General features: G+C 72.8%; 96 protein-coding genes, 7 tRNA genes and 4 pseudogenes (1 of these 107 cut by a window edge). 73 read left to right on the top strand and 34 right to left on the bottom strand.

Annotated elements, in window-relative coordinates:
• Positions 1–1,661, bottom strand: partial view of a transglycosylase domain-containing protein gene (locus tag ACIPAE_RS28990; protein WP_402449084.1) — the 5' portion only. Its footprint begins 718 nt before the window's first position; 1,661 of the gene's 2,379 nt are visible here — the first part of the coding sequence; it begins with the start codon at positions 1,659–1,661; its stop codon lies off the left edge, out of view.
• 611 nt (positions 1,662–2,272) lie between these two features.
• On the opposite strand from ACIPAE_RS28990, the gene ACIPAE_RS28985 reads away from it, so the two are divergent.
• Complete coding sequence (locus ACIPAE_RS28985) at positions 2,273–2,611, top strand: WhiB family transcriptional regulator (protein WP_329367654.1); 339 nt, start codon at positions 2,273–2,275, stop codon at positions 2,609–2,611.
• Positions 2,612–2,740: 129 nt separating this feature from the next.
• Here the strand turns inward: ACIPAE_RS28985 and ACIPAE_RS28980 are convergent, their stop codons facing one another.
• Positions 2,741–4,036: an ArsA family ATPase gene (locus ACIPAE_RS28980; protein WP_329367656.1), complete on the bottom strand. Its 1,296-nt coding sequence runs from the start codon at positions 4,034–4,036 to the stop codon at positions 2,741–2,743.
• A gap of 66 nt (positions 4,037–4,102) precedes the next feature.
• Positions 4,103–5,317, bottom strand: a complete 1,215-nt coding sequence (locus tag ACIPAE_RS28975) for an ArsA-related P-loop ATPase (RefSeq protein ID WP_402449080.1) — start codon at positions 5,315–5,317, stop codon at positions 4,103–4,105.
• Positions 5,318–5,404: 87 nt separating this feature from the next.
• Here ACIPAE_RS28975 and ACIPAE_RS28970 point away from each other — a divergent pair, with 87 nt between their 5' ends.
• The 7 genes and pseudogenes from ACIPAE_RS28970 to ACIPAE_RS28940 all read left to right on the top strand — a co-directional run.
• Complete coding sequence (locus tag ACIPAE_RS28970) at positions 5,405–5,563, top strand: DUF4177 domain-containing protein (protein WP_107503983.1); 159 nt, start codon at positions 5,405–5,407, stop codon at positions 5,561–5,563.
• Positions 5,560–6,027 carry a RidA family protein gene (locus ACIPAE_RS28965; protein ID WP_402449079.1) on the top strand — a complete coding sequence of 156 codons (468 nt, stop codon included), beginning with the start codon at positions 5,560–5,562 and terminating at the stop codon, positions 6,025–6,027. The genes ACIPAE_RS28970 and ACIPAE_RS28965 overlap by 4 nt, the downstream gene beginning before the upstream one ends.
• 107 nt (positions 6,028–6,134) lie before the next feature.
• The gene (locus tag ACIPAE_RS28960) at positions 6,135–6,554 is read left to right on the top strand and encodes a DUF952 domain-containing protein (RefSeq protein WP_402449077.1); all 420 of its coding nucleotides are present in this window, start codon (positions 6,135–6,137) and stop codon (positions 6,552–6,554) included.
• A gap of 103 nt (positions 6,555–6,657) precedes the next feature.
• Entirely contained in the window at positions 6,658–7,566 is a 909-nt protein-coding gene (locus tag ACIPAE_RS28955) for an NUDIX hydrolase (protein WP_402449075.1), read from the top strand.
• Positions 7,563–8,396, top strand: coding sequence for an MBL fold metallo-hydrolase (locus ACIPAE_RS28950; protein WP_402449072.1), 834 nt, complete (start codon positions 7,563–7,565; stop codon positions 8,394–8,396). Before ACIPAE_RS28955 ends, ACIPAE_RS28950 begins: the two co-directional genes overlap by 4 nt.
• Complete coding sequence (locus ACIPAE_RS28945; protein WP_402449070.1) at positions 8,393–9,751, top strand: cytochrome P450; 1,359 nt, start codon at positions 8,393–8,395, stop codon at positions 9,749–9,751. The genes ACIPAE_RS28950 and ACIPAE_RS28945 overlap by 4 nt, the downstream gene beginning before the upstream one ends.
• A 171-nt stretch (positions 9,752–9,922) precedes the next feature.
• Positions 9,923–10,156: pseudogene (locus ACIPAE_RS28940) on the top strand (GbsR/MarR family transcriptional regulator); the annotation flags it as partial.
• Between the two features lie 68 nt (positions 10,157–10,224).
• On the opposite strand, the gene ACIPAE_RS28935 reads toward ACIPAE_RS28940, so the two are convergent.
• Positions 10,225–11,052 (bottom strand): diacylglycerol kinase family protein, encoded by an 828-nt coding sequence (locus ACIPAE_RS28935; RefSeq protein WP_329367670.1) that lies wholly within the window; start codon positions 11,050–11,052, stop codon positions 10,225–10,227.
• A gap of 134 nt (positions 11,053–11,186) precedes the next feature.
• On the opposite strand from ACIPAE_RS28935, the gene ACIPAE_RS28930 reads away from it, so the two are divergent.
• Positions 11,187–12,470, top strand: a complete 1,284-nt coding sequence (locus tag ACIPAE_RS28930; RefSeq protein WP_328465788.1) for an adenylosuccinate synthase — start codon at positions 11,187–11,189, stop codon at positions 12,468–12,470.
• Positions 12,471–12,601: 131 nt separating this feature from the next.
• Here ACIPAE_RS28930 and ACIPAE_RS28925 read toward each other — a convergent pair whose 3' ends face one another.
• Positions 12,602–14,389, bottom strand: a complete 1,788-nt coding sequence (locus ACIPAE_RS28925; protein WP_402449068.1) for a protein kinase — start codon at positions 14,387–14,389, stop codon at positions 12,602–12,604.
• Positions 14,390–14,552: 163 nt separating this feature from the next.
• Between ACIPAE_RS28925 and ACIPAE_RS28920 the strand changes: the two genes are divergently transcribed.
• Entirely contained in the window at positions 14,553–15,236 is a 684-nt protein-coding gene (locus ACIPAE_RS28920; RefSeq protein ID WP_329367675.1) for a GntR family transcriptional regulator, read from the top strand.
• 55 nt (positions 15,237–15,291) lie between these two features.
• Positions 15,292–15,939: a hypothetical protein gene (locus ACIPAE_RS28915; protein ID WP_329367677.1), complete on the top strand. Its 648-nt coding sequence runs from the start codon at positions 15,292–15,294 to the stop codon at positions 15,937–15,939.
• Positions 15,940–15,987: 48 nt separating this feature from the next.
• On the opposite strand, the gene ACIPAE_RS28910 is transcribed toward ACIPAE_RS28915, so the two are convergent.
• Complete coding sequence (locus ACIPAE_RS28910; protein WP_402449064.1) at positions 15,988–16,737, bottom strand: SLATT domain-containing protein; 750 nt, start codon at positions 16,735–16,737, stop codon at positions 15,988–15,990.
• A gap of 217 nt (positions 16,738–16,954) precedes the next feature.
• On the opposite strand from ACIPAE_RS28910, the gene purD reads away from it, so the two are divergent.
• The 5 genes from purD (at position 16,955) to ACIPAE_RS28885 (ending at position 24,301) form a co-directional block, all read left to right on the top strand.
• Positions 16,955–18,214, top strand: coding sequence for a phosphoribosylamine--glycine ligase (gene purD, locus ACIPAE_RS28905; protein ID WP_329367681.1), 1,260 nt, complete (start codon positions 16,955–16,957; stop codon positions 18,212–18,214).
• 314 nt (positions 18,215–18,528) lie between these two features.
• Positions 18,529–20,166: a hypothetical protein gene (locus ACIPAE_RS28900; protein ID WP_402449062.1), complete on the top strand. Its 1,638-nt coding sequence runs from the start codon at positions 18,529–18,531 to the stop codon at positions 20,164–20,166.
• Positions 20,167–20,408: 242 nt separating this feature from the next.
• Entirely contained in the window at positions 20,409–21,908 is a 1,500-nt protein-coding gene (locus tag ACIPAE_RS28895) for a N,N-dimethylformamidase beta subunit family domain-containing protein (protein WP_402449060.1), read from the top strand.
• 153 nt (positions 21,909–22,061) lie between these two features.
• Positions 22,062–22,985, top strand: a complete 924-nt coding sequence (locus tag ACIPAE_RS28890) for a phosphoribosylaminoimidazolesuccinocarboxamide synthase (protein WP_402449058.1) — start codon at positions 22,062–22,064, stop codon at positions 22,983–22,985.
• 224 nt (positions 22,986–23,209) lie between these two features.
• Positions 23,210–24,301: an esterase-like activity of phytase family protein gene (locus tag ACIPAE_RS28885; RefSeq protein ID WP_329367685.1), complete on the top strand. Its 1,092-nt coding sequence runs from the start codon at positions 23,210–23,212 to the stop codon at positions 24,299–24,301.
• Between the two features lie 84 nt (positions 24,302–24,385).
• Here ACIPAE_RS28885 and ACIPAE_RS28880 read toward each other — a convergent pair.
• The 4 genes from ACIPAE_RS28880 to ACIPAE_RS28865 all read right to left on the bottom strand — a co-directional run bounded on the left by ACIPAE_RS28880 (position 24,386) and on the right by ACIPAE_RS28865 (position 25,318).
• Positions 24,386–24,461: transfer RNA gene (locus tag ACIPAE_RS28880), tRNA-Gly, on the bottom strand.
• A gap of 112 nt (positions 24,462–24,573) precedes the next feature.
• Positions 24,574–24,646 (bottom strand) — tRNA-Gly (locus ACIPAE_RS28875).
• 58 nt (positions 24,647–24,704) lie between these two features.
• A tRNA-Gly gene (locus ACIPAE_RS28870) sits at positions 24,705–24,776 on the bottom strand.
• Between the two features lie 224 nt (positions 24,777–25,000).
• Positions 25,001–25,318: an Lsr2 family protein gene (locus tag ACIPAE_RS28865; RefSeq protein WP_328465770.1), complete on the bottom strand. Its 318-nt coding sequence runs from the start codon at positions 25,316–25,318 to the stop codon at positions 25,001–25,003.
• 319 nt (positions 25,319–25,637) lie between these two features.
• Here ACIPAE_RS28865 and purS point away from each other — a divergent pair, with 319 nt between their 5' ends.
• The 16 genes and pseudogenes from purS (at position 25,638) to ACIPAE_RS28785 (ending at position 43,921) form a co-directional block, all read left to right on the top strand.
• Entirely contained in the window at positions 25,638–25,889 is a 252-nt protein-coding gene (gene purS, locus ACIPAE_RS28860) for a phosphoribosylformylglycinamidine synthase subunit PurS (protein ID WP_328465768.1), read from the top strand.
• On the top strand, positions 25,886–26,590 hold the full coding sequence (gene purQ, locus ACIPAE_RS28855; RefSeq protein WP_328465766.1) for a phosphoribosylformylglycinamidine synthase subunit PurQ: 705 nt from the start codon (positions 25,886–25,888) through the stop codon (positions 26,588–26,590). The genes purS and purQ overlap by 4 nt, the downstream gene beginning before the upstream one ends.
• A complete protein-coding gene (purL, locus tag ACIPAE_RS28850) occupies positions 26,587–28,836 on the top strand; it encodes a phosphoribosylformylglycinamidine synthase subunit PurL (RefSeq protein ID WP_329367689.1) in 2,250 nt (749 codons plus the stop codon). The genes purQ and purL overlap by 4 nt, the downstream gene beginning before the upstream one ends.
• 323 nt (positions 28,837–29,159) lie before the next feature.
• Entirely contained in the window at positions 29,160–29,492 is a 333-nt protein-coding gene (locus tag ACIPAE_RS28845; RefSeq protein WP_328465762.1) for a hypothetical protein, read from the top strand.
• A gap of 48 nt (positions 29,493–29,540) precedes the next feature.
• Entirely contained in the window at positions 29,541–29,852 is a 312-nt protein-coding gene (locus ACIPAE_RS28840; RefSeq protein WP_328465760.1) for a pore-forming ESAT-6 family protein, read from the top strand.
• 256 nt (positions 29,853–30,108) lie between these two features.
• Positions 30,109–30,543, top strand: a complete 435-nt coding sequence (locus ACIPAE_RS28835; RefSeq protein ID WP_329367692.1) for a DUF6507 family protein — start codon at positions 30,109–30,111, stop codon at positions 30,541–30,543.
• The gene (locus ACIPAE_RS28830) at positions 30,540–32,888 is read left to right on the top strand and encodes a DddA-like double-stranded DNA deaminase toxin (protein ID WP_402449051.1); all 2,349 of its coding nucleotides are present in this window, start codon (positions 30,540–30,542) and stop codon (positions 32,886–32,888) included. Before ACIPAE_RS28835 ends, ACIPAE_RS28830 begins: the two co-directional genes overlap by 4 nt.
• The gene (locus ACIPAE_RS28825) at positions 32,873–33,313 is read left to right on the top strand and encodes a hypothetical protein (RefSeq protein ID WP_402449049.1); all 441 of its coding nucleotides are present in this window, start codon (positions 32,873–32,875) and stop codon (positions 33,311–33,313) included. The genes ACIPAE_RS28830 and ACIPAE_RS28825 overlap by 16 nt, the downstream gene beginning before the upstream one ends.
• Before the next feature lie 178 nt (positions 33,314–33,491).
• Positions 33,492–34,292, top strand: coding sequence for an immunity 49 family protein (locus ACIPAE_RS28820; RefSeq protein WP_402449047.1), 801 nt, complete (start codon positions 33,492–33,494; stop codon positions 34,290–34,292).
• Positions 34,293–34,401: 109 nt separating this feature from the next.
• Positions 34,402–34,713, top strand: a complete 312-nt coding sequence (locus ACIPAE_RS28815; protein WP_402449045.1) for a hypothetical protein — start codon at positions 34,402–34,404, stop codon at positions 34,711–34,713.
• A 75-nt stretch (positions 34,714–34,788) separates the two neighbouring features.
• Positions 34,789–36,195, top strand: a complete 1,407-nt coding sequence (gene eccD / locus ACIPAE_RS28810; RefSeq protein WP_402449043.1) for a type VII secretion integral membrane protein EccD — start codon at positions 34,789–34,791, stop codon at positions 36,193–36,195.
• Positions 36,196–36,244: 49 nt separating this feature from the next.
• A pseudogene (locus tag ACIPAE_RS28805) lies at positions 36,245–36,358 on the top strand (hypothetical protein); the annotation flags it as partial.
• 343 nt (positions 36,359–36,701) lie between these two features.
• Entirely contained in the window at positions 36,702–37,592 is an 891-nt protein-coding gene (locus tag ACIPAE_RS28800) for a type VII secretion protein (protein ID WP_402449041.1), read from the top strand.
• Positions 37,589–41,728, top strand: coding sequence for a type VII secretion protein EccCb (gene eccCb, locus ACIPAE_RS28795; protein WP_402449039.1), 4,140 nt, complete (start codon positions 37,589–37,591; stop codon positions 41,726–41,728). The genes ACIPAE_RS28800 and eccCb overlap by 4 nt, the downstream gene beginning before the upstream one ends.
• A 29-nt stretch (positions 41,729–41,757) precedes the next feature.
• The gene (locus tag ACIPAE_RS28790) at positions 41,758–43,296 is read left to right on the top strand and encodes a DUF6177 family protein (RefSeq protein WP_402449109.1); all 1,539 of its coding nucleotides are present in this window, start codon (positions 41,758–41,760) and stop codon (positions 43,294–43,296) included.
• Positions 43,297–43,408: 112 nt separating this feature from the next.
• Complete coding sequence (locus tag ACIPAE_RS28785) at positions 43,409–43,921, top strand: NUDIX domain-containing protein (RefSeq protein WP_402449037.1); 513 nt, start codon at positions 43,409–43,411, stop codon at positions 43,919–43,921.
• A 48-nt stretch (positions 43,922–43,969) separates the two neighbouring features.
• Here ACIPAE_RS28785 and ACIPAE_RS28780 read toward each other — a convergent pair whose 3' ends face one another.
• Complete coding sequence (locus ACIPAE_RS28780; RefSeq protein WP_366411509.1) at positions 43,970–44,188, bottom strand: DUF397 domain-containing protein; 219 nt, start codon at positions 44,186–44,188, stop codon at positions 43,970–43,972.
• A 167-nt stretch (positions 44,189–44,355) separates the two neighbouring features.
• Positions 44,356–44,469, bottom strand: a complete 114-nt coding sequence (locus ACIPAE_RS28775; protein WP_402449034.1) for a helix-turn-helix domain-containing protein — start codon at positions 44,467–44,469, stop codon at positions 44,356–44,358.
• 245 nt (positions 44,470–44,714) lie between these two features.
• Between ACIPAE_RS28775 and ACIPAE_RS28770 the strand changes: the two genes are divergently transcribed.
• From ACIPAE_RS28770 to purM, 5 genes are all read left to right on the top strand, one after another.
• Positions 44,715–45,401: an IMP cyclohydrolase gene (locus ACIPAE_RS28770; RefSeq protein ID WP_366411511.1), complete on the top strand. Its 687-nt coding sequence runs from the start codon at positions 44,715–44,717 to the stop codon at positions 45,399–45,401.
• Between the two features lie 87 nt (positions 45,402–45,488).
• The gene (locus tag ACIPAE_RS28765) at positions 45,489–45,692 is read left to right on the top strand and encodes a DUF4177 domain-containing protein (protein WP_329367717.1); all 204 of its coding nucleotides are present in this window, start codon (positions 45,489–45,491) and stop codon (positions 45,690–45,692) included.
• 429 nt (positions 45,693–46,121) lie between these two features.
• Positions 46,122–46,934, top strand: a complete 813-nt coding sequence (locus ACIPAE_RS28760; protein ID WP_402449030.1) for a sterol carrier family protein — start codon at positions 46,122–46,124, stop codon at positions 46,932–46,934.
• 322 nt (positions 46,935–47,256) lie between these two features.
• Positions 47,257–48,774 (top strand): amidophosphoribosyltransferase, encoded by a 1,518-nt coding sequence (gene purF, locus ACIPAE_RS28755; RefSeq protein ID WP_328465725.1) that lies wholly within the window; start codon positions 47,257–47,259, stop codon positions 48,772–48,774.
• Positions 48,775–48,909: 135 nt separating this feature from the next.
• Positions 48,910–49,983: a phosphoribosylformylglycinamidine cyclo-ligase gene (gene purM, locus ACIPAE_RS28750; RefSeq protein WP_329367721.1), complete on the top strand. Its 1,074-nt coding sequence runs from the start codon at positions 48,910–48,912 to the stop codon at positions 49,981–49,983.
• Between the two features lie 89 nt (positions 49,984–50,072).
• Here purM and ACIPAE_RS28745 read toward each other — a convergent pair whose 3' ends face one another.
• Positions 50,073–50,342, bottom strand: a complete 270-nt coding sequence (locus ACIPAE_RS28745) for a DUF3073 domain-containing protein (RefSeq protein WP_328465721.1) — start codon at positions 50,340–50,342, stop codon at positions 50,073–50,075.
• 324 nt (positions 50,343–50,666) lie between these two features.
• On the bottom strand, positions 50,667–51,809 hold the full coding sequence (locus ACIPAE_RS28740; RefSeq protein WP_402449027.1) for a Leu/Phe/Val dehydrogenase: 1,143 nt from the start codon (positions 51,807–51,809) through the stop codon (positions 50,667–50,669).
• A gap of 181 nt (positions 51,810–51,990) precedes the next feature.
• Between ACIPAE_RS28740 and ACIPAE_RS28735 the strand changes: the two genes are divergently transcribed.
• Together ACIPAE_RS28735 and bldC are read left to right on the top strand one after the other, a co-directional pair.
• The gene (locus ACIPAE_RS28735; RefSeq protein ID WP_328465717.1) at positions 51,991–52,848 is read left to right on the top strand and encodes a hypothetical protein; all 858 of its coding nucleotides are present in this window, start codon (positions 51,991–51,993) and stop codon (positions 52,846–52,848) included.
• 503 nt (positions 52,849–53,351) lie between these two features.
• On the top strand, positions 53,352–53,558 hold the full coding sequence (bldC, locus tag ACIPAE_RS28730; protein ID WP_003949541.1) for a developmental transcriptional regulator BldC: 207 nt from the start codon (positions 53,352–53,354) through the stop codon (positions 53,556–53,558).
• A gap of 800 nt (positions 53,559–54,358) precedes the next feature.
• On the opposite strand, the gene ACIPAE_RS28725 is transcribed toward bldC, so the two are convergent.
• From ACIPAE_RS28725 to ACIPAE_RS28710, 4 genes are all read right to left on the bottom strand, one after another.
• Positions 54,359–54,433: transfer RNA gene (locus tag ACIPAE_RS28725), tRNA-Asp, on the bottom strand.
• A 46-nt stretch (positions 54,434–54,479) separates the two neighbouring features.
• A complete protein-coding gene (gene hrpA / locus ACIPAE_RS28720) occupies positions 54,480–58,445 on the bottom strand; it encodes an ATP-dependent RNA helicase HrpA (RefSeq protein ID WP_402449024.1) in 3,966 nt (1,321 codons plus the stop codon).
• Positions 58,446–58,651: 206 nt separating this feature from the next.
• Positions 58,652–58,725 (bottom strand) — tRNA-Phe (locus tag ACIPAE_RS28715).
• Between the two features lie 4 nt (positions 58,726–58,729).
• Positions 58,730–58,804: transfer RNA gene (locus ACIPAE_RS28710), tRNA-Asp, on the bottom strand.
• Between the two features lie 261 nt (positions 58,805–59,065).
• On the opposite strand from ACIPAE_RS28710, the gene ACIPAE_RS28705 reads away from it, so the two are divergent.
• The gene (locus ACIPAE_RS28705) at positions 59,066–59,908 is read left to right on the top strand and encodes a PhzF family phenazine biosynthesis protein (RefSeq protein WP_402449021.1); all 843 of its coding nucleotides are present in this window, start codon (positions 59,066–59,068) and stop codon (positions 59,906–59,908) included.
• Between the two features lie 144 nt (positions 59,909–60,052).
• A complete protein-coding gene (locus ACIPAE_RS28700) occupies positions 60,053–60,577 on the top strand; it encodes a hypothetical protein (protein ID WP_402449019.1) in 525 nt (174 codons plus the stop codon).
• Positions 60,578–60,593: 16 nt separating this feature from the next.
• On the opposite strand, the gene ACIPAE_RS28695 is transcribed toward ACIPAE_RS28700, so the two are convergent.
• Both ACIPAE_RS28695 and ACIPAE_RS28690 read right to left on the bottom strand, forming a co-directional pair.
• A complete protein-coding gene (locus ACIPAE_RS28695) occupies positions 60,594–62,342 on the bottom strand; it encodes a TIGR03767 family metallophosphoesterase (protein WP_402449017.1) in 1,749 nt (582 codons plus the stop codon).
• A 332-nt stretch (positions 62,343–62,674) separates the two neighbouring features.
• Entirely contained in the window at positions 62,675–63,466 is a 792-nt protein-coding gene (locus ACIPAE_RS28690; RefSeq protein WP_366411517.1) for an SDR family oxidoreductase, read from the bottom strand.
• A 189-nt stretch (positions 63,467–63,655) separates the two neighbouring features.
• Here ACIPAE_RS28690 and ACIPAE_RS28685 point away from each other — a divergent pair, with 189 nt between their 5' ends.
• Complete coding sequence (locus ACIPAE_RS28685; protein WP_402449013.1) at positions 63,656–64,273, top strand: TetR/AcrR family transcriptional regulator; 618 nt, start codon at positions 63,656–63,658, stop codon at positions 64,271–64,273.
• Here the strand turns inward: ACIPAE_RS28685 and ACIPAE_RS28680 are convergent.
• Both ACIPAE_RS28680 and ACIPAE_RS28675 read right to left on the bottom strand, forming a co-directional pair.
• Positions 64,259–65,083, bottom strand: a complete 825-nt coding sequence (locus tag ACIPAE_RS28680; protein WP_402449011.1) for an FHA domain-containing protein — start codon at positions 65,081–65,083, stop codon at positions 64,259–64,261. The two genes, ACIPAE_RS28685 and ACIPAE_RS28680, sit on opposite strands and share 15 nt — an antisense overlap.
• Before the next feature lie 145 nt (positions 65,084–65,228).
• A complete protein-coding gene (locus ACIPAE_RS28675) occupies positions 65,229–67,304 on the bottom strand; it encodes a serine/threonine-protein kinase (protein WP_402449009.1) in 2,076 nt (691 codons plus the stop codon).
• Positions 67,305–67,577: 273 nt separating this feature from the next.
• Here ACIPAE_RS28675 and ACIPAE_RS28670 point away from each other — a divergent pair, with 273 nt between their 5' ends.
• From ACIPAE_RS28670 to ACIPAE_RS28640, 7 genes are all read left to right on the top strand, one after another.
• A complete protein-coding gene (locus ACIPAE_RS28670; RefSeq protein ID WP_329367740.1) occupies positions 67,578–67,949 on the top strand; it encodes a DUF2255 family protein in 372 nt (123 codons plus the stop codon).
• A gap of 136 nt (positions 67,950–68,085) precedes the next feature.
• Entirely contained in the window at positions 68,086–69,120 is a 1,035-nt protein-coding gene (locus tag ACIPAE_RS28665) for a zinc-binding dehydrogenase (RefSeq protein ID WP_366411521.1), read from the top strand.
• Between the two features lie 223 nt (positions 69,121–69,343).
• A complete protein-coding gene (locus ACIPAE_RS28660; RefSeq protein ID WP_402449007.1) occupies positions 69,344–70,522 on the top strand; it encodes a serine/threonine protein phosphatase in 1,179 nt (392 codons plus the stop codon).
• Positions 70,519–71,781 (top strand): lipopolysaccharide kinase InaA family protein, encoded by a 1,263-nt coding sequence (locus tag ACIPAE_RS28655; protein ID WP_402449005.1) that lies wholly within the window; start codon positions 70,519–70,521, stop codon positions 71,779–71,781. Before ACIPAE_RS28660 ends, ACIPAE_RS28655 begins: the two co-directional genes overlap by 4 nt.
• The gene (locus tag ACIPAE_RS28650) at positions 71,778–72,488 is read left to right on the top strand and encodes a vWA domain-containing protein (protein WP_366411524.1); all 711 of its coding nucleotides are present in this window, start codon (positions 71,778–71,780) and stop codon (positions 72,486–72,488) included. The genes ACIPAE_RS28655 and ACIPAE_RS28650 overlap by 4 nt, the downstream gene beginning before the upstream one ends.
• Entirely contained in the window at positions 72,485–72,916 is a 432-nt protein-coding gene (locus tag ACIPAE_RS28645) for a hypothetical protein (RefSeq protein WP_329367749.1), read from the top strand. The genes ACIPAE_RS28650 and ACIPAE_RS28645 overlap by 4 nt, the downstream gene beginning before the upstream one ends.
• A 228-nt stretch (positions 72,917–73,144) precedes the next feature.
• Positions 73,145–74,341, top strand: coding sequence for a hypothetical protein (locus ACIPAE_RS28640; RefSeq protein ID WP_402449003.1), 1,197 nt, complete (start codon positions 73,145–73,147; stop codon positions 74,339–74,341).
• A gap of 84 nt (positions 74,342–74,425) precedes the next feature.
• On the opposite strand, the gene ACIPAE_RS28635 is transcribed toward ACIPAE_RS28640, so the two are convergent.
• Complete coding sequence (locus ACIPAE_RS28635; protein WP_402449001.1) at positions 74,426–74,956, bottom strand: MarR family winged helix-turn-helix transcriptional regulator; 531 nt, start codon at positions 74,954–74,956, stop codon at positions 74,426–74,428.
• A 309-nt stretch (positions 74,957–75,265) separates the two neighbouring features.
• Here ACIPAE_RS28635 and ACIPAE_RS28630 point away from each other — a divergent pair, with 309 nt between their 5' ends.
• From ACIPAE_RS28630 to ACIPAE_RS28610, 5 genes are all read left to right on the top strand, one after another.
• The gene (locus tag ACIPAE_RS28630; protein ID WP_402448999.1) at positions 75,266–77,626 is read left to right on the top strand and encodes an FUSC family protein; all 2,361 of its coding nucleotides are present in this window, start codon (positions 75,266–75,268) and stop codon (positions 77,624–77,626) included.
• A 127-nt stretch (positions 77,627–77,753) separates the two neighbouring features.
• A complete protein-coding gene (locus tag ACIPAE_RS28625; protein ID WP_402448997.1) occupies positions 77,754–78,944 on the top strand; it encodes a sensor histidine kinase in 1,191 nt (396 codons plus the stop codon).
• Positions 78,945–78,949: 5 nt separating this feature from the next.
• The gene (locus tag ACIPAE_RS28620; protein WP_402449106.1) at positions 78,950–79,834 is read left to right on the top strand and encodes a response regulator; all 885 of its coding nucleotides are present in this window, start codon (positions 78,950–78,952) and stop codon (positions 79,832–79,834) included.
• Positions 79,798–80,487 carry a hypothetical protein gene (locus ACIPAE_RS28615; RefSeq protein ID WP_402448994.1) on the top strand — a complete coding sequence of 230 codons (690 nt, stop codon included), beginning with the start codon at positions 79,798–79,800 and terminating at the stop codon, positions 80,485–80,487. Before ACIPAE_RS28620 ends, ACIPAE_RS28615 begins: the two co-directional genes overlap by 37 nt.
• Positions 80,484–82,382: a cation acetate symporter gene (locus ACIPAE_RS28610; protein WP_402448992.1), complete on the top strand. Its 1,899-nt coding sequence runs from the start codon at positions 80,484–80,486 to the stop codon at positions 82,380–82,382. Before ACIPAE_RS28615 ends, ACIPAE_RS28610 begins: the two co-directional genes overlap by 4 nt.
• Positions 82,383–82,435: 53 nt before the next feature.
• Here the strand turns inward: ACIPAE_RS28610 and ACIPAE_RS28605 are convergent, their stop codons facing one another.
• The gene (locus ACIPAE_RS28605) at positions 82,436–82,768 is read right to left on the bottom strand and encodes a hypothetical protein (RefSeq protein WP_402448989.1); all 333 of its coding nucleotides are present in this window, start codon (positions 82,766–82,768) and stop codon (positions 82,436–82,438) included.
• Between the two features lie 246 nt (positions 82,769–83,014).
• Here ACIPAE_RS28605 and ACIPAE_RS28600 point away from each other — a divergent pair, with 246 nt between their 5' ends.
• On the top strand, positions 83,015–83,392 hold the full coding sequence (locus ACIPAE_RS28600) for a nuclear transport factor 2 family protein (protein ID WP_329367765.1): 378 nt from the start codon (positions 83,015–83,017) through the stop codon (positions 83,390–83,392).
• A gap of 94 nt (positions 83,393–83,486) precedes the next feature.
• On the opposite strand, the pseudogene ACIPAE_RS28595 reads toward ACIPAE_RS28600, so the two are convergent.
• The 3 genes and pseudogenes from ACIPAE_RS28595 to ACIPAE_RS28585 all read right to left on the bottom strand — a co-directional run.
• A pseudogene (locus ACIPAE_RS28595) lies at positions 83,487–83,681 on the bottom strand (IS630 family transposase); the annotation flags it as partial.
• Positions 83,682–83,811: 130 nt separating this feature from the next.
• On the bottom strand, positions 83,812–84,798 hold the full coding sequence (locus ACIPAE_RS28590; protein WP_402449104.1) for a transcriptional regulator: 987 nt from the start codon (positions 84,796–84,798) through the stop codon (positions 83,812–83,814).
• A gap of 165 nt (positions 84,799–84,963) precedes the next feature.
• Positions 84,964–85,179, bottom strand: a pseudogene (locus ACIPAE_RS28585) (helix-turn-helix domain-containing protein); the annotation flags it as partial.
• A 308-nt stretch (positions 85,180–85,487) separates the two neighbouring features.
• Between ACIPAE_RS28585 and ACIPAE_RS28580 the strand changes: the two are divergent.
• From ACIPAE_RS28580 to ACIPAE_RS28550, 7 genes are all read left to right on the top strand, one after another.
• Positions 85,488–85,736 (top strand): hypothetical protein, encoded by a 249-nt coding sequence (locus ACIPAE_RS28580; protein ID WP_329367767.1) that lies wholly within the window; start codon positions 85,488–85,490, stop codon positions 85,734–85,736.
• Between the two features lie 11 nt (positions 85,737–85,747).
• Positions 85,748–85,849 (top strand) — tRNA-OTHER (locus tag ACIPAE_RS28575).
• Positions 85,850–85,932: 83 nt separating this feature from the next.
• Positions 85,933–86,823, top strand: a complete 891-nt coding sequence (locus tag ACIPAE_RS28570) for a helix-turn-helix transcriptional regulator (protein WP_402448986.1) — start codon at positions 85,933–85,935, stop codon at positions 86,821–86,823.
• Positions 86,824–87,037: 214 nt separating this feature from the next.
• The gene (locus ACIPAE_RS28565; RefSeq protein WP_329367771.1) at positions 87,038–87,715 is read left to right on the top strand and encodes an acetate uptake transporter; all 678 of its coding nucleotides are present in this window, start codon (positions 87,038–87,040) and stop codon (positions 87,713–87,715) included.
• Positions 87,712–89,697 (top strand): acetate--CoA ligase, encoded by a 1,986-nt coding sequence (gene acs / locus ACIPAE_RS28560; RefSeq protein WP_402448983.1) that lies wholly within the window; start codon positions 87,712–87,714, stop codon positions 89,695–89,697. Before ACIPAE_RS28565 ends, acs begins: the two co-directional genes overlap by 4 nt.
• A gap of 89 nt (positions 89,698–89,786) precedes the next feature.
• Positions 89,787–90,548: an HAD family hydrolase gene (locus ACIPAE_RS28555; protein ID WP_402448981.1), complete on the top strand. Its 762-nt coding sequence runs from the start codon at positions 89,787–89,789 to the stop codon at positions 90,546–90,548.
• 148 nt (positions 90,549–90,696) lie between these two features.
• Entirely contained in the window at positions 90,697–91,713 is a 1,017-nt protein-coding gene (locus ACIPAE_RS28550; RefSeq protein WP_328465675.1) for a DUF5954 family protein, read from the top strand.
• Positions 91,714–91,811: 98 nt separating this feature from the next.
• Here the strand turns inward: ACIPAE_RS28550 and ACIPAE_RS28545 are convergent, their stop codons facing one another.
• Together ACIPAE_RS28545 and sigK are read right to left on the bottom strand one after the other, a co-directional pair.
• The gene (locus tag ACIPAE_RS28545) at positions 91,812–92,555 is read right to left on the bottom strand and encodes an anti-sigma factor domain-containing protein (RefSeq protein WP_329367778.1); all 744 of its coding nucleotides are present in this window, start codon (positions 92,553–92,555) and stop codon (positions 91,812–91,814) included.
• Positions 92,552–93,139: an ECF RNA polymerase sigma factor SigK gene (sigK, locus tag ACIPAE_RS28540; protein WP_328465671.1), complete on the bottom strand. Its 588-nt coding sequence runs from the start codon at positions 93,137–93,139 to the stop codon at positions 92,552–92,554. The genes ACIPAE_RS28545 and sigK overlap by 4 nt, the downstream gene beginning before the upstream one ends.
• 356 nt (positions 93,140–93,495) lie before the next feature.
• Between sigK and ACIPAE_RS28535 the strand changes: the two genes are divergently transcribed.
• The 10 genes from ACIPAE_RS28535 to ACIPAE_RS28490 all read left to right on the top strand — a co-directional run bounded on the left by ACIPAE_RS28535 (position 93,496) and on the right by ACIPAE_RS28490 (position 100,753).
• Positions 93,496–94,284, top strand: coding sequence for a ferritin-like domain-containing protein (locus ACIPAE_RS28535; RefSeq protein WP_366414246.1), 789 nt, complete (start codon positions 93,496–93,498; stop codon positions 94,282–94,284).
• Entirely contained in the window at positions 94,281–95,117 is an 837-nt protein-coding gene (locus ACIPAE_RS28530) for a ferritin-like domain-containing protein (protein ID WP_329367781.1), read from the top strand. Before ACIPAE_RS28535 ends, ACIPAE_RS28530 begins: the two co-directional genes overlap by 4 nt.
• Before the next feature lie 179 nt (positions 95,118–95,296).
• On the top strand, positions 95,297–95,686 hold the full coding sequence (locus ACIPAE_RS28525) for a cupredoxin domain-containing protein (RefSeq protein WP_366414238.1): 390 nt from the start codon (positions 95,297–95,299) through the stop codon (positions 95,684–95,686).
• 202 nt (positions 95,687–95,888) lie between these two features.
• A complete protein-coding gene (locus ACIPAE_RS28520; RefSeq protein ID WP_329367785.1) occupies positions 95,889–96,248 on the top strand; it encodes a peptidase inhibitor family I36 protein in 360 nt (119 codons plus the stop codon).
• A gap of 158 nt (positions 96,249–96,406) precedes the next feature.
• Positions 96,407–96,664 carry a DUF6191 domain-containing protein gene (locus ACIPAE_RS28515; RefSeq protein WP_402448977.1) on the top strand — a complete coding sequence of 86 codons (258 nt, stop codon included), beginning with the start codon at positions 96,407–96,409 and terminating at the stop codon, positions 96,662–96,664.
• A 109-nt stretch (positions 96,665–96,773) separates the two neighbouring features.
• Positions 96,774–98,075, top strand: a complete 1,302-nt coding sequence (locus tag ACIPAE_RS28510) for an MFS transporter (protein WP_402448974.1) — start codon at positions 96,774–96,776, stop codon at positions 98,073–98,075.
• Between the two features lie 193 nt (positions 98,076–98,268).
• Entirely contained in the window at positions 98,269–98,601 is a 333-nt protein-coding gene (locus ACIPAE_RS28505; RefSeq protein ID WP_402448971.1) for a hypothetical protein, read from the top strand.
• Positions 98,598–100,019 (top strand): C2 family cysteine protease, encoded by a 1,422-nt coding sequence (locus ACIPAE_RS28500; RefSeq protein ID WP_402448970.1) that lies wholly within the window; start codon positions 98,598–98,600, stop codon positions 100,017–100,019. The genes ACIPAE_RS28505 and ACIPAE_RS28500 overlap by 4 nt, the downstream gene beginning before the upstream one ends.
• Positions 100,020–100,023: 4 nt before the next feature.
• Positions 100,024–100,308 (top strand): hypothetical protein, encoded by a 285-nt coding sequence (locus ACIPAE_RS28495; RefSeq protein ID WP_329367794.1) that lies wholly within the window; start codon positions 100,024–100,026, stop codon positions 100,306–100,308.
• A gap of 10 nt (positions 100,309–100,318) precedes the next feature.
• On the top strand, positions 100,319–100,753 hold the full coding sequence (locus ACIPAE_RS28490) for a hypothetical protein (RefSeq protein WP_366414242.1): 435 nt from the start codon (positions 100,319–100,321) through the stop codon (positions 100,751–100,753).
• 25 nt (positions 100,754–100,778) lie between these two features.
• Here the strand turns inward: ACIPAE_RS28490 and ACIPAE_RS28485 are convergent, their stop codons facing one another.
• Positions 100,779–102,239, bottom strand: coding sequence for an MFS transporter (locus ACIPAE_RS28485; protein WP_402448968.1), 1,461 nt, complete (start codon positions 102,237–102,239; stop codon positions 100,779–100,781).
• A 54-nt stretch (positions 102,240–102,293) separates the two neighbouring features.
• On the opposite strand from ACIPAE_RS28485, the gene ACIPAE_RS28480 reads away from it, so the two are divergent.
• Positions 102,294–103,097 (top strand): AraC family transcriptional regulator, encoded by an 804-nt coding sequence (locus ACIPAE_RS28480; protein ID WP_402448965.1) that lies wholly within the window; start codon positions 102,294–102,296, stop codon positions 103,095–103,097.
• Here the strand turns inward: ACIPAE_RS28480 and ACIPAE_RS28475 are convergent.
• From ACIPAE_RS28475 to ACIPAE_RS28460, 4 genes are all read right to left on the bottom strand, one after another.
• Positions 103,072–106,800, bottom strand: a complete 3,729-nt coding sequence (locus ACIPAE_RS28475; protein ID WP_402448963.1) for a discoidin domain-containing protein — start codon at positions 106,798–106,800, stop codon at positions 103,072–103,074. The two genes, ACIPAE_RS28480 and ACIPAE_RS28475, sit on opposite strands and share 26 nt — an antisense overlap.
• Before the next feature lie 352 nt (positions 106,801–107,152).
• Entirely contained in the window at positions 107,153–111,085 is a 3,933-nt protein-coding gene (locus ACIPAE_RS28470) for a GH92 family glycosyl hydrolase (protein ID WP_402448960.1), read from the bottom strand.
• Positions 111,086–111,479: 394 nt separating this feature from the next.
• A complete protein-coding gene (locus ACIPAE_RS28465) occupies positions 111,480–114,425 on the bottom strand; it encodes an HAD-IC family P-type ATPase (protein ID WP_402448958.1) in 2,946 nt (981 codons plus the stop codon).
• On the bottom strand, positions 114,409–114,759 hold the full coding sequence (locus ACIPAE_RS28460) for a metalloregulator ArsR/SmtB family transcription factor (protein ID WP_329367802.1): 351 nt from the start codon (positions 114,757–114,759) through the stop codon (positions 114,409–114,411). Before ACIPAE_RS28460 ends, ACIPAE_RS28465 begins: the two co-directional genes overlap by 17 nt.
• Between the last annotated feature and the right edge of the window lie 27 nt (positions 114,760–114,786).

Here is a 114,786-nt window from a genome sequence, read left to right as displayed (position 1 = left end):
TTGCCCTGCGCGTTGGTCACCGAGTTGATCACGATCGGCGTGCAGTAGACGCCTCGGTTGGCGAACGCGGCGTACGCGGCGGCCACGGTCAGCGGGGACACCTCGTTGGTGCCCAGGGTGAGCGAGGCGCCCTGCACCAGCGGCTTGCCGTCGGCCCGGCCCACGCCGAGCTTGTCGGCCATCTTCACGATCGGGCAGAGGCCGACATCGGCTTCGAGCGCCACGAAGTAGGTGTTGATGGACTGCTTCAGCGCGTCCGGCATCGCGTACGGGCCGCGCTCCGACGGCATCTCGTTCTGCGTGGTCTTGTCGCTGTGCAGGACCGCGCCGCTGCAGTTGGTCACGTCCGGGTACTGCATCTTGTTCGGCGCCGGGTAGGTCTGCGAGGGCTTGTAGCCCGCCTCCAGGGCGGCCGCGGCGGTGATCGGCTTGAACGTCGAACCGTTCTGGAAGCCCAGCCCGCCGTCCATGTCCTGGTTCACCGAGTAGTTGATCTGCGTCTCGTTCTTGCCGAGGCCGTACGGCTTGCTCTGGCCCATCGCGACGACCTTGCCGGTGCCGGGCTGCACCATGGTCATCGCCGCGGCGATCGTGTCGCTCTTGTAGACGTGGTTGCTGATCCCGTCGAGCAGCGACTTCTGCGCCTTCGGGTCGAGTGTGGTGTGGATGGTCAGGCCGCCGGTGTTCCAGACCTTGGCGCGGTCCTCCTTCGTCTTGCCGAAGGCGGCGTTCTGCAGGAAGGTCTCGCGGACGTAGTCGCAGAAGAAGCCGGCGCCGTTGACGGCGGTGATACAGCCGTTCTTCGGGGTGCTGACCTTGAGGCCGAGCGGGGCCTTCTGCGCGGCGGCGGCCTGGGCCGGGGTGATGTCCTTGAGCTGGGCCATCCGCGCCAGCACGGTGTTGCGCCGCTGGGTCGCGGCGTTCGGCGCGCTGATCGGGTCGTACCCGGTCGGGGACTGGACCAGCCCGGCCAGCATCGCGGCCTGCGGGAGGGTGAGGTCCTTGGCGTGGGTGCTGAAGTACCGCTCGGAGGCGGCCTCGATGCCGTACGCCTGCTCGCCGAAGAAGGTGATGTTGAGGTAGTTCTCCAGGATCTTCTTCTTGCCGAGTTCCTTCTCGACCTGGATCGCGTACTTCATTTCCTTGATCTTGCGGCCCACGGTCTGCTGGGTGGCCTCGGCGACCTTGCTCGGGTCGTCGCCGGCCTCCTCCACGAAGACGTTCTTCACGTACTGCTGGGTGAGCGTGGAGGCGCCCTGGGTGCCGCTGTCCGAGGCGTTGTGGCTCAGGGCGCGCAGGATGCCCTTGAGGTCGATCGCGCCGTGCTCGTAGAACCGCGAGTCCTCGATGTCGACCAGCGCGTTGAGGATGTTGGGGCTCATCTGGGTGATCGGCACGACGGTGCGGTCACGCGAGTAGACGGTGGCGATGAGGCCGCCGTTGGCGTCGAGGATCTTGGACGCCTGACTCAGGGGCGGCTGCTTCAGCTCTCCTGGCAGGTCGTCGAAGCCCTTGACGGTGCCCTTCGCGGACAGCCCGAGAGCGCCGGCGGCGGGCAGCGCGATTCCCGCGAGCACCACGCCGGCCAGCACGCTGACACCGAGGAACTTGGCGACCTGCTGGGTCGTCGACAATCCCCCACCGGAACGCTTGTGAGCCATGCAGAGCAGCCTAAACCGTCATCCTGGGAGTTCCCGAGGCTTGGTGGCTTTTCTGGGCGGACGCGTACGAGACCGTGACAATACGAGGCCGTGACGTTCGTGACGGAAACGGGTCACGGGGTGGACGGGTGGTGAGGGGCGCGACCGCCGGCGGCGGACCCGGATGCAGGGGCGTACGCCGGCGCGAGGCGACACGGACGCGACGCGGGACCTCTCACGCGGCCTACGGGGTACGGGCGTTGCGATTTCCCGGACGCGCGGTGGGGTGGTCGCCTACCCTGGAGCAGGCGGGGCGCGAAGGGATCGCGACCTCTTGCCTTCCTTTGTCACTCTTGTGAGTGATGAGAACTGCCCGAATTTCGGTATATGCCTGGGGTCTTGGCGCCTCCAGGTGGGCGGAGAGCGCAGTTTCTCCGGATATATCCGATTTCGTCGCGGCTCACTCCGTTGGGTGATCTGCCGCGCACGCATAGTCCATTCGGGCCATGCAAGATTGGGCCTGAAAGGGCTGTTGCGCCGCGCCTACCTTCCGTAACGTCCTCAACTGGCAACGGTGAATATGCCGTTTGCCGCCGTGGGGGAGCCTCGATTCGGGAGAGGACGGCGCCAGCATGAGCAGCTGGGTAACCGACTGGAGCACGCAGGCCGCGTGCAAGACGACTGATCCGGACGAGCTGTTCGTCCAGGGTGCGGCCCAGAACCGGGCGAAGGCGGTGTGCACGGGATGCCCGGTGCGCACCGAGTGCCTGGCGGACGCCCTCGACAACCGGGTCGAGTTCGGTGTGTGGGGGGGGATGACCGAGCGTGAACGCCGCGCTCTGCTGCGCCGCCGTCCGACCGTGACGTCCTGGCGCCGGCTGCTGGAGACCGCCCGTACCGAGTACGAGCGCAGCACCGGACTGCTGCCGATCGGCGACGAGGCGGACGAGGACTACGCCGCGGCGGGCTGATCGCCCCTGAGGTGCCGACGGTCCTTGCGACACCGACTGTCGTTGCGACGCCGACCGTCCCTGAGCCGCTGATCGTCCTTGCGACGCCGACCGTCCCTGAGACGGCGGGCGAGGACGGACGAGGACGGACTACGCCGCGGCCGGCTCGTCGCCGCCGAGACGCAGGCCGATCGCCCGCAGCCCTTCCAGGTCGTGCACGTCGCCGGGCAGCGCCGTGACTTCGACCACAGGGACTTCGGGGTGCACCGACACGAAGCGGTCACGCGTGCGCCGCTCGCGGGCGACCACCTGCATCCGCTCGGCGTGCAGGCGCAGCAGCCCCGCGGCGAGGAGTTCCGTACGGTCCTGGGGGTCTGCCTCGACGCGGTCCCGGGCGCTGTCCGCGGCGCCCTTCCCGGCGCCTTCCGCCGCGCTGCCGGAACCTTCGTAGTCAGCTTTCCCGGCGGGGAGATCGACAATGCCGCCGTCGGCAAGATTTTCCGCGACCGCGTCCTCCAGCGCCTCGGCGGCGGCCAACGCCCGTTCCGCGGTGAGCTGATCGGCGCCGCTGCCGTGCACGCGGTTGAGCACCAGCCCGGCCAGCGGCATGTCCTCGGCGGCCAGCCGCTCCACGAAGTAGGCCGCCTCGCGCAGCGCGTCCCGTTCGGGGGCGGCGACCACCAGGAACGCGGTGCCGGGCGCCTGGAGCAGCCGGTAGGTGGCGTCGGCGCGGGTGCGGAACCCGCCGAACATGGTGTCCATGGCGGCGACGAAGGTCTGCACGTCGCGCAGCAGCCCGGCGCCCATCACCTTGCTCAGGGTGCCGGTCATCATCGACATGCCCATGTTGAGGAACTTCACCCCGGCCCGGCCGCCGACCTTCGCCGGCGCCATCAGCAGCTTGATGAAGCGGCCGTCGAGGAACGAGCCGAGCCGCTTGGGGGCGTCGAGGAAGTCCAGCGCGCTGCGGCTCGGCGGGGTGTCGACGATGATCAGGTCCCAGGCGTCCTGGGCCCGTAGCTGGCCCAGCTTCTCCATCGCCATGTACTCCTGGGTGCCGGCGAATCCGGCCGACAGCGACTGGTAGAAGGGGTTCTCCAGGATCGCCCGGGCCCGCTCGGGGTCGGAGTGCTGCACCACGACCTCGTCGAACGTCCGTTTCATGTCCAGCATCATCGCGTGCAGCGAGCCGCCGGCCGACCGATCGATTCCAGCCACCTCGCGCGGGGTGTTGTCGAGTTCGGTCAGGCCCATCGACTGCGCCAGACGGCGCGCGGGGTCGATGGTGAGCACCACCGCAGTGCGCCCGCGCTCGGCGGCGCGCACGCCCAGTGCGGCGGCGGTGGTGGTCTTGCCGACACCGCCGGAGCCGCAGCAGACGATGATGCGGGCCTTGGGGTCGTCGAGCAGCGGATCGATCTCCAGCGGGGGGCTTTCCAGGCTCATCCGTGCGACCTCAGAACTCGGGCTCGTTGTACGCGGGGCCGGCGTCGGCTGTTCAGGCGGGCGTCGTCAGTCATCGTCCACGTCCACATCCACGTCCACGTTCGCGGCGCGGGCGTCTTCGGCATCCTCGGAGTCGTCGGCGTCGTCCGGGGCTTCGTCGTCGTCCGGCGCGACGGGTGCGTGGGCGTCCTCGCGGGCGGGCGCCACCGCCTGGTGGCGCAGGCTCTCGGCGAGCCGGTAGAGCCCGCCGAGGTCCACTCCGTCGCCGAGAAGCTCCAACTCCCTTACCGGCAGGCCGAGTCCGGCGATCTCCGCGCGCTGCTCCCGCTCCAGCACCACGCGCTGGGCGTGCTCGTGGGCCTGGGCCAGGAGCGGCTCGACGAGGCGTTCCGCGACGCCGCCGCGGCGCGCGCCGCCGAGCCCGGCCTGGGACAGCGCCTTGGCGACGGCGGTCCTGCGCTTGCCGTTGCCGGCCGCACCGCCGCCGTTTCCGCTCGCCCCGCCCGTGCCGTTCGCGCCGCTCTCGGTGCCGGACACCTCGGCCAGCTCGGCGTCCGCCAGCATCACCGGCCGCACCATGTTGACGATCACCGCGCCCACCGGCAGCCCGGCCGAGCGCAGTTCCGCCACGCCGTCCATCGTCTCCTGGACCGGCATCTCCTCCAGGAGCGTCACCAGGTGGATCGCGGTCTGCGGGGACTTCAGCACCCTCATCACGGCCTGCGCCTGGTTGTGTATCGGGCCGACCCTGGCCAGGCCCGCGACCTCGTCGTTGACGTTGAGGAAGCGGGTGATGCGGCCGGTCGGCGGGGCGTCGAGCACCACCGAGTCGTACACCGGCCAGCCCGCCTTGTCCTTGCGGCGTACCGCCTCGCACACCTTCCCGGTGAGCAGGACGTCGCGCAGGCCGGGGGCGACGGTGGTGGCGAAGTCGATCGCGCCGAGCTTCCTCAGCGCCCGGCCGGCCCGGCCGAGCTTGTAGAACATGTCGAGGTAGTCGAGCATCGCCAGCTCGGCGTCGATGGCCAGGGCGTGCACCTCGCCGCCGCCCGACGCGGAAGCGATCCTGCGCTCCTCGTACGGCAGTGCCTCGGTCTCGAAGAGCTGGGCGACGCCCTGCCGCTCCTCGACCTCGCACAGCAGCACCCGGCGGCCCTCGGCCGCGAGGGCGAGCGCCAGTGCGGCGGCGACCGTGGTCTTGCCCGTGCCGCCCTTGCCCGTCACGACGTGGAGCCTGACGGCTGATGACTGTTGAGGGCTCACCCTTGCGAGCCTAACCATTCGGCGGCCCTGTCACCCCTCCGGCCGCCGGTTCGCCCTCCGGAGCCGCCGCACGAAGCGGGCCGCCCCAGGCACTAAAGTCGCGGTATGGCGAAGAAGTGGGAGTACGCGACCGTACCGCTGCTGGTGCACGCGACGAAGCAGATCCTGGACAACTGGGGCGAGGACGGCTGGGAGCTGGTCCAGGTCGTCCCGGGCCCGAACACCGAGCAGCTGGTCGCTTACATGAAGCGGGAGAAGGAGTGAGCGGGGCCGTCGCGTCGCGGCTCGCCGAACTGGGGCTGACCCTGCCGGACGTGGTGCCGCCGCTGGCCGCGTACCAGCCCGCGATCCGCTCGGGCGCGTACGTGTTCACCTCGGGGCAGCTGCCGATGATCGAGGGGAAGCTGCCGGCGACCGGCAAGGTCGGCGCCGAGGTGTCCCCGGAGCGCGCCAAGGAACTCGCCGCGACCTGCGCGCTGAACGCCCTCGCGGCGGTCCGCTCGGTCGCGGGCGACCTGGACCGGATCGCCCGCGTGGTCAAGGTGGTCGGCTTCGTCGCCTCCGCGCCGGACTTCACCGGCCAGCCCGCGGTGGTCAACGGCGCCAGCGAACTGCTCGGCGCGGTGCTGGGCGACAAGGGCGTGCACGCGCGCAGCGCGGTCGGCGTCGCGGTGCTGCCGCTGGACGCGCCGGTCGAGATCGAGATCCAGGTCGAACTGGCCGACTGAGCCCGGACCGGCCGCCGCGTGCGCGGTGGCCGGGCGGGTGGCCGGGCGCCGCTGGTACGGCGATGCTGGTACGGCGACGGTTGAGGACGCGACGGGAGGGCGGCGCGGTGGGTGAGGGTACGCACGAAGGTGCCGGCGCTGCGGATGACAGCGCGGACTCGAGCACGGGCAGGGGTGACGGCGCCGCACCGGCGCGGTCGGACCTGATCCTGCACCTCACCGAGCGCGCGCTGTGGGACGAGGCTCGCGCGATGGGCAGCTACGAACTGTCCACCCGCGACCGCACCCTCGGCGACGTCGGCTTCATCCACTGCTCGCTGCGCCACCAGCTCCCGGCGGTCGCCGCGCTCCTCTACGGCGCCGAGCCGGCCCGTACCGACCTGGTCGTCCTGGTGATCGCGGTGGACCGGCTCGACGTGCCGGTCCGCTACGAACCACCGGTCCCGGGCGGCGAGGAGTTCCCGCACATCTACGGCCCGCTGCCGGTCACCGCGGTGGTCGCGGTGGAGCCGTGGCCAGGGCCGTAACCGAGGCTGTCGCCGGGGCCGTAACCGAGGCCGTGGCGCGGGGTTGTCCACAGCCGTTCGGGTGACCCTCGAACAAATCGCCGCGGGCACGTAGGCTCCGGCCATGAGCAGCATGAACGGTGCCTCCTCCACCGCCGACTGGGCCGAGCGCGTCCGCGCCCTGGCCCGCGGCGAACTGGTCCCGGTCGACGCGCGACCCGCCGCGACCGTGCTGCTGCTGCGCGACCCCGAGGCGGGCGGCTCCCGTGCCGACGAGGCGGGCGGCGCGTCGGCGGGGGAGAGCGGCGGCCCCGCCGTCCACATGCTGCGCCGCCGCGCGTCCATGGCCTTCGCCGCGGGTGCGTACGCGTACCCCGGCGGCGGGGTCGACCCGCGGGACGAGCGGCCGGTGCGGTGGGCCGGACCGCCGCTGGAGTGGTGGGCGCGCACGCTCGGCGTGCCCGCGGGCCAGGCGCAGGCGGTGGTCTGCGCGGCGGTCCGCGAGACCTTCGAGGAAGCCGGGGTGCTGCTGGCCGGGCCCGACGGCGAGAGCGTGGTCGCCGACACCACCGGGCCGCGGTGGGAGGCCGACCGCGCCGCCCTGGTCGCCCACGACCTCGCCTTCGCCGACTTCCTGGCCGCCCGGGACCTGGTGCTGCGCTCGGACCTGCTCGCCCCGTGGGCGCGCTGGATCACCCCGGAGTTCGAGCGGCGGCGCTACGACACCTGGTTCTTCCTGGCCCTCCTGCCATCAGGCCAGCGCACCCGCGACGTCTCCGGCGAGGCCGACCACACCGTCTGGCTGCGGCCGGCCGAGGCGGTCGAGGGCCACGCCCGCGGCGAGATGGCGATGCTCCCGCCCACCCTCGCCACCCTCCGCTCGCTGCTGCCGTACGGACGCGCGGCCGACGCGCTGGCCGCGGCGGCCGACCGGGACCTGACCCCGGTGATCGCGCGGGCGTCCCTGGACGACGACGGCCGGGTCGTCCTGACCTGGCCCGGCCACGACGAGTTCAGCCGGGAGCAGCCGTGAACGCCACCCAGCCGCCGGGCCGCCCGCAGCCCACCGTCGGCGGCTCCGCCACCGCCCGCGCGCTGTGCGTCCTGGCGCCCAACCCGTCGCCGATGACGCTCGACGGCACCAACACCTGGATCGTCGCCGAGCCCGACTCCCCGCTGGCGGTCGTCATCGACCCCGGTCCGCTGGACGAGGAGCACCTGGCCCGGGTGATCGCCACCGCCGAGCAGCACGGCCGGCGGATCGCGCTGACCCTGCTCACCCACGGCCACCCGGACCACGCGGAAGGCGCCGCCCGCTTCGCGGAGCTGACCCGCACCCCGGTCCGCGCCCTCGACCCGGCGCTGCGGCTGGGCGACGAGGGACTGGCCGCGGGCGACACCGTGACCACCGGCGGCCTGGAACTGCGGGTGATCGCCACCCCCGGCCACACCGCCGACTCGCTCTCCTTCCACCTGCCGGCCGACCGGGCGGTGCTCACCGGCGACACCGTGCTGGGGCGCGGCACCACCGTGGTCGCCCACCCCGACGGCCGCCTCGGCGACTACCTGGACTCCCTGCGCCGGCTCCAGTCCCTCACCGTGGACGCCGAGGTGTCCACGGTGCTGCCCGGCCACGGCCCGGTGCTCGACGACGCGCGCGGCGCCGTCGAGTTCTACCTCGCCCACCGCGCGCACCGCCTGGCCCAGGTCGAGACCGCCGTCGAGTCCGGCCTGCGCACCCCTGCCGACGTGGTCGCCCACGTCTACGCCGACGTCGACCGCGCGCTCTGGCCCGCCGCCGAGCTGTCGGTCCGTGCCCAACTCGACTACCTGCGCGAACACGGACTCATCGAACTGCCATGACACTTCAGCCCTCGCCCTCGCCGTCCTCTCCCGCGTCCCCGGCCGGGTCCCCGGCCGACGAGGCCACCGCCCCCGCCACCGCCCTGTTCGCGCCCTGGTCACCCTCCTTCGTCCAGGACCCCTACCCCGCCTACGCGGCCCTGCGGGCGGCCGGCCGCGCGCACCGCTTCGACCCCACCGACCAGTGGCTCGTCCCGCACTACGACGACGTCAGCGCCCTGCTGCGGGACCGCCGGCTCGGCCGCACCTACCTGCACCGCTTCAGCCACGAGGAGTTCGGCCGCCAGGCGCCGCCGCCCGCGCACGAACCGTTCACCACCCTCAACGGCAACGGGATGCTGGACCTCGAAGCGCCCGTGCACACCCGTATCCGCCGCCTCGTCGCCAAGGCGTTCACCCCGCGGATGGTGGACGACCTCGCGCCGACCGTGCACCGGCTCGCCGCCGAGCTGATCGCCGCCCTGCGCGCGGACGGCGGCGGCGACCTGCTGGCCCGCGTCGCCGAGCCGTTGCCGGTCGCGGTCATCGCCGAGATGCTGGGGGTGCCGCCCGCCGACCGCGCCCTGCTGCGCCCGTGGTCGGCGGCCATCACCGGCATGTTCGAGCTGAACCCGTCCGAGGAGACCGCCCGGCTCGCGGTGCGGGCCAGCGAGGAGTTCTCCGACTACCTGCGCGGCCTGATCGCCACCCGCCGCCGCGCCCCCGGCGAGGACCTGATCAGCGCCCTGATCGCCGCACACGACGACGGAGACGTGCTCAGCGAGCAGGAGATGATCTCCACCTGCGTGCTGCTCCTCAACGCAGGCCACGAGGCCACCGTCAACACCACCACGCTCGGCTGGCTCCAGCTCTTCCGGCACCCCGACCAGCTGCGCCTGCTGAGCGACGCCACCGCCGGAGCCGCCACCACGGCCGCCGCCGGCACTTCCGCCGGCACTTCCGCCGGCGCCTCGGCCGGCGACGAACTGCTGCGCGGCGCCGTCGAGGAGATGCTGCGCTACGACACCCCGCTCCAGCTCTTCGAGCGCTGGGTGCTGGACGACATCGAGATCGGCGGCACCACCATCCCGCGCGGCTCCGAGGTGGCCCTGCTGTTCGGCTCCGCCAACCGCGACCCGGCCCGCTTCCCCGACCCCGACCGCTTCGACATCACCCGGCCCGCGGCCGGCAACAAGCACGTCACCTTCGGCGCCGGCATCCACTTCTGCCTGGGCGCGCCGCTGGCCCGGCTCGAACTCACCGCGTCCTTCGGCACCTTCCTGCGCGAAGCCCCCGGCATGCGGCTGGTCAAGGAGCCCGTCTGGCGCCCCGGCTACGTGATCCGCGGCCCGGAACAGCTGCTCGTCACCTGGTGACGGCGGTCTCCCACCCCGGCGGGGGCCGGCCCTCAGCCCCCGCCCAGGTCCCGGCGCCGCAGCCCGGCCAGGCCCGCCGTGAGCGCCACAGCGGCGGCGCATATCAGCCGGGCGTACGGCGACGCCGCCACGCTGGTGCCCGCGCGGCCGAACGGCACCGAGCCCGAGGTGATGACCTTCGTCGAGCGGTTCGCCGCCGAGATGGTCGAGGCCGGGACGCAGCGCATACCCGCCCGGGTCTTCGCCGCCTTGCCGGCCTCCGAGGACGGCGCTCTCAGCTCCGCGGAACCGGGCGAGCGGCTCCAGGTCAGCCCCGCCGCCGTGTCCGGTGCGGTGCGGTACCTCGCGCAGGTGGGCATGCTCGTCCGCGAGCAGGAGTCCGGCTCACGCCGCGAGCGGTACCGGGCAAGGCCGCGGACCCAACCCCCGGCCGGGCCACGGCGACCCACCTCACGCCCGCCCCCGGGCCCGGCCTAGCGCGGCACCGTCAGCCGCCATGCCGACGGCTCCACCGTCCACGTACGCGACCGCACCGGACCGGTGATCGCCGAGTCGGCCCGGTAGCGGAAGTCGCGGCCGGAGACGGTGATGGTGCGCGCCCGGGCGCGCACCTGCGCGGAGCCCGGGGTGCGGCGGACGAAGATCTCGGCGAGCCCGGTGGGCGCGGGCCGCACCGACACCTCGTGCACCGGCTCGTCCAGGTCGGCGAGCAGCACTCCGTCGGCCTCGACCCGCAGCCGCTGGCGGCGCGGCGGCGGATTGCCGTTGACCGGGATCGGTGAGGTCAGCGTGCGCACCAGGGAGCGGGCGGTCTTCTCCACCGGCGTCCACCAGTGCGCGGCGGTGTGCGCGACCGGTGAGCCGCACGGCAGGCTGAGCGTGCCGAGCACGATGCCGCCGCTCTCATCGACCAGCAGGTCCAGCTCGCGCTCCACGCCGTCGAGCACCGCGCGGGCCGCCGCGGGCACCTGCACCGGCACCCCCAGCGCGCGCACCAGCGTGGAGCGCGGCCCGATCGGCACCACCGACAGCGGGGAGTCGTGCAGGGTGCGCTCGCGCCGCAGCGCGTTGACCGTGCGCAGCAGGGCCGCGTCGTCGCCCAGCACCACCAGATGGCGCCGGCCGCGATGGGCGAGCGCCCGCTCGGCCTCCTCGGCGGACTCGGGGAACGCCATCTTCACGGAGGCCGCGCCCGCACACAGCACATCCTTGGCGATCCGGACGGATTCGCCGTCGGTGGCGCGTGCGGCGGGGTCGATGACCACGAGCAGGGGATGCCCGGCCGGGACGTGAGCCGACACCTTGGTCCTTCCTCAGGTAAAGTCTTGGTGCAAGAGCCCCTTGCGCCTTTGCGTCAGGGGCTTCGTCTATTCCGGGGCAGGTTCGACGGCTCTCTGCACGTTGGACATGCCCCGCCCGGAAGGGGTGTACGCCTGTGCCCGCACTTGTGCTGCTCGGTGCTCAGTGGGGTGACGAGGGCAAGGGGAAGGCCACCGACCTGCTCGGCGGCTCAGTGGACTACGTGGTGCGTTACCAGGGCGGTAACAACGCCGGTCACACGGTCGTCGTCGGCGACCAGAAGTACGCACTGCATCTGCTCCCCTCCGGAATCCTGTCACCGGGCTGCGTCCCGGTGATCGGCAACGGTGTCGTCGTCGACCCGAAGGTCCTGCTCTCCGAGCTGAGCGGACTCAACGAGCGCGGCGTCGACACGTCCAAACTGCTGATCAGCGGCAACGCCCATCTGATCACGCCGTACCACCAGACCATCGACAAGGTGACCGAGCGCTTCCTGGGCAACCGGAAGATCGGCACCACGGGCCGCGGCATCGGGCCGGCCTACGCGGACAAGATCAACCGGGTCGGCATCCGGGTGCAGGACCTCTTCGACGAATCGATCCTTCAGCAGAAGGTCGAGGCCGCGCTCCAGGACAAGAACCAGATCCTGGTCAAGATCTTCAACCGGCGGGCCATCACCACCGAGCAGGTCGTCGAGGAGTACCTCGGCTACGCGGCGCAGATCAAGGACTTCGTCGCCGACACCACGCTGGTGCTGAACAACGCGCTGGACGCCGGCAAGGTCGTGCTCATGGAAGGCGGGCAGGGCACGCTCCTGGACGTCGATCACGGCACCTACCCCTTCGTCACCTCGTCGAACCCGACGTCCGGCGGTGCCTGCACCGGCAGCGGTGTCGGCCCCACCAAGATCACCCGGGTGATCGGTATCCTCAAGGCGTACACAACGCGTGTGGGCTCCGGACCGTTCCCCACCGAGCTGCTGGACGAGGACGGCGACAAGCTCCGCACCATCGGACGCGAGTTCGGCGTCACCACCGGACGCGACCGTCGCTGCGGCTGGTTCGACGCGGTGATCGCCCGTTACGCGACCCGGGTCAACGGCCTCACCGACTTCTTCCTCACCAAGCTGGACATCCTCACCGGCTGGGAGCGCATCCCGGTCTGCGTGGCCTACGAGGTCGACGGCCGCCGGGTGGACGAACTCCCCTACAGCCAGAGCGACTTCCACCACGCGAAGCCGATCTACGAGTACCTGCCCGGCTGGTCGGAGGACATCACCGGCGCCAAGTCCCTCGCCGATCTGCCGAAGAACGCGCGGGACTACGTGAAGGCGCTGGAGGAGATGTCGGGCGCGCCGATCTCGGCGATCGGGGTCGGCCCCGGCCGGGACGAGACGATCGAGATCAACTCCTTCCTCTGAGGTCCTCCGGGTTCGTGAACCCTGAGGCCGAGCCGCCGCGCGCGCCCCGCGTGCCACGCACAGGTAAGCCCCGCCCACCCTGGTGAGCGGGGCTTACCCGTAGGTCCCGACGCGCCTGTGGACCCGACGTGTCAGCCGTCGACCTTGGTGTACGTCAGCGGCGCCTTGCCGTCGTCCAGGTCGCTGCGCTGCAGGTGGGTCGAGTCGACGAGGCTCAGCTCGCTGGCGTCGCCCGGGGCACAGGAGGACGCGGGCGTGCCGCTGACCACCTTCGACGCGCTCAGCTCCACCGGCGGCCCCGGCGCGGTCACCTTCATGTCCCAGAAGCAGGAGTACGACGCGCTGTCACCCGACAGCTCCACGTCGCCGTTCTCGTGCACCGTCAGCGTCCGCGTGTTGTCGCCGTTGTCGGCGCTGGTGAACGAGGTCCGCCAGGTGCCCACCATCTCGCGCAGCCCGCCGGCGCCCATCGGAATCGGCTCCCGTGTCGACGGGCCCGTCGGCGCCGCGCCGGAGGGGGCCGTCGAGGGCGCCTTCGTCGAAGGGGTCGGCCCCGGACCGGCCTTGTCGTCGGTGCCGTCGCGCGTCGCGACGTACGCGGTCGCCCCGCCCGCCACGAGCACGAGGGCCACCCCCGCCGCCACGAGCGGCCAGCGCTTGCGGCGAGGCGCCGGCGGCTCGGGGTCCGCCGGTCCAGGCGGCGCGGGCATCCCGCCCGGCGCCTTCGGGGCCCCCGGCGCCGCTACGGGACCCGGCACCGGCCCGGGCGCGCCGGTCATCTGCGGCAGCGGCGCGGTAGGCGGCACCGCTGCCTGCGCGACGGCCGACTGCGCCGCTGCGGGTTCCTGCGCGACTGCCGGCTGCGCGACCACCGGTTCCCCCGCGGCACCTGTCGTGAACCCGGCCGGCGGCTCCGCCGCCCTCGCGCCGGGCCGCACCTTGGCACGGGTCAGCACCATGGTCTCGGCCGACTCCGCGGGAGCCTCCAGCGGCGCCTCCACCTCGGCCTCCAACTCCAGCAGCCGCACCGCGTGCCGCCCCAGCCGCGCGACGATCGCCCCGGGCAGCCAGGGCTCCCCGTCCGCGTCGGCGTCCTGCGCACCGTCCTCGCCGAGCAGCCGCCGTACGTCCGCGAGGGACGGTCGCGCGTCCGGTTCCTTGGCCAGGCAGGCGGCCACCAGGGCGCGCAGTCCCTCCGGTACGGCGTCCAGGTCCGGCGGTTCCTGCACGATGCGGAACATCTGCGCGTGCACCCCGCTGGAGGCCGCGCCGAACGGCTGGAGTCCGGTGGCGGCGTAGGCCAGCACCGAGCCGAGGCAGAAGATGTCGCAGGCGGGGGTGACGCGGTCGCCCCTCACCTGTTCGGGTGACATGAACCCGGGCGACCCGATCATCGCCCCGGTACTGGTCAGCGACGAGTCGGCGACCGTCTCCAGGGCGCGGGCGATACCGAAGTCGATCACCCGGGGGCCGTCGATCGTGATCATCACGTTGGACGGTTTGAGGTCGCGGTGCACCAGCCCGGCGCCATGGATGTCGGCCAGGGCGTGGGTCAGCCCCGCCGCCAGGACGCGGACCGAGTGCTCCGGCAGCGGCCCGTACTCCTTGGCGACGACCTGCTGGAGCGACGGCCCGGGCACGTAACCGGTGGCCACCCACGGGACGTCCGCCTCGGTCTCGGCGTCGAGCACCGGCGCCGTCCAGCGCCCGCCGACCTTCCGTGCCGCACGCACCTCGCGCCGGAATCTGGTGCGGAACTCCTCCTGCTCCGCCAGATGCGCCCGCACCACCTTCACCGCGACCGTACGGCCGCGCTGCGACCTGGCCAGGAAGACCTGCCCCATCCCGCCGGAGCCGAGCCTCCCCAGCAGTCGGTACGCACCGATCCAGCGCGGATCGTCGGTCCTCAGCTCGTCCATCGCCCGTCCTGCCCCCGCTCTCCGCCACCCCGGCCGCAGATCGCCGCCGGTCGCAACGGCCCAGCCTTCACGGCGAAGAATAAGCATACGAACGCCAGTCGCCTATGGTGTGCGAGGGTGCGGCGGGCACCGCAGTGACGGCTGGTTACGGCGAGGAGGCGGTATGCGGGACGGCGGGCCGCAGGTGCGGCGCAGCAGCCTGCGCCAGCAGATCGCCGACGCCCTGCGGGACGAGATCCTCACCGGCCGGCTCCAGGCCGGGCGGCACTTCACCGTCAAGGAGATCGCCGAGACCTACGGGGTCTCCGCCACCCCGGTGCGCGAAGCCCTCGTCGACCTCGCCGCGCAGGGCCTGCTGGAGGTCGAGCAGCACCGCGGCTTCCAGGTCCGGCAGTTCACCGCCGCCGACTTCCGCTCGCTCACCGAGGCCCGCACCCTCGTCGTGGACGCGGCCTTCCGCTGGATGACCGAATACGGCGCCGCCGACCCGTCGCCCGACGCCATCGCGTCCGTACGGCGCCGCGCCGAGGCCGCCGTACGCGCCGCGCAGGCCGGCGTCCTGGACGTACTGATCGGCTGCGACCTGCGGTTCTGGCGCGAGCTCGCGGCCATGGGCGGCAACCCGCACCTGAGCGAGTTCCTGGACCGGGTGCGCGCCCAGGCGTGGATCTACGCGGTGCCGCACCTCCGCTCGCTGACCGACCTCGCGGGCGTGTGCTGGTCCGGCCACGTCGCCCTGGTCGACGCGGTCGCCGAGCGCGACACCGCCACCGCGCTCCAACTCACCCACGAGTACGGCGAGCACACTCTCGCGCTGGTCGAGAGGCTCGCCCTGGCACGCTCCTGACGCGACCTGTCCCGTCGCCTTAGGCTGTACGCCCCCGACCGGATGGAGTTGCTTCGTGGCCTGCGACCTGTGGCTCGTGCCTCTCGTGGATGTGCTGTGCCACAGCCCGGAAAACCCGTTCTCCGAGGAACTCGCCCGCTACGACAAGGCGTTGGCCGAGGCGGGCCAGCCGCCCGTGCCCGTCTACAACTACATGCCGGGGCTTTCCGGCGACGTGGCGCCGGTGGCCTGCTTCGACTACGACGCGCTGCACTTCCTGCGCCGCGCCTACCTGCTGGCCCTCCAGGGCCTCGAAGTCACCCCGGTCGACGCGCTCGGCGGCGACTACGAGGAACTGCTGGAGATGTTCGAGACCACCGCGCAGACCTCGCACCTGGTCTGGCACTACGACCACGCGGGCGCCTACGTCCCGCTCGACTTCCCCCAACCCGTCGTCAACGACGAGCTCCTCGAAGGCGGCGGTCCGCTCGGCTCCAGCCACGGCCTGCTGCGCGAGCTCGACTTCGTCGCGCCCGCCATCGGGATCGACCCGGCGAGGCCCCCGGCCGCCCCCGAGCCCCCGGCCCGTCACACCACCCTCGAAGAGCCCGCGCTCACCCCCACCGCCACGGGTCCCTTCGCCCGCGAACACCACGTCTGGCTCGGCCTCCACGCCGCCGCCACCCGCTCCCTCGGCCAGGGCTCGATGATCGTCTTCAGCTGAACGACCCCCCCACGGACAGCCGTTCGGTGCCCAGACAGCCGGCACAGCTCACCTCGGCGCTTCCGGGGGGCGTTGGCGGGGCATGGTGGGGCGGGTGCTGGGGTGGGGGAGGCGCAGGCCCGAGGGCGGGGTGGGACGGGGAGCGGGGGGTGGGGCGGGGGACTGGCTGCGGAGGGCGGCCGCGGCGGAGTGGGCGCCGAAGTCCACCATCCAGCCGGAGGTCTCCACGCGGACGAGGTCGGCGATGTCCTCGCAGAAGCCGCGCAGGACGGTGAGGCAGCGCTCGGCGGCCTCGGCGGCGGTCCCCTCGGTGGGCCCGAGCACTTCGCGGACGCTCTCGGCGGCCCAGTCGAAGCGGAGCGCCTCGATGCGGCGCTGCACGGCCTGCGCGGTCGCGACGTCCCGCATCCAGCCGGTGGTGAGCCCGAGCAGGCGGTCGGCGGCGACGCACGCACCGGCGAGCAGCAGCGCGAGGTAGCCCCAGCGGGCCGGCGACCTGCCGCCGTCGGCGAGTTCGATCAGCGGGAGCGCGGCGGCGGCCGCGCCGCAGACGGTGGCGCCGAGCCGGAGCGCGCGGGCGGCCCGCCGCTTCGGCAGGCGGCCGCGCAGGTACCAGTCCGCGGTGCGCAGGGCGCCGTCCTCGGCCCAGCGGTACAGCTCCTGGAGGCGCTCGGCGGGCTCCGCCCAGTCGCCGAGCGGGAGGGGCAGCGCCCGAAGGTCGTCGGGGTGACGGTGCAGCGCCCGCCGCGAGGGCTCGTCCCGAGAAGCCCCCTCGGGAAACATGTCAGGCTGGCTCACTGCGAAGGCTCCCTCGACTGCTGCGCACCGGGCGTACCCGAAGTACCCGGCACCCGCCGGTTGAAGTTCCCTTCTTACCGCCGAACGGCTGAGCCAGATGCACCGATATCCGGAATTCGCCCCGTAAGGCCCGTGTGATCAGGTATAGGCCGCTTGTCGCCGTCGCTCGAAAGAGTGAGGGCGGCCGGGCCCGGCCGGGCCCACTACCCTGGTGCGCGTGAAGGTCCTTGTCATCGGCGGCGGTGCCCGCGAACACGCCCTGTGCCGTTCCCTGTCCCTCGACCCCGAGGTCACCTCGCTGCACTGCGCCCCCGGCAACGCCGGCATCGCGGAGGTCGCCGAGCTGCACCCGGTCGACATCATGGACGGTGCCGCCGTCGCCGGCCTCGCGGGGGAACTCGGCGCCGACTTCGTGATCGTCGGTCCCGAGGCGCCGCTGGTCGCCGGGGTCGCCGACGCCGTACGGGAGCGGGGCATCGACTGCTTCGGCCCGTCCCGCGAGGCCGCCGCGCTGGAGGGCTCGAAGGCGTTCGCCAAGGACGTGATGGCCGCGGCCGGGGTGCCGACCGCCCGGTCGTACGTCTGCACCACGCCCGAGGAGATCGACGCGGCGCTGGACGCCTTCGGCGCGCCCTACGTCGTCAAGGACGACGGGCTCGCGGCGGGCAAGGGCGTCGTGGTCACCGAGGACCTGGCCACCGCCCGGGCGCACGCGCTGGCCTGCGACCGGGTGGTGATCGAGGAGTTCCTCGACGGGCCCGAGGTGTCGCTGTTCGCGGTGACCGACGGCGAGACGGTGCTGCCGCTCCAGCCCGCGCAGGACTTCAAGCGCGCCCTGGACGCCGACGAGGGCCCCAACACCGGTGGCATGGGCGCGTACTCACCGCTGCCGTGGGCCGACCCGAAGCTGGTCGAGGAGGTGGAGCGGACCGTGCTCCAGCCGACCGTCGACGAGCTGCGGCGGCGCGGCACCCCCTTCGCCGGGCTGCTCTACGCGGGACTGGCGATCACCTCGCGCGGCGTGCGGGTGATCGAGTTCAACGCGCGCTTCGGCGACCCCGAGACCCAGGTGGTGCTGGCCCGGCTGCGCACCCCGCTGGCGGGGCTGCTGCGGGCGGCCGCCACCGGCCAGCTCGCCGCCTGGCCGGAGCTGCGCTGGAGCGACGGCGCGGCGGTCACCGTGGTCATCGCGTCGTACAACTACCCGGACACCCCGCGCACCGGCGACCCGATCACCGGGCTCGCCGATGTCGCCGAGCAGGACGAGCACGCCTACGTCCTGCACGCCGGCACCCGTACGGCGGACGACGGACGGGTCGTTTCGGCGGGCGGCCGGGTGCTGTCGGTCACGGCCACCGGAGCGAGCCTGGCCAAGGCCCGCGACCGTGCCTACCGCGCGGTCGGGCGGATCGGCCTCGACGGCGGCCACCACCGCGGTGACATCGCCGCGAAGGCGGCCGAGGCCGCCCAGGACTGAGCCGCCGCCCGCCCAGGACCGAGCTGCCGCCCGCGCCGGGCGGCAGCACCGCGCGGTCACCCCGGCGGTACCCGTGCGGCACCCCTGCGGCACATCTGCGCGAGAGTGCGACGTCTGCCCGAAAGCCACTCCAAGGAGTGATGCCTGGGCCATACGGCTGACTCCTCCCCGGCACCCAACTATGGTGCCCGAAAGGCGCACCCCGGGGGCATTGCGGCAAACAGCCGTACGGCATTGCGATGTCGGTGGGCGGTGCGACAGTGGGGAGAGGCCGTCACCGAGGCGGCCACCGCCAGCGCAGGGGGTGCCAGCCGATGGCCGGAGAAGCAGGTGAGGCCGCTGCGCGGGCACGTGCGGGCGCGGTGCTGAGGCTGCGCGGATCGGCGCTCGCCGTCGCCCTGCTGCCCGCGGCGGCCGCGGTGGTGCTGCACGCGGGCCGGGCCACCGGCCGGATCGACGGCCCGGCGTGGGACGGCGTGCGCTGGGGGCTGACCGGTGTCGCCCTGCTCGTGCTCGCGGTGGCCGCGGCCGTCGCCGCCGTGATCGTCCGCGCCGAGCCCGCGGTCAGCCCCACCGTCCCGGTCGCCGAGTCCGCCGCGCCCGACCTGTATCTGATGGTCCGGGACCTCGCCGACCGGCTCCAGGTGCCGCCGCCCTCGTCGATAGAGCTGACTCCCGACTGCGACAGCTGGTTGGAGGACCGCAGGCACAAGACCGGCGGGACCGACGCCGAGCGGCGCCCGGGACCGGTCCTCGTGGTCGGCTCGCCCTTCATGTGGTGGATGCGGATCGCGGAGCTGCGCGCCCTGCTCGCGCCCGTCGTCGCCGGCACCGCCCCCTCGGCCGACCCGGAGATATCCGCGGCCCGCCGCTTCGTCCGCGGCCTGGACGCGGCGGCCGCCGTCGCCGCCCAGGGCAGCGCCCGCCCCGGCGGGCGGGGGGTGCTGGGCCGCCCGGTGTACGCCTTCCTCGGCTGGGTCGCTCGGCTGCTGCTGCGCGCCTGCCGGGTCCACGCGGCGGAGATGGAGCGCGGGGTCGCCGCCTCGGCCTCCGAGCGTGCCCAGGCGGTCGACTACGGACTGCGGATCGTCGCCCAGGAGCAGGTCGGGCTCGCCTACGCGGGCTGGGACCGGCTGCTCACCCGGGTCGCGCTGCCCGCCTGGCGGATCGGCCGCTGGCCGTCCCGGCTGCACGCGGGCGTGGTCGCCGCGCTCACCGAGCTGTCCCGGCGCGACCGGCTCGCCGACGGCTTCGAGACCCGGCTGGGCGAGCGCCCGGCCTGCGACCTGCTGGAGGAGCCCGGCACCGTCGACGAGGCGGTCTCCCTGCTGGCCGCGCGGATCTTCCACGGCGGCCCGGACCGGGCCAGGCCCGGCTGGGAACCGGTGGGCTGGGCCCGCTACCCCGCCGAGGTCGTGGACCGGCTCTGGCGCGAGGAGGCCGGCCGCCTGATACGGGTGATCGAGGAGATGCGGCCGTCCGTCGAACCCGCGGCCGCGGTCTCCTCCCCGGCCGCCGCCGGTCGTGCGCTGCTGGTCGGCGGGGAGGGCGAGGCGCCCTTCGGCGCGGTGACGCTGGAGCGGGTCATCGACCGGCTCGCCGTCGCCGGCGGGCAGCAGGGCGAGGAGGTCGCCGCCCGGCTGGAGGCGGCGCCGCCGCTCGGGCCGTACGCGGATGCGGCCGCCGCGTATCCGCTCGTGCCCCAGCGGACCGGGCGCGAGCTGCTGGTCGACCACGTGGTGGCGCTGGTCTGCTGCGCCGCCGTCGACACCGCGGGCGCCGGCGCCGGGCTCGACTGGCTCGACGGTCCCGCGCTGCGCATGCCCGGGGTCCGCCGCAGCGAGCTGACCGCGGCCGTGCTGCACCTGGTGGAGAGCGGTGACCCGGCCCCGCTGCGCGCCTGGGTCGGCGGCACCCCCATCCGCCCGGACAAGCCGCTGCGGCTGCCGTAGCGGGACCGCCCGGGGTTGCCTGGTCCGGCCGGCTCCCGTACCGGCCCTCGGTGGCGCGCCGGGGGAGTACCGCAAACCCCCACCCCGCCGTACGGAACAACTTGAGAAGAGGGAAACTGTACGAAACGTGACTGTCAGGGTGCATTGTGTGATGTGCTGGGCGTGAGCAGACCGCACCGTTGCACCCGGCGGAGCGGGAAGTGGTTGGCGCGGGAAGTGGTTGGCGCGGGGAGGCGATCGGCGTGGGGGAAGTACGGCGATGGGAGTCGGGGGCGCTGGCGCATGGGGTCTCGGACCCGTTCGGACAGGGCCCGCTGCCCTGGCTGAGGGGCGAGCCGCAGTATCCGGGCGACGACGGCCAGGTGGTGCCGTGGTACGTGGACCTCGCCGCGAGCAACGGCAAGGCACCGCGCAAGCCGCACCTGCCGGGCCCGCGCACCGCGGACGACGTGCGCCGCCAGATCAAGGGCTTCGCCGCGGAGGCCGCCGCGGCACCCGGGCAGGCGATCGACTTCAGGATCACCGTGGACCCGCCCCAGGAGTTCACCGTCGACGTCTACCGGATCGGCCACTACGGCGGCGACGGCGCCGCCCAGGTCACCGCGAGCCCCCGGCTGTCCGGCATCGCGCAGCCCGCCCCGCTCGCGGCGGGCCGTACCGTCTCGTGCCACCACTGGTGGCAGTCCTGGCGGCTGCACATCCCGCCGTACTGGAAGACCGGCGCGTACGTCGCGGTGCTGACCACCGCGGACGGCTACCGCAGCCATGTGCCGTTCACCGTGCGGGATCTGGAGGCCCCGGCCGACCTGCTGCTCCTGCTGCCGGACATCACCTGGCAGGCGTACAACCTGTACCCGGAGGACGGCAGGACCGGCGCCAGCCTCTACCACGCCTGGGACCCCGAGGGCCGGCTGCTCGGCGAGGAGGAGGCGGCCACCACCGTCTCCTTCGACCGCCCCTACGCGGGCGCCGGCCTGCCCCTGCACATCGGGCACGCCTACGACTTCGTCCGGTACGCCGAGCGGTACGGCTACGACCTCGCGTACGCCGACGCCCGCGACCTGCACGCGGGCCGGATCGACCCGACCCGCTACCGGGCGCTGATCTTCCCCGGCCACGACGAGTACTGGTCCCGCCCGATGCGCCGGGCCGCCGAGGAGGCCCGCGCGGCCGGCACCTCGCTGGTCTTCCTCTCCGCGAACACCATGTACTGGCAGGTGGACCTGGCACCGGCCGCCGACGGCGGCCCCGACCGGCTGCTGACCTGCCGCAAGCGCCGGGCCGAGGGCGGCCAGGGCGAGGCGGCGAAGGGCCGCACCGCGCTGTGGCGCGACCAGGGCGAGCCGGAGCAGCAGTTGATCGGCGTGCAGTACGCCGGGCGGGTGCCGCAGCCCGCGCCGCTGGTGGTGCGCAACGCCGACCACTGGCTGTGGGAGGCCACCGGCGCGACCGAGGGCACCGAGATCCCCGGACTGGTCGCGGGCGAGGCCGACCGCTACTTCCCGCGCACCCCGCTGCCGGACTCCACCGAGCGCATCCTGCTCGCCCACTCCCCGTACGAGGCGACCGACGGCCGGATGTGCCACCAGGAGACGTCGCTGTACCGCGCGCCCAGCGGGGCGTACGTCTTCGCCTCCGGCACCTTCGCCTGGTCGCCGGCGCTCGACCGGCCCGGCCACGTGGACCCGCGCGTGCAGCGGGCGACGGCGAACCTGCTGGACCGGATCTGCAAGCGGGACTGAGCAAGCGGAACTGAGCAAGCGGGACCGAGCGAACCGGAGCGCGCGGGACCGAGCGAACCGGAGCGCGCGGGGCCGGGGGCGGGCCCTTGCACGCCGCCACCTCCCGGGTAGGCGAGAATCGGAGTCGAGCCACCGACTGGGGAGGACCCACCCATGCCCGGATTCGTCGACAAGCCCGAGCCCGTCCAGGTGCCCGGCCTGACCCACCTGCACACCGGGAAGGTGCGGGACCTGTACCGGAACGACGCCGGCGAGCTGGTGATGGTGGCCAGTGACCGCATCTCCGCGTACGACTGGGTGCTGCCCACCCTCATCCCGGACAAGGGCACGGTGCTGACCCGGCTGTCGCTGTGGTGGTTCGACCAGCTCGCGGACCTGGTGCCGAACCATGTGGTCTCCACCGAGGTGCCGGCCGGCGCGCCCGCCGACTGGGAGGGGCGCACCATGGTCTGCCGTGCGCTGCGGATGGTCCCGGTCGAGGCGGTGGCCCGCGGCTACCTGGCCGGCTCCGGCCTGGTCGAGTACGACCGCAGCCGTACCGTGTGCGGCGTCGCGCTGCCCGAGGGCCTGGTCGACGGCTCGGAGCTGCCCGCGCCGATCTTCACCCCGGCGACCAAGGCCGCGGTCGGCGAGCACGACGAGAACGTGTCGTACGAGGAGGTGGCCCGGCAGGTCGGCGCGGAGACCGCCGCGCTGCTGCGGCAGAACACGCTCGCGGTCTACACCCGGGCCCGTGACGTCGCCGCCGAGCGCGGGCTGATCCTGGCCGACACGAAGTTCGAGTTCGGCTACGACGACGCGGCCGCGGACCGGGAGGGCGGCGCGCCCCTGGTGCTCGCCGACGAGGTGCTCACCCCGGACTCCTCCCGCTTCTGGCCCGCCGACGGGTGGGAGCCCGGGCACGCACAGCCCTCATACGACAAGCAGTTCATCCGCGACTGGCTCACCTCGTCCGCCTCCGGCTGGGACCGGCACAGCGAGCAGCCCCCGCCCGAGTTGCCTGCGGCCGTCGTCGACCACTCCCGCGCCCGCTACATCGAGGTGTACGAACGGCTGACCGGACTGCCCTGGGCGTAGCCGCAGCGACCTGCGGCGACCTGCGGCGACCCGCGCGGCCAGGGCTCCGCTTCGCCTCCGACCGCGCCGCCGGCACCAGTTGCAGGCACCGGCACCTGCACCGGCGGCGCGGCGGTCCCCCTGTCGTTCGGCTTCTCGTGGGTCCCTGTTTCACCCCGCGGCGGGCAAAGCCGTGGAGAATCAGACGGCGTAAGGACTCCTGCCACCCAACGTGGAGTGTCACTGTGCGCGCAAAGGTTCTTCTCGCCGGCCCGACCGTCCTGCTGACCGCCATGGCCTGCCTCGCCGGCGGGGGCACCGCCCAGGCCCAGGGCGGACCGGCGGACCGGCCCGGAAAGCCGGCGGCGGGCAACTGCTCCGCGGACGTCCGGATCAGCGGCTTCTCCGACGCCCTGGACAAGACGACCTTCGACGGCACCTTCGTCGGCAACCTCTCCGCGCTCGCGCCGGACGCGCACGGCACCCTGGACGCGCTCTCCGACCGGTCGTCGCTGTTCACGCTGAGCGGCCGCACGTTGGGCGACCTCGCCCCGGAGAAGGTCGTCCCGCTCGCCGACGAGAAGGGCCAGCCGCTCGACTCCGAGGCCCTGGCCGTCGACCGGGACGGCACCCGGCTGATCACCTCCGAGGTCGAGCCGACGATCCGGCGCTACAGCCGGGACGGATCGCAGATCCTCGGCAGCCTGCCGGTGCCCGACGCGCTCAAGGTCGCCCCCGCCGGGCGGGCCACCTCCAACCTCACCTTCGAGGGGCTGGCGTTCCAGCCCGGCGGCCGCACGCTGGTCGCGTCCATGGAGGGCGCGCTGTCCGGCGACAACCACGATCTCGTACGGTTCCAGACCTGGCAGCGCGGCGGAAACGGCCGGGACTTCACGCTCGGGCGGCAGTACGCCTACCACGTGGACACCGACGCCAACGGCACGCTCCTGGGGGTGTCCGACATCGCGGCCACCGGTGACGGCCGGCTGCTGGTGCTGGAGCGCGGGTTCACCGCGGGAGTCGGCAACACCATACGGCTCTACCTGGCCGACCCGGGCCGCGCCGGCGATGTCAGCCGCGTCACCGACCTGACCGGGCAGCGGAACGTCAAGGTCATGCCGAAGACCCTGCTCGCCGACATCGGCGACTGCCCCTCCCTCGGCGCCACCGCCAAGCAGCCCCAGCCGAACCCGCTGCTGGACAACATCGAGGGCATGGCCGTCACCGGGCACGCTCCCGGCGGCGCGCTGCGCCTGATGCTCGTCAGCGACGACAACCAGGGCGCCACGCAGACCACCCGGTTCTACGCGCTGACCGCACGGCTGCCCCGGCGCTGAGGGACCCGGCGCGCGCTGCGGACCCGACGCGCACTGCGGACACGGCGAAGGCCCCGGTCGAAGTGACCGGGGCCTTCCTCCTGCTGGAGCGGACGACGAGATTCGAACTCGCGACCCTCACCTTGGCAAGGTGATGCTCTACCAACTGAGCCACGTCCGCAGGGCGTGCCGATACTGTACCCGATACCCGGCGGTGCCGAGGAAAACGGGGTGGGCCGGCGGTCGGAGGGCAACGAAAAGCCCCAGACCGTCGGTCTGGGGCTTCTCTTCTGAGCGGACGACGAGATTCGAACTCGCGACCCTCACCTTGGCAAGGTGATGCTCTACCAACTGAGCCACGTCCGCATGCGCTGTGACCACTGTACCCGATCGGCCGCCAAGGGCCGAACGAGTTGGTGATCAGAGCGGGTGACAGGAATCGCACACTGCGCCTCCCCCCTGGAAGGGGGGCGCTCTACTACTGAGCTACACCCGCGTGACCTCCGCTGACCTGGGCTTTTCGGCCCCGTCCTGCGGTGTGCCCTCAGACTAGCGGACGACCGGGGGTGGCTGTCCAATCGACACCGGCCGGGCGGGGAGCGGGTGTTGGGAGAGCGGCGGCCGGAGCCGCCGCCCCGCCCCGGTCCGCCGACGCACCACGCCCGGACCGCCGCCCACCGGACCGCCGCCCCGAACGCCGGCCGGCCGCCGACTCCCTGCTCAGTCCGCCTTGTTGAACGCCTCGTAGACCTTCTTCGGGATGCGGCCGCGGGCCGGCACCTCGAAGCCGTTGGACTGCGCCCAGGCGCGGACGGTCGCCGGGGTGGGCGCGATCGGGGTCCGCTTGTAGGCGTGCCCGGAAAGGGTGCGGCGGCGGCCGGCCTCCACGTAGGGAGCGAGTTCCTTGCGCAGCCTGTCCGCGTTCCTCGACGAGAGGTCGATCTCGTACCACTGGCCGTCGACGCCGAATGCGATCGTCTCCTCGGCGTCGCCGCCGTCGAGATCGTCGGCGAGGGTGACCAGTACGCGCTGCGCCATAGGGATCGGTCCTTTCTTGTGCCGGCTGCCTGCGTCGCGACGGGGCCGGGCCCACGCGGGGTCCGCGACCGGGGCGCCCGAGGGTGAATGAGGCGGTGGAGATACCCGTTGCTGCTGTTAATTCCCGCCGCATCCGCGCCGCAAGCCTCTTCGCTTCGGGGACCTTATGTTTTCCGCCGCGGCTTTACCCAGATATTCTGCCAGCTGATATCCAAACGTGATCGGCGATCTGCGGCGGATGTGGTGGTGCGGTATATCTACTCGCGTAGATTTCCTCACCCGGTAGGCTGAGAGAACCTCACGCACCACACCATCGGGAGTGCCAGTGGCACGCGTCGTAGTCGACGTCATGCTCAAGCCGGAGATCCTCGACCCCCAGGGCCAGGCCGTACAGCGTGCGCTGCCCCGGCTCGGCTTCGACGGGATCTCCGACGTCCGCCAGGGAAAGCGCTTTGAGCTGGAGGTCGACGGCCCCGTCGACGACGCAGCGCTCGCCCGTATTCGGGAGTTGGCGGAAACCTTTCTCGCCAACACCGTGATCGAGGACTTCAATGTAAAGGTGGAGTCGTGACTGCGCGCATCGGCGTCGTCACATTCCCGGGGACTCTTGACGACCGCGACACGCAGCGTGCCGTCCGGGTGGCCGGCGGGGAAGCGGTCCCGCTGTGGCACCGCGACAAGGACCTGAAGCAGGTCGACGCGGTGGTTCTGCCCGGCGGGTTCAGTTACGGCGACTATCTGCGGGCCGGGGCGATCTCCCGTTTCTCGCCGGTGATGGAGTCGATCATCGAGCAGGCGCGGGCCGGAATGCCGGTGCTGGGGATCTGCAACGGTTTCCAGGTGCTCACCGAGGCACATCTGCTGCCCGGGGCGATGCTGCGCAACACCGAGCTGCACTTCGTCTGCCGTGACCAGAAGCTGCGGGTCGAGACCGGCGGCACCGCCTGGACCGCGGACTACGCGGCGGGCCAGGAGATCTCCATCCCGCTGAAGAACATCGACGGCCGCTACACCGCCGACGCGCGCGTGCTGGACGAGCTGGAGGCGGAGGGCCGGGTGGTCTTCCGCTACGCCACCGACGGCCCGGCCGCGGACGGCTACGGCAATCCGAACGGCTCGCTGCGCGACATCGCCGGGATCACCAACGCGGCGGGCAACGTGGTGGGCCTCATGCCGCACCCGGAGCACGCGGTCGAGTCGCTGATCGGCACCGGCCGTACCGACGGGCTCGGCTTCTTCACGTCGGTACTCAAGAAGTTGGTAAGCGCGTGACCCTCGATACGGTGAAGCACGCCGAGCAGACCCCTGACGTGGAGCTGCCGTGGAAGGCGCTCGGCCTCAAGGAGGACGAGTACCAGCGGGTCCGGGAGATCCTGGGCCGCCGCCCGACCGGGGCCGAGCTGGCGATGTACTCGGTGATGTGGTCGGAGCACTGCTCGTACAAGTCGAGCAAGGTGCACCTGAAGCAGTTCGGTGTGAAGGCCCCGAAGACCGACGCGCTGCTCGTCGGCATCGGGGAGAACGCCGGCGTGGTCGACGTCGGCGAGGGCTACGCGGTCACCTTCAAGGTCGAGTCGCACAACCACCCCTCGTACGTGGAGCCCTACCAGGGCGCGGCCACCGGGGTCGGCGGCATCGTGCGCGACATCATCGCGATGGGCGCGCGGCCGGTCGCCGTGGTCGACCCGCTGCGGATGGGCGCGGCCGACCACCCCGACACCAAGCGGGTGCTGCCCGGCGTGGTCGCCGGCATCGGCGGCTACGGCAACTGCCTCGGCCTGCCGAACATCGGCGGCGAGCTGGTCTTCGACGCCTGCTACCAGGGCAACCCGCTGGTCAACGCGGGCGCGATCGGCGTGATGCGGCACGAGGACATCCACCTCGCCAAGGCGTCCGGCGCCGGCAACAAGGTCATCCTCTACGGGGCCAGGACCGGCGGCGACGGCATCGGCGGCGCCTCGATCCTCGCCTCGGAGACGTTCGACGCCACCAAGCCGAGCAAGCGGCCCGCGGTGCAGGTCGGCGACCCGTTCCAGGAGAAGCTGCTGATCGAGTGCACGCTCGAGGCGTTCGCCGAGAAGCTGGTGGTCGGCATCCAGGACCTGGGGGCGGCGGGCCTGTCCTGCGCCACCAGCGAGCTGGCCTCCAACGGCTCCGGCGGCATGCGCGTCGAGCTGGACGACGTACCGCTGCGCGACTCCACGCTCTCGCCCGAGGAGATCCTCATGAGCGAGTCGCAGGAGCGGATGTGCGCGGTGGTGGAGCCCGCGAAGGTGGAGCGGTTCCTGGCCATCTGCGAGAAGTGGGACGTCATCGCCACCGTCGTCGGCGAGGTCACCGACGGGGACCGGCTGGAGATCTTCTGGCACGGCGAGAAGATCGTCGACGTGGACCCGCGCACCGTCGCGCACGAGGGCCCGACGTACGAGCGCCCCTACGCGCGGCCGGCCTGGCAGGACGCCCTGCAGGCCGACGACGCGGGCGCGCTGGCCCGCCCGGCCGGCGGCGACGAGCTGCGCGCGCAGGCGCTGCGGGTGCTCTCCTCGCCGAACGTGGCGTCGAAGGCATGGGTCACCGACCAGTACGACCGGTTCGTGCAGGGCAACACCGTGCTGGCCCAGCCCGAGGACGCGGGCATGATCCGGGTCAACGAGGAGACCGGGCTCGGTGTCGCCATCGCCACCGACGGCAACGGCCGCTACACGAAGCTCGACCCGTACACCGGCGCGCAGCTCGCGCTCGCGGAGGCGTACCGGAACGTGGCGGCGACCGGCGCGAAGCCGCTGGCGATCTCGGACTGCCTGAACTTCGGGTCGCCCGAGGACCCGGACGTGATGTGGCAGTTCGTGGAGGCGATCCGCGGGCTGGCCGACGGCTGCCTCCAGCTCGGCACGCCGGTGACCGGCGGCAACGTCTCGCTCTACAACCAGACCGGTGAGGCGGCCATCCACCCCACCCCGGTCGTCGCCGTGCTCGGCGTGATCGACGACGTGGCGCGCCGCACCCCGATGGCCTTCACCGACGAGGGCCACCTGCTCTACCTGCTCGGGGAGACCCGGGAGGAGTTCGGCGGGTCGGTCTGGTCGCAGGTCGTGCACGACCACCTCGGCGGGCTGCCGCCGGCGGTGGACCTGGAGCGGGAGCGGCTGCTCGGCGAGATCCTGATCTCCGCGTCGCGCGACGGCATGGTCGACGCCGCGCACGACCTGTCCGACGGCGGGCTGCTCGCCGCGGTCACCGAGTCCTGCCTGCGCGGCGGGCACGGTGCCCGGCTGGTCGTTCCGGACGGCCTGTCCGCGTTCACCTTCCTGCTCTCGGAGTCGGCCGGGCGCGCGCTCGTCGCCGTTCCCCGCTCGGAGGAGCTGCGCTTCACCGACATGTGCGGTGCGCGGGGTCTGCCCGCGACCCGGGTCGGTGTGGTCGACGGTGAATCCCTGGAGGTCCAGGGCGAGTTCACGATCCCGCTGGCGGAACTGTCGCAGGCTCACCACTCGGCGATCCCGGGGCTGCTGTCCTGATCGACCGTCACTTGCGGTGCAGGGGCGCCCACGCCGGGACTTCGGCGGGGGCGCCCTTGTCGTGTCGGCTGCTGCCGGCCGGCGGCAGCCGTGGCGGAGGCGGTGGCGGTCGTGGCGGCGGTGGTCGTGGCGGCGGTGGGTTCCGCGCGAAGCGGAATCAACCGGCGCTCGCCTGAGGGCAGTTCGTCGCGGAGCGTGCGCGCGTACCGACCTTCCGCTGTCACAGAACCGGTACAAGAACGGCGTTGCGGCTTCAACTCCGCCCGGCTTACGGTGAGTAAGGCTCTTGTGGCGTGCGGGTGCACCGTGATGAGGGGGGACACATGAAGTTCGACATGGGTGCCACGACCCTGGCAGACCTGACCAAGAAGACCACCGGTTCCAGTGAGGACCTCGGCGTACTGATCAAGCAGCTGGTGGCTGCCGCCGATCCGCTGGAGGGCAAGTTCAACGGCGCGGGCAAGGCGGCCTTCGACTCGTTCAAGTCCCGCGCCGACAGCATCACCAGTGACCTGAACGGTTCGCTGCGCGCCATTCTCGGCGGACAGACCGGCATGGACCGTTCGTTCGGAACCGGCGACGAGGAGCAGGCGTCCAACGCGCATCAGAACATGGGCTCCGCGAACTTCGACGCCGCCCGTTTCGGGGCGCGCTGACCGGACCCGCGCGCGAACGCGGGCACGTCGAGGAGGGGGAACACGACGATGGGAAGTTCCAGCGACCGCAGGTCGTACGACACGGACGCGTCCAGCGAGGTGCAGGGCGGCCTTCAGGGGATCATCAGCCGCCTGGAGCAGGTGCTGACCGAGCGCGACCAGGCGGTCAAGGCGGCGATGGCGGACTTCACGGCTGATGGCGTGTCAGCCGAGTACCACGGCAAGGAAGTTCGCTGGAACCGGGCGGCGGGCGAGGTGCGGGACATTATCCGGCTCGTGCGGACCACCCTTGAACAGAACGACGGTACGGCGCAGTCGACGGCCGCGCGGGCGAAGGCAGCGGTGGACGGGATCGGTTGACGGGACTGGTTGCCGGGGTCGGTTGACGGCGGCGGTAGGCGGGATCGGTTGACGGGTTCGGTTGACGGGTTCGGTTGGCGGGTTCGGTTGCCGGCGGCGGTAGGCGGCGCGGGCTGGCCAGGGCAGTTGATCGGGTCGGCGGACGGGGCCTGCTGACGGGGCCGGAGGCGGGAGCGCCGGCTCGGGGCGGCAGTCGGGGCCGGTCCGCGAGCCGGGCGTGCCGTGCGGCGGCGTCCGGAGGCACAGGGGGGAACTGATGGCGAAGTGGGACATCACGCCTTCGGGCGTCCAGAGCGTGCTGAACAAGGTGATCAAGGCCGCGGACGGGCTGAACGACGCCTCGACCGGCCTGGAGAGCGGTATCACCGGCGCCGCCGCGGCTGCCGGGACCATCAAGGCGGGTGACTACGAGAACGGGTACGCCGTTCTCAAGCCGGGCCAGTACGGGCCGCCGATGCCGGGCGCGGAGGGCCTGGTGGCCGCGGCGCTCGGCCAGTTCATCCAGGCCCACGAGAAGCAGCTCGCCTACATCGCCCAGCGCACCACCAACTCCCTCACCGGCGCGCGCGACGCGACCAACGAGTACGTCAAGGGAGACCTGGCGATGGCCGCGAAGGCGCAGCAGGAGGCGCTCAAGGAGCCGGTGATCCACATGCCGGGCGACGGCGGGGGCAAGGGGGACGCGAAGTGACGGCGGCACCCATCAACCCGGCGGAGATACCGCAGTTCACCGGCAGCCTCGTCCAACTCGAAGTGGAGATCGAGGACCTCAAGACCAACGCCGGGTTATGGCGGTCCTCGGGCTCCGACGTGGACACCCAGTTCCAGGGTCTGTCCGCGTTCTACAAGGCGCCCGAGGCGGACCAGTTGTTCGCCACCACCGCGCCGGTGGCCGCGAAGTCCGATGACTTCGCCACCCAGTTGGAGTCGGTGACCTCGGCGCTGGACGCGTACTCCACGGAAATCGGCCCGCTCACGGTCAAGCTGGCCCAACTCAAGCACCAGGCAACGGAGTTCGCGGCGAGCGTCGCGGGCGACCACCACTGGACCAACGACAGCAAGAAGGTCTCCCACAACAACGACCTGCGGCACGACGTGGACGTGACCGTGGCCGCGTTCTGGGCGGCCGAAGTGGCCTGCGCCAACAAGATCACCGCGCTGTTCGGCGGCACCCACTACATCCAGGACGACGGCAGCCACGCGCAGAACATGTACGGCATCGGAGCCAACGACCTGGACCACGCCTCGGAACTGCCGTGGGGCGACCACGTGGACCGCACGTACCGCTGGTACAACCCCAAGAAGTACGGCCACTGGGTGAAGTCGTTCGTCTGGGACGGCTTCATGGTCGACGGCGTGTGGGGCACGATCAAGGGCCTCGGCACGCTGGTGGGCACCGGCGGCTGGCACTCGATGGCCGAGGCGTGGACGAACCTGGCGAAGCTGGCCACCGGGCTGACGATCATGTCCTTCTCGCCCGCGCTCGCCCCGATCTTCCTCGCCACCCCCGGCAAGTACATGCCCAAGTGGGTGCGCGAGTCGCGCGACGCGGTGAAGAACACCGGCAAGGCGCTGGTCGCGTGGGACGAGTGGAAGAAGAACCCGGCCCGCGCGGCCGGTGCGGTCACCTTCAACGTGCTCACCGTCATCGCCTCCGACGGCGCGGGCAGCGCGGCGAAGACCGGCGCCGCGGCCAAGACGCTGTCGGTGGCGGCGAAGGCCGGGCGGATCGTCGACCCGATGACGTACATCGGCAAGGCGGGCACCTACGCGGTCGTCAAGGTCAGCGACCTGTTCAAGGGTGTCGGCGACGTGGACAAGATCACGCTGCCGCCGGACGTGGTCGAACTGCCGGACGGGACCGTGGCGATCCCGGTCAGCCCGGAAGGGCTCGCCGACGGGGTGCACGTGCCGGACGGGGTGCATGTTCCCGAGGGGGCGCACGCGCCGGTTGCGGGTGCGCCCGAGCACGCGATAGCCGATCCGACGAACCCGGCCGTGCACCTCCACCCGGACGGTGAACTCACCCGGCCCGACGGGAGTCAGGTTCCTCCGCCGCACGAGCCCAGTGCCGCCGAACGGGCGGCGGGGCACTCCGTGGAGCCGCCGGACGAGCCCCTCGCGTCCGGGGTGCCGCACGGCGCGAGTGGCCCGGACCGGCCGCCCGTCCTCGTGAGCGCCGGCGCCCACCCCGCGGCCGAGGCCGCCGCGCACGCCCCCGAGCCGCCCCCGGTCCGCCTCACCAGCGACGCCCCCGCCCCCCATTTCCCCGACGGCACCCCGCCCCCGCCGGAGCCCCACCTCCCGGGCGACGGCCCCCTCCCCCACGACCCATCGACCCAGGCAGCCCACGACCCTGCCCGCAGCCCCAGCGCGAGCCACGAACCACCGGGTGCACAGCCTGCCCACCACGAGCCGGGCACGCGGCCACTCGGGCAGGAGACTCCGGCCGGCCACGGCGGTGGACATGATGCCGGACAGGTCCCGCACCACCCGGGAGGTGGTAGCGATTCGTCAGCCGGAACGCATGACCCGTCCAATGAGCCGACCGGGGTCAACCACGAGGCCCCGGGGGCGGCCCACGATGAGAGCCTGGCATCGAAGGCGAATGACACACTCAGCGCGGTGGGATCGGTAGTTCATCCCCATGTTCCAGAATATGTAAAGGATGGACCAACTCGAGGGATCTTCAACGCCGGGGGTGCCGACGTTCCGCTTCGCAGCGGCGTCAAGGGTCCTGGGCAATGGTTCCACGAAGGAGACAACTTCCCCGGCGGTCCGAAGTCGGGCAGGACGTATGCAACGACTCATGTCGAAGGTCATGCGGCTGGAATAATGCGCGATCTCGAAATCGATGACGCCGATCTGTATATAAATCGTGATACCGGACCATGTGCGGTTGCGGGAGCTTGTCGATTCGTTTTGTACAAGCTCCTACCCAAGGACGCTACACTGAGAGTCCACTTCCCGGATGGCGCTGGTGGAATAACGACATGGATCTTCAAAGGAGGGCAGCCTCGATGGACGGTGGGGTAATGCAAACTTTCTACCTGAGGTACTGGAATCCGAGTTCTGGGCAGGAAGTGGCCCTCGATGTACAGCAGGTCGACGAAGTTGTGGCGTCGGTTGAGAGGGCTGCAGAAATCTATGGCAGCGAAGAATCTGATTCTCTGCCTGGTGTCGCGCTATGGAGCGAGGTGGACACTCCTGAGAACAGCCTGAATATTGGCGTCGCATCGGACGGGTGGGCCGTTGTTCACACCGACGAAGAGTTTTTTCAGGTGGCATCACATCGCTCCATCGGGTCGATGGAGGAGCTTCGTCGTGTCCGCTTCGATGATTTCATCGAAATTCCGGAGGTATGCTTCATCGACAAAACTGTAGCGCAGGAAGTGATCCATCATTGGATGATCTCGGGGGAACTTCTTGATGCTGCAGGGTTCTCCGGTGAACTTTACTGACGGTGTCCTTGTTAATTGCCCACCGCGCGAGCGATCCGTCCCATTTTTCATGGATCGCGACGCGGGGAGGCTTGTTATCGGCAATGGCGAATTAGAGGAGAGACGAGTGGGGGGCATGCCAAGGCATCGGAGCCGAGGTCCGCACAGTGAGAATTACGCGCGGCTCATGGTGGATTCCGTGCGGGATGAAATCGAATACATGGAGCACTCGCCGGTTAATTTTGGTGGGGCGATGAACACTGTTGAGCTGAATTTCAACGCCCAGTGTCTGCTGGACCCGCCTGGAGGCGGCATCGATACGTGGGAGGCTGCCGTTTGGGCGATGCAGGTCCACTCGGCTGTTTTTGAGTCTGCGACCGCTTCGGGTGAGAGCGTGGAGTGCCGGATCGGTGAGAAGGTCCGCCGCCTTCCGGTTTCCGGCCCGTGCTCTGCCGCCAACGCCGCCCGGTGGGTGAGCGCGTTCTGGTACGCGATCATCTGCCGTGAGCAGGAGCGGATGACCCGCCTGTGCGAGGTTCCGATCGAGTTGTTGCGTGAGTCGGAGCGGATCGGTGAGTTCGAGATCGACGAGTACGCCTACCACTGGGTGGACGCGCTCCAGCGCTACTGGCTGCGTCGGCCCGGCTTCGTGGAAACCCTGACCGAGGCGATCGATTTGTCGCATCCGGACGTCGCGACCGTCGCGGACCCTGAGGCGCTCAACAAGCTTCTCTACCAGCCGATCAACCTGTTCTACCGGTTCGTCACGCACAATGTGGACGGCTTCAACGACGCGTTGGTGGACGCGCTGGAAGCACACAAGTCGTACTGGACCGCCGACGAGGACCGTGCGAAGAGTACGTCGGGGAACGTGCCGATCGGCGTCCTCGCCGTCGCGTGCCTCGCCTACGACGGCGAGATCCCGATCCGCGTGAGGTCCGACTACCTCCCCATCAAGCTCCTCGACCGCGCCTGGGTGGGGGAGTTCCCGACCGTGTAGGCGAGACGGACGCGGGCGGGACCGATCCCGCGGATGCCCTCGACGGGTGGGTCGGCCATCGATCAGACTTGCTGTAATCGGGTGACTTCGAGGCGTTGGACGGAAGAGGATGGCCGCGCAGGACTATGACAGTCAGTTGCTCGAATCGGTCTCCGTGCGGCGGAGGCGGATGCGGGACGCGCTGCTGTTCGGGGTGCTGCGGGCGCGGCGGACGGCAGACGAGCGGGTGGGGAAGGCGGTCGCGGGGCTGGTGATCGCCGCCGTGCTGTGTGCGGGCTGCGTCGGCTGGTCGTTCGTCTCGCACCGTCTGATCGGCCACCTCGGGACCACCACGCCGGCACCGACTTCGACGGCGCCGGCGGTGCCGAGCGCGTCCGACCCCCCGTCCGGCACCCCGTCCGCCACGGTGCCGTCGCCGTGACGGATGTCCGTCCGAGCCACAACTGCCCCCCGAGCCAGGAGAGTTGCGAGCAGACTGATGCCGACGGGACACGCAATGACCGCTGACGGTGCCGACGGCGCCGGGATATCCGTGCGGAAGGCCGCCGGCCCGGGTCCGCGGGGCGGCAGGCTGAGCCGGGTCAGCCTGGTGGGAGCCCGGCGCCGGATGGACCTGGTGCTGCCGTCCGACGAACCGGTGGGCCGGCTGCTGCCGGACATCATCGAGATGCTGGACGACCGGGTCGCCACGCAACCGATGCTCCGTCAACTCGTCACCTCCGACGGCTCGGTGGTGCCCCACGACGGCACCCTGCGCGACGCCGGGGTGATGGACGGCACGGTGCTGCGGCTGGTCCGGGTGCAGGACGTGCCCTCGGCGCCGGTGGTGCACGACGTGACGGACGAGGTCGCCGAGGACCTCGACGTACGCGCCTGGCGGTGGAGCCCGCAGGCGCGCCGGATCACGGCCGGGGCCGCCCTCGTCGGCTGGCTGCTGGTCGGCGGTCTGCTGGCCCGGGTGTCCTACGCGCCGTCCGCCGTGGCCGCGACCCTGCTGGCCCTCGGCGCCGTGCTGGCCGTGGCGGGCGCGGTGGCCGGGCGCGCGGGGCGGCGCGGGGCGGCCACGGCGTTGATCACCGCGGCCGGACCGCTGGCGGCGCTCGGCGCGTGGACGCTGGGCGACGCGGAGGGCTGGAGCGCGGCCGGCAGCTTCGCCGGGGTCGCGGTCATGGTCCTCGCCGCGCTGCTGCTGCTCGGCGCGTTCACCCCGCTCGGCCGCGCGGGAGTGCTCGGCGCGGTGATGGTCGGGGTGGTCGCCGCCGTGGCGGAGGCCGCCGCTGCCGCACAGCACGGCGCGGGCACCGCACCGCGGCAGGCGCACACCGGCGCCGTGCTCGCGGTGGTCTGCGTGGTGCTGCTCGGTGTGCTGCCGCGGCTGGCGCTGTCCTCGGCCGGTCTGACCGCGCTGGACGACGAGCGGGCCGACGGTGCCTCGGTCAGCCGGCACCGGGTGGCGTCGGCGCTCGACGCCGCCCACCGCGGGCTGGTGCTGGCCACGGCGGTGGTCGGTGGCGGCGCGGCGGTCGCGGCCGTACTCGCGCTGCGGACGCCCACGGTCTGGACGGTGCCGCTGGCGGTGATCACCGCGCTGGTGCTGGCGCTGCGCTCGCGGGCCTATCCCCTGGTGACCGAGGTGGTCCTGCTGCTGCTGGCCGCCGCGGCCGTCGCCGTGCGCGGCGCGGTGCTGTGGTCGGACCGGTCCGGCGCCGCGGGCGCGCTCGCGGGGTGCGCGGTACTCGGGGCCTTCCCGCTGGTACTGCTGGCGGTGGAGCCGCCCGAGCACGTCCGGGTCCGCTTCAGGCGGCTGGCGGACACCGCGGAGGCGGCCGGCGTCATCGCGCTGTTCCCCCTGCTGGTCGGGGTGTTCGGGGTGTACGGGCACCTGCTGGACACGTTCGCGTAGGTCTTCGCGCGGTTCACGGAGGAGGTAGTTCGGTGGCGTCGCAGGACGACTGGCAGGCAGGCGTGCTCAACGACCTGGTCGCACAGGGGGTGCCCGACGGGCGGGGTGGTCCCCCCGGCTCCGCCGCGCCCAGCTCACCCGCGCCCGCCTCACCCGCGCCTGCCTCACCCGCGCCTGCCTCACCCGCGCCTGCCTCACCCGCGCCACCGGCAGGACCCGCGGGAGCCGTGGCACCGGCAGGAGCCGTGGCACCCGCAGGACCCCCGACCCCGTCCGCGCCACCCTCCGCACCGCCCGCCCCGCGCGCCCCCGCCCCCGGCCCGTCGTCCGCCCGGGCACCCGCGCCGGCCGCCTCGCGCCCGCCCGGCCCCACCGCACCCACCGCACCCACCCCACCCTCCGCCGCCCCCGAGCCCACACCGGTCCCCGGCGCAGCCACCCGCCCGGCCCGCCGGCCCCTGCACGGCGACCCGCCGCTGCGCAGGGTCCTGCGCACCCTTCGGACCGTGCTCGGCTCGTCGGCGGCCCGCGGGGTCGCCGACGCCACCGCGACCGCCGAGCAGGTCCAGCAGCCGGTGACCACCGGCCGCCAGATCGTCGTCACCAGCATCCGCGGCGGCGCCGGCAAGACCACCGTGGCCGCGCTGCTCAGCCGTACCTTCGTGCACTACCGGCACGACCCGGTGCTCGCCATGGAGGCCGACTCGGCCCTCGGCACCCTCCCGACCCGGCTCGGCGCCACCTCGGTGCGCTGGACCTGCGCCGACGTGGCGGGTCTGGTCACCCCATCCATGCGGCTGACCGACATCACCGGCTACCTGGTCGCCCTGGACGACCGCGGCTGGCTGCTGCCCGGCAGCCGCGGCGACATCGGCGCCCCCGTGGACATCCCCACCTACCGCACCGTGGTGATGGCGCTGCGCCGCTTCTTCGCGGTGACGGTGGTGGACTGCGAGACGCTGCCCGGCGAGGTGGCGCGTACCGCCCTGGTCACCGCGCACGCGTGCGTACTGGTCGCGCCGGCCACGGTGGAGGGCGTCGCGTCGACCGCCACGGTGCTGGCCTGGATGTCGTCGCTGCCCAAGCAGGTGCTGCGCGGCACCGTGGTCGCGCTGACCTGCTCGGCACCCGACCAGGTGCTCGATGTCCGGCGCGCGGAGCGGGAGTTGCGCGAGGCGGGCGTGGAGGTGGTGGTGATCCCGTACGACCGGCACCTCGCCGCGGGGGGCGTGATCTGCGCGCCCCTGCTCGGCGCGGAGACCCGGGTCGCCGCCACCCGGCTGGCCGGGATCGCGCTCGACCGCGCGGTGGGCCGGGGCGCCGGCGGCGAACCGGCGGGCCGCCGGACACCGGTGGACCAGCGCGGGCAGGCCCGGACCGAGGACCGCCGGCCGTGACGCAACGGATCGTGCACCGGCCCGCACGCACGTCGAGCCCCCTCCTGCGTGACGTCCCCCGGGTCGTGGAGGCGCCGCCGAACCTGCCCGAGGGCAAGGCCGGCAGCCCCGCCACCGCGCTGCTGCCGCTGGCCGGCGTGGTCAGCTCGGTGGTGATGATGACCGTCATCCGCAACAGCCAGTTCGCGGCGATCGGTGCCATCGTCCTGGTGCTCGCCGTGTGCGGCGCGCTGGCGCTGTTCCTGTCCCAGCGCGGCAAGGCGCAGCGCACCCGGCGCACCCAGCGCGAGCGGTACCTGGAGTATCTGGAGGAGCTGCGCGAGGAGTTGGGCGCGGCGGAACGGCGGGTACGGGACCGGGCGCGGGTGCTCGACCCGCCGCCGGACGCGCTGTACGACATCGTGCGCGACCCGGCGCGCGCCTGGGAACGCCGCCGGCTGGACCGGGACTTCCTCCAGGTGCGGATCGGCACCGGCAACGTGCCGGTACGCGAGCTGGTGCTCGGCAAGGGCGGCTCGGGCGTGCTGACGCCGCCCGACCGGTTCATGCTCAACGAGGCCGGGGCGCTGCTCGCCCGGTTCTCCCGGGTGGCCGACTTCCCGCTGACGGTGCCGCTGGACCGGGCCGGGAACGTCAGCATCGTCGGGGACCGCGAGGACGTGCTGCGGGTGGCGCGGGCCCTGCTGGTCCAGACGGCGGCGCTGCACGCGCCCGACGACGTGGGGATCGCGCTGTCGGTGCCCGGCGGCCGGCTGCCGGAGTGGGAGTGGGCGAAATGGCTGCCGCACGTCCTGGAACCGGACGAGGAGGACGGCCCGGTGCCCGCCCGCCGGATCGCGCCCTCTCCCGAACAGCTCGCCAAGGTGCTCCGGCGCGACCTGGTCCGGCGCGCCTCCTACACCGCCGAGCTGCGCCGCGGCCTGTCCGACCAGGACGCGCTGCGGCGCACCGCCCGGCTGCTGGTGTTCAGCGACGAGTACGGCGGTCCGGCGGTCGAACTGCCGCGCCCCGACATGGCGGTGGCGCTGCGGGACATGGGCGTCACCGTGGTGCACCTGCTGGCCGAGCACCTGCACGAGCCGGACGAGGTGACCGTACGGATCACCGTGGACGGTGACCACCTGTCCGTAAGGGACCTGCGCGCGCCGGGCGCCGACGGGCCGGGGGCGGAGAGCGCGGCCTCGGCGGCCGTGCCGGGTGCGGGGAACGCGGGCGGTACGGGCGGCGCGGGTGGATCGGCCGGCGGGCGCGCGGAGGAGGCCGGCGGCGCGGTCGAAGGGACGGCCGACCCGGTGACCGTCGCCGGCGCCGAAGGCATCGCCAGGCTGCTCGCACCGCTGCGGCTGTCGGAGGAGTCCGTCGACGACGGCACGCCGATCTCCGGAGCGGTGGACTTCCCCGCACTGCTCGGCGTGGCCGACCCGGCCGCCCTCGACCTGGCGCGGATGTGGGCGCCACGCGGTGAACGGGACTTCCTGCGGGTGCCGATCGGCCTGGACGACCGGCATCGCCCGGTGCTGCTGGACCTGAAGGAGTCCTCCCAACTCGGCATGGGACCGCACGGGTTGTGCGTCGGCGCGACCGGCTCCGGGAAGAGCGAGCTGCTGCGCACCCTGGTCCTGGCGCTCGCCGCCAACCATCCGCCGCAGGACCTGGCCCTGGTCCTGGTGGACTACAAGGGAGGCGCCACCTTCGCGCCGTTCGCCGAACTCCCGCACGTCGCAGGGGTGATCACCAACCTGGAGAACCAGGCTGGCCTGGTCGAGCGGGTCCACACCAGCCTGGCCGGCGAGGTCAAACGCCGCCAGCAGGTGCTGAAGGACGCCGGCAACGTGGCGGACATCGGCCGCTACGCCGCGCTGCGCGCCGAACGCCCCGAGCTGGAACTCGAACCGCTGCCCCACCTGTTCGTGGTCATCGACGAGTTCGGCGAACTCCTCACCGAGAAGCCCGACTTCATCGACCTGTTCCTGTCGATCGGCCGGATCGGCCGGTCCATCGGGGTGCACCTGCTGCTGTCCAGCCAGCGCATCGAGGGCGGCAAGCTGCGCGGGCTGGAGACCTACCTGTCCTACCGGCTGGGGCTGCGGACGTTCTCCGCGGACGAGTCGCGCACCGTGCTGGACACCCCGGACGCCTTCCTGCTGCCGTCGCTGCCCGGCTTCGGCTACCTCAAGGTGGACACCTCCACCTACCGCCGGTTCAAGGCGGGTTACGTCTCCGGCGCGCACCGCCGTACGGCCGTCGCCGACGCGGCCGAGGAGCAGCCGCTGGCGTACCGCTACCCGACGTACAACGTCTCCGCGGCACTGGGCGGCCCGCTGCGCGGCGACGACGCGGAAGGGGCACCGGACCAGGAGCAGGACCGTGCGGCCGCGACCGCGCTGGACAGCGGCCCGACCGTACTGTCGGTGATGGTGGACCAGTTGCGGGAGGCCGGCACCCCCGGGCGGCGCATCTGGCTGCCGCCGCTGCCCGCGGCGGTCGCCCTGGACGCCGTCGCCGGCCCGGTGGAGGTGACCGGGGACGGGATGCGGCTGACCCGGCCGGCCGGAGCGATGCGGGTGCCGCTGGGCCTGCTGGACGATCCGGCCCGGCAGCGGCGCGGGCCCTGGGTGCACGACCTGACCGTCGCCGGCGGGCACACCGCGGTGGTGGGCGGCCCGCAGTCCGGCAAGACCACGCTGCTGCGCACCCTGGTGCTCTCCCTGGCGCTCACCCACACCCCCCGCGACGTGGCCGTCTACTGCCTCGACCTGGCCGGCGGCGGCCTGTCGGCGCTGACCGGCCTGCCGCACGTCGGCGGGGTGGCCGGCCGGTCGGACCCCGAGCGCTGCGCCCGCACGGTCGCCGAGGTCCGCGGCATGCTCGCCGCCCGCGAGCAGCTCTTCCGCCGGCAGGGCATCGACTCCGTGGACCAGCTGCGCCACCTGCGCTCGGCCGGCGGGCTGTCCGAACTCCCCAGCACCGAGGTGGTGTTGGTGATCGACGGATACGGCACCCTGCGCGAGGAGTTCGACGCCCTGGACGACGGGGTGGCCGACCTGCTGAAGCGCGGCGGCGGCTACGGCATCCACGTGGTGGCCGGCATGCTCCGCTGGAACGACGTGCGGATCGCCAACCAGTCGCTCTTCGGCAGCCGGGTGGAGCTACGGCTGGGCGACGCCACGGATTCCGCGATCGACCGCCGGCTCGCGCAGACCCTCGGCGCCGGTGACGCCGGCCGGGCCCTGACCGACGGCCGGCTGTTCGCGCAGGTGGCGCTCCCGCGCATCGACGGGCGCGCCACCGCGGAGGCCCTGGCCGCCGCACTCGGCGACGCCACCGCCACCATCCGCGCCACCTGGCACGGTGAACCGGCGCCCGCGGTACGGGTGTTGCCCGCCAGGCTGCCCGCCGCGAAGCTGCCCTCGGCCGCCTCAGAACCCGCGGCGATCCCCCTCGGCGTCGACCAGGACGCCCTCGCCCCGGTGCTGCTCGGCCTGTTCGAGCGCGACCAGCACCTGGTCGTCCTCGGCGACGACGAATGCGGCAAGACCAACCTGCTGGCCCTGGTCGCCGCCCAGTTGATCGAGCGGTACTCCGACGACGAGCTGGTCTTCGCGGTGTTCGACCCGCGCCGCGGCCTGCGCACCGCAGTTCCCGAGCCGTACCGGGGCGGCTACGCGTACAACGTCCGCCTCTCGACGGGCCTGGCGGCCGGCATCGCGACCGAACTCGACAAGCGGCTGCCCGACGAGGCCGCTCAGGACGCGCTGCACCCGCTCGGCGACGGGCCCGGCTTCGACGGTCCGCGCATCGTGCTGCTCATCGACGACTACGACATCCTCACCGCCGCCGGCCAGCAGCCGCTGGCGCCGTTCCTGCCGTACCTGCCGATCGCACAGGACATCGGCCTGCACGTGGTGCTCACCCGCCGGGTCGCGGGCGCCTCCCGCGCGCTGTACGACCCGTTCCTGACCGCGCTGCGGGAGACCGGCGCGACCGCGCTGGTGATGGCCGGCGACCGCGCGGAGGGCCAGCTCTTCCCGGGCGTGTACGCCTCCGCGCAGCCGCCTGGCCGCGGCCTGCTGGTGCGCCGCGGACGCGCCCCGCAGCTCGTCCAGACCGCCCTGGCCGAGCAGGAGGCACCGTGACCAAGGACATCGTCGTCCTGACCCCGAAGATGCCGGACGCCTTGCGGCTGCTGGCGAGCCTGTACGCGGGCGGCCCCGACCAGTACATGACCGGTGACGCCGAGGGAGCCGTGATCCAGCTGACCGGGCCCGACGGCCGGCCGCTGGTCTCCGTGGAGGCGCCGGTACTGGTGCAGGTGGCCGGAGAGGTCGAGCGGCTGCTCGGCGCGAAGGCGGCTCGCCGGGCCGGGCTGACCGGTGCGCACCGGGGCAGGCCGGTGTGGTGGACCGAGGTGCGTGCGTCCACCGCCGTGCCGGACGCGGCGGCCCTGGCCGGCTCCGTCGCGGGCCGGCTGGCGCTGCTGCTGGACGGGGTGTGCCATCCGGCCGGGGCCGTACGGTCGTTGGGCGTGGTGCGGGTCGGCTCGCGGCCACCGGCGCGGGTCGGTCCCGGCGACGGTCCCAGCGAGGGCGAGGGCGAGGACGAGGGCGAGGGCGAGGGCGAGGGCGGCGGCGCGGCCACGGTCGGCGGGAGCGCCGGCGACGGCGCTGACGTCGGCGCGGAGGTGTCCGCGGCGGCCGCGCCACCGGGCGCGCTGCCCGCGGTGGACGTGGCCACCGCCACCACCGCCGTCGTCATCGGGGACCGGCCGCTGGTCTCCTTGTCGGCGTGGCTGTCCGACGTCCTGCGGGCCTGCGCCGAGACCGACCGCGCCCTGCAGATCGTGACCCCGCCGGGCACCCGGATGAGCATGCTCACCCGGTTCGCGCTCACCGGCGCACCCAACCGCTGGGTGGTGGGCGACTCCTCGGGCTACTACGACGGCCTGTCCGGCGCCGAACTGCACTGGAAGGACGGCACCTTCGCCGCCATCCCCACCCCGGAGGGCACCGGGCGGCTCGCGGACGCGTTCCGTCCCGCCGGGCCGACCGCCGACCGGCAGCTGAGCCTGTCCTTCCACACCGTCCACCCGCCCGAGGAGGACCTGCTGCTCGGCGGCGCCGTGGAAGCCGCCTGGCAGGCGCTGACCGGCGCGCCGCCGACCGGATGGGGCACCGCGGAGCCGGTCAACCTGCCTTGGTCGCGGCGCCAGTTGACCGATCTGGCCCGCGGCCGAGCGCCCAGGCCCACCTTCCTCGCCGTGGTCGGGCGGCCCGAGCGCCCGGCGGTCGCGTCGGTCCGGGTGACCCGGGTCGGAGGCGGCGTCGAGCAGGATGTGACGCTCGTCCTCGGCTACGGTCCCGGCGACGCCCTCCCGCTGGACCGCATCGCGTCCCTGGCCGGCACCCTCGTGGCCGAGCACGGACTGGTCACCATGCTCGCCGCCGTCCGCCCGGCCACGCGCGACCTGACGGTGCCCGCGGTCTTCGAGGCCCCGCCGGTACCGGTGTCCTTCACCCTCGGCGCGGCCGGCGTCGCCGACGTCACCCTCACCCGCGCCCGCCGGCCCCCACTGGAGATCGAACCGCTCCAACTGGGCTCCTCCGTGGCCCCCGCCCTGCACTACCCGCTCGGCGACGGCACCGATGCCGAGGCATGGCAGTCCCTGCACATCCTCACCGAACACCTCGCCGTCGCCACGCCGTAGCGGGCCGGTGCGTCGCCGCACGAGCGACGGGCCTTGTCGGAGGCGGCTGTTACGGTCGGCCGTCGGTCGGGCGGCGCGGTGCTCGCCGTGTGGACGAGGGAGGTCGGGGCCCGTGGGGGAGAGGGACGCCGAGCCGCAGGACGCGGGGCCGGTGGCGTACGGGGCGATGACGCTGCTGGCGGCCGCGGTGGTCGTGCACGACCGGAAGAAGGGGCGGGTGCTGCTCCTGCGGCGGGGGCCGGGGGCGCGCTACGGCGACGGGCTGTGGGACCTGCCGGTGGGCAAGAGCGACCCGGGGGAGCCGATCACGCGCACGGCGGTGCGCGAGCTGTACGAGGAGACCGGGGTGCGGGTGGCGCCCGAGGACCTGGCGGTCGCGCACCTCGTCCACGGCGCCCACGGCGTGCAGTCGCCGAACGGCTATCTCACCGTGGTGTTCGCGGCCCACCGCTGGACCGGCACCGCCGAGAACCGCGAGCCCGGCAAGCACCGCGAGGTCCGCTGGTGCGACGTCGACGCGGTCCCGGAGCGGTTCGTCCCCAGCACGGCCCGCGCCCTGCGTGCCTACCTCGGGCGCGGCCCCCTGCTCTCCGAACACGGCTGGCCCGCGGCGCCCGCGGAGTAGTGCCGGCAGCGGCGGCGCGACGGTTCACGACCGGGGCAGGCCGTACCGTCAACCGATCGGCAGATCACCGGACTTGAGCGCGCGGACGAACGAGGTCCAGGCGGCGGGGGTGAACGTGAGGACAGGGCCCTCGGGGTCCTTCGAGTCGCGGACGGGCAGCACCGCCGGGTTGCCGTCGCCGACCTCGACGCAGTTGCCGCCACTGCCGTTGCTGTACGACGACTTGCGCCACTCGACGCCGGGGCCCAGGTCACGAGCAGTGGTCATGGTCTGCTGTACTCCTCCGCCACCGACGAGATGAGGTTGAGGGACGCCTCCGGCGACAGCGCGACGGCCCGCGCGTAATCGTATGCCCGCTGGTGTTGGGACAGGTCCAACTGGGGTCTGCGGATGGCGGTTTCGAGCTGACCGATGTACGCGGCGGAGCAGAAGACTCACTCGCCGAGCTGGCCTTGGGTCAGGCCGGCCGCCTCGCGCAGGCGGCGCAGCTCGGAACCGTAGAAGCTCTGCGGGGATTCGTAGGGACTGAGGTTCTTCGGCTGGGTCATCGGACCACCGTTCCTCGCGAGTTGGAGCTCAAGAGGAGTGGAGACCGTGGCACCGATGAGCGTAACTACGCGGTGGGCGCTGCGTAGTGCGCTCGGCGGAACGGGGGAGGCGCCCCGGGGCGCGTGGGAGCGTGACGGCGCGAACCGCGCGCCGGGTTCGCGCCGCCGGAGTGCGGTGACTGCGGGTAGTACGTTGCCCCCTCGGACGTGCCGCGCGGGTGGCGGCGGATGAGGAGGCGGTGGGCGTGGAGGCGCTGGGTCAGGTGCTGGCGGGGAATCCGTATCCGGGGCGCGGGGTGGTGTGGGCGCGGACCGGGGACGGGCGTTGCTGCGGGGCGTACTTCCTCACGGGCCGCACCCGTGCCTCGCAGGCGCGCGAACTGCGACGCGGCGACGGCGAGTTGGTGGTCGCGGCGACAGAGGGCCCAGGCGGTGACCCGCTGCGGCACTACGTGGGCGCGCGGGAGCGCGGGGAGTGGCTGGTGTACGGCAACGGGGAGCAGGTCGCGGAGGTCGCCGGGCGGCTGGACGAGGGGGCCGAGCCGCTCCGCGCGCTGTCGGGGCTGGCGTACGAGCCCGATCCGCCGATCCACACGCCCCGGATCACGGTGGTCGCCCACGGTTCGACCGGACGGGCCTGGCTCGGCGCGGCCCGGCGCGGTGCGGGTGGCCGGGAAGCGGCCGACGTGCTCACGCTGGCGGTCGGCGCGCTCGCCCCGGGCGACGCGGTGCTGATGACCACCTACCGTTCCGACGGCCGTACGGTCGCCACCGCCGAGCCCTACGTCGACACCGCGACCCGGGCGAACACCCCGGCCGAGCTTGCCGCCGAGATCTGGGACGTCCTCGCCCCCGAACTCCGCGTGGCCCTGGCCGTGTTCGAGCCCGGCAACCTGGAGGGCGCCCTCCTGCGACAGCGGCAGCCGGAGTAGTGCCGCAACCTCCGGGCCGCCCGAGTGCGTCAGCAGGTACGACGTGGCACTTACGCAGTACCGGGAAACCACCGAGAAAGGCCGGACATGTACGAGTACAAGGTCGTCACCTTCCGCGAAGCGCTGATCGGGGACGCGCTCGACAGCGACAAGTTGGAGAAGGTGCTCAACAAGCACGCCGAGGACGGCTGGGCGCTGAAGGACATCACGTCCGGCGAGGTGAAGGGCCGGATAGGCCCCGGCGCGGTCGACGGCCTGCTCATCACCTTCGAACGCCCCCGCCAGGGCTGAGCGCCCGGCGGGAGGAGGTCCGCGCGGCTGCGCTCGTTGTCCGAGTTGCCTGAGTACACAGGCATCGGTGAGCGTGGCCGCGTGGTCACTTTCGGTCGCCGACCGTCTGCACGATCAGAAGCCGAGCGTGACGATCCGGGCACAGGGGGTACGGGGGGCCGCCGTGGACGACCGGCCGCAGGCGTGGGAGCGAGGGGGACTCCTTCCGGAGGAGTGCGAAGTCCTCGCCGACGCGGCCCGCGATGTCGAGGGTCTCCGCCTTGCATTCGTCGGCGGAAGGTTGGGCGCCAAGACGGTGCCGGACGCGGTTCACACGGCGATCACGATGTGGCTGCTGCGGCAGCGCATGCAGCAGCAGCCGCAGTGGGATCTTCATACAGGACAAGTGGACCGAAGGGGCCGCGGCACCCGAAAGCTAAGCTCGGGGGTATGCCGACCCCCGGGGAGAGCCGCCGCCGTGTCCGTACGTATGAGCCCACGCGGACGTGGGGAGCGTTGCGCGCGCAGGTGGGGCATGTGCGGGTGGCCGCACGGGGGTTGACCGGGGAGCAGTGGAAGTGGCCCTCGGGGCTGCCGGGTTGGGACGTGCGGCTGCTGGTCGTGCACATCGTCCGGCAGGTCGAGGCGATGGGGACGATGCTGGCGGCGGAGCCGCCGGCGGCCGGGGCGAAGACGGTCGGGCTCGACACCTGGGCGCTGTCCACCGCGGGAATCGCGGAGAAGCTGGACGCCGCGACCCGGGCGGAGGAGGCGCGGACCGCCGATCCGCTCGTGGCCCTCGAAGCCGCCGCGGAGCAGCTCGCCGCGCTGGAGGCCGAGGCGACCAGGGCCGACCGGCTGGTGCCGAGCCCGTTCGGCCCGATGCGGGCGAGCGACTTCCTGGTGACGCGGCTGGTCGAGCTGGTCGTCCACAGCGACGACCTCGCCCGCGCCACCGGCATCGAGGTCGGCTTCGACCGGCACGCGGTCGCCGGGGCGGTACGGGTCCTCGCGGACGCGCTCGCCGCGAAGGCGCCCGGGAACTCCGTGGAGGTGCGGGTGCCGCCGTATGCCGCCGTGCAGTGCGTGGAAGGGCCGCGGCACACCCGCGGCACCCCGCCGAACGTCGTCGAGACCGACCCCGTCACCTGGCTGCGCCTGTCCACCGGGCGCACCTCGTTCGCGGACGAGGTCGACGCCGCCCGCGTCTCCGCGTCCGGCGAGCGCGCCGACCTCGCGGCGTACCTCCCGGTCCTGGGGTAGCTCCTGCCCGGTCCTGGGACAGCTCCTGCGAAGTGGCTCGGCCGCTTCCCCCAGGCGTCTTCCAAAAACCGGAGTCCGGTTCTGATTGCCCCCGGGCCGCCCCTTCTGTCGGTTCCGGGAGCGGCGGACGGGGGTGGGCCAGGTGGCGGCCATGAGGGCTCCCCGACGTGATTGGCCGGAAAACGACCCTGCGCCCGGGCGCGCCCGACTCCGTAAGGCGAACATCACACCGCTTGCCACGTAAGGCATGACGCGCGTAGACCCAGGGAATTGAAGGTTCGCCCGTTCGGATGAGAGGCATTCCTGCCCTAGACTCGACAACGTGCCTCGTGGTGACGGACGACTCAGCCACGACCTGCTCCCCGGTGAGAAGGGCCCCCAAGACGCCTGCGGTGTCTTCGGTGTCTGGGCCCCAGGGGAAGAGGTCGCCAAACTCACCTACTTCGGGCTGTACGCCCTGCAGCACCGCGGACAGGAGTCCGCGGGCATCGCAGTGAGCAACGGCTCCCAGATCCTGGTCTTCAAGGACATGGGCCTGGTTTCCCAGGTCTTCGACGAGACCTCCCTCGGCTCGCTGACCGGCCACATCGCCGTCGGCCACGCCCGCTACTCGACCACCGGCGCGTCCGTGTGGGAGAACGCGCAACCCACCTTCAGGGCCACCGCCCACGGCTCCATCGCGCTGGGCCACAACGGCAACCTGGTGAACACCGCCGAGCTCGCCGAGATGGTCGCCGCGCTGCCGCAGGGCCCCGGACGGGCCACGAAGGTCGCGGCCACCAATGACACGGACCTGATCACGGCGCTGCTGGCCGGCCAGGTCGGGCCGGACGGCACCCCGCTGTCGGTCGAAGAAGCCGCACCACAGGTGCTGCCGAAGATCAAGGGCGCTTTCAGCCTCGTCTACATGGACGAGCACACCCTCTACGCCGCCCGTGACCCGCAGGGCATCCGCCCGCTGGTGCTGGGCCGGCTGGAGCGCGGCTGGGTGGTGGCCTCCGAGTCCGCCGCCCTGGACATCTGCGGCGCCAGCTTCGTCCGGGAGATCGAGCCCGGCGAGCTGATCGCCGTCGACGAGCAGGGCCTGCGCTCCTCCCGCTTCGCCGAGGCCCGCCCCAAGGGCTGCGTCTTCGAGTACGTCTACCTCGCCCGCCCCGACACCGACATCGCGGGCCGCAACGTCTACCTGTCCCGGGTGGAGATGGGCCGCCGGCTGGCCAAGGAGGCCCCGGTCGAGGCCGACCTGGTGATACCGACACCGGAGTCCGGCACGCCGGCCGCGGTCGGCTACGCCGAGGCCAGCGGCATCCCGTACGGCTCGGGCCTGGTGAAGAACTCCTACGTCGGCCGGACCTTCATCCAGCCCTCGCAGACCATCCGGCAGCTCGGCATCCGGCTCAAGCTCAACCCGCTCAAGGAAGTCATCCGCGGCAAGCGGCTGGTGGTGGTGGACGACTCCATCGTCCGCGGCAACACGCAGCGCGCGCTGGTGCGGATGCTCCGCGAGGCCGGCGCGGCCGAGGTGCACATCCGGATCTCCTCGCCGCCGGTGAAGTGGCCGTGCTTCTTCGGCATCGACTTCGCCACCCGCGCCGAGCTGATCGCCAACGGCATGAGCGTGGAGGAGATCGGCAAGTCGCTGGGCGCGGACTCGCTGTCGTACATCTCGATCGACGCGATGGTCGAGGCGACCACGATCGCCAAGCCCAACCTGTGCCGGGCCTGCTTCGACGGCGAGTACCCGATGGACCTGCCCGACCCGGAGCTGCTCGGCAAGCAGCTGCTCGAGGTCGAGCTGGCCGGTGGCGCGGACGCCGCCGACGCACTGCGCCGGCCGTGAGCCCGTACCGACCTGCCCCGCGGGCCGCCGGCCCGCACCGCAGCCCCCACCCGTGCCCCCGCCCCGGCCACCCCGGCCCGGGCCGGGCGCCGCGACCGTACGACCCGTACGACCGACACGAAGGTTTCCCCAGCCATGTCTGAGACAACCGGTGCCAGCTACGCAGCCGCGGGCGTCGACATCGAGGCGGGCGACCGCGCCGTCACCCTGATGAAGGAGTGGGTGCGCAAGGCGTCCCGCCCCGAGGTGGTCGGTGGCCTCGGCGGCTTCGCCGGGCTCTTCGACGCCTCGGCCCTCAAGCGCTACGAGCGCCCGCTGCTCGCGTCGGCCACCGACGGCGTCGGCACCAAGGTGGACATCGCCCGCCGGATGGGCGTCTACGACACGATCGGCCACGACCTGGTCGGCATGGTCGTGGACGACCTGGTGGTGTGCGGCGCCGAGCCGCTGTTCATGACCGACTACATCTGCGTCGGCAAGGTCTACCCGGAGCGGGTCGCGGCCATCGTCAAGGGCATCGCGGAGGGCTGCGTGCTGGCCGGCTGCGCGCTGGTCGGCGGCGAGACCGCCGAGCACCCCGGGCTGCTGGGCGCCGACGACTTCGACGTGGCGGGCGCGGGCACCGGCGTGGTCGAGGCCGACGGGCTGCTGGGCGCGGACCGGGTCCGGCCGGGCGACGCGGTGATCGCGATCGAGTCCTCCGGACTTCACTCGAACGGGTACAGCCTGGTCCGGCACGTGCTCTTCGACCGGGCCGGCTGGGCGCTGGACCGCGAGGTGCCCGAGTTCGGCCGCACGCTGGGCGAGGAGCTGCTGGAGCCGACCAGGATCTACTCGCTGGACTGCCTGGCGCTGGCCCGCACCACCGAGGTGCACGCCTTCTCGCACATCACCGGCGGCGGTCTGGCCGCCAACCTGGCCCGGGTGATCCCGGACCACCTGCACGCCACCGTGGAGCGCCCCACCTGGACGCCGGGACCGGTCTTCGGAGTGGTCGGCGAGCTGGGCGGGGTGCGGCGCGAGGAGCTGGAGAAGACGCTCAACATGGGCGTCGGCATGATGGCCGTGGTGCCGCAGGAGTCGGTCGACGTGGCGCTCGCGGTGCTCGCGGACCGTGACGTGGACGCCTGGGTGGCCGGCGAGATCCGGGCGCGCGAAAGCGGCGCGTCGGCCGTGGAGCTGGTCGGCGACTACGGCGACGATGCCTGACCCGGACGGTTACCCGCGGTGAGGAAACATGCCGACGACGAAACCCGGCCCGGGGCGGACCCCGGGCCGGGCCTCAAGCGTTGGCGGCGTCAAGCGCGACGGCGCTGAGACGACGGTGACGGCTCGGACTGTTCGTCCTGGTCATCGTCCTCGTCGTCGTCGTTGTACAGATCCGCGTACTGAGCGTACGGGTCGTCGTCCAACTCGTCGTCATCGTCCTCGACTGGCTCCGGATTAACCGGCCTCGACGGCGATGCGCCCAGCTCGTCGGCCAGACGTGAGAGATCCGTGCCGCCGCTGTTGTACTTCAGCTGGCGGGCGACCTTCGTCTGCTTGGCCTTGGCCCGGCCGCGCCCCATGGCTCGACCCCCTTAACGGCGGGGCTCGACGGCCCCGAGTCTTGACACGCGTTCATGATCCGGACGGCCTCCTTGGAGAGAGACCGGTCCGTAGGGCCTCAACGGTACCTGCTTCCGACGCCGCACGGTACGTCGCCCGCACGACGCGCGTCGGAACAGGGGATATTTGCGGCCCTGTCGTTCCTGGTCAGACCCGATTTTACCTTCTTCTAGCGCGAACTTGCTATCGGGCCGTGCTATCGGTCACGCCGAGGCCCCCGGACGGGCCCGTTCCGCCCCCGTCCGGGGACCTCGACGACGGCTCAACCCAGGCGCAACCCAGGCTCAACCCAGGCTCGGCCGCAGCCAGTCGGCGGCCAGGGTGCGCTCGGCGATCCGCTGCTCGGCGAGCCGGTCGGCGGCCACCGCGGGCGGCACTCCGTCGACCTTGGCGCGTTCGAATATGGCCAGCGTGGTGTCGTGGATCTTCGCGGCCTTCGCCTTGGCCCGTTCGAAGTCGAACCCGCGCAGCTCGTCGGCGACCTGGATGACGCCGCCGGCGTTCACCACGTAGTCGGGGGCGTACAGGATGCCGCGGTCGGCGAGGTCCTTCTCGACGCCGGGGTGGGCGAGCTGGTTGTTGGCTGCGCCGCAGACCACGGTGGCGGTCAGCGCGGCGACGGTCGGATCGTCGAGCGCGCCGCCCAGCGCGCAGGGGGCGTAGACGTCCAGCGGGCTGCGCACCAGCGCGTCGGCGTCGGCGACGGCGGTCACGCCCGGGTGGCGGGCGGTGATCCGCGCGACCGCGTCGGCGCGCACGTCGGTGACCGCGACCTCGGCGCCGTCGTCGACGAGGTGCTCCACCAGGTGGTGGCCGACCTTGCCGACGCCCGCGACGCCGACCCGGCGGCCGCGCAGCGTCGGCTCGCCCCACTGGGCCTTGGCGGCCGCGCGCATGCCCTGGAAGACACCGAAGGCGGTGAGCACGGAGGAGTCGCCGGCGCCGCCGTTCTCGGGGGAGCGGCCGGTGGTCCAGCGGTTCTCGCGGGCGACCACGTCCATGTCGGCGACGTAGGTGCCGACGTCGCACGCGGTGACGTAGCGGCCGCCGAGCGAGGCCACGAAGCGGCCGTAGGCGAGCAGCAGCTCCTCGGTCTTGAGGGTGTCCGGGTCGCCGATGATGACGGCCTTGCCGCCGCCGTGGTCGAGGCCGGCCAGGGCGTTCTTGTACGACATGCCGCGGGAGAGGTTGAGGGCGTCGTCCAGGGCCTGCTCGTCGGAGGAGTAGGCGTGGAAGCGGGTGCCGCCGAGGGCCGGGCCCAGGGCGGTGGAGTGGAGTGCGATCACGGCCCGCAGGCCGGTCGGGCGGTCCTGGCACAGGACGACCTGCTCGTGTCCGCCCTGTTCCGATCGGAACAGCTTGGCGATGACGGCGGCGCCGTTGCCGCCGTCGGTCTGACGTACGTCGGTCACGGTGGTGACTCCCATAGTCCGGTGGTGCTCGCGGTCCCATTGGGTTCGGGTGTCTCGCCCCCCGTACGGGTGGCGGAGGGTTCGATGGCCTCAGGGTAGGCCCTGCACCCAGTGGCCGGGATCACCTCCGGCGGAGGCGGTCCCGTGGGACGATCGGAGGCGTCGGCACGGCGGGTACGGCGTTGGAGGAGCGGGCGTGGGCGGTTCGGCGGTACTGGTCCCGTACACGTCGTATCTGCGGGTGTACGAGCCGCTGGCGGCCTTTCCCGAGCCCGAACGCACCCACTGGTACCGGTATGCGGCCGCGGGCCGTGAGCGCGGCGCACAGGACGAGCTGAGGCAGTCGCTGGCCGGGCTGGTGCCGGTGCCGCCGATCGCGGTGCCGGTGCACGAGAGCCGGGAGGCGTTCATCGCCGAGGTGGGCGGGGTCACGCACGTCTGCCCGTGGCGGACCCGGCTGCGCGGCTGGATGGCACTGGAGCAGCTGGAGGGACAGCTGCCGGCCCCGGTGCTCGACGCGATGGTGCCGCCGGTGGTCAGGCGGCAGGCCGCGGCCGACCACGAGGCGTGGCGCGAGCGGAACCCCGACGCGCGGCCCTGGATTCGCTCGGCGACCTGGCACGTGCCGGTGCGCTGGTTCATCCTCGTCGGCGACGACGAGCGGGAGTACGAACCGGTCGGCGCGGAGGACGCCACGGGCGGGTCGAAGCAGCCGATGATGCGCTACCGCACCCCGATGGTGCAGGCGCGGCGCCGGGTGGCGCGCGGCCTGCGGGTGCTCAAGGAGGCGCTGGACGAGAGCCCGTTGGTCGACGGGCTGATCGACGTGGGGCGCTGGCTGGAGGAGTTCCACCCGCGCTCGCTGGTCGAACTGGACTACGGCGGGCTGGTGCACGTGATCGGCCCGGAGGCGCTGGCGGCCGACCGCTCGGCGGCGGACGCGGCCGAGGGGCTGGCGGCGCTGCGCGAGGGCGACTCGGCGGCGGCCGGCACGGCGTACGAGCGGCTGACCGATCGGTGGCGGGCGGTGCGCGAGCTCCAGTTCGCGAACTGAGCCGGGCCGTGGCGCACGGCGGGGCGGTCGGGATCTGACGGGTTGTTGTCTCCGGGTGGGCCGGGTGTTGTCTCCGGTCCGGCCCGCGACGTGCTTCTGCCCCTGGTGATGGTGCTATTGGCCCAAGCGTGACGCAGAGCACGTAACCGGACTCTTGCCTGCATCACCATCTGTCATGCCAAAATGGGACATCGGGTCCGCCTCGGGCTCGCATCGAAGGTGGGGATGTGGCGGATGATCGCGCTGTGACTGATCGTCACGTTGGTGTGACTGTCCGCTATGGCCCGGTCCATCGGCTTCCGTCGAGCTTGAACACCTGAGAGGGCAAATCCATCGGTTTGGCCGACGCGGCTGGACGGATGGTGTAGTTGTAGTGCCGAGGACAAGCCGTTCGTCCTATTACCGACTCGGCCCGCGTTCGCCCATATCGGGCAACGCGGGTCAAGGTGCAGAATTTAAGAGGAAAGAACCGCGTTGGTTCGGTTCTCTCGAGGAGGCCGCTCATGACCGCTCGCACCCCTGATGCCGAGCCGTTGCTAACACCCGCTGAGGTCGCCACCATGTTCCGCGTCGACCCGAAGACGGTCACGCGCTGGGCCAAGGCAGGCAAGCTCACGTCGATCCGCACGCTCGGCGGGCACCGCCGTTACCGCGAGGCGGAGGTCCGTGCGCTGCTTGCGGGCATTCCGCAGCAGCGCAGCGAGGCCTGACAGCCCTTTTGGGCGGCTTGTGGGGCCCCTACCCCATACGTCGCCGTCCGAAGGCCACCTGCCCCCATCAGGAGGCCCGAGGGGAGGGCGAACAGCAGGACGCAACACCGTATGACCGTAAGAGGATCGCATCGGACTCCGCCGGGTCCGATGCGATCCTCTTTTTTGTGTGCCCGGTCACACGTGATGCAGGTGGGTACCATTGCACATATTAAATCGAGAGCCTTGCGCAGGGCCTCCAGTTCCTTATGTGTCCCACAAGTTCGCGTGACTCCCGTCACATGTGCGGCACTTGAGGTTGTTGCCTGCGATGCGGTAATGAACCGGCTTGGCCCGTTAGGGTCTTCGGTGCCGTCGTGCCTCCGCGGCCGCCCCGGTCGCCGGCCCGGCGGGACGGAAGCCCTCAACTCCTCGCAGGCCGACGGGACTTGCCGGGCGCGTGGCCGGGTCGCCCCGGCGCGCGGAACGGCCCGCACACGCGCGCCTGGGGCCGCGGAGCGCGCCCCTGTGTGCCGGCGGGTCCCAGGGGGCGGTGGAAAGCCCGCGTACGGGGGTGTGGTTGGCGGTGTGGGGCCGCGACCTGGTTGGGGACGGCCGACGCTCGCCCGAGCCTGGATGGGACGGCGGAAAGCCCGTCTCCCGGGGTTCGGGGGACGGGCTTTCGTTGTCTGGTGGGGTTTTGACGGGATTTGCTGGGTCTGATTCGCGGCTGGCGCCGCGTGGCGCGGCCTGGGCCGGCCCGGGGGGACGGCGGAAAGCCCGCCTCCCCAGGTTCGGGGGACGGGCTTTGCCATCTGCTGCGGTCCTGACGGGATTTGAACCCGCGGCCTCCACCTTGACAGGGTGGCGAGCACTCCAAACTGCTCCACAGGACCTCGTTGCGAGTCAGACTGTACAGCAGGTCAGGGGGTGCGGTCGAACTCAGGACCAGGCGGCGTCGAGGGCCTTGAAGACGCGCTTGTCCGAGACCGGGAACGCGGTGCCCAGGGCGTGCGCGAAGTAGCTGACCCGCAGCTCCTCGATCATCCAGCGGATGTCGCGGACGGCGGCGGGGACCGGGCGTCCGGCCGGCTGGGCGGCCAGCAGCTCGGCGTACTCCGCCTGGATCTCGCGGACCTTCTCCATACGGGTGGTGTCGCGCTGGACGCCCGTCGGCATCTGCTGGAGGCGGCGGTCGGCGGCCACCAGGTAGCGCAGCAGGTCCGGGAGGCGCTTCAGGCCCGCCCCGGTGACGAAACCGGGGTACACCAGCCCGGCGAGCTGCTCCTTGACGTCCTGGACGTTCGCGACCAGGACGAGGCTCGCGGTGTCCTTCAGCCGGCGCTCGCAGGAGTGCCAGGCCGCGAGGACCTGCTGGACCTGCTGGATGGAGCGCCCGGTCAGCTCGACCAGGTCGGCCCGTACCGCGTCGAACAGCTTGCGGTAGCTCTCCTCGTCCCAGGCGGGCCCACCGTGCTCGGCGATCAGCCGGTCCGCGGCCGCGGTGGCGCAGTCCTCGAAGAGGCCCTGCACGCTGCCGTGCGGGTTGCGGGACAGCGCGAGCTTCTGCTGGTTGGAGAGTTTGTCGGCGGCGAACTTCGCCGGGTTGACCGGGACGTTCAGCAGGATCAGCCGGCGGGTGCCGCGCCACATCGCCTCGGCCTGCTCCGGCTCGGTGTCGAACAGCCGCACCGCGACCGTGGCGCCCTCGTCGACCAGCGCCGGGTACGCCTTGACCGGCTGCCCGGCCCGCCTGGTCTCGAAGGTGCGCGGGAGGGCGCCCACCGTCCAGTCGGTGAGGCCGGTGCGCTGCTCCATGGTGGCCAGCGCCGGGTCCGAGGCCCGCTCGAACGCCTTGGTGATCGCCTCCCGCGTCTTCGGCCGCAGCCGCTGCTTGAGCGCGTCGAGGTCCTTGTCCTCCGCGTGGCCGGCGACCTTGCGGCGCCGCTCGTCCACCACCCGGAAGGTGATCTTGAGGTGGTCGGGCACCTTCGACAGGTCGAAGTCCTCCGCCGAGACCCGTACCCCGACCATCCGCTGGAGTTCCCGCGCCAGCACCACGGGCAGCGGGTCGGGGCCGGCCGCGACCCGGTCGAGGAACGCCTGCGCGTAGTTCGGCGCCGGGACGTAGTGGCGGCGGATCGGCTTGGGCAGCGAGCGGATCAGCTCGGTGACGACCTGCTCGCGCAGGCCGGGGATCTGCCAGTCGAAGCCGTCGGGCACCACCTGGTTGAGCACCTGGAGCGGGATGTGCACGGTCACACCGTCGGCCTCCCCGCCCGGCTCGAACTGGTAGGTCACCCGGAACTTCAGCGCGCCCTGCCGCCAGGAGTCGGGGTAGTCGGCCTTGGTGACCGCCTCCGCGTTCTCGTTGATCAGCATGGAGTGCTCGAAATTGAGCAACTCCGGTTCCTCGCGCCGCTTGTGCTTCCACCAGGAGTCGAAGTGGGCGCCGGACACCACGTGTTCGGGCAGCTTGCCGTCGTAGAAGTCGAAGAGCGTCTCGTCGTCGACGAGGATGTCGCGGCGGCGGGCGCGGTGCTCCAACTCCTCTACCTCGCCGAGGAGTTTGCGGTTGTCGTGGAAGAACTGGTGGTGGGTGCGCCAGTCGCCCTCGACCAGGGCGTTGCGGATGAACAGCTCGCGCGAGGTCTCCGGGTCGATCCGCCCGTAGTTCACCTTGCGCTGGGCGACCAGCGGGACGCCGTAGAGCGTCACCTTCTCGTACGCCATCACCGCGGCCTGGTCCTTCTCCCAGTGCGGCTCGCTGTAGCTGCGCTTGACCAGGTGCTCGGCGAGCGGCTCGACCCACTCCGGCTCGATCTTCGCGTTGACCCGCGCCCACAGCCGGGAGGTCTCCACCAGCTCGGCCGACATGATCCAGCGCGGCGGCTTCTTGAACAGCGCGGAGCCGGGGAAGACCGCGAACTTCGCGCTACGGGCGCCCAGGTACTCGTTCTTGTCGGTGTCCTTGAGGCCCAGATGCGACAACAGCCCCGCGAGCAACGACACATGGACCCGCTGCGGGTCCGCCGCGTCCTGGCCGCCGGTGGGTTCGGGCTCGATGGTGATGCCGAGAGTCCGGGCGACCGAGCGGAGCTGGCTGTAGATGTCCTGCCACTCGCGGATGCGCAGGTAGTTGAGGAACTCGGAACGGCACATCCGGCGGAAGGCGGAGGAGGACAGCTCCTTCTGCTTGTCGCGCAGGTACGCCCACAGGTGCAGGAAGGAGAGGAAGTCGCTGCTCTCGTCCTTGAACCGGGCGTGCTGCTGGTCGGCCTGCGCCTGCTTGTCGGCGGGGCGCTCGCGCGGGTCCTGGATGGACAGCGCGGCCGCGATCACCATCACCTCGCGCACGCAGCCGTTGCGGTCCGCCTCCAGCACCATGCGGGCCAGCCGCGGGTCGACCGGGAGCTGGGCGAGCTTGCGGCCGGTCTGGGTGAGCCGCTTGCGCGGGTCCTTCTGCTGGGGGTCGAGCGCGCCGAGCTCTTCGAGGAGCTGGACGCCGTCCTTGATGTTGCGGCTGTCCGGCGGGTCGATGAACGGGAACTTCGCGATGTCGCCGAGCCCGGCCGCCGTCATCTGAAGGATCACCGAGGCGAGGTTGGTGCGCAGGATCTCCGCGTCGGTGAACTCGGGACGGGACAGGAAGTCGTCCTCGTCGTAGAGCCGGATGCAGATGCCGTCGGAGGTGCGGCCGCAGCGGCCCTTGCGCTGGTTGGCGCTGGCCTGGCTGATCGGCTCGATCGGCAGCCGCTGCACCTTGGTGCGGTGGCTGTAGCGGGAGATGCGGGCGGTGCCGGGGTCGATCACGTAGCGGATGCCCGGGACGGTCAGCGAGGTCTCCGCCACGTTGGTGGCCAGCACGATGCGGCGGCCGGTGTGCTGCTGGAAGACGCGGTGCTGCTCCGCCGACGACAGCCGCGCGTACAGCGGCAGCACCTCGGTGCCGCGCAACTGCCGCTTGGTGAGGGCGTCGGCGGTGTCGCGGATCTCCCGCTCGCCGGAGAGGAAGACCAGGATGTCGCCCGGGCCCTCGGCCTGCAGTTCGTCCACCGCGTCGCTGATCGCGGTGATCTGGTCCCGGTCGGCCTCCGCGGAACCCTCTTCGAGGAGCGGCCGGTAGCGCACCTCGACCGGATACGTGCGCCCGCTGACCTCCACCACCGGGGCGTCGCCGAAGTGCCGGGAGAAGCGCTGCGGGTCGATCGTGGCGGAGGTGATCACGACCTTGAGGTCGGGGCGGCGCGGCAGCAGCTGGGCGAGGTAGCCGAGGATGAAGTCGATGTTGAGGCTGCGCTCGTGGGCCTCGTCGATGATGATCGTGTCGTAGGCGCGCAGCTCGCGGTCGGTCTGGATCTCGGCGAGCATGATGCCGTCGGTCATCAGCTTGACCAGGGTGGAGTCGCCCACCTGGTCGGTGAAGCGGACCTTCCAGCCGACCGCCTCGCCCAGCGGGGTGCGCAGCTCCTCCGCGACGCGCTCGGCGACCGTCCTGGCCGCGATCCGGCGCGGCTGGGTGTGGCCGATCAGGCCGCGCACGCCCCGGCCCAGCTCCAGGCAGATCTTCGGGATCTGGGTGGTCTTGCCGGAGCCGGTCTCACCGGCGACGATCACCACCTGGTGATCGCGGATCGCCGCGAGGATGTCGTCCTTCTTCTGGCTGACCGGCAGCGACCCGGGGTACGTGATCCGCGGCACAGCAGCCTGGCGGGCGGCTATCCGGGCCTCGGCCCTCCCGATCTCCGTGTCGATCTCGGTGAGCACCGCGGTGCGCGCCTCCGGCTTGCGGATGCGGCGGGCGCCGTCGAGCCGGCGGCCGAGCCGCTGCTCGTCGCGCGAGGAGAGCGCGGGCAGCCGCGCGGCGAGTCCGGAGAACTCGGCGGAGGAGGAGGGTTGCGTAGACATACGCGATCCAGCATCGCACCTGCCGGGGAGGACGGGCGAACCCATTTCGGCGGGGTTTTCGGGGCGTCCGGACGGGGGCGCGGTCCACGGGGTGCCCGCGGGTGCCTGCCGGCTGCTTACCGAGTGCCCGTCGGGGTGCCTGCCGGGGCGCCCGCGCCAACGACGCAGGGCCCGTCTCCGATGGAAACGGGCCCTGTGTCGTGCGGTGGCTGGGGCCGGGGTCGAACCGGCGACCTACCGCTTTTCAGGCGGTCGCTCGTACCAACTGAGCTACCCAGCCGCAGCGGTCCTGACGGGATTTGAACCCGCGGCCTCCACCTTGACAGGGTGGCGAGCACTCCAAACTGCTCCACAGGACCTTGCTTGGTGCGGCACAAGTGTGACACATGATGTGCCCCGCTCTCGCACCGGTTTTCCGCGACGCCCGCGCCATGCCTTCCGGGCCCCCGGAAACCCCTGGGGATTTCCTGTGACCGTTCGGACATTTCGGCGGGCTGATGTCGCTGGATCAGCGTAGCAGAATCGGGGCGGGGTCCCGTACGCACGAGGTCCGCGCGGGCACAGGTACGGCTTGGGAAAGAGCTTTGACGGTGTCATGACGCGCTGGGTAGCGTGCGGCCATGGACGTGCTGAGGTACGTGGCTTTCGCCACCGACGCCTCCGGGGGGAACCCGGCGGGCGTGGTGCTGGACGCGAGCGGCGCCGACGAGGCCGCGATGCTGGCCGTCGCCGCCGAAGTCGGCTACTCGGAGACGGCGTTCGCCGTGCCCCGCCCCGACGGCGGCCTGGACGTCCGCTACTTCAGCCCGCTGGCCGAGGTGTCGTTCTGCGGGCACGCGACCATCGCCACCGCGGTCGCCCACGCGCGTGAGCACGGCCCCGGCGCACGGGACTTCCACACCCGGGCCGGGCTCGTCAGGGTCGGGACCTCGGTGGGGGCCGACGGCGTGATCACCGCCGAGTTGGTGAGCGTGCCGCCCAGGTCGGTGCCGCCGGCCCCGGACGACCTGCCGGAGTTGCTCGCCGCGCTGCGCTGGTCCGCGGACGAACTGGACCCGGCGCTGCCGCCGCGGATCGCCTACGCCGGCGCCTGGCACCCGGTGATCGCCGCCTCGACCCGGCAGCGGCTGGCCGCGCTCGACTACGACATGGCCGCGCTCGGCGACCTCATGCGCCGCCGCGACTGGACGACGGTCGACCTGGTCTGGCGGGAGTCGGAGACCGTCTTCCACGCCCGCAACCCCTTCCCGCCCGGCGGTGTGGTCGAGGACCCGGCCACGGGTGCGGCGGCCGGCGCGTTCGGCGGCTACCTGCGGGAGCTGGGCCTGGTCGCGCTGCCGGCCGAGCTCACCATCCACCAGGGCGACGACATGGGCCGGCCGAGCGTGCTGACCGTCGGCATCCCCGCGGACCCCGCCGAGGGCATCAGCGTGCGCGGCGCGGCCGTACCGATCCCGGACTGACGTCAGGCCCGGCGCCGCGCGTCACCCGTACGGGGGCGGTACGGCCGGCTCGGGACGGGTCCCGGGTCGCACCGGGTAGACCTGGGGGAGCCGCCGGAAGGGGCGGACCCGGGTGGACCAGGGGCGCGAGCGGGGAGTCGAGCGATGGCCGGACACATGCGGTGCGGGTACGTCGCGGGCGCGGTGCTGGCGGCCGCGGTACTGGCGGGGTGCGGGTCGGGCGGGCACGGCGACGGGCACGGGAGCGGGAGCGCCCAGGGGGCCGGGCGGACACCTGCGACCACCGCGGCCGCGACCTCCACCGCGCCGGCGCCCGCGCCGCCCCCGGTCCCGCCCGCCACCGCGAGCATTCCCACCACCGCGACCACTCCCGCCACCGCGACCCCGAGCGCCGGCACCGCCACCACCGATCTCCACGCCTGCTACGACGGCACCTGCGAGATCACCGTCTCCCGGCCGGTCACCATCCCGGTGGACGGCCGGTTCGGCTTCTCCGCGTTCAAGGTCACCCACATCGGCCCCGACGGGGTCACCATCGAGGCGAACGGCGGCGGGACCCACCTGGAGTCCGGGGTCAGCCCCGGCGGCACCGCCGCGCTGAACGGCATCTTGGTACGGGTCGGGTCGGTGCACGGGGGCACCGCGGACCTGTCGATCTCGCACCGCTGATCCGCCGCGCGGGCGGTCAGGTGCTCGGCTTGACCAGGAGGAGTTCGGTGTTGTGGTCGGCGGAGGTACCGAGCTTGGCGGCGGGGGTGGCGTAGGGGTCGTTGAAGGAGAGCTCGCGGTAGAGGGCGGCGAGGTTGGGCTCGGTGGTGGTGCCGAAGTCGGTGGCGTAGGGGGCGGCGGACTCGACGAGGGTGGTGAAGAGCGACAGGGTGCCGTCGTGGTTGTCGGCGATCTCGATCAGCCGGGCGTGCTGCGGGAAGTCGACGTGGGAGGCGGTGTTGATCTCCCAGAACGCCCGCTCGGGGACGGCGTGGCCGTGCGGGGTGATGAGGTTGGCGTGCGTGTGGCCGTTCACCCAGGCCACCACGTTGGGGTAGCGCTGAAGCAGGGTGACGAGTTCGGTGCCGGTGTGCCGGCCGTCGAGGAGGTTGTACGGGTCGGGCAGCGTGTTGCCCATGGTGGTGCTGGTGTGGTGGCTGAACAGGACGACGAGCTGGTCCTGGGAGCCGCGCCGGACCACGTTGCCGTCGGTGTCGTACCAGTGGGTGCTGTACGACTGGAGCACCGACTCCAGCCACTTGAGCTGGGCGGAGCCGATGGAGCCGTCCGCCCAACCGGCGCGGTTGGTGGTGTCGAGGCTGACGCCGAGGACGCCGTCGGAGATCGGGAAGGTGTAGTAGAGCTTGCCGCTGTCGGCCGCCGCCGCGGTGAAGCCGTGGCCGTACGGGCCGGGGCCGGTGCGGGCGGTGTCGAGGTGCGCCTGGGCGAACTGCTTCGGGGTGAAGGGGGCGCGGCGGGCGTCGGGGGTGACCGAGCGGACCGGGCCGCCGCCTTCGAGCAGGCCGAGCAGGAGGGCGACCGCGGTCGCCGGGTCGTGCTGGATCGCGTCGGCGAGCTTGGCCGCGGTCGCGTCGTCCACGCCCTCGATCTTGCCGCCGCCGGTGTAGAGCGAGCCCAGCAGGCCCAGGTCGGGCAGGGTGCCCTCGATGCTGTCGTCGTGGTTGCCGACCGTGGTGTACCAGGGGGTGCGCAGCCCGGCCGCGGTGAACGGCTTCCCGGCCGCGGCCAGGAAGCCCGGCACCTGCGGGAAGCCGGCCGCCTTGTAGTGGTCCTGGTAGGACGACTCGGGGTTCCAGTACAGCGCGGAACCGGAGTTCTGCACGCCCTCGTACCGCGAGGTGTCCCCGGTGTTCGGGGTGATCGCGCCGCCGCTCATCACCGTGAGGTACCAGTCGAGTTCGACCTGCTCGTGGTTGTCGGTGTTGTCGCCGGTCGCCATCACCAACGAGAACGGCAGGCCCGTGTAGGGGCCGCCGGAAAGGGAGTTGACCCGGTCCACCAGCGAGGCCGCGCCGCGCACGGTCAGCGCCTCGTGCGGGCGGTAGGCGGAGTCGATGTACTGCGCCAGGTACTCGAAGCGCACGGGCGACTCGGTGTCGGCCAGGTGCAGGTCGGTGAACTGCACGAAGGAGGCGAGCCCGGTCCGCGTGGTGTCCCGCCCGGAGCCGGCCGCGGCCAGCTCGCCGCGTACCACCAGCGGCCAACCGGGCCCGGCCGCAAGCCTCTTGTACGTGCCGGTGCCGGTCGCCGTCGCGGCCTGGGCGAGCGTGGTGCCCTCGACCACGGCGGCGCGCGCGGCGGTCGCGGCGACCGCGCGGTCGTGGGCCGCGGCCGACGCGAACGGGCTGTCCACGAGGGTCAGGGCGGCGGCCGCCGCCGCGGCGGAGGCACCGGAGAGGAACTGGCGTCTGCTGGCTGCGCGCATGGACAAGTCTCCTGACGGTGGGCGGGGTTGGCGCTCGTGCGGCTGCTGCTCCGGCCGTTCGCCGGCCGGCGTGTCGGGCGTCGCTCGGCCCGTGCCGGAGACGTGCCCGGCGCGCGCTCAGCTCCGTATTACCAGCCGGTAATGGCCAACCGCCAGGGTCCCGCCGCATCTTCACGGCGGGTTGGCCGCCGCGTGAACCGGCCGTGAAGCGACGGCGGCGGTACGCGGCGCAGGTCCGTTGCGTCGGATGCCCGTACGCGGAGGAGGTCCGTACGGGGGAACGTGGCCGGGTTCGGGTTCGCGGGGTGAAGTGCGGCTGTGCTCGGGGGAGTTCAGCTCTGGGCGGTCGGGCGGATCACGATCTCGTTGACGTCCACGTCCGCCGGCTGCTCGATGGCGTAGCCGATGGCCCGGGCGATCGCGTCCGGCGGGATGGCGATCTCGTCGCGCTTGGCGAGGAGTTCGGCGCGCACCCGCGGGTCGGCCGCGCCCGCCGCGAAGTCGGTGTGCACGAAACCGGGGGAGACGGAGGTGACGCGGATGTGCGGGCCGGCCTCCTGGCGCAGGCCCTCGCAGATGGTGCGGGCGGCGTTCTTGGTCGCCGCGTAGACCACCTGGCCGGGGACGATCCGCAGGCCCGCGGTGGACAGGGTCGTGACGAAGTGCCCCGAGCCCTGGGCGCGGAAGACCGGCAGGGCCGCGGCGATGCCGTGCAGCAGGCCCTTCACGTTGATGTCGACCATGTCCGCCCAGTCCTCGACCCGCAGGTCGTCGAGCGGGGAGACCGGGCCGATGCCGGCGTTGCCCACCAGGACGTCGAGCCGGCCGAAGCGCTGCCCGGCGAGGGCGACGAGCGCCGCCAGGTCCTCGCTGCGGCGCACGTCGGTCCTGGCGGTGACGGCCTCGCCGCCGGCCGCGGTGATCCGCGCGGCGAGCGCGTCCAGCCGGTCGGTGCGGCGCGCGCCGAGCACCAGCCGGGCGCCGCGCGCGGCGAGCAGCAGCGCGGTGGCCTCGCCGATGCCGCTGCTCGCGCCGGTGAGGGCGACGACCTTGCCGTGCAGCGGGGGCGTGGGGGAGGAAGGGGATGCGGCGGAGGCGGGGGTCGCGGGTGCTGCGGTGGACATGGACTGCTCCTTGCCGGGGGTTCGCGGTATCGTCGGAAGGGGAAGCGGACACGCGTCCACTTCCATTCCAACGTAGCGGACAGGTGTCCGCTTAGCAAAGGACCCGGCCCGGTCCCGCCCTGCCGCGCCCTGCCACGGCGCGGCGCGGTGCGACGGCGCGGCCGGACCGGAGGGAAGGAAGGGCGCCTCGTGACCGAGCGAGCACCTCGGCGGGCCGACGCGGAGCAGAACCGTGCCCGGATCGTGGACGTGGCCCGGGTCGCGCTGACCGAGTCGGCCGACGCGACGCTGAACTCGATCGCGAAGCGCGCGGGGGTCGGCCAGGGCACGCTCTACCGGCACTTCGCCACCCGAGAGGCGCTGCTGCTGGCCGTCTACCGGCAGGACATCGAGGAACTGCTGCGCGCCGCACCCGAGTTGCTGCGCGCGCACGAGCAGCGGCCGCTGGACGCCCTGCGGCTGTGGCTGGACCGGCTGGCGGCGTACGGCCGGATCAAGCACGGCGTCGCGCAGGCCGTGGAGGCCGCGACCCGGGCGGACCTGTCCAACGAGTACTACGACCGGGTGATCGACACGATCGGCTCGCTGCTGCGGGCCGGGCAGGACGCCGGCGCCGTGCGCGCCGACGTGGACGCGCCGGACGTGCTGCTCCTGGTGGACTTCCTGTGGCGCAGCGACCAGGGGCCGGACTGGGAGCCGCGCACCCGGCACCTGCTCGGCCTCGTGCTCGACGGGCTGCGGGCGCGGCCGGGTGCGTCGGCGGGTGCGTCGGCGGGTGCGTCGGCGGAGGGTTCAGCGGGGGCGTGACCCGGGGGCGTCCGCGGGCTCGTCGCCGAAGCCGTCCTCGTCCGGCTCGGTCTCCATCAGGTCCAGGTCCGGTGGCACCAGCGTGGTGGACTCGACCAGGCCCTTGAGGAGGTTGTGCAGGAGGTTGTTGTCCCACGGGGTGCCCGCGTCGCCGTCGTGCATCAGCGGGTACGGGAAGCCGCCCTCGTGCAACCGCCGCCGTACGGAGGCGAGTTTGTACTCGATCCGGCGCACGCTCCAGTTGCCGTCGGGGCGCAGGTACGCGAGTTGCTCGGCGGTCTGCCGGTACGCCAGCGGACGCGGGCCGTCCTCGTAGAGCAGGTAGTGCTGGCCCATGACGACCAGCAGCAGGCGTTCGTCGTCGTCCAGCGGCCACAGCTTGGGCGGCAGGGTCTCGGCGCGGCGGCGGGGTACGGAGCCGCGCTCGTCGTGGCCGGTGACGTACAGCTCGACCAGGTGCTCGCGGAAGCCGGAGCCCTTGACGAAGACCGGGGTGTAGCCGGGGACGAGCGGGATCGGGTCGGTGGTGGTGTGCATCAGGCGGCCGTGCGGCAGGCGGACGAGCTGCCGGCCGGTGTTGCGCAGCCACCACTGGCGCTTGCGGTAGGTGAGTTCGCCGTGCCGGCGGCTGACCCGCAGGTCGTCCTCGCCGACCGGCAGGTCCACGTCGTCCGGGCGCTCGCCGCGGCCGAACCTGACCACCAGCCCGGCGCGCGGTGCCACCTTGATGCCGCCGGTCACGGTGCGGGCGTGGAGCGTGCCGGGGCTGGCGGGCGCGGCGCCCCGCGCGAGGCTGTCCGGGCTGTTCACTGTCTCCTCCTCATCGGCGGCGGGGGCGGGCCGCGCGCTCCCCTCCGGTGCACGGCCCCGCGGTGTCCCCGTGCGCCTTCCACTCTCGTCGCGCACCTCTTTGTCCGAGTGTGCCCGGCCGGCGCGGGACCCCTCCGCAGACCGGTCAGCGGGTGGGGAGCCGGGCGGCGGCCGCGGCGGCGAGCCGGGTCGCCATGGAGCGCAGCCTCGCGTCGCCGCCCGAGCCGCTGACCTCCAACTCGAAGGTCTCGGCGAGCCGGTCGCCGTGGTCGTCGGTGTAGGTGCGGTAGACCACCTCGACCACGGCGGTGTGGTCGCCGTCGGAGTCGGGCGGGGCGACGAAGGCGCGGTGGCCGCCGAGGCGGGTGGAGGTGCCGTCGTCGGCGGTGGGCGGCTCGCCTCGGTCGAAGGCGAGGTCGACGTCGATGTCGCTGGTGGTGCTCTGCCACGAGCAGTCCCAGTTGCCGTAGGAGACGTCCGGGTCGTTGGCGTCGATGCCGGGGACGACTTCGAGCGCCGTCGCGGTCAGCAGCGTGCAGGCGTCCGTGTCGACCAGCGACTCGGCGGGCAACGCGGGTGTGCGGCGCGGGAGTCGGCCGCCGGTCGGCACGGCGTTGAGGGCGGCGACCGCGGCGGTGGTGGCGGTGTCGGCCATGCCGCACAGCACGGTGGAGGAGGGGTCGGAGTCGTCGGCCGGCTTCGCGGTGACGACGGCGTGCACGCTGGTGGAACGGTGCCGCCCGCCGTGGTCGTGGCCGCCGTTGCCGCTGTTGCCTTTGCCGGCGCTGTTGCCGCCGCCGGTGTCCGCGGCGCCGTCGAGCAGGAGCGTACGGTCGCACTCGCCGCCGTCCGCCGGCTCGTCCACGACGCGCACCCGGCCCGCGGTGTGCACGGTGCCGGTGGGCTGCGCCGAGCCGTCGACGAACTCCACCTCGATGTCGATCTCCGGCCCGGACCTGGTGTCCACGATGACGTCGCACCGGTCGAAGTTGCCGTACGCCGGGTCGAGTTCGGCGTCGCCGTACTTCGCCAGCGCGGCGGGCTTCGCGAGTGCGCAGGGGTCGGCGGTGCGCTGGTCGCCGAAGAGGGCCGCGGAGACGGAGCCGGCGGACGTGGGCGCCTTCGGCGCGGGGCGGCCCGAGGGCGCGGAACCGGGTGCGGCCGACGCCCCGCCCGAACCGCCGCTCGCCGCCCACACTCCGGCGGCCGCCGCCAGCACGACCACGGCCGCGGAGACCGCGACGACCGACCGCAGGTGGTCCCGTAGGAATCGGCCGGGACGCAAGGGGGTGGGGCGGAACAGGCCGGGGCGGAACAGGCCGGGAGGAAAGCGGGCGGGCTCCGAACCGTCCTCCGCGGTACCGCTGCTGCGCTCCGTCGGCTCCAACGGGTCGGGAAGCGCGGGCAGTTCGGCGACCGGTCCGGCCGCCGCGCGCAGCAGTTCCAGCGCCTCGGCCGCGCTGGGCCGCGCGCCCGGGTCGCGGCGCAGCATCGCGGTCAGGGGCTCCCGCAACGGGCCCACGTCGGCGGTCAGTTCGACGTTCCGCCGGGATTCCGGGCCCGGCCGGTACGATCCCGCGCCCGGCGCACCCGGGGGCCGCGGCGGATCTCCGCTGATCAGGGCGTACACCATCGCGGCGAGCGAGAAGACGTCCGAGGCGGGCTCGGGCTGCCCGCGGACGACTTCGGGCGCGGCGTAGTCGGGGGTGTAGCCGATCGCGCTGTTCGGGGTGATCGTCTCCTTGCCGCCGACCCGGTACGCGGCGCCGAAGTCGGCGAGTTTCACGGTGCGGGGGCCGGTGGCCACGACGTTGCCCGGTTTGATGTCGCCGTGCACGATGCCCTCCGTGTGCAGGGCGATCAGCGCGTCCGCGATCTGCGCGCCGAGGTGGGCGGCGATGTGCGGGGGCAGGGGCGGGCGGTGGTCCAGGCTGCCGCCGGGGGCGTACTCCATCACGAGGTAGGTGGTCGCGCGGTTGCGCCGGCCGACGCGGACGGCGTCGTGCAGGGTCACCACGTGGGGGTGGCTGAAACGGGCGAGGACGCGGGCTTCGGCGCGGAGCCGGTCGAAGCCGGTGGGGCTCTCGACGCCCAGGACCCTCTTCAGGACGACGTCCCGGCCCAGTTCCTCGTCGTGGGCGAGCCAGACTTCGCCCGAGCCGCCTCGGATCGGGCCTTTCGTCAGGCGGTAGCGCTCGCCGACCTTCGCACCCAGGCGCACTCGCGCCTCCCTCACCCGTCACGCATGACCCATCCGCCGCAGACAGTATGACCGTCCCCGACCCTCGGGGGTGGCTGGTTCTGTCGGTTCCGGGGGCACCTGGCGGTGGGGGGTCCTGGTGTGCCCCCGCTGGGGGTTCCCTGGGTGGGCTCGGCCTGGTTGGGGGGCGCGCGGAGGCGGCAGGGTGGGGGCGAGGGCGTTCGGCTGGCCGGGGCGCCGGGATCGCGTGACCGTGGATGAGGGGGGCGGCCACGGTTCTGAGGGAGTGAGGGCATGACGCACTGGAACGACGCGGACCTGGAGAAGATCGGTACGGCCGGGGAGCTCGACCTGCGGTCCGAACGCGCCGACGGCACCCTGCGGGCACCGGTGACCATGTGGGTGGTGCGCGTGGGGGACCGCCTCTACGTGCGCTCGGTGAAGGGCACGGACGGCCCCTGGTACCGGGGCACGCGATCTCGGCACGAGGGCCTCGTCGAGGCCGGAGGCGTACGGCGGCAGGTGGCGTTCCGCGACGCCGATCCCGGAGAGTACGCGGACGTGGACGCCGCGTATCGCACGAAGTACGGGCGCTACACGGGCATCGTCGAGCACGTCCTGACCGAGGGTGCCCGGACCGCCACGCTCGGGCTCGAACCGCGCTGACGCCCGACCCCGGCCGGCCGCCCCGCCGACCCCCGCACCGGATCACCCGGATCACCCGGATCATCCGGACCACCGGGATCACCCGGATCACCCGGATCACCCGGGACATCCCAGACACCGTGAGGAACACCTGCTCATGCGCGCCACACTGCTGTACGCGGCCGACGACATACGCGTCGAGGATGTCGCCGACCCCGAGATCAAGAACCCGACCGACGCGGTCGTACGGATCGTGCTGTCCTGCGTCTGCGGCAGCGACCTGTGGCCGTTCAAGTCGCTGCCGCCCACGGACAACCCCCGCCACATGGGGCACGAGTTCCTCGGTGTCGTGGTGGAGACCGGCTCCGAGGTGCGCGGGTTGCGGCCCGGCGACGTGGTCGTGGCGCCCTTCGTCTACGCCGACAACACCTGCGTGTACTGCCGGGAGGGGTTGCAGACCTCCTGCCTGCACGGCGGGCAGTGGGGCGTGAACGGTGTGGACGGCGGTCAGGGGCAGATCGCCCGCGTGCCGTACGCCGACGGGACCCTGGTCAGGCTGCCGGTCACGGAGGACTCGGAGCTGCTGCCGGACCTGCTGACGCTCTCCGACGTCCTGTGCACCGGATACCACGCGGCGCGCACCGCGGGGGTCGGCCGCGGTGACAGCGTCACCGTCGTCGGCGACGGCGCGGTGGGGCTGGCCGCGGTGATCTCCGCGAAGCTGCTGGGCGCCGAGCAGATCATTCTCATGGGGCGGCACAAGGCCCGCACCGACCTCGGGCGCGACTTCGGTGCCACCGAGGTGGTGGCCGAGCGGGGTGAGGCGGGCGTCGCCCGCGTGCGGGAGCTGACCCGGGGGGAGGGCACCCGCAAGGTGCTCGAATGCGTCGGGCTCAAGGACGCGATCGTGCAGAGTTTCGGGGTGGTGCGGGCCGGCGGCACCATCAGCCGGGTCGGTGCGCCGCAGTTCTCCGAAGTGCCTTTCGGGTTCCCCGACTTCATGCGCAACATCACGCTCACGGGTGGGGTGGCGCCCGCGCGGGCGTACATCGAGGAGCTGATGCCGCACGTGCTGGACGGCTCCATCACGCCCGGGCGGGTCTTCGACCGTACGGTCGGCCTGGAGGAGATCGCCGACGGGTACCGGGCGATGAACGACCGCGAGGCCCTGAAGGTGTTGGTCCGCCCCTGACCCTCCGGGGTGGGTGGTGCTGTCGGTTGAGGGACCACCTGGCGGTGGGGGCTGGTCGCGCCGTTCCCCGCGCCCGTTCGGGGCCGCGCCGTTCTCCCCCAGAGCTACGCCTGGGCGGTATCCCCGCGCGCTCCTGGGGTGCGGGCGCGGGAGGGGTCCCGTTGGAGCGGCGGTAGGTAAAGGGGGTGGAGCGGAGCGGTCGGGACGGCGGAGGGGCTGACGGATGAGTGCGTCGCAGCACCTTGCCGTGGGGGCGCGGCCGGGGGAGTCGTCGTGGGCCGGGCGGGCGGACGGGGTGCGGCTGTTGAGCGTGTGGACGGAGCGGCGGCCTGGCCACGGGGAGGACGCGGAACCGTTGGTGCTGCACCATGTGCCCAGCGGGGCGGGGTTGTTGGCCGTGTTCGACGGGTCGGGCGGCTCGGGGGCGGCACCGGCCTGGCAGGGGGCGGACGGGCGGACGTACACGGGGGCGTGGGTGGGCGCCCGGGCGGCCAGGCTCGGCACCGAACGCTGGTTCCAGCGCCTGGTCGAGCACGGCGAACCCGACACCGCGGACCGGCTCGCCGAGCACCTGCGCGGCACCCTGCGCGCCGCGGCGCCCCCCGCCCGCGGCAAGATCACCGGCTCCATGCGGCGCGCCCTGCCCACCACGCTGTCCGCCGTGGCCTACCGCCTGGGCCCCGACCGGGTGAGCTGGCGCGCCCTGTGGGCCGGCGACTCCCGGTCGTACGCCCTGCTGCCCGGCAGCGGACTGCACGCGCTCACCCGGGACCACACCACCGAGGACGACGCGCTCGACCAGCTCCGCCAGGACCCGCCGATGACGAACGTGGTCTGCGCCGACCGCGACTTCACCGTCGACGCCCAACCTGCGTCCGGGAGGCGGGAGTTCGCGCTTCCGTGCGTGCTGCTCTCCGGCACCGACGGCTTCTTCGGCTACGTGCACACGCCCGCGCTCTTCGAGTACCTGCTGCTGAGCACGCTCGGCCGGGCCGGGGACATGGCCGACTGGGCGGCGCGGCTGCGGACGGCGGTGCAGGCGTACACCGCCGACGACGCGTCGCTCGGTCTCGCCGCCTTGGGCTTCCCGGACTTCCGGGCGCTGCGCGCGGCGTTCCGCGAGCGGTACCGGGCGGTGGTCGCGGCATACGTCGCCACCTTCCCCGAGCGGTACGCCGGGGATCGGGAGGCGGGCCGGGCGGGGGCCGAAGTGCCGGACGGGGGAGGCGGGTTCGGCGCGGGCACGGCCGGGTTCGACGCGCTGCGGCACTGGCAGGAGGAGACCTGGCGGGCGTACCGGCCCGGCTACGAGCGGTACATGCCGCCGCTGCCGCCCGTACTGCCCGCACAGCGGCCGGAGCGGCGTGTGGTGCCGCCGGCGGGGCCGGAGGCGGGCGCGTGAAGAAAGGCGACATGGTCGGCGGCTACCTGGTCGCCACCGACCCGACCAACGCGGGCGGCGGCAAGTGCGTGTGGGCGTTCGCCGAGAAGGACGGCGGGCAGTACTTCCTCAAGCGGTTCCTGGAGCCCAAACGGCCCCGGGAGGGCGGCGGCGGGAGCGCGGAGAGCCGCCGTATCCGGATGGAGACCTGCCGGCACTTCGAGGCGCGGCACCGGGCCGTGATGGAACTGCTGCGGCCGGACGCCCCGGGCGCGGGCAACCTGGTGCTCGCCACCGACTTCTTCCACCAGGGCAGCACCTACTACAAGGTCACCGAGCGGATCGACACCAGCACCCTGGACCACCCGCACACCCTCGACCCGCACCAACTGGGCGTCCTGCTGAAGACGTTGGGCGCCAGCGTGCGCATGCTGCACGGCATCGGCGTGGTGCACGGCGACCTCAAGCCCGCCAACGTGCTGGTCCGGAAGCGCGCCGAAACCGCCTTCCACACCGCCAAGTTGATCGACTTCGACGACGCCTACGTGGCCGGGGAGCCGCCGGGCCGCGAGGAGATCGCCGGCGACTCGCTCTACGGTGCCCCGGAGTGGCGGCGCTACGTCCAGGGCGCCGCGTCGGTCGACGGCGCCGACCTCACCACGGCGGTCGACGTCTTCGCGCTCGGCCTGATCACCCACCTCTGGCTGACCGGCGAACTCCCCGGCTACGGCGAGCGGTTCGGATCGCCGGCCGACGCGGTGAACTCCGGTGAGCCGCTGGCGTACGACCCCCGGCTGAGCACCCCGATGCGGCGCCTGGTCAAGGCGATGGCCGCGCGGGAGCCGGGGGACCGGCCCAGCGCGGAGGAGTTCCTCGCGGCGCTGCGGGACCCCGGGGTGTGCGCGCTGGGCGAGCCGCACCGGGAGAGCCGGCTGCGGGTCAACCTGCCGGACAGGTCATCCGACCGGCCCGCAGAAGGGCCCGCCGGCAGGTCTGCCGGCAACTCGCCTGATACGTCGCCCGGTTCGCCCGCCGGTCTTCCTCGCGACGCTTCTTCGGTTCCGGACTCGGACCTGGGCCCGGACCCGGACCCGGACTCGGACCCGGACCCGGGACCGGACCCGGACCCGGGACCGGCCGCGCCCGCCGCCGACCGTACCGGGCCGCCGTCCGTGCCGCCCGCCCCCGCCCCCGCACCCACCCGGTCCCGGGTCCGGATCAACCTCGGTGGCCGAGCCGGCCGCCGCCCCACCACCCCTGAGCCGAGGAAGGACCCATGAGCGCGGAGATCGAGAAGTACCGCGGGAACCTGCAGTACGCCGTCGACATCGTGATGTGCATCGACATCACCGGCAGCATGAACCCGGTGCTGGACGCCGTGAAGGAGAGCTCGCTCCGCTTCCACCAGCGGCTGCACGGGATGATGGCGAGCAAGGGCAAGGAGATCAGCCAACTGCGCCTGCGGGTGGTGGCGTTCCGCGACTTCGGCGACAACCCGGACGACGCGATCGAGCAGACCGGCTTCCTGCGGCTGCCCGAACAGGCGGCCGAGTTCGAGCGGTTCGTCCGCGGGCTGCGCGCCACCGGCGGCGGCGACTACCCCGAGTCCGGCCTCGAAGCCCTCGCGCTCGCGGTCAACTCGCCCTGGGAGAAGGGCCTTGACCGGCGCCGGCACGTGATCGTGGTCTTCACCGACGCGCCCGCGCACCCGTTGGGCACCGTCGGCGCCGGCACGCAGACGTATCCGCGCGACATCCCGGCGAGCCTGGACGAGCTGTTCGAGCAGTGGGGTTACGCGCGCAGCCAGATGGCGGTGATGGAGCAGTCGGCGAAGCGGCTGGTGCTCTTCGCGCCGGAGGAGGAGCCCTGGAAGGAGGCCATCGGCGAGGAGTGGGACCTCACGCTGCACTTCCCGTCGAAGGCGGGCGAGGGGCTGGAGGAGTTCGAGATGGACGAGATCATCGAGACGATCGCGAACAGCCTGTGAGGTTGCAGGGCGTGGACGCGCTGCTCACCGCGGGGCAGCGGCTGGAGTTCCGGTGGGCCGGCGGCAACCAGCTGTCGATGGCGCCCGAGGCGTGCGTCGCGGTCTACGGGCACCCGTTCGGCCGCGAGGGCGGACTGCGGCTGGTGTTCCGCTTCCGGCCCGGCGACGCGGGTCCCAACGATGGGCACGTCACGGTCGCCGCCGTGATCGGACCCGAACACGCCGAGGACGCCTGGCGGTTCGTGCAGACGCTGGTGGGTGTCTACGGAATCGAGGACGCCGCCTGGACCGACGGCAGCAAGGTGGTGGCCGAACGGCCCGCCCGGATACCGCCGGACGACCCGGACTGGCTGGCCGCCCCCGCCTCCCCGCCCACCGAGGCGCTGCTGTGCTGGGTGACCCGGCGCCTCACCGACGCGGACGTGTGAGATGCCGCCGGACGGGTCGGGTGAGCCGGGTGAGCCGGGTATCCCGGGTTCGCCGGGTGGGCGGTCCGGCCGGCCCGGGAGGTGCGGCCGGGTCCCGGGCCGGCCGCCGGTGTGCCCGGGACCGCGGTGGCCCGCCCCCGGCCGGGTGCCGGCGGGGCCGTGGCCGCGCTGCCGTACGGGCGGATCGTTCCCGGTGGGCTGCCGGTGGCGCGGGGGACGGAGGCAGGCGTGACCGGGCCGACCTGGCGGTGCGCGGCGTGCGACACGTACAACGGCGCCGCCGCGGCCGTGTGCGACATCTGCGGCACCGAACGCAGCGAGCGTACGGAGGCGCCCGCCGCGCCAGCGGCCCCCGCGGCCCCGGCGGCCGCGACTGGACGGGGGTCTGGCGCGGCCGCCGGTTCGAAGGTTGGGTCCAAGGGCGGGTCCAAGGGCGCCGCGAAGCGCAAAGGGACCGGGCCCCGGCCCGCCGCGAAGAGCGGCTCGGGCGGTTCCGGCCGGACCGCCCGCGACCCGGGCGGCGTTCTCGGGGAGCCGCCCGACGAGGTGCTGCGCCGTGTCGGCTGGCCGCCGGGGCTCCGGGCCACGCCCGACATGGTCCGGCTGCTGCCCGACCTCTTCCACCCGGACGGCACCCCGAAGGCCGATCTGGTGACCGGCGTCCCCGGTCTCGCGGACGCGCTCGAACGTCCCAAGCCGAGCCGCCCCGCCACGCTGAGCCCGCGCCCCGGCGCGCCCCGCTCCGGATCGGGCCGCAAGCCACCCCGTACCCCGTCTCGCACCACTGCGCGCACCCCGGCCCGTACCGCCGGCTCGCGCACCGCCGCCGAGGGGGCGGAACGGCCCGCGCCGAGCACCAAGGACGAGGTGATCGGCTGCGGGTGCCTGCTGCTCGTCGTGGCGGCGGTGGTCACGGGGATCGTGCTGCTGGTCTCGCACTGGGACGCGATGTTCGGCGGGTCCGGGTCCGGGTCGGGGTCGGGGTATGGCTCCCCGGTGCCGTCCGACCCGGCCGCGAGCACGGCCGCGAGTACGGCCGCGGGGGCGCCCGCGAAGGCCACGGCCACGGCCACCGTCCGGGCCGGCACCGTCTGCCCGGAGGCGCTGCTCGAAGTGCTTCCGGCGAAGTACCGCGAGGGCACCGAACTGCTCGCGGTGTACCGGCGCACGGACGGGGCGGAGGAGTACGCCTTCTGCCACACCTCCGGCGGCGACTTCTACTTCAACGACCGCCCGCCCGGCCCGTCGGGCACCATCGAGGGCGCCAGCGCGGCGAAGCGGATCACCGGCGGCTTCGACGTGCCCGTCGACGGGACCGGCGCGACGGGCAGCGTCGACTACCGCTTCGTGTCGGGGAAGTTGACCGCGTACGAGGGCGGCAAGGCGACGTGGAGCACGTCGTACGTCTCGAAGTCGGCGCTGTGAGCCGCCCGGACGCACGGCGGAGCGGGTCGGAGAGCACCGGCCGTACGGCGGCGCGGTGCGGCCCGACCGCCAACGGGCTCACGGTCAGCGGGCGTTGACGGGCGCGGGCGCGCTTTCGGCGTTGGCGTCGGCGTCGGCATCGACACCGGCATCGGCATGGGCATCGGCGAGGAACTTGCGGGCCACCGCACCGTTGTACTTGGCGAACATCGCGCCCAGCGTGTGCAGTTCCTCCTCGGTCCAGCCGCCGAGCATGTCGGCCAGGCTCTCCGCGCGGGCGGTGCGGACCGCGTCCATGCGGCGCAGCCCGGCGGCGGTCGGCGTGATGATGCTGCGCCGGCGGTCGGTGGCGGCCGCCGCGCGCTCGACCAGGCCCTGCCGGCACAGCGCCGAGACCTGCCGTCCCGCGGTGGACGGATCGAGGCCGAGCGAGGCGGCCAGCGTGTTGATGTCCTGCGGCCCGACCTCGGAGAGCGTGCGCAGCAGCAGGTACTCCGCCCGGTCCAGATCGTCGTGGATGTCGGTGCGGCGGTAGAACATCTCGAAGTTGCGCACCAGCACCGCGGTCTGGCGTTCGATCACGTCAAGCGCCTCAAGGCTGCCGTCCACGCTCACGGGTCTCGCTCCAATACCGGTACGATGCATGTTAATATCGGCATTATACCGATGATTGTCGGTGGCCCGGGGAGCGCACGGCGGGGAGCCGTGACAGGGCCCGACCAGGGCAGCGTAGGGCAGGACGGACGCCGGAACCGGGGCGTCGCCTGCGCCACCTGCATCACCTGCGCCACCGGCGAGTACGGCTGGACCGACGGCCGCGGGCACCGCGCGAACCGCGGAACCCGCGTGGCACCCGTGCGGTGCCCGCGGTGGGTGCGGGCACCGACGGCAGCGAGGGCACGGCGAGAGGGGCACTGGACACGTATGGCGGCTACCGGCTGGATATCCGAGACGTGGGACCGTGTGGTCGGCTCCGACCCGGGACTTCAGCGGCTGCGCTCCGCGCTGTCCGCCGCGGTCGCGATGAGCACGACGCTCGGCATCGAGTACGTGTACGGCCGGGTCACCGACCGCGGACCGCAGGGCACCCTCGTGGTGATGCTGCTCGGCACCATGATGGCGATGATGGGCTCGATGGCGCTGGGCGACGCCGCCGGAGCCCGGCGGAAGATCGCCACCGCCGTGTTCTTCCCGGTCGCGCTCGGCGCCGGCATGACCGTCGGGGTCTGCGTGGCCAAGCACACCGACACCAAGCTCGCGGTCTTCGTCGCCGTGATGTTCGTGGCCGTCTTCATCCGCAGATTCGGCATGCCGTTCTTCTTCTACGGCTTCATGATCTGGATGGGCTACTTCTTCGCGTCCTTCCTCGGCGCCACCTTCGCCCAACTCCCCTCCCTGCTGATCGCGGTCGCCATCGCCGCCGCCTGGGTGCTGCTGCTGATGACGACGGTGCTGCGTACGCACGCGCAGCGCACCCTGGCCCGGGTCCGGCGGGCGTTCGGCGCCCGGGCCCGCTCGGTCGCCCGGGTCTGCGCCGACCTGCTGGAGGCCGACCTGCGGGACGCGCGCCGACTGGCCCGGCTGCGCCGCAAGCTGCACTCGCGGCAGCTCCGGCTGGCCGAGACCGCGCTGGTGATAGAGGGCTGGTCGGGCACGCCGGGCGCGATCCCGCAGGGCTTCTCGGCCGCGACCGTACGGCGCCGGGTGCTCGACGCCCATCTCGCGATCGACGCGCTGGCCACCGCCGCTGACGCGATGGCCGGGACCGACGCGCGGCACATCGCGGACGCGGCGAGGATCGCCGATCATCTGGCCGGCAGCGACTATGACGCGGCCGGGCGGGCCGCGCGCAGGCTTATCGACCGGTACGACGAGGCGGGCCGGACCGACCCGGCCCCGGCCCCCGCGCCGGCCCCGTTCCCGGCCTCGGCCCCTGCGTCGGCCCCGTCCTCGGCCTCGGCCTCGGCGGCGAACCGGTCCGCGCTGCGGGACGTCGACTGCCTCGCCCACCATCTGGCCACCGCCGCCTGGGAGTTCACCACGCTCACCGGGCAGGCCGGGGTGCCCGACACGGCCGTCGACGGCGAGGAGGTCTTCGAACCCGCGGTCACGCTCGCGATGGGCGCGCTGCCCGGGTCCGCCGCCGTGGCCTTCTCGGTCAGCGCGCGCAGCCGCTGGAACCCGCTCGGCAAGCTCTCGCTCACCACCCGGCAGGCGGTCCAGGTCGCGGTCGCGGGCACCCTCGCGATCCTCGTCGGGCGCGAGCTGTCGCAGGCCCGCTACTACTGGGCGGTGATCGCGACGTTCATCGCCTTCACCGGCACCGCGACCCGCTCCGAGACGTTCATCAAGGCGAGCAACCGCGTGGTCGGCACGCTGGTCGGGCTCGGCGCGGGCATCGGCCTCGCCCACCTCACCGCGGGGCACACCTACTGGATCATCACGGTCATCATCCTCAGCATGTCCTGCGGGTTCTACCTGGTGAGCATCTCCTACGCGGCCATGATCTTCTTCGTCACGATCATGGTCTCCCAGCTCTACAGCGAACTGCACGAGTTCACCGCCGGGTTGCTGATGCTGCGGCTGGAGGAGACCGCGATAGGGGCGGCGATCGGGATCGGCGTCGCGCTGGTCGTCCTGCCGACCAGCACCCGGGACACCGTCTACAGCGCACGGGTCGGCTACTACACCGCGCTCGGCGAGCTGTTGCGGGCCTGCGCGGCGCAACTCGCGGGCGAGCCGGCCGCGGAGGCGCCCGGACTGGACGCGCAGGTGCGGGTGGTCGACCACCGGCTTCAGCAACTCGCGCTGGTGGCAAGGCCGTTGACCAGGCCGCTGGTCTGGGGGAACGACCCCCGGGTGATGCGGCACCGGCTCACGCTCTACGCCGCCGTCACCCGGCAGATCAGGGCGCTCGCGGTGGGGCCGCGGCGTGCCCCCGGGTTGCCGCCGGCGCCGCACCTCGCCGCCGCCGCGCGGGCGCTCGCCGACGCCGCGACCGCGCTCGCGCTCGCGCCGAGTCCGCAGAGCCGGCCGGCCGCGGAGGTGGAGCGGGCGCTTCGGGCCGCCGACGCCGCCATGCTCGCGGCTCGGCCCGCACCCGGGACCGTACTTCCCGCGGTGACCCGGCCGTTGCTCCGCCTGCGCCAGCTGCTGCGCGAACTCGCGGTCCAGGGGCCCGCCCCCGAAACCCCCGGGTCCGCCGCCCCCGCCTCGCGCATCGTCGCCGCCAGCGACGGCTCCACCCCCTCCCGTTCTGTCGGCCCCCGGAGCACGATCCGTTAGGACGGCGCGGCGCCTCGCGGCCCCTGGGCCCGGCGACTCCTTCCGCGCGCCGCCGGCGACGGACTGCCGCGAGGACGCACGGGAAGATGGCGCACGGCTCTGTTACGGGTGAGCCGGTGTGGTCATAATGCGAAATATGAGCTCGGTGATCACCGTGGTGTCGGTCGCATTGGTGATCGCGGGCGCCGCGGCGGCGCTGTTCTGGCTGGTGCGGGGGCGAAGGGGGTTCGGCACGCCCGCGGACCGGGCCGCGTTCGCGACGTTGCACCAGGCGTCACTGGCGGCGCCGCCCCTGCGGGACGGCCTGAACGCGGACTCCGCGAAGCGGGCGGCGCGCCATCTGAGGGAACTGCTGGGCACGCCGGCGCTGGCGGTGGTGGGGGAGGAGACCCTCCTCGCGTGGGAGGGCCCGGGGCGCAGGCACGCGGCTCAGGCGGTCGCGCACGCGAAGGACGCGATGGACGCCGGCCGTCCGTGGGTGGTGCCCGCGGAGGCGATCGCGTGCGAGGACCTGGACTGCCCGGTGCGCAGCGCCGTGGTGGTGCCGCTGGTGGTGGACGGCCTGGTGGTGGGCGCGCTGTCGGTGTACGCGCGGCAGGTGTCGGCGGGGCTGGTCCGGGCCGCGGGCGAGGTCGCGCACTGGATGATCTCGCAGCTCGAACTCGCCGAGCTGGACCGGTCCAGAACCCGGGTGATCGAGGCGGAGTTGAAGGCGCTGCGCGCGCAGATCTCCCCGCACTTCGTCTACAACTCGCTCACCGCGATCGCGTCCTTCGTCCGCACCGACCCGGACCAGGCCCGCGAACTGTTGCTGGAGTTCGCCGAGTTGACCCGGTACAGCCTGCGCCGGCACGGCGAGTTCAGCACCCTCGCCGAGGAGTTGCACTCGGTGGACCGCTATCTGCGCCTGGAGCGCGCCCGGTTCGGCGCGCGGCTGCGGGTGGACCTGCTGATCGCCCCCGAAGTGCTGCCGGTGGCGGTGCCGTTCCTCTGCCTGCAGCCGCTGGTGGAGAACGCGGTACGGCACGGCCTCGGCCCGAAGGCCAGTTCGGGCCGGATCACGATCCGGGCCGAGGACGCCGGTGCGGAGTGCCGGATCAGTGTGGAGGACGACGGCGTGGGCATGGACCCTGAGCAGGTGCGCGCACAGCTCGCCGGGAAGGCCGGCGGGGACTCGCTGGGCCTGGGCAATGTGGACGAACGGCTGCGCGCGGTGTTCGGCGACGAGTACGGGTTGGTGGTGGAGACCGCACGGGGTGCGGGGACGAAGATCAACGTCAGGGTGCCCAAGTACCGGAACGGGGTGCACGCTTCGTGAGACCGCTGCAGGTCCTCGCGGTGGACGACGAGCCGCCCGCGCTGGAGGAGTTGACGTATCTGCTGCGCGGCGACCGGCGGGTGGGCCGGGTGCTGGCGGCGGGCGGCAGCGAGGAGGCGCTGCGGCTGCTGGAGGACGGCAGCACCGACGCGGTCTTCCTGGACATCCGCATGCCCGGGCTGGACGGCCTGGACCTGATGCGCGTGCTCGGCCGGTTCGCGCACCCGCCGGCGGTGGTGTTCGTCACCGCCTACGAGGACTTCGCGGTGTCGGCGTTCGCCCTCAACGCCTGCGACTACCTGCTCAAGCCGGTCGGCCCGCAGCGCCTGGCGGAGGCGGTACGGCGGGTGGCCGCGCTGATCGAGAGCGGCGGTACGGCCCCGGGCGCCCCCGGCTCACCCGTATCCGACCCGGCACCCGCATCTCCGCCCGGCCCCAACGCCCTCCCGGAGCAGGACCGTTCGGCCCCGGACCGGCTCATGCCGTCGGGCTGGCCGCCGCTCCCGGACCGACCCGTCCGGCAACCGGACCGGTCCGACGAGCGCATACCCGTCGAGGTGGGCGGCGTCACCCGCTTCGTCTCCCGCGACGAGGTGTCCTACGTCGAGGCCCAGGGCGACTACGTACGCCTGCACACGCGCGGCGGCGCGCCCCTGCTCCGTATCCCGCTGGCCGTGCTGGAGGAGCGCTGGGGCCCGCACGGATTCCTGCGCATACACCGGCGGTTCCTGGTGGCGCTCGGACACGTGGAGGAACTGCGCTCGGACGCCGGGCACTGGACGGTACGGGTGGCCGGCGGCGAACTCCCGGTCAGCAGGCGGCACTCGCGCGAGCTGCGGGACCTGCTGACCCGGTGGGCGCCGCGGCCCGGGCCGGGCGGCCGGCCGTGATCGGCGGCCACCAGCCGCAACCGCCGCCGCCCCGCCGCACCGCGGTGTCGGGCCCGCGCCGGCACCGCCCCGGCGGCTGGTCGGCGCGCGCCAGACCGGCCGACCTGCACGCGCAGCCCCGGCTCGGCCAGGTCTACGTACGCTCCCTTGTCCGCGACCAACTACGGCTCGCACTCGGCGTGTTGACGGTGCTCGCGGTCGTGCTCGGCGGGGTGCCCGCGGCGTTCGCGCTGCTGCCCGGGCTGCGCACCGCCGAGGTCTTCGGCTTCCGGCTGGCCTGGCTGCTGCTCGGGGTGGTGGCGTATCCGGTGCTGCTCGGGATGGCCTGGTTCCACGTCCGGCACGCGGAACGGGTGGAGCGGGACTTCACGGAGTTGCTGCGCGGGCCGGACCCGACGGTGGCTTCGCAGGAGCCGGATGGAGCCCAGAACTCCCTTGGTGGGCAGGCTGGTTCGGACGGAGCGGAGCCGCACTTCACGGAGCACGGGTCCGCCGCTTCCGGGGCTGCGGCTCCGGGCTCGGCCGCTCCAGGCTCCGCCGCTTCCGGGGCTGCGGCTCCAGACTCCGCCACTCCAGGCTCCGCCGCTTCCGGGTCCGCCGCCCCCACCCCCGAGGGGCCCGGCCCGTCCGCTTCCCGACCCGGTGCCGGGTGAACCCCGCGCTCGGGCTCGCCGCGCTCGCCGCCGTACTCGTGGCGACCGTCGCCGTCGGCGTCTACGGGCTGCGGCTGTCCCGCGCCACCTCGGACTTCTACGTGGCCTCCCGCGAGGTCTCGCCGCTGTGGAACGCGAGCGCGATCAGCGGGGAGTACCTGTCGGCGGCGTCCTTCCTCGGCGTCGCGGGCCTGGTGATGGCGTACGGCGTGGACATGCTGGCGTACCCGGTCGGCTACGCGGCCGGCTATCTGGTCCTCCTGCTGCTGGTCGCGGCGCCGCTGCGGCGCTCGGGCGCGTACACGCTGCCGGACTTCGCCGAGGAGCGGCTCGGCTCCACCGCGGTGCGCCGGGTGGCGAGCGTGCTGGTCGCGGTGATCGCCTGGCTCTACCTGGCGCCCCAACTCCAGGGCGCGGGGCTCACGTTGCAGACGGTGACCGGGGCGCCCCGGTGGGCGGGCGCGGTCGTGGTCGCGGTCGCGGTGGTCGTCGTGTCGGCGGCGGGCGGCATGCGCAGCGTCACCCTCGTCCAGGGCCTGCACTTCTGGCTGAAGCTGATCGCGATCGCGGTGCCCGCGCTGTTCCTGGTGATGGCCTGGCGGACCGCCGGGTCGCCCGCGCTGACCGGGCCCGACGTGCCGCGCTTCCCGCACACCACGGTGGTGCGTATCCAGGACCCGGTGCGCTTCGACGTGCGCGCACCGGTGACGATCGCGGTCAGCGGCGGCCTGGACGGCAGGACGTACAAGGCCGAGGGCGCGCAGGCGGGTTCGGCCGTTGGCGCGGGCGCGGGCACTGCCGTGGCTGCGGGCGCCGACGCAGGAGCGGGCACCGAGGAGGCCGGAAACCCCTCGGGCGGCGGCGACTTGGGGACCGGCGGGCGTACCCGGACCGTACGGCTCGCGGTCGGCGAGCACTCCGCCGCCGCCGGGGCGCGGCTCACCTTCCCCGCCGGGGTGCCCGTGCCGCACCAGGTGGGCCTCGCGCCCGCGACCGGCTCGCAGTGGGCCCGGCCGCTGTCCGGCGCGGGCGGCCGCGGGCACCCGCTGTACGCGGTGTACTCGATCCTGCTCGCCACCTTCCTCGGCACGATGGGCCTGCCGCACGTCCTCGTGCGCTTCTACACGAACCCGGACGGGCAGGCCGCGCGCCGTACGACGCTGCTGGTCCTGGTGCTGCTGAGCGTCTTCTACCTGCTGCCTCCGGTGTACGGGGCACTCGGCCGGGTGTTCGCGCCCCAACTCCTGCTCACCGGGCGGACCGACACCGCCGTTCTGGTGCTGCCGCAGATCGTGCAGGGCGGGGAGGCCGGGCGGTTGCTGGCCGCGCTGGCCACGGCGGGGGCCTTCGCCGCGTTCGTCTCCACCGCGTCGGGGCTGACGGTGTCTGTGGCCGCGGTGGTCTCGCAGGACCTGCTGCGCGGGTCGGCGCGCGGCTTCCGCTGGGCGTCCCTGGTGGCGGGCGTGCCCCCGCTGGTGATGGCGACGATGACGTCCGGGCTGCCGGTCGCCGACGCGATCGGGCTCGCCTTCGCGGTCGCCGCCTCGTCCTTCTGCCCGCTGCTGGTGCTCGGGATCTGGTGGCGCGGGCTCACCGACCGCGGCGCGCTGGCCGGGCTCGTCGCCGGGGGCGGGCTGGCCGCGGTGGCCGTCGTGGTCACCAGCGTCCGCGGCCCCGGGCACGGTTGGGGCGCCGCGCTCCTGGAGGAACCGGCCGCCTGGACGGTGCCGGTCGCCTTCGCGGTGATGGTGGTGGGCTCGCTCCTCACCCGCGGCCGCCTCTCGCCCGCCGCCGTGGACCGGGTGATGCTGCGCATGCATCTGCCCGAGGAGGTCACCGGCCCTGAGCCGCCGCCGGTGGGTAGCCCCAGCCCCGCAGGCGCGGGTGAACCGTAGGCCGGAAAACCGTCTTTCCTCCCGGGAAGCGCCGACCGCGGGGATACAGGTCTTTAGGTCCACCGGAAAGCGGTCACGCGGTCGGTGAGGTAGGTGCGCAGATCGCGGGGACCGCTTCCCGTGAGGGCGACGCCGTCATCGGCGAGCCACGCGGCGTCTCCCTCGGCGAGCAGCCAGAAGAGCTGGGCGCGTTGGAGGCCGGTGACCTGCTCGGGGAGCCCCGCCTCGATCATTCCTTCGCCGTGCCCGTCGGGCGTCACCCCGCGGTACGCGATCGCCCGGCCCAGGGCGCGGGTCAGCTCGGCCGCCATGTCGGAGTAGGCGACGGGTCCCGGACCCGTCGGCAGGGAGGTGCGCTCCGCGTGGCCGGCGGGAGCGGCTGCCACGGCCGCGAAGCAGGCGTGCTCACCGCCCGATCCCCGGCTGGTCCACGGCCCACGCGGACCGTTGCGCACGGCCCGCGCCGCGTACGATGCCCGGCCGGCCGAGGCCGCCCGGCGCGGACGTAATGGCCCGGCGCCGACCCGCACCTGCCGTGCGGCCCTGGCCAGTGCTGTGACCGGATGGTCCACCGTGATCGGAAGGCAGCTCGCGGGACGAGCGCACGCGAAACGGCTGGTATTACTGGGGGCATGCAGGAAGAGACCGCTCGCTCCGCGATCGACACGTTCATCTCGGCGTTCAACGCCTCGGACGACAACTATGTGACCGCCCTGCTCTCCCAGGCCCTGACCTCAGACGTGGTCTTCTGGGGGCCGTTGGGCCGCAGCGAAGGAATCGCGGCGGTCGAGCGGTTCGTGCTGGACATCCGGCGCCACCCGGCGGGGACCGGCACGATGGTGCGCTGCTCAGCGGTGGACATGCCCGACGAGTGGGCCCGGTACCAGTGGGTCTTCACCATGCCGGACGGAGGCCCCCGCCTCGCGGGAACGGACGTCGTCCATCTGCGGCGGAGCCTCATCGACCAGGTCATCGTCTTCGCGGGGGAGATCGAGCCGTCCGCCCCCTGAGCCGTCCTTCTGTCGCTGTGCTGCTCCTGAACCGGCCCCCTTCGGTGCTCGGGGGCTGCTGTTCGCAGCTGGTCAGGACGCGGTGTGGAGTGGGGCGTCCACCCCAGCAGATGCCTTTTTCGCCGCGGGGGCGGGCACGTTCCTCGCGTGGGGCGGCGAGTACGTCGGGGTGGCGGGCGTTGCTGTTGCGCCGGCGCAGGTAGCGGTGAGGTGCCTGGGTTCGCGCGGGGTGGCTGCGGTGGTGGGAGCCGGCCGGGGTGAACCGCCGCAGCGGACCGAAGTGGGCCTCGGTCCCTCGTGGTCGGTCGGTCCGCGTACACGGACAGGTCCGGCCACCGCGCCTCCAGCGATCGGATCGGACGTCACCGCACACCCAGCCGTCGCGACCACCAACCCGGCGAACCTTCACGGTCACCGCACTAGACGAGCGCGGTGCGCAGTTCCTGGGCCACGGTCGGCGCCGTGTCCGCGATCGTGTCGCACAGTGTCGAGATGCGTTCGCGCACGAGCCCGCCGCGGTACGCCGTCGGCAGCGCCTCCCACACCCCTGCCGCCTTCTCGGCCGCATGAGCGGGGTCGCCCTCGGTGCTCATACACGTCGCCCTGTCGATGTCCAGCAGGGCGCGGGTCATCACGGACGGCGCCCGGGTCAGCCCGAGGGCGGCATCCTGTTCGTCGTACGCCTCTTGCGCATTCCCCAACAGGGTGAACGCCTGCGAGAGGTGGACGTGGTGCTTCTGCATCGGATAGCCGAACCAGGTGTCGGCCGTCTCCGCCCCCTCCAGTTGCTCGGCGATGGTGCGCGTGGCGGCCACCTCGCGCAACGCGCCCTGCCGGTCGCCGTTCGAGGCGAGCGCCCTCGCGGTGACCGCGGCGGCGAGCGCCGCCGACGCGGAAGGAGCCCGGCCGGCCGCGGCTCCGGCCCGACGCGCAAGGTCGGCGGCGGCTTCAGGGGCACCGTAGTTGAGCGGGACCATCGCGTGCCGCGCAAGCGCCCAGGCGAGCATGTGGCGGTCGCCGGACTCCTGGGCCGCCCGTTCGGCGGTGGTGAACCAGCGATGAGCTTCGCGTTGGTCCCCACGGTCATGCTGGATGATCGCCACCAGGCCGACGATCCCGGCCGCGATACGGGCCAGGTGGGTACGGGTGGCCGCCGTGTGCGGACGATTCAGCACCGCCCGCAACAGGTCGAGGTCGCCGCGCATCTGGCCGAGCACCATCGCGGGTGCGCGACCACGGTAGCCGCCGCGGTGCCGCTCGAACGCGCCCTCCAGGTAGGCGAGATCACCGGCGTCCGAGCCGGAGAGCGCGGAGTCGATGCCCTGACGCGCTTCGGCGATCTCCGCCAGCGGGCCCGACCCGGCCGTAGCCGTGGCGACCACTCCGAGGAATCGTCGTCTGTCCACTTCAGTGCCCTCCGCTCCGCCGATGGCCGCACCCGCCAGACCGTCACCGTCAACGGTAGAGGCCATTGTCCGCCGGTGGACAGCTCGCACGGGCGGTGCGGTTCCGCGTCCGGGCCAAGCCGCACCTGTCCGATCACGCGTGTACTCGGCGGCGCGTTCCAGTTCAGCAAGAGGCGTATCCAGTGCGCGGGCCAGGTCAGGCAGCCACGCAAGAGGGATACGTGCGCCTCGCTCCCAGCGCGAAACCTCGTGGCGCGTGACCGACGCCGTACCGGATAACTCGGAAAGGCAAGACGCCAGTTGACTTTGCGACTTTCGGGTGAGCTGTCGAAGCCCCGCGAGGTAGGCACCGAACTGTCGGCGCCGTTCATCGTCATTCATTCTGGCCCCCTCGTGGACCAGTCTGGCCCCTCCCCTGGCCCCTTGTCCGGCTCCCCACGAGAAAGACCCCCGACGGTTCGATGGAACCGTACGAACTCCGGCAACCGTGGCACCGGGCCCGGGGCGTGGCGGACCTGAGGAAAGCAGACGGACATGCGAGAGCTTACGGATATTCGGCGACCACGGGCGGGAGCGGGTTCCGCTTGGCGGTCGCTCACCGGGGACACGGGCGAATACGGGTACCGCCAGTGAGCGGCGACCGGTTGCTTCCGTGGGTGGGGCCTGGTGGGCGGGCGTGTTACCTGGCCTTGGAGGGAGGAGGCGCGTCGTCGGCGTTGTGGCGGTTGGCGGACGAGATGGAGTCGGTGCAGCTCGGAATGGGCTGGGAGCTGCTGGGCTTCGTGCGTAAGACGCTCGGGGAGGCGGCTCCGTCGGAGACCGAACTCCACGGCATGGTGACGCACTTGTGCACGGCGTTGTCGGACGCGCTGCGCGTTGCCGACAGCCGTGGTGCGCTGCTGGACCTGCCCCCGACAGGAACCCAGCCGTCCCTTTGATTCATGAACTCCCCCTTGTAGCTCAGTCAGGAAGAGCCCGGGCGGCCCCGCACACTCTCCGTTCATGCGTGCGGGCAGGCCCGATGACTCCGGTTCGAGTCCGGACAAGGGGACGTGGCGCCCCGGCAAGCGGAATTCCCGTGGCCCCCGGGGCACATAGCACCAGCACGACCGACCACGTGGAGAGGAGATCCGTATGAGCGGCACCAGCGGAAAAGGCGGGAGCGGAAGCGGCGAGAAGGGCACCACCAGGATGCTCATCGACTGGGAGTGGTTGTCCGCGCGGGAGTTGTACGCCAGTGAACTGGCCTATCGGCGCCAGCAGGCGGGCCTGACGTTGATGGAACTCGCGGGGCTGTGCATGTATGAACAGTCGTATCTGCATCGGCTGGAGAGGGGGCAGCGCCTCGGCACCCTGGAGGCGGCCACGGCGTTGGACAAGGTGTATGGCACGGGCGACCTCCTGGTGAAGCTGTGGCACCTGGCCAAACGGGAAGCGAAGGACAAGCCGTTCCTCGGACTTGCCCCCTTGGAGGCGGACGCGGTGAGCGTCCAGGAATACGCCGTCAGCGCGGTGCCCTACCTCCTCCAGACCCGCGCCTACGCCGAAGAACAGCTCCGCACCGCCCGCCCGCACAGCACCAAGCAGTTGAGCGCCCAGGTCGCCGCACGGCTGAAGCGGCAAGACCGTCTCACCGGCCCGAACCCCGTCCACTACCGCGCGCTGATCGACGAAGCCGTACTACGACGCAAAGCCCGCGACCCCCAGACGTGGACCGCCCAACTGGAACACCTCATCGAGACCGCCCAGCAGCCCGATGTCTCCCTGCACGTCGTCCCGTTCGGCACCGGACCCCACCACATCCGCAGCTGCCTGGAACTCATCTTCTTCCAGGACGGCCACGTCGTGGCCTACACGCAGAGCAGTTGGAGCGGCCACCTCGTGGAGGAACCCGAAGACGTCGAACCGCTGCGCCTGGCCTACGACTTGCTCCGCGACAACGCCCTCACGCCCACCGCATCCGTGACCTTCCTCCGGGCCGCGCTGGAGGAGCACACCGCGGAGGAACGCCTCATTGCGAGGTGACGGGAGAGAGCCCGCCGTGACCGTTCGGCGCGTGAGGGGGACCGTCCACCGAGTGGAGGGGACCGCTGGGCGAACGGCTGGGTGTGAGGCAGGTCACGTGGCCGAGATTCGTCCTAGCGTGAAGCGGGGGCCGGGAACGGCCCCTGGGCACCCGGCCGCAGGGCCGCGCGCCCTCGCCTACCGCTGCCTTCCTCGACGAGGAGGAACCCCGCAGATGAGCATCCCCGCCCCGACCTCAGCAGAAGCCACACCGGCACCCGCACCCGCGTCCGCCGCCGCGGACACGATCGCCGACCCCGGACCGCTCGGGCTGGCCGGTTTCGCGTCCACCACGTTCGTGCTCAGCTCCTTCAACGCGCACCTGATCGACCAGAACCTGCTCACCGTGGTGCTGCCGCTCGCGCTGTTCTACGGCGGCCTGATACAACTCCTCGCCGGCATGTGGGAGTTCCGCAAGGGCAACACCTTCGGGGCGACCGCGTTCGCGTCGTACGGCGCGTTCTGGCTGTCGTACGCGGCCTACGTGAAGTTCGTGGTCGGCACGCTGCCGCCGGACACCGCGCACCAGGCCACCGGCCTGTACCTGCTGGTCTGGGCCGTGTTCACGGTCTACATGACGGCCGCCGCGCTGCGCACCAACGCGGCGCTGCTCGCGGTGTTCGTGGCGCTGTCCGCGACCTTCATCGTGCTGGCCGTCGGGGAGTTCGCGACGAGCGTCACCGTCACCAAGGTCGGCGGCTGGATCGGCCTGGTCACCGCGGTGTTCGCCTGGTACGCGTCGTTCGCCGTCGTCACCAACTCGACGTGGAAGCGCCCGGTGATCCCGCTCGGCCCGCTCACCGGAGCCGCGCTCGGCCGCCGGGGCGGACCGGTCGAGGAGCCGCACGCATGAGTGGCGAGACCCTCTCCAACCTCATGTCCGAGGACCGCCGGTTCCCCCCGCCGGCGGCCCTCGCCGCTGAGGCCAACGTCACCGCCGAGGCGTACGACCGGGCTGCCGCCGACGGCGAGGCGTTCTGGGCCGAGGCGGCCGGCCGGCTGGACTGGGCCGCGCCCTGGCGGCAGGTGCGCGACTGGAGCGACCCGCCGTTCGCCCGCTGGTTCGTCGGCGGCCGGCTCAACGCGGCCCACAACTGCGTCGATCGGCACGTCGAGGCCGGCAACGGCGGCCGGGTGGCGTTCCATTGGGAGGGCGAGCCGGGCGACGCCCGCACCCTCACCTACGCCGACCTGAAGGATGAGGTCTGCCGGGCCGCCAACGCGCTTGAGGCGCTGGGCGTCCAGTCCGGCGACCGGATCGCGATCTACATGCCGATGATCCCCGAGACGGTCGTGGCGATGCTCGCCTGCGCCCGGATCGGCGCCCCGCACACCGTGGTCTTCGGCGGCTTCTCCGCCGACGCGCTGCGCGGCCGCATCCTCGACTGCGACGCCCACGTGGTGATCACCGCCGACGGCGGCTACCGCAAGGGCGCGCCGTCGGCGCTGAAGCCCGCGGTGGACGAGGCCGTGGCGCAGTGCCCGGACGTGCGCAACGTGCTGGTGGTGCGCAGGACCGGGCAGGACGTGGCCTGGACCGAGGACCGTGACGTGTGGTGGCACGACCTGGTCGACGCGCAGCCCCCGGAGCACACCCCGGAGGCGTTCGACGCCGAGCACCCGCTCTACATCATGTACACCTCCGGCACCACGGCCCGCCCCAAGGGCATCCTGCACACGACCGGCGGCTACCTCACCCAGGCCGCCTGGACGCACTGGGCGGTCTTCGACGTCAAGCCCGAGCGGGACGTCTACTGGACCGCCGCGGACATCGGCTGGGTCACCGGCCACTCGTACATCGTCTACGGCCCGCTCGCCAACGGCGTGACCTCGGTGCTGTACGAGGGGACCCCGGACACCCCGCACCAGGGCCGCTGGTGGGAGATCGTGCAGAAGTACGGCGTGACGATCCTGTACTGCGCGCCCACCGCGATCCGCACCTTCATGAAGTGGGGCGAGGAGATCCCGGCCCGCTTCGACCTGTCCTCGCTGCGGCTGCTCGGGTCGGTCGGCGAGCCGATCAACCCCGAGGCGTGGGTGTGGTACCGGCAGGCGATCGGCGGTGACCGCTGCCCGGTGGTCGACACCTGGTGGCAGACCGAGACCGGCGCGCAGATGATCAGCCCGCTGCCGGGGGTGAGCACCTGCAAGCCCGGCAGCGCGCTGCGGCCGCTGCCGGGGATCTCCGCGGAGGTCGTCGACGACGCGGGCCGGCCGGTGCCCAACGGCTCCGGCGGCTACCTGGTGCTCACCCAGCCGTGGCCGTCGATGCTGCGCACCATCTGGGGCGACGAGCAGCGGTACATCGAGACGTACTGGTCGCGCTTCCCCGGGTACTACTTCGCGGGCGACGGCGCGAAGAAGGACGAGGACGGCGACATCTGGCTGCTGGGCCGGGTGGACGACGTCATGAACGTCTCCGGGCACCGGATCTCCACCACGGAGGTCGAGTCCGCGCTCGTCTCGCACCCGTACGTCGCCGAGGCGGCCGTGGTCGGCGCCGCCGACGCGACCACCGGGCAGGGCATCGTGGCGTTCGTGATCCTGCGCGGCGCGGGCGAGCGGGCCGCCGCCGAGGCCCAAGGGGACGATCTGGCCAAGGAGTTGCGTTCCCACGTGGCCAAGGAGATCGGACCGATCGCCCGGCCCCGGCAACTCCTGGTGGTGGCCGAGCTGCCCAAGACCCGCTCGGGCAAGATCATGCGCCGCCTGCTGCGGGACATCGCGGAGAACCGCGCGCTGGGCGACGTCACCACGCTCACCGACTCCACCGTGATGGACGCGATCAGGGAGGGCCTGCCGGGCGGGGCCTCCGGCGGGGGAGACGAGGAGTAGCCCGCCCACCCGTCGCGCGGCGCGGTACGACCCGAGGGGGGCCGTACCGCGCCGCCGTCCGTCCCGGCCGCCGGCGCTACGGTGAGCGGATGACGGACAGCGAGCGGCGAGCGGCCGGGAACGCGCGACCCGAGCGGCATCCGGAGCAGGGGACGGCGGAAGGGCCGGAACGGCGGCCCGAACGGCCCAGGCAGGCACCGGAGTTCGCGGACGGCCGCGCGTACGACCGTACGGACGGCTGCCCTTACGACGCGGTGCTCTGCGACTTCGACGGCGTCGTCCACCTGTGGGCGCCCGACGCGATGTCCTCGCTCGACCGCGCCCGTGGCCTGCCCGAAGGGACCATGGCCGGGGCCGCGTTCCGGCCCGCGCTGCTCGAACTCGCGATCACCGGCGCGATCACCGACGAGGAGTGGCGGGTGCGCGTCGCCGCCGACCTGGCCGCCGTCTGCGGTTCCACCGCCGCCACCGCGATGGTCGCGCAGTGGACCGCCGGCACCGGCCGCCTCGACCCCGAGGTGCTGGCGCTGCTCGCCGCCGTACGCAGCCGGGTCCCGGTGGTGCTGGTCTCCAACGCCACCACCCGGTTCGAGTCGTACCTGGCCGCCATCGGCCTCGCCGACGCCTTCGACGCAGTGCTCAACACCGCCCGGTTCGGCGCCGCCAAGCCCGATCCCCGGGTCTACGCCGCCGCTGCCGCGCTGGCCGGCGCCGACCCGCGCCGCTGCCTGTTCGTCGACGACACCGCCGGACATGTCGCTGCCGCCGAGGCCGCCGGGATGGCCGGCCTGCACTACGCGGGCGTCGACGGACTGCGCGCGGCGCTGCGCGCGACGGCCGCTCCCCGCTGACCGCCGACGCGACCCCGCCGACGCGACCCCGCCGAGCAGCGGTCGGACGTAATCCCAACTGCGTTCGGGAGAAAGCGTGTTGATGCTGTGCATATGAGTCGTGGCGAACGCCTGACAAGGATGCACCCTGTGTGAGCACAATGCTCGTATGAGTAGCGAGGAACAGGTCGAGCCGGACGGTCTGGTGATGCGGGTGCGACCGGTCGACCATCCGGTGGCGGCCGCGGAGGAAGCGGACGCGGCGGACGCCGCGCGCCGTTACGCGCACTACATCATCCGCGGCCCGGTGTTCGGGCTGGCCGCGCACACCCCGGGCGAGACCGGCTGGCGGATGGTGGAGCCGGCGGTGGAGGGCTTCCCGCAGGCGTCCCGCGACGCGCTCAACTCGTATCTGTGGCTGAAGGCCAAGGACGACACCGACGATCCCGTGGTGCGCCGCGAACTGCTCGCCGCGGTCGCCAGGTTGGAGCAGGAGCCGCTCGACGAGCTGACCGTGTGCGGGGTGCGCTACCGGGTGGTGCGCGCCGAGGAGTACGTCTACAGCAACGAGGACGGCCTGGAACCGCCGCGCCCCGCCGACCGGGACGCCCTGGTGCTCGACTGGGACGGTTCGCCCGACGAGCCGGAGGTGGACCAGGACTTCGTGATGGACCACTCCGCGGTCACCGGGGTGGTGGCGGGCTCCGAGCGGCTGGCGCTGCGCGAACTGCACTACCGCAGCGAGCGCTACCCGGCCGACGTCCGCGCCGACTCCCGCCGGGCGCTGGAAACCCACCCCGGCACCGTGGTGTTGCCGGCCGCCTTCCGGGTGGTGGAGCGCACCGAGGACGGCTGGGAGCCCTTCTCCATGATCGTGGCCACCCCGCACGCGGCCCGCCGCACCCTGGTGACGGCGCTCACCGAGATGTGGCCGCGGATGCGCAAGCTCACCCCGCAGGAGAAGGCGGAGTACGACCGGGTCGCCGCGCGGTTCCAGGCCGCCGGCCGCGCCAACGAACTGTCCGTCCACGACCGGCGGTTCTTCGTGGTCCGGGTCGGCCGCATGGTCCGGTTCGGCCTCGACGGCCCCGAACCGCCCCGCCCCTCCGACATCGACCCTTACGGCCCGTCGAAGATCCGCCCGACGATGGACGAGCACGGCACCATCACCTACAGCGAGGAGTAGCCGCTACGGCGGGGAGCAGCCGCCACGGCAGCGGCAGCCGTGGCCCGCGCTGGAGGCGGCTGCGCCCGGCGGGAGGCCACCACGGGCGCAGCCGCCGGTCACAGGGGCAGTACGGCCAGCGGCGCGGAGGTGGGCGCGGGGGAGCCGCCGTGCGGTTCCGCGGTCACCCCGACCGCGTCGGCGCCGTCCGTCCGCCCCTTGAGCAGGGCCGACCCGGACGCGGTGGCGGAGTCCACCAGGCCCGCGGGCACCATGGTGCCGTTCCTGCTGAACCACAGTTCGTAGACCCGCGAGCCCGGCAGCTTCGGCAGGTCGCGGTAGACCAGGGCGGCCTGCCCGGCCCGCGCCGAGGACACCACGGTCGCGGTGCCGCCGCCCTTGAGCCCCTGGGTGTGGAAGGACGCGTCGGGCGCGGTGAGCAGCGTGCTGAGCTGATCCGCCTGGTGTTCGGCCCGCGCGGTGCGGTCGCGCTGCCGGTCGGCGGTGTGCTCGGCCTGGATCGCTATGCCCGCGGAGGCGATCGCGCCGGCCAGGCACGCGGCGAGCGCGTAGTACGGCAGCCGGCGGCGCCAGTTGCGCCGGAGGGACCGCTGCGTCGCCGACGGCTCCGGCGGCAGCTGGCGCACCTCGGGCAGCGCGGCCAGCACCCGGCCGCGCATCCCCACCGGCGGCACCTCGGCCACCGCGAGGGCCAACCGGGCCGCGGTCTCGCGCAGTTCGCGCACCTCCTGGTCGCACGCCTCGCACCGGGTCAGATGCCGGCGGAAGTCCCGCGCCTCCCGGTCCTCCAGCGCGCCGACCGCGTACGCGCCGGTCAGCGTGTGCAGGTCGACTTCGGTCACGACGCCACCCCCAAGCAGTCGCGGAGCCGGATCAGTCCGTCCCGCAGTCGGGTCTTGACCGTGCCCAGGGCCACCCCGAGCACTTCCGCGGTCTCCTGATAGGTGTAGCCGCGGTAGTAGGCGAGGGTCACCGACTCGTGCTGGAGTTCGGTGAGCCGTTCCAGGCAGCGCCTGACCTGCTCGCGCTCCAGCCGCCGCTCCACCTGCTCGGTGACCTCGTCGAAGGCGCGCACCCGGTCGCGCAGCCCGGCCTTGTGCTCCCGGTCGGCGGCCGCCTGCGCCGACCGCACCCGGTCCACGGCGCGGCGGTGCGCCATCGTCATGATCCACGCCATCGCGCTGCCCTGCTGCGGGTCGAACCTGGCCGCGCACCGCCAGACCTCGATGAGGACCTCCTGCGCGACCTCCTCCGACTGGGCCGAGTCGCGCACCACCCGGCGGACCAGGCCGAGCACGGCGCCGGCGACCGCCGTGTAGAGGTGCTCGAACGCCTCCTGGTCGCCCCGGGAGACCCGGTCGAGCAACGCCTCCAGCACCCCGGAGCGGGGCGCGGGGGACTGGCCGTCACGTGCTGCCACGCGCATGGACACCTCCGGACTGTCATGCGGTCACCGGTCATTCGTCGCCGTCCGGCGCGCGGATTGGTCGCGAACCGGCGGGGATGCGGGAGCGGCGCCGTACGGGGGTACGGCCTCGTGTGCCCGGCCGGCCCTCGCGACGCTAACCCACCGCGATCCGGGCCGGGCCGGGTCCGCGGCGGGTCCCGGACGGCTCACCGGGTGTTTTCGCCTCCGCGCCGTCAGCCACCCGGCGGTGTCTTCACCCGTGGGGGTGGACCTGGCGCGGCTTTCGGGCCGTGGACCAATCCGCGCCGGTCGCAGCGGCGAACGTGTCGCAGAGCGCCCGTGGACCGAGCGGGTGCGAGGAGAGATGGGGCGTGATGGGCGTAGAGCGCATCGACACCCGACTGCTCGAAGAGCTGACCGAGCAGTCCCAGGACCTGAACAGCGACGCCGTACGCATCACCCAGGACGCGCTGGCCGACTTCGCGGAGGCCACCGGGCCGCAGCCGCGCCGCTGGTGGCGGCGCGGAAGCGCGGTCGCGGGCGCGGCCGGTGCCGCGGCGCTGCTGACGTCGGTGCGCGCCGCCGCAGCCACGTCGAGCAACGACGTCATGGCGCTGCAGACCGCCGCGTCGATCGAGAACCTGGCGATCAGCGTCTACCAGACCGCCGCGGGCCTGCCGTTCATCAAGGACGGCAACAAGACGATCGTGGCCTTCATCGCGAAGACCACCACGCAGCACCAGGCGCACGTGAAGGCGTTCAACGCCGCGGTCACCCAGGCCGGCGGCAAGCAGCAGACCGGCCCGGACCCGAAGTACGCGGCCGTGGTGAAGAAGACGCTGCCCACCATCAAGACCCCCGCCGACGTGGTGAAGCTCGCCATCACGCTGGAGGACGTGGCCGCGCAGACGTACACCAAGAACGTCAGCCAGGTCAGCAGTGCCGAACTGCGCAAGCTGTTCGCCTCGGTGGCGCCGGTGGAGGCCCAGCACCGCGCGACGCTGCTCGCCGTGCAGGCGCTGCTCGCCGACAACCTCGGCGACCTGGTCGCCATCCCGACCGACGTCGCCAAGCTCCCCGCGGCCATCGGCAGCGTCGGCTTCCCCAACGCCTTCTACCCGACCAAGAACGCCTCGCCGATCACTCAGGGGGCCGTGAAGTGACCACCGCACGCGACGGCTGGGACATGCCGATCAGCGAGGACCAGCTCGCCCGGCTCACCCGCGACATGGAGACCGCCCACCGCGACACCCTGCCCGCCATGCGGGCCAGTGCGGTGGACCTCGCCGAGGACATCCGCGGCAACCTCGGCAAGCAGGGCGCGCGGGAGGACGGGCCGAGCGACCCCGCCCGCCGCCGCTTCCTCTTCGGCGCCGGCGGTCTCGCGGCCGCGATGGCGCTGGCCGCCTGCTCCAGCAGCGACAAGCACGACTCCGCCGCCGCGCCCTCCGGGTCCGCCTCCGCTTCCGCGTCCGGCTCCTCCAAGAGCCAGTACACCGGTGACCTGAAGGTCGTCGCGCTCGCGGTGGCGCTGGAGAACCAGGCGGTCGGCGCGTACCAGGCGACGCTCAAGGCGGCCAAGGCCGGCAAGCTCGGTACGGTGCCGCCGGCCGTCGCCACCTTCGTGACCACCGCGATGGCGCAGCACGCCGACCACGCCAAGGCGTGGAACGCGGTGCTCACCGGCGCCGGCAAGCCGGCGATCACGAACGTGCCGCTGTCCAACCAGCCCGCCACGCTGGCGGCGCTGGGCAAGGCGAAGACGGTGACGGACGTCGCGAACCTGGCGCTCACGCTGGAGGACCAGGCCGCGCAGACGTACCTGTTCGCGACGTACAACGTGAGCGCGGCGGCGGGTATCGCCACCGCGGCGACCATCGCGCCGGTCGAGGCGATGCACGCGGCGATCCTCAACTTCGTGCTCGGCAAGTACCCGGTGCCGGACGACTTCCTGCCGACGGACAAGGCCGCCAGTCCCGCGCTTCTGACGGTCTGACCCGGCCGTTCGGAACGCCACCCGGACGGTGCCCAGGGACCGGGTGGTCCGCCCACGCGCAAGGGGCGGGCCACCCCTACCGGGCGCCCTTCCGGGCCCGGCCCGGCCCACCCGCCTTCGCCGTCCCGCGCCGTCCCCGTCCCCGTTGTCCCCGCCCCCGTCCCCACCCGAGGCCCGACGTGACCGACTTCCGTATCCCCGCCCGGCGCGGCAAGGGCGCGGCCCTCGCCGTGGCCGCCGCGCTGCTCGTCCTGACCGGCTGCTCCTCCTCGTCGTCCGGCTCCGGCGGGTCCTCCGCGAGCCCGTCGGCGGCCGGCGCGACGAAGATCACCATCAAGGACTTCGCCTTCCACCCGGCCACGCTGACCGTCCACCCCGGCGCGAAGGTCACCGTGACCAACGAGGACACCACCGCCCACACCGTGACGGCCGACACCGGAAAGCTCTTCGACACCGGCCACGTCGCTCCCGGGAAGACCGCGACGTTCACCGCTCCGGGCAAGGCGGGGACGTACGCCTACATGTGCACGATCCACCAGTTCATGACCGGCACCCTCAAGGTGGGCTGAGGGCCGGCTCAAGAAGAGCCGAGGTCCGGCGAGTTGACCTCCGTAGGGCGCACGCCGATTGCGTCCACCGGGTGAAAACGGCCCGGGCCTCCACAGGTCCTCCGCGGACGTCGTGATCATGGAAACGTGCCGTCGCCGCCGCGCTGCTCCGCGGCCGCGCCGGCACCGACCGACGATCGACGACCGATGTGGAGGACCCCTCATGCAGATCCGCAAGCGCGCCGGCCTGCTCGCACTCGTCATGGGCGCCGCACTGCTGTCCGCCGTACCCGCACAGTCCGCCTCGGCGGTGACCCCGCCGCCGTGCAGCGGCGGCTCGATCTGCTTCTGGAGCGAGGACGGCTTCTCCGGGGCCACCTGGGAGTGGACCGCGGCCAGCGGCTACCGCGACATGCCGCCGCAGTTCCACGACCACGTCGGCTCCTTCGTCGCCGGCGTCAACGCCTGCTTCATCAACTGGCAGCCGGTCCAGAAGCGCCAGGTCCTCAACGGCGACTGGCGGGCCACCTACCTGGAGGACTTCGGCGGCCAGATCGACGGGGTCGGCCCCGGCTCCTGCTGACCGGCGGCCCTTCCGGGGTCCTTCGACCGTGCGCGCGGGTGCCTGGCACGGGCCCGCGCGCGTGGTGGTACGCCATACGTCGTGCTTTCCGCTGGGCCGTCGGGATGACGGGGCGAGGCGTAGCCTGGGCGTATTGCCGAGGTCATCGGAGGGCCGCGATGTTCAACTTCTTCGACGAGTTGTTCGCGCCGGGCCGCAAGCACACCGAGGACGAGCGCAACCGGCTGGAGCTGACCCGGGAGGACGAGGGCAGCAGCGACCCGGCGCGGGGGCCGATAGACCTCGCCTCGGGGACGGTCACCGTGCGGGTCCCGGACAAGGCGGCCGACGACGCCGACGACGCCGATGACAGCAATGACCGCGATGGCACCGATGTCCCGGACGATCGCGACATCCCGGACGATCCCGCCGCCTGACCACCGCCTGACCGCCGTCTGGCTGCTGCCTCACCGCTGCCGGACCGCCCGATGTGGCCTTGGTCACATCGCACGGGTGCGGGGCGGGTGCCGGTGACACGATCGGTCGATGGGTGATGCCGGCGCCGAAACCGAGGGACGGCGCCCGCGGGCGCCGCGCGATCGTGACTTCCTGCTGCTGTGGAGCGGCCAGACGGTCAGCGAGGTGGGCTCGCAGGTCTCCGTGCTCGCGCTCCCGCTCGTCGCCGTGGTGCTGCTGAAGGCCACCGCGTTCCAGGTCGGCCTGCTGTCGGTCGCGCAGACCAGCGCGTACCTGCTGGTGGCGCTGCCGGCCGGCGCCGTGGTGGACCGGGTCGCCAAACGCCGGCTGATGATCGGCTGCGACCTCGCGCTGTGCGCCGTGATCGCGTCGGTGCCGCTCGGCCACGCCTTCGGAACGCTGACCCTCGCGCAGCTCTACGGGGTCGCGTTCGTCGCCGGCGTGCTGTCGGTGTTCTTCTCCATCGCCTACCAGAGTTACCTGCCGACGCTGCTGGAATCTGATCAACTCATGTCCGGCAACGGCAAGTTGGCCGCGTCGCAGTCGGCCGCGCAGATCGCCGGCCCCGGTCTGGGCGCCGGGCTGGTCGCGCTGGTCGGCGCCGCGGGGGCGATGACCGCCGACGCGCTGTCGTTCGCGGTGTCGGCCGCGTCCTTGTCGGCGATCCGCGGCCGCGAGCCGCGCCGGCCGCGCGCGGCGGCGGGGACGCCCCGGCCCACGCTGCGCGCGCAGATCGGGGCCGGCCTCGCCCACGTGGCGCGCGACCCCGTGCTGCGCCACTCCCTGGCGTTCACCGGTACCGCCAACTTCTTCGTGATCATGGTGGAGACGCTCGGCCCGGTCTACCTGATCCGCACCCTGCACCTGGGCTCGTCGCTGGTCGGGCTGCTGCTGGCGCTGGGCGCGGTCGGCGGGGTGGCCGGCGGCGTCGCGGCGAAGGGCCTCGCGCGCAAGGTCGGCTCCGCGCGGGTGAGTTGGCTCGCGATGACCGTGATGTCGCTGCCCGGCCTGCTGATCCCGCTGACCGGGCGCGGCTGGCGGGTGCTGCTGTTCGGCGCCGGCTGGATCTCGTGGACCTTCTCCTCCACCGTTTCGAGCATCTCGCTGACCAGTTACCGCCAGGCCGCCTGCCCGCCCGACCTGCTCGGCCGGGTCAGCGCCGCCGCGCGCTGGATCAACTGGGGCACCCTCCCGCTCGGCGGCCTGGCCGGCGGCGCCCTCGCGACGTCGCTCGGCGTCCGGCCCACTTTGTGGCTCGCCGTGATCGGCGGCTGCTGCGCGGGCCTGTGGCTGTTCTTCTCCCCGCTGCGCGGCATGCGCGACCTCCCGCTGCCCGGCCCCACCGCCGTACTCCCCGCCGCCGGCGCCTAGTGCCGTGAAGGAGCGCCGTCCGCCCCAAGGGCGGGGCCCGTGGCGTCTGGTGCTCCCCCACGGCCCTCGCCCGAAGCGCCCTGGCGGCGGTCGTCCGGCGCTGCGTGCCGGCGGTGGATCGGAGGTTCCGGACGGGTGCCGAATCCCGTAAGGTCCCAGTCCTCTAACACGTTTGCCATACGAACGGGGTCGCATGGGTGACGGGGGAGCGCAGGCCGAGACGCCCGCGCAGAAGAAGGCGCGCGCCGAGAACCTGCGCGGTTGCGCGCAACGGGCGCGGAGCATCGCCGGATCGCTGGCCGCACTGCTGGACACGACGGTGACGCAGGCCACCGCGAACCCGCCGATCTGGGCCGGGCCGTACGCGCAGACCACCACCGGCACGCTCGTGGACCGCCGGGCGAGCCTGCGTGCGATGGCGGAGGACCTGCTCAGGGACGCGGCGCGCTGGCAGACCGAGGCGGACCGGCTGGACGACGAGGCCGCCACCGACACCGCCAAGAAGGCCGCCGGAGGCCACAAGTGAGCTTCCACGGCTTCGACACCGCTCAGATACGCTCGATGGCCGCGCACATGAAGTCCGTCGGCCCCTCCGCCCGCACCCTGCACGGCAAGGTGGCGGGTCTGCTGCTGGAGGTCCAGGGGCTGATGGACGGCAAGCCGGCCACCACCAGCCCGCGACTGGAGCCGCTGCTCGGCCAGGTCTTCCCGCTGTTCTACTCCGGTCTGCCGGCGTCCCTGCAACCCGAACTCGACGACACCTCCGCGTCGATGGACCGCCGCTGCAAGCAACTCGACGCGGTGCAGACCCTGGAGAAGCAGGGCTACACCGTCGATCCGAGCCTGTACTTCGACGACGAGCCACCGCCGGACGAGCAGAAGATCAAGGACGCGCTGAAGTACTTCGACGACCACATCGGCGACTCCGGCGGCTTCCTGTGGTCCGACTCGGCCCAGGGCGGCAAGGAAGTCCTCGACGACTTCGCGAAGTTGTCGCCGGCCGAACTCGACGCCGTGATGTCGCGGATGTCGGACAGCCAACTGAAGAAGCTCAACGGCCAGTTGGGCGAGGGTTCGTCGTGGTGGGGCGCGGGGGACTCGGACGGCGCGGTGAAGGCCCGCTGGGAGAACATGCTGCAGAAGGAGTGCGGCCCGACCACGCTGGCCCGGATCGAGCCCGCGCTGTCGAACCTGAAGTGGCAGCCGGACACCACCGTGGACGGCGCGCACTACCAGGCCGTCGACGACCCGCTGTTCGGCCCGAACGGGCCCGACCTGATGAACGACCTGCGCCAGGGGCAGGACGGCGACTGCTGGTTCCTGTCCTCGCTGGCCGCGATCACCGAGCGGGACCCGAACTGGCCGCAGGAGCACATCAAGCAGAACGCCAACGGCACCTACACGGTGACCTTCTACCAGAAGGGCCCGCTGCCGGGGATGCCGCCCACACCGGTCGAGGTCACCGTCGACAACAAGCTCCCGGTGGATTCCAACGGCCACCCCGTCTACGCCGACACGCGCAGCGGTGCCACCTGGGTGGCGATCTACGAGAAGGCGTTCGCGCAGTACTCCGGCGGCTACAAGAAGATCGAGGGCGGCTGGGGCGACGTGGGCATGTCCGACCTGACCGGGCAGCCGGCCACCCGGCACAGCCCCGGCGACGTCTCCTTCGCCGACATCAGCACCAGGATCGGCAAGGGTGAGGCGGTCACCATCGGCACCAAGGGCGACGGCGACGTGCACGACGACCGGCTGGTGTCCGGGCACGAGTACTCGGTGGAGCGGGTCGACATGAACGCCCACCCGCCGACCATCACCCTCCTCAACCCCTGGGGCTCCGGCCAGTACGAAGGCACCAGGCAGATGCCCCAGGAGGTCACACTGACCGAGGACCAGTACCGCAAGAACCTGAACGAAGTGTCGTTCACGCCGTCAGGAGTATGAGCCGATGCCCCACACCTACCGCCTCGGCCGCCGGGCCCAGTTCCGCCGCGGCGACCTCGTCGTCGGCATCGTGCGCACCAGCGTCGATCCCGACGACCCCTGGGCCCGCCTCAACCTCCTCGACGAGGGCGCCAGGACCGGCGACGTCGTGGAGGTGCGGGTCGGCGACGAGGTGCCCGTCGGGCGGCACGTGCTGACCCTGGTCGAGGTGGTCCCCGGCACCCGGGACGGCCACGTCGCCTTCACCGTCGCCTGGCCGGAGGGGGAGAACGATGCGTCGGCCGAGTAGGCGGGGCCTGATGGCGGCCGTCGCCGGGCTGGTCGCGGTGTGCGTGGCCGCGGTGGTGGTGGCCGTGGTGCTGCACTCCCGGAAGAACTCCGACGACGACGCCGACCGCACCCCGCCACCGCTCGGCGGCCACCCGGCCGACGTCCAACGCCTCCATGTCGTCGCGCAGGGCAACCCGTCCAGCCCGACCGGCTACGGCAAGCGGGCCGACGGCACCGAGGTGGAGCTCGGCGTGCAGAACACCGGCAAGCAGCCCGCGCCGGGCCGGGCGATCCTCATGATCCGCGACGGGAGCGACACCTCCGTCCCGGCCAAGGTCCAGGTGGTCAGGACCGGCCAGACCGTCACCGCGCTCGGCGTCGAGGTGAAGGTGCTCAAGATCTGGCAGATGCCGAACCCGGACCACAACGCCATCGACGTCCAGGTGGACCCGGCGGCGACCTGACCCCGGCCCGCGACACGCGCCGGGGTCACTCCACCCGGTGCGCGTCGTAGCGCCAGAACGGCCGCACCGCGAGGGCCGCGACCACGACCAGGGCGATGCACAGCAGCGCGCTGCCGGACCAGGCGACGGTCAGCGTGGTTGTCGCGGCCATGGCGCCCGCGCGCAGGTCCCCCAGCCGCGGGCCGCCGGACACCACGACGGTGAAGACGCCCTGCATCCGGCCGCGCATCTCGTCGGGGGCGTGGGTCTGCAGGATCGTCTGCCGGTAGACGGCGCTGACCAGGTCGGCGGCGCCGGCCAGTGCGAGCAGCAGGACGGCCAGCCACAGGGTGCGGGCGAAACCGGCCAGCGCGATCGCGGCCGCCCAGCCGGCCACCGCGAAGGTGAGCGCCACGCCCTGGCGGCGGACCCGGCCGATCCACCCGCTGCACAGCCCGGCCAGCACCGAGCCGATCGCGACCGAGGAGTAGAGCAGGCCGATCCCGCCGTGGAAGCGGGCCGCGGCGGCCTGCGGGAACAGCGCGCTGGGCATCGCCAGCACCATCGCGGCGATGTCCGCCCCGAACGACATGAGCAGCACCGGGTTGCCGCCGATGAACCGCAGCCCGTCGAGCACGGCGAGCAGCCCGGAGCGGGCCATGGCGCCGGCCGGCTTGATCGGCGGCAGCCGGAACGTCGAGTACAGCGACATGGTGAACAGCACGGCGTCCGCGGCGTAGGCGTAGCCGAACCCGTGCGGGAGCGCGACGAGCACGCCGGCCGCGAGCGGGCCGAGCACCTGGCCGACGTTGCCGACGGTGAAGCTGAGCGTGTTGGCGGCGGGGACCAGGCCGGGCGGCACGATACGGGGGATGATCGCGCCGCGGGTCGAGGAGGAGATCGCGAAGCCGGCCCCCTGGACGGCGACCAGGGCGAGGACGAGGCCCACCGAGCCGACCCCCAGCAGCGTCTGGGCCAGCAGCGCGATCGTCACCGCCCACGTCACCAGCGACGACCACAGGCACAGCAGGCGGCGGTCGACCCGGTCCGCCACGGCGCCGCCGTACAGGCCGAAGACGACGATCGGCACGAAGCCGGCGAGCCCGGCCACGCCGACGTAGAACGACGAGTGCGACATCGCGTAGATCTGCACCGGGATGGCGACCTCGGTGATCATCGTGCCCACCAGCGAGGCGCCCTGCCCGATCAGCACGCGCCGGAAGGCCGGTACGGCGAGCGGGCGGGTGTCGACGGCGGCGCCGCGCAGCCGGTCCGCGATGCCGGTACGGGGTTCGGTCGGCCGATCGAGGACGGCGGTCGGCGGCCCGGCGCCCGAGGCCGGGCCGGCCGTCCCGCCCGCGGTGGCCACGCCTCCGGGCCCGTCCCCTGGGCCGCCCTCCGCTATGCAGCCCTCTCCCGCGCCGCCGTCCGCTGGGGCGCCCTCCGCGGTGCGACCGCCCCCGGGCTCGCCGCCGCCGCGCCCCGAGCCCCCTTGCGCTGTGTCCATGACGTCACGCTGTCACGCGCACCTGCTGGCATACTTCCCATATTCTGCCTACTTGTGTCGCATAACAGCCGCGGCCCGACCGCCGCCACCCCGCTGCCGCCCGCCACCACCCTGCCGCCGACCGGCGCCCACGACCACGCCCCCGGCGAGGTGATCGGCCGCCACCGGCACGACTACCACCAGCTCATCTACGTCAGCACCGGGGTGCTCGCGGTGCAGACCGAGGCCGGCGCCTGGGTCGCCTCCGGGGACCGGGCGGTCTGGAACCCCGCGCACATCTGGCACGAGCACCGCGTCTACGGGCACAGCTCGGTGCACACCGTCGGCTTCCCGGTGGCCGACCCGCCGCTGCCGGTCGAGGGGCCGACCATCCTGGCCGTCGACGGCCTGCTCCGCGAACTGCTCATCGCCTGCACCGAACCCGGCCTGCCGGAACCCGAGTCGCGACGGCTGCGGGCGGTGCTCGCCGACCGGCTGCGCCGCGCCCACATCCAGCCCCTCGCGCTGCCCACCGCGCGCGACCCCCGGCTGGCGCACGCCTGCCGGCTGGTGCTGGCCGACCTGGGCACGCCCCGCACCATGGCCGCGCTGGCCCGCCGCGTCGGCGTCGGCGAGCGGACCCTGACCCGGCTCTTCCGCGCCGAGTTCGGCATGACCTACCCGCAGTGGCGGACCAACACCCGGGTCTTCCACGCCATGATCCAGCTCGCCGAGGGAGCGTCCGTCACCGCGACCGCCCGCCGCTGCGGCTGGGCCACGACCAGCGCGTTCATCGACACCTTCGCCCGCACGATGGGGCAGACGCCCGGCGCCTACCGGTCGGCCGCGCACGTCAGAGCCGGCGCAGCGGCATGTTGAGCGCTTCCGCGGTGAAGCGCGGTTCACCCGAGGGCAGGGCCCGGGCCGGCCAGGAGACGGTGATGTCGCGGCTCTCGCCGGGCAGCACCCACAGGTAGTTGTCGCTGTAACGGGCGGGCAGGACCCGGGCGTCGCTGTGCGCGTCCCGCACGCCGAGCCGCAGCAGCGCGGCGACGCTGCCACCGTCGTTGCGCACGGTGACCGTCGCCTCGTCGCGGCCCTTTCGGCGCACGGTGCCGCGCAGCCGGGCGGGTGCGAGGTCGCCCACCGCCCGGACGTCGCCGGCCGCGCGGTAGCGCAGATAGGTGTTGTCGGAGACACGGGCGCCGTGCCGGTCGGTGAGGGTCAGGCGCAGCAGGTGCGCGGCGGGCAGGGCGGCGGTGAACGGCACGGTGAACGCGGCCGCCGCCGAGGACGCCGGCACGTCCAGGGTCTGCTGCCGCGCCGCGCCCAGCGAGGCGCCGTGCAGGTCGACGAGCCGGGCGGTCACCGTCGCGCCGGTGAGGCCGGCGGCGGTCTGGTTGACCGCGTGCACCTGCCAGTCGGCCAGGCTCGCCTGGACGTGCAGCGGCTCACACCCCTTGCGGGCGCCGTAGTAGCTGCCGTTGACGTCGAGGTCGTAGTCGTAGGTCTGCCAGACGGTGCTGTGGTGGGCCGGGTGCGACATCCACAGCAGCACGCCGGAGGCGTCGTCCCACATCTTCGCGTTGTACGCCTCGAAGATGGCGCGCATGCTCTCGTAGTTGACGAACTGCGCGCGGGCGCAGAAGTCGTCGAGGGTGTCCGAGGCGCCGAACCGGTCGTCGATCGCGGCGCGGTAGGTGTCGGGGTTCTGGCCGCCGCGGGTGCACCAGTCGTGGTGGTACCAGACGTCGCCGATCGGCCAGGACGGCTGGTCGGCGGCGAGGTTCCGCATGCTCTCGGCGACCGGCACGGTGGGGATGCCGATCTCGGAGTGGAAGCCGTAGCTGCCGATGGAGTAGGTGTCGCCGGAGAAGTACGCCGCCGGGTCGATCCAGGAGTACGGGCCGTGGCCGGTGACGATCCCCCCGGCGGAGTTGCCCTGGTAGAGGATGCCCGGGTGCAGCGAGGTGACGGCGGCCCGCAGCCCGGCGTCGACGGCGGCCGGCGGGTCGCTCTCGTTGGTGGCGCACCACACCGCCAGGCACGGGTGGTGGCGGTAGCGCAGGACGGTGTCGCGGGCGATGTCGAGGAAGGCCGGCACGCCCGCGTCCGGCGGGAAGATCGCGTCGCCCTCCCAGAAGTCGTTCCAGACCAGGATGCCGTTGCGGTCGCAGGCGGCGAAGAACTCCTCGCGGTTGCTGGAGCCGATCCAGTTGCGGATCATCGTGAAGTTCATGTCGCGGTGCATGCCGACGGCGTCGTCCATCCGGTCGGGCAGGACCCGCCGCAGCAGTTCGTCGAAGCCCCAGTTGCCGCCGCGGCACAGCACCCGCACCCCGTTGACGGAGATCTGCAGCTGGGTGCCGGTGTTGCTGACCGACTGCACGTCGGTCCAGCCGGCCCCGTCGTCGGAGACCTGCACGGTGAAGGTCAGGGCGTAGGCGGTCTCCCAGGTGACGACGACCTGGTCGAAGGCGGTGGACGCGCCCAGGTCGACCTGAATCCACTGGTCGTCGGAGTAGCCGGACGACCAGCGGGTGGTGGCGTCGCCGTCGACCGCGTTGGCCGGCAGGTCGTTGTCGTTGTCGCTGGAGGAGGCCGTCGCGGCCTTGTGCAGCGCCAGGTCGCTGCCGGGCGCGGCGCTGTCCAGCACCGACAGGGTCCACATCGAGGAGCCGAAGCCGGTGGCCCGCTTGCCGCACTGGATGCGTACGTAACGGGCCTGCTGCTTCGGAAGGTTGACGGTCTGCGGCGGGGAGTGGCCGTCGGAGCCGATCACGATGGGCTGCTCGTAGTGGTAGTCGAACTGCCGCAGGCCGACCGGCACGGTGCGCCGGTCGGAGCCGCGGCCGTCGGCGGTGGCGGTCAGCACCAGGTCGTGCAGGGTGGGCTCGCCGTAGCCGTTCGGCCACCACAACCGCGGTTTGCGGATGCGCAGTTGGGGGTGGTCGGCCGGGCTGAAGGTGAGCTCGCGGCTCTCGCCCGCCGCGAGGGTGACGGAGCCGCTCACCCGCGCGCCGTGCAGCGTCGCGGTGACGGTCGAAGTCCGCGACGTGCTGCCGGCGTTGCGGACCGGGACGACCACGGTCACCTCGGCGGTGGCGAGTTCGGGCAGGTCGGGAGAGCCGGCCGGGGCGGGCAGGTCCGGCAGGGCGGTGTCCACCCGCGGGTCGCCGATCACGACGTCGCCGGTGGAGCGCAGCCGCACGTGGTTCCAGATGCCCGCCGCCCGGTCGCGCACCGCCGGCATCCAGTCCCAGCCGCTGATGGACAGGTACGTCGGGGAATCGGCCTGGGCGGCGACCGAGTTGAGGGTCGAGATGCCGGACGGGCCCTTGTCGCCCGGGTTGCCGGGGTGGGGCATCGGGGCGATGCGGACGGCGATCACCTGCTCGGCGTCCTTCGCTCCTCCCTTCGCGCTTTCCTCCGCGCTCTCCTTCGCCCCCGCCTGCCGTCCGCCGCCGAGGGCGTCGGTCACGTCGAAGGCGGCGCGGGCGACCGGGTACGTCACCTCGCCCGCCTTGCGGCCGTTCAGCCACACCTCGGCCTGGTGGTTGACGCCGTCGAACTCCAGCCAGACGCGGCGGCCCTGCCCGGTGGCGAGCCCCGACGGCAGCCGGAACGATCGGCGGTACCACCAGTCGTGCCGGGACAGCGCCTCGGGCGCCCGCATGTTGTTGAAGCCGACGGTCGGCTCCGGCAGGTGGCCCTGCTCCACGAGTGCCGCGTGCACGGTGCCGGGTACGGTGGCCGGCAGCCAGCCGCTGACGTCCACGGCGGGGGCGGACAGCGCGGCGCCGTCGGTCGAGCCCGCCCAGTCGTCCATGGTGAGGGTCCAGCCGGACTCCAGCGGGACGGTGCCGTCGCCGGCGACGGTCAGCGCGGGGGGTTGGGCGGTGTGCCGGCCCCAGTCGGTCCAGCCGGTCGCGGACGGCCGGTGCGTGGTGCAACTGCCGTACACCTCGAAGCTGTTCAGGCCGACCGGGTTGGCGTTCGCCCGCTTCGTGGAGGTCATCCGTATCCAGCGGGCCGTCACCGGTCGCGGCAGCGTGATCGTCGTCCTGCCGCCCGTGCCGGTGGACGTCTCGTGCACCGTGCGCCACGAGGTTCCGTCGTCGGACACGTCCAGGGAGAACGCGACGGCGCAGCTCGACAGGGCTTCGAAGCCCGTCGTGTGCAGGAACGGGTTCACGCCCGGGTCGGGGGTGAAGCCGGGGTCGGAGCTGTCCGCTTCGAAGACGAGCACGACCGATTCGATGGTGCTGCGGGCTTGGAGGTCGACGGTGATCCACTGCGGGTCGCCGGCTGCGGCGCGCCAGCCGGAGCCGCGAACTCCGGTTTGCGCGAGGCCGTCCACCGCGAACGATGCGGGTGTGGGTGCCCAGTCGGTGGAGGAGGCGGTCACCGGGCGGTACTGGGCGAGGTTGGTGCTTTTGCCGGTGCCGGTGCCGGTGCTGGTTTCGGTGCCTGCCGCGTGGGCGGCTTCTGGCAGTGCCGTGGACAGCGCGAAGCCGGCGAGCAGCGTGGCGTTCGTACGGAGGAAGGTGCGGCGGGACGTGCCGGGGGTCTGCTCGGGCATCAGGGCTCCGGGGTGCGGGTATGCGGTGTGGTGTGCGCGGGTGGTGCGCGGGGTGGGGTCGGGGTGCGGGGTCGTCCGGCCCTGCGGCGTGGGGGTCCGAAATCGCATATTTACGGGCCTGGCGGCCCACAAATATGCGGCAGCATTTCGGACCCCCACCCCTCCGGGCCGTCCTCCGGCCCGGGGAGGGCTCACGCGAACGGGCGCTTCTGGTGGGGGGTGCTTCTGGTGGGGTGGGGTGGCTCAGGGAAGGAGGTGCATTCAGGGGCGCGGGGAACTGCGCGGTCAGCCACAGGCGGCCGCATGGTCCGGTGCGGCGCGGGTGGGGCTGGGTGGACGGATCGGTCACCGATCAAGCGCGTCCGAGGAGTTCGACTTCCGAGAGGGTTGTGGCCGTGGGGGCGGTGAAGTCGATGCGGTAGTAGGTGTGGGCGCCCGGGGGCGTGGTGGGGGTGAAGGCCCGGGTTTGCTGGCGCCAGGGGAAGGTTTGGTGGGTGCGGCGGTCGACGACGGTCCAGTGGGTGCCGTCGTCGGAGGTGCTGAGGGTCCAGGTGGAGGGGTCGCCGTTGGGGGTGGAGCCGCTGGTGAGGGTGTACTGGTCGAGGGTTTGGGGCTGGTCGAAGTGGTAGGTGAGGGAGGTGGGGCCGGGTGGGAGGGTCGTGGAGGTGGCGGAGGTGTTGTCGAAGAGGGCGGCGGGAGCGGGGGCGCCGTTGAGGGTGGCGGTGCCGTGGGTGGGGCCGGTGAGGTCGGCGGGTGGGGTGGCCGGGTGGGGGCCGGTGGTGAGGGAGGGGGGTGCGGAGGTGGGGGAGGTACCCCAGGTGGAGGGGTGGGGGCCCATCCGGAAGTCGATCCGGCCGCCGTGGGTGAGGTCGGCGTGGGGGAGGTAGGTCTTGTCGTAGGGCTTGCCGTCGACGGTCATGGACTGGACGTAGATGTCGCGGTCGGAGTTGCCGTGGGCGGTGAGGGTGAGGGGGCGGCCGCCGGCCGGGTGGAGGGTCACCTGGTCGTAGAGGGGGGAGCCGAGGGCGAAGGTCGGGGAGCCGGACTGGAGCGGGTAGAGGCCCAGCGCGTTGTCGATGTAGAAGGCGGACATGGAGCCGTTGTCCTCGTCGCCCGGGTAGCCCTGGCCGATGGTGCTGCCGGTGAAGAGGCGGCTCATCGCGTCGCGGACGTGCTGCGCGGTCTTGGCCGGCCGGCCGACGTAGTCGTACATGTAGGGGACGTGCATGGAGGGTTGGTCGTTGAAGGCCCACTGGCCGACCCGGTCGTCGCGGGACTCGAACATCTCGTGGTACGGCCCGCCCCAGCCGCCGCCGTACTGGGCGGTCTCCGGGGTGGCGAAGAACTGGTCGAGCTTGTCGGCGAGCCCGGTGCGGCCGCCGTACAGGTCGGCGAGGCCGTTGCCGTCCTCGGGGGCGGCGAAGGCGTAGGTCCAGCCGTCGCCCTCGGTGTAGTCGGTGGCGTTCCAGTCCAGCGGGTCGTACGTGGCGGCGCTGTGCTCGAAGGTGCCGTCGGCGTTCTTCGGCTGGAAGAAGCCGGTGGAGGTGTCGAACAGGTCGACGTAGTGCTGGGCGCGGTCCCGGAAGTAGCGGTAGTTGTCGAGGTATTCGCGGTGGTGCGGGTCGCTCGCCGGAGTGGTCCGGTAGAGCTTCTGCGACATCTGCGAGATGCCGTAGTCGGCGAGGTAGTCCTCCAGGGAGACCGACGCGCTCGACCCGCTGGTCTGCGGGGTGTAGCCGAGGAACGTGGACTCCTGCACGTCCGGCCGGCCGGTCAGCCCCGAGGACGGCACGGTGGCGTCCTTGACGGCCGCCTCGTAGGCGCCCTGGACGTCGAAGTCGGTGACACCGCGCAGGTAGGCGTCGGCGATCGCCACGTCGGAGTTGGTGCCGCTGAAGCCGAGGTAGCCGGGCGCGGTCCACTGGCCGATCCAGCCGGCGTCCCGGTACTGCTGCACGAAACCGTCGATCATCTTGCCGGTGAGCTGCGGGTAGAGCAGCGCGTCCAGCGGCCAGGCGGTGCGGTAGGTGTCCCAGAAGCCCTCGTTGGCGTACGGCTGCCCGGACTTGATCGCGGCTCCGGTCGTCGTGGGGGTGTTGGCGCCGGCCGCGGGCGCGTAGGGGCTGGCGTAGCGGTAGTCCGGCCTCGCGGTGGTGCCGGTGTTCTCGTACAGCTCGTTCGGGTAGAGGTTGAGCCGGTACAGGCTGGAGTACAGCGAGGTGAGCTGGTCCTGGCTCGCGCCGCGGACCGTGATCACGCCGAGTGCCTTGTCCCAGGCGGCCTGCGCGGCGGCGTGCACCGCGTCGAAGCCGCGCCGCCCCACCTCCTGGTCGAGGTTGCGCCGGGCCTGGTCGACGCTGATGAAGGAGGTCGCGATCCGCATGGTGAGCTGCCGGCCGGAGCCGAGCGCGAAGGAGGTGTAGCCGCCGACGTCGGGCCCGCCGCCTCCGGTGAGGGAGCCGGTGCCGGTCATCGGCCGGTCGAAGGTCGCGTAGACGAACATCCGCGGCGCGCCCCAGAATCCGGAGACGTCCGAGTAGCCGGTGACGGTGCCGTGTGCCCGGTCCACGGTCAGCCCGCCGCTGTCGTTGACGTTGTCGAAGATCAGGCTGTCGGCGCCGGAGGGGAAGGTGAACCGCATCACCGCGGCGTGGTCGGTGGGCGTGATCTCGGTACGGATGCCGTTGTCGAACGTCACGCCGTAGTAGTCGGGTTGCGCGGTCTCGTGGTCGTGGCTGAAGGCCAGGCCGCGGGTGGTGCGGTCGGCGGTCGTCGGGGCGCTGGACGCCGACGGCATGACCTGGAACGTCTGGTGGTCCTGCACCCAGATGCTGGGCTCGTGGCTGACCCCGAACGCCTGGATCACCGGTTCGTTGGCCGCGTTGTTGTCCTGCTGGTAGGTGTAGATCGCGCTGGTGGTGCCCGCGTCGGTCTCGGGCGTCCAGAAGTTGAAGCCGTGCGGGACCGCGGTGGCCGGGAAGTCGTTGCCGCGCGAGTAGTCGCCGGAGGAGTCCGTGCCGCGCGTGGTGATCACGCAGGTGGAGGGGTGCGCGCAGTCGTTCGCCGGCGGCGCGGCCCGCACCGTGATGTCGTCGAGCCAGCCGCTGAAGTGGGCGGGGCCGCCCGGGTTGTCGTAGTCGACCAGGACGCGGGTGATGGTCTTGCCCGCGGCGACGGTGCCGAGGTCGGCGTCGACCGCGTTCCACTGCCCGGCGTGCAGGATCTCCGCCGCGCCCTGGGCGCCGGCCGACAGTCCCTTGCCGTACTGGTCGGTCGCGCCGAGCCCGCTGAGCCGGCTGCCGTCGCTGAACACCAGGTCCACCGAGACGTAAGTGCTCGGGTAGGAAAGGTCGTTGCCGGTGCGCTCGGGGAAGATCGCGTACGACAGGCGGGTGTTGCGCTGGACCGGGATCGACACCCGGTAGATCTTGTCCTCGACGCTTCCGTGGTCGGCGAGTTGCCAGCCGGCGTACTTCAACGCGTGGGTGCCGGTGAAGCCGACGTCCTTCTTGAGGGTGGGGCCGGTGGACGGGCCGTCGCCGACGGACGTGGTCATCCCGGCGGTGCCGCCGTCTCCCGCGGCGAGCGCCAGCTCGGCCAACTGGCTCTTCCCGTCACCGTGGTTGGCGGACACCGCGAGCCGGTAGCGGCTGTACGTCCCCGGGTGCCGGACCGTGAAGAGCCGGGTCTCGCCGCGCTGCGGGAAGTCCTGGCCGCTCTCGCCGTCGACCACCTGCCAGCTCTTCCCGTCGTCCGACCCTTGCAGTTGCCAGGACTTCGGGTCCTGGGCGGGGGAGTCGGACCCCGAGGTCATCGTGTAGCGCGTCACCCGGGACGCGTCGCCGAGGGTGACGGTCAGCGAGGCGGACGGGGCGCCGGCCTGCCAGGCGGTGGCCGCGTCACCGTCGGTGGCCTTGGCGGCGCCGTGGTCGGGCGGCACTTCCGAACTCGCGGTGACCGAGGTGACCGACGCCATTACCGATCCCGGCAGCGCGCCGCCGTTGTCCGGGGCGACCCCGGTTGCCAGTGGTCGGCCGTCGGGGCCGGATTCCGGTGTGCTCTGCCAGTCCGGTGCGGGGTCGGATGCCTCGAACGAGGAGGAGAAGGCGGTGCGGTCGGGGGTGCGGGATGTGGTGCCGCCCGCTGAGCTGTTGGCGGCTGCCGCGTGGGCGGTTGCGGCGGGTAGTGCCGCCAGGAGTATGCCCGCGAGGGCGGCGGCGGTGGCCGGCCGACGGAGTCGTCTTGGTCGAACGGTGGTACGCGAGCGGCGGACGGGTAGTGCCATGGCGAGGCTCCTCCGTTGACGTCGCGGGTAGTCTCAGTGGCGGTGGCAACGTTGTCAACAGTTGTGGCGGGGCGGGTGTGCGGGGCGGGTGCGGGTGCGGGTGTGTGGTGTGCGCGGGTGGTGCGTGGGGTGGGGTCGGGGGTGCGGGGTCGTCCGGCCCTGCGGCGTGGGGGTCCGAAATCGCATATTTACGGGCCTGGCGGCCCACAAATATGCGGCAGCATTTCGGACCCCCACCCCTCCGGGCCGTCCTCCGGCCCGGGGGTGGCTCACGCGAGGGGGCGCTTCTGGTGGGGCGGGGTGGGGGGAGGGGGGTGGTCCTCTGGTCCGGGGGTGGCTCACGCGAGGGGGCGCTTCAGGGAGATGCGCGGCCGGGGGTGTTGTCTGGTGGTGGCTACACGCGGTGGAGTTGGGGGTGGAAGGGGGGTGTGTAGCGCCTGAGGTGGCGGGACTTGGCGGTGAAGAGGACGACTGTGTATACGGCGAGGATCGAGGCGAGCAGGAGGTAGTAGGTGAGGGGGAGGGTGGTCATCCCGAGGATGTGGGCGAGTGGGGGGAGGGGGAGGAGCAGGCCGATCGCCGCGAGGCCGGCCGCGGCGGTGCGGATGGGGAGCGGTGCGCGGGTGCCGGAGCGGAGGAGGACCATGACCAGTGCCTGGGTGATGAGGTTCTCGGTGAACCAGCCGGAGTGGAAGGCGGCTTGGCCGGAGATGTGGGCCGAGGCGGGGACGATCAGCGCGAGGGCCGCGAAGGTGGCGAGGTCGGCCGCGGCGTTGAGCAGGCCGAAGGCGGTGATGAAGCGGAGGAAGTCGTGGGTGCGCAGCGGGGAGGGGTGGCGCAGCGCGTCCGGGCCCGGCTGGTCGTAGGCGAGGGCGAGTTGGGCGGCGTCGAAGCAGAGGTTCTGCAGGAGGACCTGGGCCGGGAGCATCGGCAGGAAGGGCAGCAGCAGGCCGGCCACGAGCATCGCGATGACGTTGCCGAGGTTGGAGGAGAGCGCGATCCGCAGGTAGGTGGCGATGGTGCCGGTGGAGTGCCGGCCGGCGGTGATGGTGTGGTCGATGGCGGTGAGGTCCTTGGCCGCGAGGACGACGTCGGCCGCCTCCCGGGTGACATCGACGGCGTCGCGCGGGCAGATGCCGACATCCGCTGCGTGTAGCGCCGGCAGGTCGTTCACGCCGTCGCCGAGGAAGCCGGTGGTGTGCCCGGCCGCCCGTAGTGCCCGCACCACCCGGACCTTGTGCTGCGGGGTGCAGCGGGCGAAGACCGTGGTGTGCTCGGCCTGCCGCGCGAGGTCCGTATCGTCCATACCGTCGATACGGTCGCCGGTGAGCAGGGTGCCGGGCTCCAGACCGAGGTCGCGGCAGACGCGGGCGGCGGTGCCCGGGTGGTCGCCGGTCAGCACCTTGACCGCGACGCCCCGGTCGGCGAGCGCCGCCAGCGCGTCGGCGGCGGTATCGGCGGGCGCGTCCCGCAGCACGACGAACCCCGCGAAGGTCAGCGCCTGTTCGTCGGCGGGGCCGTAGTCGCCCAGCCGGGCGGGGCGTTCGGCGACGGCGACCGCGAGCAGCCGTAGTCCCTGCGCTGCCTGGCCCGCGGCAAGCGCGAGCAGACGCTCCCGCTCGCTGTCGTCGAGGTCCCGTTCCCCGGTGGTGGGGTTGCGTTCCGGCAGGACGGTGGTGGGGTTGGGGTCCGGTTCCCCGGTGGTGGGGTTGCGTTCCGGCAGGAGGGTGGTGGGGTTGGGGTCCGGTTCTGCGGTGGTGGGGTTGCGTTCCGGCAGGAGGGTGGTGGGGTTGGGGTCCGGTTCTGCGGTGGTGGGGTGGGGTTCCGGCAGGAGGGTGGTGGTGTTCTTGCGGTCCGGAAAGGGGGTGGTGGGGTTGGGGTCCGGCTGGAGTTCCCGTACGGTGCCGGACTGCTCCGCGGGGGCCGCGCGCAGCCGCGTGCAGTGGCGTAGTACCTCCTCTACGGAGCCCTTGGTGACCAGGGTGTGCAGGCCGCGGTGGCCCGGGCGGCGGACGACCGCGGTGGCGAGGCGGCGCACCGGGTCGAAGGGCAGTGCGGCTACTCCGTCGTAGGCGTCGTACGCGGTGAGGCTGTCGGCGGGTGGTTCGGCTGATGCGGTGGCGGCGTCCAGGACCGCCTCGTCCAGGGCGTCCGGGGCGGGCAGGTCGGCGAGTTGGAGTGTCCACAGGCTGTTGACGGCTGCCCAGTGCAGGACTTCGGGGTCGGGGCGGCCGAACGCGTCCAGGGAGCTGTCGAGGATGGGCCGGTCGCAGGTGAGGGTGCCGGTCTTGTCCGTGCAGAGGACGTCGATCGCGCCGACGTTGTGCAGTGCGGGAAGCCAGCGGACGATGACGTCGTGGTCGCGGGCGAGGGCGGCGGCCTTGCGGGCGAGCACGGTGGTGACGACCACCGGCAGCATCTCGGGGGTCAGCCCGACCGCGACCGCCACCGCGAACGGCAGCGTCTCCAGCCCCCGGCCGCGCAGGGCGGCGTCGGCCAGCAGCACCAGCGGCGGGGTCAGCAGCATGAACCGGATGAGAATCCAGGAGATCCCGTTGACCGCGCGGTCGAACGCGGACTCCCGGCGCCGCCCGGGACCGCGGTAGGCGCGGGCGAACTCGGTGGCCGCCCCGGTCGCCGTGACCAGCGCGGTGCCGCTGCCCGAGGCCACGCTGCTGCCCTGGAAGCAGGCGTGCGCGCGCTCGAACATGCCGGAGGCGGCGCGCGGCATGTCATCGGGCCGCTTGGCCGCGGGGGCGGACTCGCCGGTGAGCGCGGCCTGGTGCAGGGTCAGGTTCTGGGTGCGCAGCAGCCGTACGTCGGCGGGGATCACGTCGCCCGGGCCCAGCCGGATGACGTCGCCCGGCACCAGCAGGGCGACGGGGATCTCGCGGAAGCGGGGGGCCGCGCCGGGGGCGGATCTGCGCTGGACGGTCGCGGTGGCGGCGACCAGGTGCCGCAGCCCGTCCGCCGACCGGTCGGCCTGGTACTCCGTGCGGGACCGCAGCGCGCTGCTGACCAGGACGAGCACGGTGATCACGCAGGCGGTGCCCCACGCCGTGACCAGCGCGGAGACCAGCCCGAGGCCCAGCAGGATCGCGGTGAACGGGTCGCGCAGGGAGCGGGCGTAGCGCCGGGGCCAGGAGGCGGGGCGCCAGCCGGGGATGCTGTTCTCGCCGTAGCGGGCGAGGCGTTCCTCGGCCTCGGTCTCGGTCAGCCCGCGCGGACCGCTCTCCAGGCCGCGCAGTACTTCGAGGGCCGTGGCGTCCGCGAGGTCGTCGCGTTGCGGGGCGGCCAGGGGGCGGGCGGAGCCGGCGAGCCTGTCAGGCGCCCAGGCCACGGACGCCTCGCGCCGGGGTGGGGCGCTCGGCGAGCTGACCGACCATCAGCCGCACCACGGTCACCACGTCCGGGTCGTCCACCAGGTAGACCTGTCTGCGGCCTTCGCGCCGGGCATGCACCAGACCGGCGAGCTTCAGCTTGGCCAGGTGCTGGCTGACCGCAGGAAGCGTGGCGCCGACCCGCTCGGCCAGTCCCGTGACGTCGCAGTCGCCCTGCGCCAGAATCCAGACGATGTGCAGGCGCATCGGAGAGGCCAGCAGACCGAAAGCCGCGGCCACGCTCTGCAGCACCTCTGCAGATGGCTCGCCCAGCTGTCCGCCAGACCTTGTCACGTGAACCTCCCTGACCGCGGCAATGTG

Origin of the sequence: Streptomyces sp. NPDC087270 (assembly GCF_044744625.1) — a bacterium.
In the GTDB taxonomy this organism is placed as follows: domain Bacteria; phylum Actinomycetota; class Actinomycetes; order Streptomycetales; family Streptomycetaceae; genus Actinacidiphila.
This window is presented reverse-complemented; position numbering and strand designations above follow the sequence as displayed.

What these genes read in the sequence shown, in the direction of transcription:
- ACIPAE_RS28955 (WP_402449075.1), top strand. Translation starts at nt 6,658, where the DNA reads ATGAGCAGCATGAACGGTGCCTCCTCCACCGCCGACTGGGCCGAGCGC.
- ACIPAE_RS28490 (WP_366414242.1), top strand. Translation starts at nt 100,319, where the DNA reads ATGGCGGCCGTCGCCGGGCTGGTCGCGGTGTGCGTGGCCGCGGTGGTG.
- ACIPAE_RS28695 (WP_402449017.1), bottom strand. Translation starts at nt 62,342, where the DNA reads ATGCGCGCAGCCAGCAGACGCCAGTTCCTCTCCGGTGCCTCCGCCGCG.
- ACIPAE_RS28840 (WP_328465760.1), top strand. Translation starts at nt 29,541, where the DNA reads ATGGGAAGTTCCAGCGACCGCAGGTCGTACGACACGGACGCGTCCAGC.
- ACIPAE_RS28865 (WP_328465770.1), bottom strand. Translation starts at nt 25,318, where the DNA reads ATGGCGCAGCGCGTACTGGTCACCCTCGCCGACGATCTCGACGGCGGC.
- ACIPAE_RS28470 (WP_402448960.1), bottom strand. Translation starts at nt 111,085, where the DNA reads ATGGCACTACCCGTCCGCCGCTCGCGTACCACCGTTCGACCAAGACGA.
- ACIPAE_RS28515 (WP_402448977.1), top strand. Translation starts at nt 96,407, where the DNA reads ATGTTCAACTTCTTCGACGAGTTGTTCGCGCCGGGCCGCAAGCACACC.
- ACIPAE_RS28625 (WP_402448997.1), top strand. Translation starts at nt 77,754, where the DNA reads ATGCGAAATATGAGCTCGGTGATCACCGTGGTGTCGGTCGCATTGGTG.
- ACIPAE_RS28495 (WP_329367794.1), top strand. Translation starts at nt 100,024, where the DNA reads ATGCCCCACACCTACCGCCTCGGCCGCCGGGCCCAGTTCCGCCGCGGC.
- ACIPAE_RS28520 (WP_329367785.1), top strand. Translation starts at nt 95,889, where the DNA reads ATGCAGATCCGCAAGCGCGCCGGCCTGCTCGCACTCGTCATGGGCGCC.
- ACIPAE_RS28975 (WP_402449080.1), bottom strand. Translation starts at nt 5,317, where the DNA reads ATGGTTAGGCTCGCAAGGGTGAGCCCTCAACAGTCATCAGCCGTCAGG.
- ACIPAE_RS28550 (WP_328465675.1), top strand. Translation starts at nt 90,697, where the DNA reads ATGAGTAGCGAGGAACAGGTCGAGCCGGACGGTCTGGTGATGCGGGTG.
- hrpA (WP_402449024.1), bottom strand. Translation starts at nt 58,445, where the DNA reads ATGTCTACGCAACCCTCCTCCTCCGCCGAGTTCTCCGGACTCGCCGCG.
- ACIPAE_RS28920 (WP_329367675.1), top strand. Translation starts at nt 14,553, where the DNA reads ATGCGGGACGGCGGGCCGCAGGTGCGGCGCAGCAGCCTGCGCCAGCAG.
- ACIPAE_RS28670 (WP_329367740.1), top strand. Translation starts at nt 67,578, where the DNA reads ATGACGCACTGGAACGACGCGGACCTGGAGAAGATCGGTACGGCCGGG.
- ACIPAE_RS28925 (WP_402449068.1), bottom strand. Translation starts at nt 14,389, where the DNA reads ATGGACGAGCTGAGGACCGACGATCCGCGCTGGATCGGTGCGTACCGA.
- ACIPAE_RS28890 (WP_402449058.1), top strand. Translation starts at nt 22,062, where the DNA reads ATGCCCGGATTCGTCGACAAGCCCGAGCCCGTCCAGGTGCCCGGCCTG.
- ACIPAE_RS28535 (WP_366414246.1), top strand. Translation starts at nt 93,496, where the DNA reads ATGGGCGTAGAGCGCATCGACACCCGACTGCTCGAAGAGCTGACCGAG.
- ACIPAE_RS28900 (WP_402449062.1), top strand. Translation starts at nt 18,529, where the DNA reads ATGGCCGGAGAAGCAGGTGAGGCCGCTGCGCGGGCACGTGCGGGCGCG.
- ACIPAE_RS28600 (WP_329367765.1), top strand. Translation starts at nt 83,015, where the DNA reads ATGCAGGAAGAGACCGCTCGCTCCGCGATCGACACGTTCATCTCGGCG.
- ACIPAE_RS28815 (WP_402449045.1), top strand. Translation starts at nt 34,402, where the DNA reads ATGGCCGCGCAGGACTATGACAGTCAGTTGCTCGAATCGGTCTCCGTG.
- bldC (WP_003949541.1), top strand. Translation starts at nt 53,352, where the DNA reads ATGACCGCTCGCACCCCTGATGCCGAGCCGTTGCTAACACCCGCTGAG.
- ACIPAE_RS28765 (WP_329367717.1), top strand. Translation starts at nt 45,489, where the DNA reads ATGTACGAGTACAAGGTCGTCACCTTCCGCGAAGCGCTGATCGGGGAC.
- ACIPAE_RS28700 (WP_402449019.1), top strand. Translation starts at nt 60,053, where the DNA reads ATGGCCGGACACATGCGGTGCGGGTACGTCGCGGGCGCGGTGCTGGCG.
- ACIPAE_RS28555 (WP_402448981.1), top strand. Translation starts at nt 89,787, where the DNA reads ATGACGGACAGCGAGCGGCGAGCGGCCGGGAACGCGCGACCCGAGCGG.
- ACIPAE_RS28985 (WP_329367654.1), top strand. Translation starts at nt 2,273, where the DNA reads ATGAGCAGCTGGGTAACCGACTGGAGCACGCAGGCCGCGTGCAAGACG.
- purM (WP_329367721.1), top strand. Translation starts at nt 48,910, where the DNA reads ATGTCTGAGACAACCGGTGCCAGCTACGCAGCCGCGGGCGTCGACATC.
- ACIPAE_RS28835 (WP_329367692.1), top strand. Translation starts at nt 30,109, where the DNA reads ATGGCGAAGTGGGACATCACGCCTTCGGGCGTCCAGAGCGTGCTGAAC.
- ACIPAE_RS28665 (WP_366411521.1), top strand. Translation starts at nt 68,086, where the DNA reads ATGCGCGCCACACTGCTGTACGCGGCCGACGACATACGCGTCGAGGAT.
- ACIPAE_RS28980 (WP_329367656.1), bottom strand. Translation starts at nt 4,036, where the DNA reads ATGAGCCTGGAAAGCCCCCCGCTGGAGATCGATCCGCTGCTCGACGAC.
- ACIPAE_RS28660 (WP_402449007.1), top strand. Translation starts at nt 69,344, where the DNA reads ATGAGTGCGTCGCAGCACCTTGCCGTGGGGGCGCGGCCGGGGGAGTCG.
- ACIPAE_RS28760 (WP_402449030.1), top strand. Translation starts at nt 46,122, where the DNA reads ATGCCGACCCCCGGGGAGAGCCGCCGCCGTGTCCGTACGTATGAGCCC.
- eccD (WP_402449043.1), top strand. Translation starts at nt 34,789, where the DNA reads ATGACCGCTGACGGTGCCGACGGCGCCGGGATATCCGTGCGGAAGGCC.
- ACIPAE_RS28780 (WP_366411509.1), bottom strand. Translation starts at nt 44,188, where the DNA reads ATGACCACTGCTCGTGACCTGGGCCCCGGCGTCGAGTGGCGCAAGTCG.
- ACIPAE_RS28630 (WP_402448999.1), top strand. Translation starts at nt 75,266, where the DNA reads ATGGCGGCTACCGGCTGGATATCCGAGACGTGGGACCGTGTGGTCGGC.
- ACIPAE_RS28970 (WP_107503983.1), top strand. Translation starts at nt 5,405, where the DNA reads ATGGCGAAGAAGTGGGAGTACGCGACCGTACCGCTGCTGGTGCACGCG.
- ACIPAE_RS28570 (WP_402448986.1), top strand. Translation starts at nt 85,933, where the DNA reads ATGAGCGGCACCAGCGGAAAAGGCGGGAGCGGAAGCGGCGAGAAGGGC.
- ACIPAE_RS28775 (WP_402449034.1), bottom strand. Translation starts at nt 44,469, where the DNA reads ATGACCCAGCCGAAGAACCTCAGTCCCTACGAATCCCCGCAGAGCTTC.
- ACIPAE_RS28945 (WP_402449070.1), top strand. Translation starts at nt 8,393, where the DNA reads ATGACACTTCAGCCCTCGCCCTCGCCGTCCTCTCCCGCGTCCCCGGCC.
- sigK (WP_328465671.1), bottom strand. Translation starts at nt 93,139, where the DNA reads ATGCGCGTGGCAGCACGTGACGGCCAGTCCCCCGCGCCCCGCTCCGGG.
- ACIPAE_RS28510 (WP_402448974.1), top strand. Translation starts at nt 96,774, where the DNA reads ATGGGTGATGCCGGCGCCGAAACCGAGGGACGGCGCCCGCGGGCGCCG.
- ACIPAE_RS28505 (WP_402448971.1), top strand. Translation starts at nt 98,269, where the DNA reads ATGGGTGACGGGGGAGCGCAGGCCGAGACGCCCGCGCAGAAGAAGGCG.
- ACIPAE_RS28650 (WP_366411524.1), top strand. Translation starts at nt 71,778, where the DNA reads ATGAGCGCGGAGATCGAGAAGTACCGCGGGAACCTGCAGTACGCCGTC.
- ACIPAE_RS28565 (WP_329367771.1), top strand. Translation starts at nt 87,038, where the DNA reads ATGAGCATCCCCGCCCCGACCTCAGCAGAAGCCACACCGGCACCCGCA.
- acs (WP_402448983.1), top strand. Translation starts at nt 87,712, where the DNA reads ATGAGTGGCGAGACCCTCTCCAACCTCATGTCCGAGGACCGCCGGTTC.
- ACIPAE_RS28485 (WP_402448968.1), bottom strand. Translation starts at nt 102,239, where the DNA reads ATGGACACAGCGCAAGGGGGCTCGGGGCGCGGCGGCGGCGAGCCCGGG.
- ACIPAE_RS28825 (WP_402449049.1), top strand. Translation starts at nt 32,873, where the DNA reads ATGGACGGTGGGGTAATGCAAACTTTCTACCTGAGGTACTGGAATCCG.
- ACIPAE_RS28475 (WP_402448963.1), bottom strand. Translation starts at nt 106,800, where the DNA reads ATGCCCGAGCAGACCCCCGGCACGTCCCGCCGCACCTTCCTCCGTACG.
- ACIPAE_RS28790 (WP_402449109.1), top strand. Translation starts at nt 41,758, where the DNA reads ATGCCGGACGCCTTGCGGCTGCTGGCGAGCCTGTACGCGGGCGGCCCC.
- ACIPAE_RS28690 (WP_366411517.1), bottom strand. Translation starts at nt 63,466, where the DNA reads ATGTCCACCGCAGCACCCGCGACCCCCGCCTCCGCCGCATCCCCTTCC.
- ACIPAE_RS28740 (WP_402449027.1), bottom strand. Translation starts at nt 51,809, where the DNA reads ATGGGAGTCACCACCGTGACCGACGTACGTCAGACCGACGGCGGCAAC.
- ACIPAE_RS28745 (WP_328465721.1), bottom strand. Translation starts at nt 50,342, where the DNA reads ATGGGGCGCGGCCGGGCCAAGGCCAAGCAGACGAAGGTCGCCCGCCAG.
- ACIPAE_RS28705 (WP_402449021.1), top strand. Translation starts at nt 59,066, where the DNA reads ATGGACGTGCTGAGGTACGTGGCTTTCGCCACCGACGCCTCCGGGGGG.
- ACIPAE_RS28845 (WP_328465762.1), top strand. Translation starts at nt 29,160, where the DNA reads ATGAAGTTCGACATGGGTGCCACGACCCTGGCAGACCTGACCAAGAAG.